This is a genomic window from Streptomyces sp. NPDC002835 (assembly GCF_053591995.1).
The window spans coordinates 1-92,070 of the sequence record NZ_JBSFUW010000033.1; the positions used below are offsets into that span (position 1 = coordinate 1).

Consider the following 92,070-nt stretch of genomic DNA (forward strand, 5'->3'; position numbering starts at 1 on the left):
ATCTCGTCCTCCGCCTGGAAGGTCCGCACACCGAAGTTCTTGTGCTTCGACAGCTCGTGGAGGATGTCCGAGGCCGGGGTGATCGGGTACGAGCCGAGATACAGCGGCAGGTCCGCCTGCTTGCTCGCCGCGATCAGGCCGTAGGAGAGGGCCAGGTTCCCGGAAATGATCCGGTAGGTGCCCGCCGGGAAGGCGGAGCTCGCCGGGGCGACCTCGTACGAGACCGCGAAGTCCTCCGTCGTCTCGCCGAAGTTCCAGCCCGCCCGGAACGCTGTGATGTTCGCTTCGGCGATGTCCGACTTCTTCGCGAACTTCGACCTCAGGAAGTTCTCGGTGCCCTCCGTGGGCCGGTGGTACATCCACGACAGCAGGCCCAGCGCGAACATGTTCTTCGACCGCCCCGCGTCCTTGCGCGAGAGCTCGAACTCCTTGAGTGCCTCGACCGTCAGGGTCGTCAGCGGCACCGGGTGCACCCTGTACCCGTCGAGCGAGCCGTCCTCGATCGGCGAGGTGTCGTAGCCGACCTTCGCCATGGCCCGCTTGGTGAACTCGTCCGTGTTCACAATGATCTCGGCGCCGCGCGGCACGTCCGCGATGTTCGCCTTCAGGGCGGCCGGGTTCATTGCCACGAGGACGTTCGGGGCGTCTCCCGGCGTGAAGATGTCGTGGTCGGCGAAGTGCAGCTGGAAAGAGGAGACACCCGGCAGGGTGCCGGCAGGGGCTCGGATCTCGGCCGGGAAGTTGGGCAGCGTGGACAGGTCGTTGCCGAACGACGCCGTCTCAGAGGCGAACCGGTCACCCGTGAGCTGCATACCGTCACCGGAGTCGCCGGCGAAGCGAATGATCACTCGGTCCATCCGGCGCACGTCTTTGGTGCCTTCGGGCCGCGCCCCAGGCAACGCTGAGCTGTTCTTGAGCATGAGTGATTCCCGTCAGTCCATGATTGCGCAGATGGTCTTGCCTGGGGTGAGTGAGGCGTCCCGTCCGCGACGTGCCCCGCTCCCCTCACCGGAGACAGGGCAGACCACGAGAACGCCTGCCGCGTCGGGCCGCCCGGCCCCTCGCGCCGAGCGTGGCGGGGCCGGTCCGGGCCGGCGGCCCCGCAGCTCGCTACTGGTCCAAGGCCAGGGATCGCGTGACCAGATCGGTTATTCGATGCGTACTGGCGATCGCTGCGGCATGCCCTTCCACGAGCACGTCCAGCAGGTGGACCTGGAACGAGGGCCAGTCCTCGGCAGGATTCCCCTGTGGCAGTGCCAGGTCGCCCCGTACCCCGATACGGTCCAGCCGCGCCGACAGTCCGTGTCCCGTGAGCTTGACGGCGGCCTCCTTTCTCGACCACAGCCTCGCGAAGGCTTCCATCCGTTCAACCGCGGGCAGCCGGGACAAGGCCGCGCGTTCGTCCGGTGTCACGGTGCGGTCGATGAGGCCTTCCGAGACGCCGGAGTCCGGAAGCGTGTCAAGGTCGATGCCCACGAGCCCCTGTGCGACGACCCCGATCAGAACCCGGCGGCGGGTGTGTGTGACCGAGTAGTCGTAACCGGCTCCGACGACTCGAGGGCGGCCGTGGCCGGCGCCGCAGCGGTCGCAGGTGCGTTGGATGCGTACCTGGCGGGTCGGTCTTCCCGTGTAGCGACCGGCGATCAAACGCTGTGCCGCACGCGAGGTGACGAACAGATTCCGCCGCCCGCCCTCGGGAATCTCCCCGGCACGGGCCGCCTCGTCAGGCGTCAGCAGCACTTCCCAGTCCGGGCGCGCGCGAACGGACACCGACCAGAGGTGGCATTCGCCGGCGGCCGGCAGGGCGTCGACGGCAGACACCTCCGCTCCCTTCCCTGGGTGGTTTCCGAAACTGCCGCCCGTGGCGTCGGCGGCCGGGGCCACGGGCGGCAGATATGGGGGTCAGACCTCGTATTCGGTTCCCACGCCGTCGAAACGGAGGCGGTCCTGGATGAAGACCTTTTCGCCGTGCTTGTCGTAGCCGGTCAGGAGGCCTGCCTCCATGAGGCGAATGACGATCTGGGAGCTGAGTTCCTGCTGGCCGGTGTCGCCCAGGCTGCGGATCAGCTCCTTGTAGCCGACGTCCTCCTTGAGGAGACGCCTGAAGATGTCCCGGTGCTTCTCCTCCAGGGTCCACTTGATCATGTCGCGGCCCTGCTCGTTGGCGAGGACCTGCTTGGCCGCCAGGCCGAACGTCTCGGGGTCGACCTTGTAGTACGGCTTGAGGATGACCTCCTCGCCGTTCCACTGCAGGCGCGTGATGCGGTTGAGCTTCTTTGTCAGCTGACCGATCCACTGCACGCGGGCGGGGCCGAGCTCCTTGTCCTTGAACTCGTCGCTCAGCTCCATGCGCTGGTGGCGTCCGATGCTCATCAGGATCGTCGCGCGGTCGCGGAAGTCCTCCACCGACCAGGTGCCGTCCTTGCTGGAGGCGGCCAGGCGGTCGAACCAGCGCATGCTCGTCAGGCGCTCGTCGTCGGCTCCGGTGATGGCCCGCTTGTTCCAGTACTCGGACTCCGGTTCGGTCATGGAGGCCATGGTGTAGAAGGAGGCGAGGAACTCGTGGTACTGGTCGTAGGTTTCGCGGTAGGCGCGGTTGTACCAGGCGTGGACTTCTTCGGCCTCCTCTTCCTGCTTGGTGATCCGGTCGATCGCGGCGGCCGCGGAGACGGCCGACTGCGTGGCCATGTGGACGCCCTGGGAGAACAGCGGGTCGGTGAAGCAGGCCGAGTCACCGGAGAGGAAGTAGCGTCCGTCGGAGTACACCTCGGAGTCGTACGACCAGTCGTGGATGACGCGGACCTTGTCGACCATTTCGGAATCGCCGAGGATCTCCTTGGCCCGTGCGGCCTTGGCGAGGGTTTCCCGGAAGAAGCGGTCGGGGCCCATCTCCTTGAGCTCGGCCGACTTCGAGCGGTCGACGATCAGTCCGACGCTGTAGAGGTCGTCCTTCAGCGGGATCAGCCACACCCAGCCGTCCTCGAAGGTGATGGAGTAGGTCGTTCCCTTGAGGTCGCCCTCGAAGGGGTCGGGGCAGCGGAAGTAGGACCAGACCGCGAAGCTCTTGAAGTACTCGTCGTAGCGCCGCACCTTGAGCTTGCGGGCCAGGGGCCCGTTGGGGCCGCCGGCGTCGATCACGAAGTCGAATTCGGCCTGCTGTGCGGCATCGCCCTGGCCTGCGGTGAGCGACACCTTTCGGGGATCCGATATGTCCACGTTGGACACCGAGGTGTTCTCGTGCACCTCGATGCCGCGTTCCTTGACCTCGTCGAGGAGGATCTTGTCGAACTCCCCGCGGTCGACCTGTATGGAGTGGTCGAAGACCCACGGCGAGGTTTTCGGGGTGGTGAAGGAGAAGGTCCACGGGGCCCCCTCCTGTCCCCAGAGGAATGTGGCCGAAGGCTTCTTGATGAAGCCGGCGGCATCAATCTTCTCCTGCAGGCCGAGCCGGTTGAAGATGGACAGCGAACCGGGCAGGAAGGACTCCCCGACCCGGTAGCGGGGGAACGTCTCTCGCTCGTAGACGACCGGCACATGACCCAGCTTGTGCAGGGTGAGGGCGGCGGTGCAGCCGGCAGGGCCGGCCCCGATGATGGCGACGGTCGATCGGTTCACGGGGTATTCCCTTTCAGGACTGAAGCGACTTGATGGATTTGATGCGGCTCGGCGCGATGTAGGAGAAGCCGCTTGCGGCGTCCTCGAACAAGGTGAGTCCTGCCTGGAAGCGGCATTCGTCGCCGATGGAGACCTCGGGGGCGACCGTGCAGTCGAGGCCGAAGAAATTCCAGTCTCCGAGTTCCACACTGTTTCCGCTGTGGAAGTTCGGGGAGAGGAAGTTGGCCGATCCGATGCGGGAGTGATTCCCGACCGTACACCGGTAATTGATGACGTTGTAGCTGCCGATGACGACGTTCACGCCGACATAGTTGTCCGGCCCGATGATATTGCCCAGGCCTTCGATCGCGGCGGGATCGACGCGGGAGGAGGGGTGGACGACATTGACCGCCGCCAGCCCCCGAGGCGTGATATATCCGTCGATCAACTCGCGCCGCTGTGCCATGTCGGACACCGCAAGGACGACTTCCGCGCCCTTGGCCGGCTCGTATTCGGCGAGCTTGGACCACTTTCCGTCCGGTGCGTGGACCTCCTCGCCCTCGATGGCGAGATAGTGCTCGATTTCGAAACCGGAGTCCTCGGCGTAGCGCGCCACTTCGAGGGCGAACTTGCCCGCCCCGATAAAGAGCAGACGGGTCACTGCATGATCCTCTTCTTCTTGAACCGGCTCGAGACGGACATCTCGTCGATCACGGAGATCTTGGCGGGCATCTTGAACGGCTCGACCTTGCCGTCGAGGAATGCGCGGACATGCCGGCGGACCTCGGACTTGCTCATGTCGCCGGCAGGCCGGACATCAACATGGACGGCCTGTCCGGTGATCGAGTTCGGCTTCCCGTAGACGGTGCAGTCGGCGATGTGAGGGCTGCCCAGGAGGATCGACTCGAGTTCCAGTGGGAGGACCTTCTCGCCACCGACGTTGATGATCTCCTTCGCACGACCCTTGACCTTGATGTAGCCGTCCCCGCTCTCCTCCACGAGGTCGCCCGTGCGGAACCATCCGTCCGCGGTGACGGCCTCGTTGGAGTAGTTGAGGTAGCCGAGGAACTGGGTCTTGGTGCGCAGCTGCAGTTCCCCGTCCACGACCCGGTATTCGACGCCCTCGTCGGAGATCTTGAAGTACGTGCTGGACGACGACTCGCTCTCCGTGGTCGAGATGCCCGTCTCGCTGGTCCCGAAGGTCTGGAGGAGGCGGGCACGCGGGAAGGCCGCATGGACGCGCTTGAGCAGTTCCTCCGGCATGGGCTCGGTCCCGTAGGTGATCAGCCGCAGGCTGGAGAGGTCGAACTTCTCGTGAAAGCCGCCGATGAGAACGAGGTTGAGGAACGTCGGGCTGGTCGGGAGCAGACGGATGCCGTACTGCGCGACCAGTGAACAGATCTCCTCCGGCGTGCGCCTGGCCGGCACCACCGCGGTCGCCGCGCTGCGCACGACGCCGAGGAGGGAGTTGATCCCCCCGATGTGGTCGGCCAGGAGGAACAGCAGGATGTGCGGGGGCTTCCTGCCCACGCGCTCACTCGTGCCGATCTTCTCCTCCACCAGGGAGTCGAAGTTGTGCAGGACCGCCTTCGGCGTCCCCGTCGATCCACTGGAGAGGAGGACGAGCCCGGCCGAGCCGGACGCGATCAGTCCTGCGTAGAGCTCCGCGGCGCCCGGAGGCGAGTCGAACGGTTCGACCACGACCTCCTGGTCCACCTCCACGACGTATTTGGGGCGGCAGGCCTCGCGGACGGCCGCCAGCGTCGTCTCGGTGAACGTCACGACGGGCACCACCACGGCCTTGCGGCGGTAGAGCGCGAAGAGGGCGGCGATGTGGGAGAACGAGAAGTCTCCTCTGAGGACAACGGCGTCGTGCGGCTTCACCCCTGCCTCGTCCAGCATCGTCTCGATACGCCGGATCTCTCCGGCCAGTTCGGTGTACGTGCGACTTGATTCCTTGTGGACGACGGCAGTGCGGTCTCCCAACCGCTCCAACCTGTCAACCAGGGTGTCCCGCATCAGTGGATTCCTCCCAGATAGAGCGTCTCGCCGGTGACGAAGCCGGAGCGGTCCGTGGTCAGGAAGTCGACCGGCCCGGTGATGTCCCCCATCTCGCACATCCGCCCGATCGTCTGCCGGGCGACGACGGCGTCGAGGGTCTCCGGCGGGAGCGTTCGGGTGAGAACGGTGCGGACCGGCGGCAGCCCGATCCCGTTGACCCGTATCCCCGACCCGGCCAGTTCCTTGCTCATGACACGGACCAGCTGCTCGACGGCGCTCTTGCTCGCCGAGTAGACGAGCTGGCCGTCCAGGGCCCACGGCACGGCGACCGTCGAGACGTTGAGGATCGCCGCGGACTCCGCCGGACTCTTCTGCAGGAGTTTGGCGCCCTCCCGGCAGCAGTTCAGAACCGCGAAGAAGTTGAGATCGAAGACTTCGCGCGCGGTCTTCTCCGGCGTCATCATGAAGTGGTTCATGACCGCGGTGCCCGCGTTGTTGACGAGCGCGTCCAAGTACCCGAACCGGCGGCGGACATCGCGGAACATGGACCGCACCTGTGCGGCGTCGGTCACGTCGATCTCGTGATGCCGGTATTCGGGGTGCTCAATGCTCGAGGGCCTTCGGCTGCAGCCGATGACGGTGTCCCCGCGCTCGAGGAAGTGTTCGGCCAGAGCCTTCCCTATGCCGGTCCTGGTTCCGGTGACCAGGGTAATCATCGGAGCGGCCCCGGCCCGGTCAGGCCGACTCGGAGACGGCGACGCCGGCCTCGTCCAGCTCCGCCTCGATGAACTTGATGAGCCGGCTGACGCTGCTGAACGGGCTCACCCTCTGGGACACGGCCTTCTCCGAGGTCAGCGAGATCTCCACGTCGTACTCGTCCTCGAGGGCCTCTTCCACCTGGGTCAGGAAGTTGACCAGCTGCATGGAGTCGAAGACTCCGTTGTCCCCGTACAGGGAGAGGGAGGGCAGGTCCGTGGTGGGGATCTTCTCGTCCCTCCGCTCGTTGGTCTCTTCGATCGCGTCCTTGATGAGGGTGAGAAGTCGGTCGGTCATGGCTGGAATTCCTCCCGGTATGAGGTGGAGATGATTTCGAGTGACTGCTTCGCGAAGGGGCTACCAACGCGGCGAGCCAGACTCCTGCACCTTCTTGTCGAAGCATCACGTCTGCAGGGTGACGGCACAATCACCGAAGTCGCGGCACAAGCGATTTCGCGAGGATTTATCAACTTGTACGAGTGAGCCACTCAGGATCAATCCTGAGTGGCTCCACCCATGAACGTCAAGCTATTCCTCAACCTTTCACGACTGCTGCCGCGGGCTGATATTTTGGCCACATAAATGCACCCCTCCCGCCCCTTTCAATTGGGGGCCGTCAGGGTGCCGCAGTTCGTTGCCGTGCAGCGAACAAACAGATTTCCGCAGTTCGGGTCGAAACTGGAAATGTTGATGAGCTCAGCCGGTCGGGAGAGGCAGTGCATGCCGGTCCGCCCGTAACACCCGCTGCGGGGCGTTACGGGCGGACCGCCACGACGATCGACGATGCCCCGCCACCGGCGCGTCGAAGCGGGCCGCAGGGAGCCCGACGGCACTCCCGGTCACCGCGCGCTCGTCTCGTGCGGCTTGGCGTGTACGGCGTCGGTTTCCGGGCCCGAACGGGCCAGTCGTGAACGGACGAGGAAATAGATGCCGACCACGATGCCGACACCGGCGATTCCGCCGAACCACCACGGCAGGTCGCCGTGAACGCCGTAGAGGTAGACACCGAGTGCCGGCCCGACCGATACCCCCGTCGACTGCCAGAAGCCCAGGAACGACTGGTACTTGGCTGCCCCGCCCTGCGGAGCCGCCTTCGCCGAGATGTCGGAGGCGGTGGGTGTGACCACGATCTCGCCGGCTGTCCAGAGCACGACAGAGATGATGATGACCGGCCAGCTGATGCCGAGAGCCAGTATCGCCATGCCGCTGACCACGCAGGCCGATCCCAGCGCTGCCGCGATATGGGAGGGAACGCGTCTGAGCAGGACCGAGACCGGGATTTCGAAACACATGACCATGACGGCATTGGCGGTGAGCATGGCGCCGAATACTTTCGCGCCGAATCCCGCGTCGATGACCGACAGCGGCAGCGGCCCCAAGTGCATGGCGTAGATCATCGTCGTGAGTCCGAAGAGGACGCAGAACGCCATGTAAGCCGGGTCGCCGGACAGGGACTTCGGTTCCCTGTCGCCGGGTGCACCGCTCCCGGATCCGTCGTCCTCTTCGCGGAGCTTCGCAGGGAGAGCCAACAGCATCAGCGTCGACGCGAAGGCCACGATCGCATTGCCGAGCAGCAGGGTGCTCATATGGGATTCGGCCCAGAATCCCCCGATCATTCCGCCGAGGGCAACTCCCAGATTGAAGGCCGTGCGGAACCCGGCGAACATGGTGAGCCGCCGGTCCGCGGGGGCCGTGATGCTGATGACCGCCTGTGCCACCGGAGAGAAACCCTGAACCGCCAGGGACAGCAGCGCGGCGAGGATCACCGAGGCGAGGTATCCCGTCAGCCCCATCAGCGCCAGCGACAGCAGTCCTGTCGCCAGCGTGAAGAGCACCAGGGTGCTGCGCAGCCCGATGCGGTCGGCGATCCAGCCGGACAGGCCCGCCCCCGCCATGCCGGCCCCTGCGACAACGGCCAGGGCCATCGTGATCTGGCCGGGATCGAAGCCCCGGGAGGCGAGAATGAGTGCCAGGAATATGGCGAAGAACCCGCCGACCCGGTTGAGAAAGGCACTGACCGAGACGATCAGGATCGGTGTCGGGATGCCCTTGACGGTGCGGTACGGCCGCCGGCCTGCCGTCGGCGTTCCGCTCATTCGCTTTCCAGCAGCTCGAAGTCCAGCTTCACTGTCCGCTGCGCCTGGTCCAGCAGTTCCGCGCACTCCTTCTCGTCGCTGCCCTCGACGATGATGTACGCGTAACGCGCCACGTAGTCACCAGGCGGACAGCGCAGGACGTCTCCCGGATAGGCCGCGGAGCCCGCTTCCACGACGCCGGGCGAGTTGACGGTCTCTGAAAGGTCGACCGACCGGTACACCAGGTCCCGCTCGGGCCTCAGGAACCGGATGCTCACCGTCTTGGACCGCGTGCGGGAGATCGACGGTTCGCGCCCGGTGATGACGTCGACCGACGCCGCTCCGGTGTCGATGCCGGTGGCCATCTCTCCGAGGCGCGGGATGAGATCGCCGCCGGGGCGCCCGTTGATCTCCACGATCACCGGTCCCTGCGGGGTGAGCTTGACCTCGGTGTGAGTCGTCCCGTGGGTGATCCCGAGGACCTCGTGGGCCTTCTGCAGCATGTCGATGAGGGATCGGTCCTGCAGGAGCGGGTCGTCACCGGTCACGGTGTGCCCCACTTCGACGAAGTACGGCTCGTCCTCCACCTTCTTGTGGGCCACGAACTTCGGCAGGTACCGGCCTTCGTAGACGACACCGTCGATGCTCACCTCTTCACCGGTGAGGAACTTCTCGACGATGTAGTCGTCCGGCACATGGACGCCCGGGTAGCCGGCCTTGGTCGACACGGTGAAAGCCTCGGCCATGTCCTCGAGGCGGTGCACGCCGACGACGCCGTAACTCGAACCCAGTGTCCGCGGCTTGACGACGACCGGGCAGCCCAGTTCCTTCGCGGCCGAGTACGCCTCCTCCGCGGAGTAGACGGTCGTGAATCCCGGCTGGGGTACTCCTGCCTCTGTCAGGAGGCGTCGCGAGGTCTTCTTGTCCCGGCACTTGGCGGCGGTGGCGGCCGAGAGGCCCGGAAGTCCGAGGAAGTCCACGATCGCCGCGTAGAAGGGCAGCACCGCTTCATCGGGGCACAGCACCCCGACAATGTCGTGGCGGTCGGCCAGTTCCTTCGCCGCCTGCACCATCTCGTCGACGTCGAAAAGGTTCAACACGGTGGATCCGATGGCGTAATCACGCTGCCATGTGAGCTCGTCGCGTTCGAACAGCCAGACCGGATGACGGTCCGCCGCAGCCCGGAGCAGATACTCCCTGTAGGGCCTGTTGTCCCGGCCCTTCTGGCTTCCGATCCCAACGACCAAGAGCACTTTCTCGCGTGCGTGCTGGACGGCCACTACGGCACCCTTTCCTTGAACCATCAAGAGAAGTAAAAGGCTAACAGCAGGAATTGCAGCGATCCAGAGTCAGGAAATTGAACATGACGGGGCGTCAGGTCCATCGCACGACCGGAGCGAGTAGTGGTCGGAGGGCTGCTGATCGTATGACAGGGAGTGGCATCGCCGCAGCTCCTGGCGGCACCCCTTCCGGGGGCGCATCGGCGGGAAGTCTCTGTTCAACCGAGGAAAGTACTCGGTTGAACAGGGCCGGCCGGATCGCCGTCCAGTGGATCCACGCTCAGAGATTACGTGGTTTCCTCGTGCTTCACGAGAAGGTGTCGAACGCCTTCTCGTGAGGATGTGGACGAAATGCCGGCAGTGCAGGCAGACTCGGCGTGCCGTTCGGCCGCCGTTGTCCACATATTCGGCAGTGGGCCCGCCCTGCCTGTCATCCGGCCGGAACTTCAATTAACCTTCCACGAGGGGAAGAACGAACGATGACCGAATCGACAGCGCTGAAGTCCAGCACCGCCGTCCACTACCGCACACCCACCCAGCAGGACGCGGTCGCCGTCTGGCAGATGGTCCTCGACGAGCCGATGCTGGACAACAACAGTTCCTACCACTACACGCTCTGGTTCCGTGACTTCGCCCAGACGTCCATGGTGGCCGCCACCGCGGACGGTGACATCGTGGGCTTCCTGACCGGCTACCGCCGGCCCGAAGAGCCGGACACCTTCTTCATCTGGCAGGCGGCGATCAAGCCCGACAGTGGCGTTTCGGGCCTGGGGGTCAACATCCTCGTGAACGCGATCGACGCCCAGGTGGCCACCGGGGCGACGTACGTCGAGACCAGCGTCTCCGCACAGAACAAGGCGATCACCATGCTGCTTCACATGGTCGCCAGGAAGTACGACGCCGAAACCCACACCGAGTTGTTGTTCCCGGCGGCGGGGCTCCCGGGGGGCGACCACGACGAGATCCTCTACCGCATCGGGCCGTTGACGCCTCGCGCCTGAAGCCGTGGTGGGGTCGCCCTGAGCCCGGCCGACCCCACCGCCATGGCCCGCCCGAACGGGGCGGCAGCAACGGAACCGGAGCCGGCCCGCGCCCGAGTCGTCACGCCGGCCGGACGCCCAGCGGCATCCGGCCGGCGCACCCGTACCGCGTCCGGCCCTCATGGTCTGATCGAACCAGGGGTGCGCGACTCCCTCAGAGGCCGTGAGGGAGCTTCACCCACGTTCGCACGTTCCTGGACTTCCCGGGCAATGCTCCGCCACGTCTCTGAGCACTGGATGGCCAACTCGGCCACACTCGCCGCAAGGTGAGGCGGCAGGTTCTGCACGACCTGCCGGGAGGTGACTCTCACCTGCTGGTGCAGGTGCAGCCACCGCAGCAGTTCTCTGCCCGATTCCGAGGACCTCAGTGAAGGATCCCTCTGCAACGACTGCAGCCGCGTCCGCATGTTCTCCCGCTCCCGGGCGGCTACGCGCAGATCTGTGACCTGAGGTACTGAGCCATCACGGGCATCGGACGTTCGCGGCCTACGGCGGTCCCCGCGCGTGACTGGATCCTCGCCGCGGCGCATCCGTTCCCTGACGTCGTGCGCGGTACCCAGGGAAACTCCGGCGACCTTGGCGATGTGCCGTAGCGGAGCGAGCGGTTCGGCCGACAGCGCCTCGGCCGCCAGCCGTCGGCCGTCGGCCGAGCTGAGCGGACGACGGCGCCCGTCCTTGCCCACCCGCACATCTTGCTGCGAGGAACCCGGGTTCAGCCGCCGCCGGATATTGCCGACCGTCTTGGCGGACAGCCCCGCGCATTCAGCGATCCGCCTGTCCGACATGTCCTGCCGTGAGGCGATGATGCGCTCGGCCGCCGAACGCCGGTCCTCCAGGGAGAGCGGGAGGCCGTGCCTGGTGTTGACTCGCACGGCTTCGACGAAAGCCTCCTCCTCGCTGCCGTCGAAGAACTCGACCCTGATGAAGTCGTGGCCTTTTTGCTTGGCCGCGCGGAGCCTGTGCATCCCGTCGATCACATGATGTGTGGCCCTGTGGACCAGGATGGGCGGCCATTCGGTTTCACTCTCGACCAGCCTCTGGACATGCTCCTCGTCCTCTCCTGCGCGGCGAGGCGAATCAGCGGGCTGGAGCCGGTCCACGGGAACGAGGTGAGACGCCGGTTCGCAGGACTTCAGGTTCTCCGGTTGATCGTTGCCGTCGAGCCGGGCTTCCATGCCGGCCACAGCGGAGGCGATGCCGGCCCGGGCCGGCGCGACGCCGTCTTCCCTCACCATCTTGTGCGTGCCGAGCACGGTCACCACATTCGCCGGCCGCGGCAGCCCGTGGGTCGCGCCGGAGGACTCCGTCGAAACCAAGAGCTGTTCGGACGCCACCGCCTTGGGCACCTGTTCGAACGTCGCATACAGATCGGTCCCATTGTGTGCGCTCATCGATGTCCCTTCGTCCACGGCGGTCGGCGCCGGCGGAGATGATCTCCTCCGCCTGCCGGTCGATCTCGGCGGCGGGATCCTGCGGGTGGCCGGAGGCGATCAGCAACAGGTGAGCGCCGTCCGTCAGTTCCCACCACCAGGTCACGGTGCCTGCACCACTGACACTCGGACGAGGATGCCCGAGTGCCGCTCCCCTGCGGACCATCAATCATGCGGCGGATCCTAGAAGGGTCCGTTCCGCAACGACAGCAACCGCCTGGGGATCCATCAGGTCTCCCGGGTCACCATGCGGAACCCGGTGGATATCCGGGCTAGTTGACTAAATCCCCGGGTGCCGCCTGTGCTCCTGCGGGCCGGTACCTAGTGTCTTGCCTGTCTCCGACGAGAGCGCGTCGAGCACGACCACAGGTCGTGTCGCGGTAGTTGACCGCCAAAGGCCGCGATCCGTCGCCGCACACCGCCGGGCGCACCGTCCGCCGTCCCCGGACCGTACCCGCCCCGCCAGAGCCCCGTCCCCCGCCTCCCTTTCCGTGCCGCTGACACCTGCCCTCTGGAGCACGCATGACCATTGCCGACATCAAGGTCCCCGACAGCGCCCTGGCCAAGGAGGCCACCGAGCTGGTCCGTGACACGGCAAACGAACTGATCTTCCACCACTCCCGTCGCGTGTACCTCTTCGGCGCCCTGCAGGGCGAGCGTCGCGGCCTGTCGTACGACCCCGAGCTGCTCTACGTCGGCGCCATGTTCCACGACCTGGGGCTCGCCGAGAAGCATCGCTCCTCCACCCGCCGCTTCGAGATCGACGGCGCCGAGGACGCCAAGGAGTTCCTCCTGGCGCGCGGCGTCCCCGCGGACTCGGCCCGTGTGGTGTGGGAGGCCATCGCCCTGCACACCACTCCCGAGATCCCCACCTACATGGCTCCGGAGATCGCCCTGGTCACCGCCGGCGTCGAGCTCGACGTTCTCGGCATCGGCTACGACGACATCACCGACGAGCAGCGCGCCGCCGTGGTCGCGGCCCACCCGCGCCCCGACTTCAAGAACCAGATCCTGCGAGCCTTCAACGACGGCATCGCGCACCGCCCCGACACCACCTTCGGCAACATCAAGGCCGATGTCCTCGCGCGCTACACCGAGGGCTATGTACGGCCGGACTTCGTCGACATCATCAACGGCTCGCGCTGGCCCGAGTGATCAGCCGCATCACCGCCTGCCCGTCCCGACACCTCACTGAGAAAGGACCCGTGGCACCGTCATGAAGTCCCTCCGTCCCCAGACGAACCCGCTGAAGCGCTGGGCTGTCTTCGGGTCCCTCACCGCCATGACCCTGGCCGGCACGATCACCGGTCCCGCCGCCTCCGCGACGTCGAGCGACGACCCGACGAACCCGGCCGCGGCGCCGGCCACCGCCAACGGCGACAGTGTCGTCCTGCAGTGGAACAAGCAGGTCAGCGAGGCGATGCGGGTGAACAACCAGGGCTCCCCGCACCCCACTCCGCCGCCGGTCGGCGGACGGACGCTCGCCGTCGTGCACAACGCGATGTACGACGCCTGGGCCGCGTACGACGCGAAGGCCGTGGGCACCCAGCTCGGCGGCGACCTGCGCCGCCCCGCGGCGGAGCGCACCGAGGCCAACAAGCGCAAGGCGATCAGTTTCGCGGCGCACCGTGCACTGGGCGACCTGTTCCCCGAGCAGCGGGCGACGTTCGACGCCAAGCTCGCGGAGCTCGGCTACGACGCGGCCGAGGCCGGCTCGGCCGAGGCGGGCACGCCCGCCGCCGTGGCGGTCACGGCGACCGACGCGCTGCTCGAGGTCCGCCACCAGGACGGCTCCAACCAGCAGGCCAGCCCGGCGTACAAGACGCCGGAGGGCTACTACGAGCCGGTCAACCAGGCGCAGGACGTGGACGACTTCGACAAGAGCAAGATCGTCGACCCGAGCCGCTGGACGCCGCTGAGGCTGAACGGATTGACGCACGACTTCCTCACCCCGCACTTCGCCGATGTCGAGCCGTTCCTCATCGATGACGTCGACAGCTACCTGCCGCCGGCACCGCCGCGGTACGGCAGCGGGGCCTCCAGGCGCGCCATCGCCGAGCAGATGAAGATCAGCGTGCGCCTGACGGAGCGCCAGAAGGCGATCGCCGAGCACTGGCAGTACCGGGACACCTCGTCCTCGTCCATCCCCCAGGAGTGGGCGGCCTTCGTCTCCAGGCGCGACCGCCACAGCCTCGACGAGGACGTGAAGCTGTATTTCGCCCTCAACGTCGCCCAGGGCGACGAGGCGGTCGTCGACTGGAAGACCAAGGTCCACTTCGACTACGGCCGCCCGATCACGATGATCCGGTACGCCATGGACGGCAAGAAGATCCTCGGCTACGCCGGGCCCGACCAGGGGACCAAGCTGATCGACGGCGCCAAGTGGCAGCCCTACCTCAAGACGCCCGCGTTCGCGGCCTACGGCTCGGGGCACACCGGCTTCACCGCTGTCGGTGCGGAGATCCTCAAGCAGTTCACCGGGTCCGACAGGTACGGCGGGACCGACGTCGTCAAGGCGGGCAGCTCGGCCATCGAGACGAACATGCCCTCGAAGGACATCAAGCTGAAGTGGGCCACGTTCTCCGACGCGGCCAAGGAGGTGGGCGAGTCCCGCCTGTGGGGCGGCGTGCACTGGAAGTTCGACCACACCGTGGCCGACACCCAGGGCCGTGAGCTCGCCCGCGACGTGTACGCCGAGGCGCAGCAGTACTTCGACGGCACCCACCCGGACGCCTGATCCCTCCCCGTCCCACCGCGTGGCCGTCTGCCCGGCAACCCCGGGCAGGCGGCCACGCCCCGGCGGCCTCTCACTGCATCGCGCATCGGCATGAACTGCACCACGGCCTCGTGGAGACTCTCGACCGCCAGGACCGTGGCGAAGCGCTCCGGCTGGTCCACGAACACACCTGCCGCCTGAAACCTCCGGCATCACTGCCGGTTGGCCGCCCGGGCGATCGTCGTCCCGATGGCGCCGATGTCCCCGAGGCCGTCGGCGCCATGGGGCACGTGGCCACCATCGTCGCCGCGTGCTCCTCCGAACGGAAGTATCCAGGGGGCCGGACGCCGGTCGGGGGCCGCAGTGTACGAAGCAAAACTCCACAGCCGCGCGCCCCAGCGCACACGCCCGCGCGCATGATCCGCGCACCGGAGCCCCCGTCCCGCCCGCTTCCGCCGGCACACCGGCCGCCATCCCGCACAAAAGCGGCCTCGTGCGCCCTTCCCGAACCCCAGCTCCCCGCCACACCGGCCGGCCGAAAACCAGGTGCGGCTTGCCGTCGCGGCGGTGTCTGATCTGCGGTATGACGATTGTGCTGGGCAAGCCGGGAGTCGACGAGCTGGGCGAGGCTGTGGGCGTGCTGCGGGAGTGGCAGTACGACGGGGCGCCGATGCAACTGCATCCGGGGGATCTGGGCTGGTTCTGGCGGTTCGGCGCAGAGGCGACGGCCGCGGCGGTCCGCACCTGGAGCCGGGACGGACAGATTCTCGCCGTCGGGCTGCTGGACGGTCCCGGGCTGTTGCGGCTGACGATCGCGCCAGGCGCCCAGCGGGACGAGGAGTTGGCGCGGGAGCTGATCGATGACGTGACCGAGCCGGCGCGCGGTGTACTGGCAGAGGGAAAGGTGTGCGTCGACGCGCCGCCGGGCTCACTGGTCCAAGATCTGCTGTTCGAGGACGACTGGAACACCGACGAGCCGTGGACGCCGCTGCGCCGCGACCTCACGGAGCCGGTGGAGGACCCAGGTGTGCGGATCGAGGTGATCGGGCCGGAACAGGCGCACGTACGGGCCGCCTTGCAGCGGGCTTCGTTCGACAGGTCGACGTTCACGGACGGGCACTGGCACGCGATGGCGGCCGGATTGCCGTACGCCGACGCCCGGTGTCTGGTCGCGTACGACGACCAGGAGGGCAACGCGGTCGCGGCGGTGACGGTGTGGTCGGCCGGTCCGGGGAAGCCCGGGCTGCTGGAGCCGATGGGCGTGCACCGGGAACATCGCGGTCACGGTTACGGCAAAGCGGTCAGCCTCGCCGCGGCGGCCTCACTCCAGGAGCTGGGCTCGTCGAGCGCGACCGTCTGCACCCCGAGCGCCAATGTCGGCGCCGTCGCCACCTACGAGGCAGCCGGCTTCCAGCAACTCCCCGAGACCCGGGACCGACGCCGGGACGCCTAGGGTCAGCCCGTCCAGCGGACCGCCTATGAGCGTCGCGCAGGTCCGCTGCGGGAGCGGGCGTGGACCGGGGTTGTCGTGGCGAGCTCCTGCGGCCCGGCGCTCGGCCGGGGCGCCGGAGCACCGCGTCCCGGCCGGTGACGGCCACGCCCGTCAGCGGAAGTACGGGAACGGCGGGTACATGTAGCCGGGGCCCCAGAACGGCGGGAAGCCGTAGTGGGTGTACACGCTGTCGTAGTAGCCCGACTGGTCCGCGAGTTCGGGGTCGTACTCGGGAGCCTTGGTGACCTGCTCCTGCGACGAGTCGATCTGGACGTACTCGTCGGCGACGTGGGTGACGGCGTCGACGGGGATGAACGTCTTCTTCTCCCCCATGCCGAGGAACCCTCCGTGTTCCACCAGCAGGAAGCGGACCTTGCGCTCCTCCTCGTCGATCAGGAGGTCGCCGATCTTGCCGAGTTCGTCCCCTGCCCTGTTGACCACCTTTCGGCCGCGGACGTCCTGCTCGGGTGCCGCGACGGTCTGGTCGGATTCGGAGATCTTCTTGAGCGTCGGGATCGGGCCTGTCGTCATCGCGAACCGCTTCCTTTCGTGGTGGGCTGCCGTCTCTCCGTGACCGGGTGCCACTCCGGGTGCGGATCATGCACCGGTCCCTGGGCCGCCGGGTACGCGATCACGGCCGGAGCCCGCTCGCACTTGCGTCCGACAGGCGGACGGGGCCGCGTGCTCCAGCCCACCACTGCACCGTGCGCGGCGGCCGGCCCCGGGACCGGTCGCCGCGCACCGGCAGCGCCCTATGCCACGACGGGCGCCCCCTCCGCGCTGTGCGCCGGCTGGCGTTCGAACTGGGTGCGGTACAGCTCGGCGTAGCGGCCGTCGGCCGTCAGGAGTTCCTCGTGGGTGCCGCGTTCCACGATCCGTCCGGACTCGACGACCAGGATGAGGTCCGCGGCCCGGACGGTGGACAGCCGGTGCGCGATGACCACTGCCGTCCTGCCCTCCAGTGCCTCGGCGAGCGCCTCCTGGACGGCGGCCTCCGAGGTGTTGTCGAGGTGGGCGGTCGCCTCGTCCAGGATGACGACGCGCTGCCGGGCCAGCAGCAGGCGTGCGATGGTCATGCGCTGGCGTTCGCCGCCGGAGAGCCGGTAGCCGCGTTCTCCGACCACCGTGTCCAGGCCGGCGGGCAGGGACCGTACGAGGTCCTCCAGGCGGGCGCGGCGCAGGGCGTCCCACAGGTCGGATTCGTCCGCGTCCGGTCGGGCCAGGAGCAGGTTGGCGCGGACGCTGTCGTGGAAGAGGTGACCGTCCTGGGTGACCATGCCGATGGTGTCGCGCACCGAGGTGGTGCTCAGGTCCCTGACGTCGACGCCGCCCAGTCGCACGGCGCCCGCGTCGACGTCGTAGAGGCGCGGCAGCAGCTGTGCGACGGTCGACTTGCCGGCGCCCGAGGAGCCGACGAGCGCGACGGTCTGCCCGGGTTCCGCGCGGAAGGAGATGCCGTGCAGCACCTCGTCGCCGCCCCTGGTGTCGAGGGAGGCCACTTCCTCCAGCGAGGCGAGGGAGACCTTGTCGGCGGACGGGTAGCCGAAGCGGACGTCGTCGAACTCGACGGACACCGGGCCGCCGGGAACCGTACGCGCGTCCGGCTTCTCCTCGATGAGGGGCTTCAGGTCCAGGATCTCGAAGACCCGCTCGAAGCTGACCAGCGCGCTCATCACTTCCACCCGCGCCCCGGCCAGTGAGGTGAGCGGCGCGTACAGGCGGGTCAGCAGCAGCGCCAGCGACACGACCGCGCCCGGCTCGAGGGCGCCGCGCAGCGAGTACCAGCCGCCGAGACCGTAGACGAGAGCCAGGGCGAGGGCGGAGACCAGGGTCAGGGCGGTGATGAACACGGTCTGGGCCGTGGCGGTGCGGACGCCGATGTCCCGTACCCGGCGGGCGCGCTCCGCGAACTGCTCCGACTCCTCCTCGGGACGGCCGAAGAGCTTGACCAGCGTGGCCCCGGGGGCGGAGAACCGCTCGGTCATACGGGTGCCCATGGCCGCGTTGAGCGTGGCGGCCTCGCGCTGCATGCGTGCCATGCGGCTGCCCATGCGCCGGGCGGGAATGACGAACACCGGCAGCAGGACGAGTGCGAGGAGGGTGATCCGCCAGGACAGGGTGAGCATCACCGCGAGCGTGAGGACCAGCGTGACCAGGTTGCTCACCACGGTGGACAGGGTATTGCCGAAGGCCCGCTGGGCGCCGATGACGTCGTTGTTGAGACGGGAGACGAGCGCTCCCGTCCGGGTGCGGGTGAAGAACGCGACCGGCATCCGCTGTACGTGGTCGAAGACCGCGGTCCGCAGGTCGAGGATGAGTTCCTCACCCAGCCTCGCCGAGAGTCTCCGGCCGAGGATGCCGAGTGCCGCCTCCGCCACCGCGATCAGCGCGATGAGCAGGGCCAGCCGGACGACCGTGCTCTCGTCCCCGTCCGACACGATCGTGTCCACTACCCGTCCGGCCAGGACCGGCGTGGCCACTGCGAGCAGCGCCGTCGCGGTGCCGAGCAGAACGAACAGGGCCAGGCGGCGGCGGTGCGGGCGGGCGAAGGCGCCGATGCGACGCAGGGTCTCCCTCGCGAAGGGGCGGCGCTCTTCCTGCGCGTTCATGACGCTGTGCAACTGTGTCCACGCTGTGGTTTCCATGCTCATGGAAGAGAACGTAGAACCTCGACCGTCCTTGAGGTCAAGGCGGGCCCCTGTCCGCCCCCGGTCCCCCGGCCCGACCCGCCGCGCTGGGACGCCGCTCCGGCCGGGAACCGCTTTCGACCGCCGCCGCTCAGAATCGGAAAGACAGTCTCCGGTCCGGGATCAGGGTGGCGTCGAGGTCCGGAACCGGGCCAGGCAGGCCGCGTCCGTCCGCGGGGAAGGCCGGTCTCCCCTGCGGCGGGTCTCGGCGGTGCAGCCAGGCGATCTCCCGGGCAGCGGCGCGGGCCGTGCGCAGTGCCGCCACTGCGGTGGTGTAGATGTCGACCGGGACGTGCCAAGCGCTGGGGATGGGGGCGACCGGACCGAATACCGGTGCAACGCGCAGGCCGGTACTCCAGCCGTAGATCGTGATCTCACCGGTGCGGTGGTTTGCCCTTGGTAGCGGCAGGGTGCGGCAGCGGCGAGGGGGCGTCGCCAAAACGATCAGTCGAGCCGGTGGACGGCGTTGCGCACCGGCTGGGTGAGGGTGTGTATCTCGTTGTGCCGCCCGGCATCCCTACGGATGCCGGGCGCTCACCCCACCCATCGGTCAGGCGGAGAACTCACTCTTGTAGAAGACGCTGGACTCGAAGGAATCCGGGTCAGTCGATGTGATCTTCGAGGAGTAGCCAAAGGCGAGCCTGGGCGCTCCGTTGACCCGCCAGATGGCGATTCCCTGGGCCTCGCGGCCGGGGAGAGACTCGCCGGCGTTCGTGAGGAACTTCTCGACATAGCTCGACCCGGTGTCGTTCAGGTCGAGAGTGACGAGGTAGGAGGAGCGGTTCGGGCCGCCGAAGAGGAGATATGCGTAGCGACCGCAGGACGTGATGCCTTGGAAGTAGTCGGTGTCGCTCAGGCCCAGTTCCTGGTTGGTCGGGATCGCCCGCTCGGTCAGACGGTAGCCGTCGCTCAATCGCCCGGCCACGGCGTCGGCGAGGGTGAAGACGACGATGCGCCACGGGCGGGTGGCGCGCCCTGAGTGGTAGCGGAAGAGCACGCGGTTGTAGTGCGGGTCGATCGCCGGCCGCGGGCTGTGGGCGAAGCTGGAGACCGTAGGGGTTCGGTTGTAGATGGAGGAGGCCGTCGTCTCCAATGTTCCGCCGTCGATCCAACGGAAGCGGGCGATCCGGGTACCGGCGTCGTTGACCGCATGGCTTTCGATCCATATGTAGGGCGAGTTGCCCGCACCGGCCGCCTCCACGCCCATCGACGAGCCGTGGCCGAAGCCGTGGATGGCCATCGTGCTCAGCACGTTGCCGGACAGGTTCGTCTTACTCAGCCACAGATCACCGGTGTCGCTGCCCACCTTGTGCTGAGCGAAGTAGATGTGGCCGTTGGCACTGTCGTAGGCGAACGACTGCATGGCCCAGTAGGGTTGATGGAGCGTCTTGCGCCAGACCGGATTGCCGCCAGCCCCCGGGAGATAGAACTTCGGTGAATCAGGCACTATGGCATGCGCTGGACTTGCTGCGAGCAGCGAGCCACCGCCGCCCCCGCGGCCAGTTTGATGCCGCCGGTAAGCAGACTTCTGCGGCTGTGCGCCAGGCGGTCTGCTCTCTCGGGGTCAGTCACACCGCCACCTCTCCATCGACAACAGGTTCGAACGGCCAACCTAGCAGTCGGCCCAACACCGTGGCCCGAACTCGCTCTCGATCGCTTGCAGTTCAGGCCTAGGACTTCATCCTGGACCTGCGGTCGGATCTGCCGCACGCGAGAACTGCTGGATGCTCGCCGAGCGGGCCGGACACACCAACCGCACGGACTGCACCACCTGCTGTCCCCGGCCGAGTGGGACGCCGACGCAGTACGCATCGACCGCCGCGACCACGTCTTGGAGCACCTGGCCGACCGGACGCGGTGCTGGTGGCCAACGAGACCGGGCGACCTGAAGAAGGGCGCGCACATGGTCGGCGTTCAGCGTCAATACACCGGCACCGCTGGGGCATTGAGCACTCCCCGGTCGCCGTCTGCCTGATCCACTCGTCTGCGGGCCGGGCACGCGGGCACCGACCGGGACGGTATGTGCCGCGCTCCTGAACCGACGACCCGTCCCGCGGCGAGGCCGCCGGGATGCCCGCCGACTCGCTGGTCAAGAAGCTGCCGAACGGGCCTGGCAGACGCTGTCGGCCGGATTCGGCGCCACGGGGCAGCGCCGCTGCGCGTTGGCCTTGACCCTGGCCGACATTGCTGGCCCACGGCCAGGCACCGCCGACTGCTGACCCGCCGCACCCGATCAACCGGCGAATTCGCCTTCCACCGCTGCTACTCACCGGCCCCGGCCCTGCTGACCACGCTGATGCGATGCGCCGGGCGTCGCTGAACGGTGAAGGAGACGCTCCAGGCAGGAAAGGGCCTGGCCGTACTGGTCCCAGCACCGGGTCCGCCGCTTCACCGGCCGGCGTCGCTGAGTCACCCTGGCCATGCTCGCGCACGCCTCCCTCGCCGTCACCGCCGCGCGTGAAAGCTCCCAGCACCCCGCCCCGGACAAGCCGACAGCCCTGGCCTGCAACAAGATCCAGCACCTGTACGCCCGTCTGGTAGCCCGCCCCACTCACGCCCCAGCCACAGACTCGGCTGGTCCGATTGGCGGCGCCACCAAGCCCGAGCACGGGCCTGCCATTACCGACGGCAAGCCCTCACAGTATGAAGATCACGATCTAACGTCTCGAGCTCTAGGCAGTGTCTGATGGCTCTTTGATGAGGTCGCGGAGCCAGATCACGATGGCCGCGGTGGCCAGTGTGCCGTTGAAGATGTAGTCGCGTTTGTCGTACCGAGTCGCGACGGCCCGGTGCTGCTTCAGTTTCCCGATGCAGCGTTCGACGGTGTTGCGCCGGCGGTACTGCTCGCTGTCGAAGGACGGCGGGCGGCCGCCGGCCCGTCCGCGGCGGCGGCGCTTCGCGCGCTGGTCGTCCGGCTGGGCAATCGTTGCTTTGATTCCGCGTTTACGCAGGTAGACGCGGTTGGCACGGCTGGAGTACGCCTTGTCGCCACGGGCCCGGTCCGGGCGGGTGCGGGGACGTCCGGTGCCGGTGCGGGCCACACTCAATGCCTGCATGAGCGGGATGAACATCGGGCTGTCCCCGCGCCGGCCGGGCGAGGTCAGCCAGACCAGAGGCCGGCAGCGGTCATCGGCCAGCAGGTGGACCTTGCTGGTCAGCCCGCCCCAGGAGCGTCCCAGAGCCTCGCGTCCCTCTGGGTCCACACGTATGCCACCCCCTTTTCGGGGTGGTCGGCCGGCGGGCGGTGCCGGGCCCCGGCCGCGTGCTGGTGGGCCCGGCAGGTGGTGGAGTCGGCGTTGACCGCCCACGAGCCGTCCTCGTCCTGGGCGGTGGCATCGGCGCCGGCTTGTAACGCTCGCAGGATCTTCGACCAGGTGCCGTCGGCCGACCAGCGGCGGTGGCGTTCGTAGACGGTCTGTCAGGATCCGTAGCGCTCGGGCAGGTCACGCCAGGGAATGCCGGTCCGTGTCCGGTAGAGAACTCCGTTGACGACCGTGCGGTGGTCGGCCCACCGCCCACCCGGCCCGCCGGTCTCCGGCAGCAGCGGGGCTATGCGTTCCCACTGAGCATTCGTCACCTCATGCCGGCGCACCATGACCGACTCATGCCCGGAACGACAAGAGATCCACCACCCCGGGCAAGAGCCATCAGACACTGCCTAGTCTAGATGATCGATTCCAAGGGATCGTGCAGATCTCCGGTAGATGTATAGCCTGCCGGAATGTCCTCGTTGAACCTGCGTCACTGTCCGCGCGGTCGTCCTCGATGAGGGCGACCGTATCCTGGTGTGCCGCTTCGCCGTACCCAAGCCGACCGGCACGGTGGTCGTGTGGGCGGCTCCCGGTGGCGGTGTCGAGCGCGGCGAGACGCCCCTTGCCGCGCTACGTCGCGAGTTACACGAGGAGGTAGGGCTGGCCGTCGATACCGACCCGCCACATGCGTGGCACCAGCAGGTCGTCGCCCCCGGACACGCAGCAGGCTACGACGGAGTGGTCAACGACTAGATGCCGCTGACGCGGACCGTGCCGCTCGGGTTGTACGGCGCGCCGTCGAGGTCGGTGTCGCGGACGATGACTTCGCCGTTGGTTCCGTAGGACACATGTCGCAGGAACGGGCCGTTGTCGTCGCGCAGCACGAGCGGGGTCGGGTTCGACCCGCACGGGACGATCCTGAAGGACTCCGGGAGCGTCTCCTGCCGCTGTCCGTCCTCGTCGATGTAGTACACGGAGTCGTCGCAGCAGACCATGCGGGTCCAGGAGCGCTGTTCGTTCCCGGGGACCTGGTAGGTGACGATCAGGTGTGCCATGAGCCCGGCCGAGGGCCCGATGACCGTCTCGCGGATTCTCATGAAGAATTCGTTGGTTCCCGCCCTCGCCCCGGGAAGCACCTGCGCGGAGAAGGTGAACGGTGGCGGCTGGAAGTTTCCGGCGGCGTCGGTCCCGGTGTTGGCGGGGATCCACGCGCCGTCGTTGAGCCGGTAGTCCAGGAGTTGCTGGTCGGCGCCGAGGACCGTCGCCCGGAAGCGGAGCGAGGCGAGGTCCGCGGCCGGCGGGATCTCGAACGGCACCTTGGCGATCCAGTCGATCGGCACCGGCGCCAGGCTGGGCCCTTCGCCGGGACGGTTGGTGGTGGCCGTGCCGTTGTTCGGGTGGGGGGTCACCCAGTGCGCCTGCCGGGACGGGTCCGTGTCGGTGTCCCGCAGGGTCCAGCGCGTGTTCGGCGGCGCGTGATACATCGGGTACCAGGTGGACTGGTCCGACTCCAGACTCCAGGTCCACGCCGGGTCGGTCTGGCCGCCGGTCTCGTTGGCCTGGTTCGAAATGATGTGGATTTCCCGTGTCTGGGTGGACATGATGCACACGGTGGTGGGCTGACAGCAGCAGCTGAGCGTCACACAGTTGCCGTTGGCCATTGTGGATTCCCTTCTGTTCGCCTCCCGTGCCTCCTCGATTCCAAATGGGGGCAGGGGCACGTCAGTTACATTCCCTCGGTGAGATGGAAGTCGTGGGGAACCAACGAGCTCGTGGTTGCGAAAAGGGGTGGCGAAGTTCCCCGGCCAGGCGTACGTCGCGGAATTTGTGCGCCAGCGCATACCAGGCGCAAATCCGGTTCTGCCGAACGCGATGAATAGCGGTCTTTCCGGCGTCGAGAGATGCATTTCGAACAGGAGTCCCGAATCGGTGGTCGGGTTTATTTGGCGCATTCCGGTTCGGAAAGGGGCCCGGCACCCGACGGACGTGACGGACGTGGAGTGGGCCACGGGCCCGCTGCGCAGCGGGTCCGCCATGGTGGAGCGCTCGGCAGGGGCGGCCCGGTCAGCCCCTCGGGCTCGTCGGCGTCTTGGCGGCGAGGTACGGACGCGCGAGCAGCAGGCCGGTGGTGGTCATGACGATGCCGAGGTAGACCGGCGCGAGGTGGATGAAGTCGGTGTAGTGGATCGCGCCGTGCACCACGACGACCGGCAGGAAGCCGGCGGCCCCCGCCGCGGCCAGGGTCCAGAACACCCAGGCCTCGCCTCGCCGCCAGCCCCACGCGCTGAGCAGGACGATGGCCACCGCCGCGGCCATCAGCGCGCCGCCGAACCCGGCCCGGTCGTGGGCGACGAACGGCACGAGCCGCGGGTTCACGGATTCCAGCGTCTGTGTGTCGGCGCCCAGGAAGGCCAGGTCGGTCGGGACGAAGACACCGGTCAGGCCGACCACCGAGATCACCGCTCCGCCGACGAACAGCCCCACTCCCGTGACGATCAGCATCAGCTGGCCGGCCAGCGCCCGTCGGCGCTCCCGCTCCGGCCCCTCGGGCGCCAGGCGCCACCGGGGTGCGTGCGGGACCCGGCGGACTCCGGCCACGAACATCGGGAACAGCACGAGGGCGGTGGCCGTGTGCAGGACTTCCACGAAGCCGGTGGCCAGGAAGTAGAACAGGGTGGGGAAGCCGATCGCCCCAGAGAGCAGATACACCTCGCGGGCCCAGGGCCAGCCTCGTCTGATCCCACCCACGGCGAGGCCGGTGTAGAGGGCGCCGATCGCCACCATCGTGCCGGCCATGGTGATCCGGTCGTGCTGGAGGAAGGGCACGAGGTGGTGGTTGGCGGCATGCAGTTCGTGCAGCGTCATGCCGAGGTAGTCCCGGTCGTACCAGAGCAGCACCGGTCCGAGGGTGATCGCCGCGGCGCCGAGTCCGGCGACCGTCATCCCGAGCCCGACGAGCAGCGCCCACCACCAGGCGGGCCAGCGGCGGGGATCGCGGCCGACGTCCCGCAGCGCCGGAGCGGGCGCGGTGGGCGTGGCTGCCTCGGTGACCCGCTGGAACCAGCCGGGTCCGGCGGCGACGAGCACCCGGGGCCGGGCGAGGACGACGGCGCCCGGTTCCTCGAGCGCGGCGGCCGCGGCGGTGACCGACGGCTCGGACGCGTGGATTATGTGCGGGTCGTCGCCGCGGGTGAACCCGTCGACATGGGGCGCGAGGGCTGCCTCGGCCTCCGCGTCGCAGGTGCGGACGACCAGCGGGATCGAGCGGCCGGCGGCGGCCTCGCGTACGGTCTCCGCGTCGGCCGCCGAGACGGGCGCCACCTCGACGACACCGGCGCCGAGCGGGGGCATGGCGCGTACCGCTTCGCGGGCGAGCGAGGGCGGGACGGATATGCCGAGGCGGACGGTCACGGGGACGCCGGCGATCTCGCCGGCGAGCCGCTGTGGCGGATGGCGGTGGCCGAACCCCCGGGCGATCAGCCGCGCGCCGGCGGGACGGGAGCCGATCGAGGCCAGCAGCCGCAGTGCGGTTCGCTGCGAACGGCGCCGGCCGAGGACGGCAGCGGCCGGGCCGCGCAGCGGGTGATACGTCCAGTCCGGCATCAGTCGCCTTCTCTTCCCGTCGTGGTGGCCCGGTCGCCGGGCGCGGTCCAGCCGAGCACGGGCGTCATGGCACGCAGCGTCGCCCGCGACGGCGTCAGCCGGGCGACGGTGTCGCGCAGCAGCACCGCGGGCGGCCACGACAGCTGGCCGACTTCGCCGAGCCGGGCGGAGCGGCGCGTGACGGCCTGGGTCCTCGGGCGGCGCAGCAGGTCGTACGAGCGGAGCGCGGCGGCCACGTCCGGGGTGCCGTCGAGGCAGTGGGCGAGGGTGACCGCGTCCTCGAGGGCCTGGCATGCGCCCTGGCCCAGATTGGGGGTCATGGCATGGGCCGCGTCGCCCAGCAGCGCGACCCGGCCGTGGGCATAGGAGGGCAGCGGCGGCAGTTCGTACAGGTCGTGCCGGAGGACCGCGTCCGCCGGGACGGCGGAGAGCAGGGCAGGGACGGGGTCCGGCCAGGTCCCGAACCGGCGCAGCAGTTCGGCGTACTCGGACGAGCCCGTGGCCGCTCCCGCGGGCAGCGACGCGGTCGCGAAGCAGTACATCCGCCCGCCGGGCAGCGCCGTGCAGCCGAACCTCTCCCCCCGGCCCCAGGTCACCGCGCCCTCAGGAAGCGGTTCGGCGAGGGACTCGGTGACCATGCGCCAAGCGGTGTAGCCGGCGTACCGGGGGCCGGCCGCGTCCGGCCACAGGGCGCGGCGGACCGTGCTGCGCAGCCCGTCGGCGCCGACCACGAGGTCGGGCCGGGACTCGCCCCCACGGTGGTCGACGGCCGGGCGGTGTCCGCCGTCGCGGACCGCGGACACCTCACAGCCCGATCGCAGGCTGCCGGCGGGCAGTGCCTCGGTGAGCACCCGGAGCAGGTCCGCGCGGTGCAGGACGACCAGGGGATGGCCGAAGCGGCGCTCCAGCTCGGCGTTGTCCGTGCGGGAGAGCCAGCGGCCCCGGCGGTCGCGTACGCCGCCGGTGGCCTCGACGGCGCCGAGTGCCCGGACGGCGTCGGCCAGGCCGAGCGCCTCGAGGGCGTGCAGTGCGTTCGGCCACAGGGAGATGCCGGCGCCGATCTCGGTGAACTCGGGGGCCCGTTCCAGCACCTCGACGTGCCAGCCGCGGCGGTGCAGGGCGACGGCCGCCGCGAGGCCGCCGATCCCGCCGCCGACGATGGTCGCGGCGCGCTGCGGCATGGGTCCTCGTTCCGGTTTCGGGGGCGCCGCCCCCGGTCTGGTGCCCGAGCGGCATGGGACGCGACGCGGGTACGGCTGAGCAGCGCATCATAGCAACATGTCGACAGACGCCGGTCGATGTGCCGGCGGAACGGACCGGCTCCCCGCGCGGCCGCCGGACGGCGCCCTCATGGGGTCCGGCGAGCCGGCGGTGACGGCTTGGGAGCTCGCGGCTCCCGCGCCGTCACCGCCGGCTCGGGTCCAGCGGCTGCCCGGCCGGCTCATCGCTGCGGGGCGGGCGGCTGACAGAGCTCGCAGGGACCGCTCAGCATTCGCCCCGCCACTTCACCGTCCCGATCGTGGCGTAGATGATGTTGGCTTTGTACTGTCCCGGACCGGGGTTCCAGTGCAGGCAGATACGGCGGACCGAGGTCGTGTAGCCGTAGCTCAGTCGATGTGATCGGCGCTGGGGAAGACGTAGCCGTTGTGGAACACGGAGCCGACGTGATGGATCTCGCCGGACCAGTCACCGGCCGTCTTCATCAGCAGGGTTCCGCCCTGGTTCGGCTCGGAGTAGGCGCAGAAGTATCCCTTCGGGCAGCCGGGCGGGTTGGGCTCGGCGTTGGCGGGCGGAGCGGTGATCATCACGCCTGCGAGGGCGGCGGCTCCGGCCAGAGCGCTCAGAACGTGCTTACGCACATTCATGTAGCTCCGGGCAGTGGCGTCTTCTGCAGTACGGGCAACCTGTGCACCGCCGTCTACGATCCGTCCGCGGGGATTTTCAAGGTCTTCTTCCTCTACTCCTGCAACCGGTACTGGATGTCGAACTGGAACGGCTTCGGCGAGGTCCAGAACAGCCAGACCGGCGGTGCTGCCGCGTACCTCTACAAACAGGGACGGCTCCATCCGGAAGATCGTCCCCGCCGACAACGGCGTATACGCCCAGGACTGGACGCCCGTCTGGTCCCTCCGCAACTGCTGACCGCGCCATGGGGCAGGTCCCGGTGCTGTGCACGGGACCTGCCCCCTCGTACGCCCCCGGACGGACGGCGGACACTCCGCCCGCTCAGGGGGACAGCACGCGTTCCCAGCCGGGCGCGGCCATGACGGCGGCCGCGGCCTCCCGTACCGCCTGTACGCCCGGCCGGAGACGGCGCTGGGCCGGCCAGCCGAGGGCCGACACGGACGGGGACAGGTCGACCACGTCGACATAACGCACCCCCGGGCGGGGGAAGAAGTCCCGGGCCGCCGCGGGCAGGAAACACATTCCCTCGCCCCGGGCCACGGACAGCAGCAGCCCCTCCATGTCGGAGACGACGGGGCCGTAGCGCACACGAGTGCCGTCCGGACGGGGGTCCACCGCCCAGAAGTCCCACCACACCCTGGGGACTTCCGGCGGGACGTCCATGAAGACCCGGTCGGCGAGGTCGGCGAGGCAGATCTCGGACCGGGCCGCCAAAGGGTCGCCGGCCGCGAGACAGGCGACCCTGGGTTCGGTCGCCAGTTCCAGCAGCTCGATGGCCGGCGGCACGGGAGGCCGGAGGAACGCCACATCGACGTCGCCGGAGAGCAACTGGTTCAGATGCTCGGTGAAGTTGAGACTGTGCACCTCGACGGTGATCCCGGGGTGGAGGTCGCCGAGCCGCTCCAGAATCGCGCTGGTGTAGGGCATCGCCGCCTCCGCGCCGATCGTCCCGACCACCACGTGCCCGGTGAGCGTACGGGCCCACTGACCGGCGCGGACGCGCAGCAGTCCCATCGCCTCCACTGTGGCGCGCGCCTCCACCGTCAGGGCGCTGCCCGCGTCGGTGAGATGGACCGTGCGGCTGTCCCTGGCGAACAGCAGGACGCCCAGCCGCTTCTCCAGATCCTGGATCTGGCGGCTCAGCGCCGACTGGGTCATGAACAGCCGCGCCGCCGCCCTGCCGAAGTGCAGCTCCTCGCTCAATGCCAGGAAAAGACGCAGCTGATGGATACTCGGCTCCGCTGATCCCACCGACTCGGGCACGGCAGACATCCTCCACCTGCGGCCATAGCGGCCGCTGCATCGATCACGCCCATTTTCTCATCGCCGCCTGCCTGGCAGACGTGATTTCGCCGTGTGACGCTGTGTGTGCCGCTCCGCCGACCCGGGCTGACCACCGGGGCGGGCGGGGACGGCCGCACACGCGCTGGATCAGGGAATGGGGGACGGGTGAACCGAGGCACGCCCGCGTACCGCCGTGGGCCGTCCGCTGCCCGTCGGCTGCCTTCCGTGCGACGGCCTCTTCGTCACCGCGTCGGTGACCTCGACCGTGACAGCCGGGCCGCCGGCGGGCTTTGGCGCCGTCGGGGCCGTGCCGGCGGAGGGGGCAGGGGCGACGCACCGCCGCCTCGAAGACCGACGCGCGCAGCGGGTCCGGCGACCGGGACCAGGGACGACGCTTCGCGACCGTGACGGGACCGGACGGCACGTGGCCCGGCCGGGTGCGGGCCGACGGCCACCGCTTCCGAGCTCCTCATGCCCTGCCGCAGCGACGAGGCAGCGACGGCGACAGCCGACTGCGCCATCGACCGAAGCGGCCTCGGGCGGGCGCGTCGCGGCGAGCTGCCCGCCCGGGCCGAGGCGGGACGCACGCTGACCGCATCCCGGCCGAGACCGCGACCGGACCACCCGGCGCGGTCCCCGGAAGGAATGACCGGAAAACGCGTCCGGTCCCGATCGACCACAGGGGGAGACAAGGTGCTGCGCATTCATTTCACGGACGCGGATCTGGCCCGTGTCCGTCTGGCCCGGGAACCCGACCCGGTCTGGGAGACCCTGCTGGGCCTCCACCAGCTGGCCACGCCACAACGGGGCCTGCCCGTCTTCGCGCACTGGCGGCGCGGCGCCCGCGCCAGGCTGGCCGAGGAGCACCTGGCCGGCCCGGTCAGGATGCTCTCCACCCTGGCTCCGGCGACCGCGGGCTACTGGCCCGACTTCCTCACTCCCGACGCCTCGGCCGACGGCCTGGGAGCCGCGCTCGACGCCCTGCACGCCACTCCTGGAACACAGGTGCGCCAGGAGATGCACCGGCTGGCCGGCACCCACCCGCTCCCCCACTGGGCCCGTGGGCTGGCCGGTGGCGAACGGGACCGGATGGAGGAGGTGGCGACGGCGTTCCGGCTCGTGCACCGCGCGATCATCGCGCCCGGCTGGACCGGGGCCGCCATGACCACCGAGGCCGACCGGGGCCTGCGGACCCGCGTCCTGCGCGACCGCGGCGTCCACGGGCTGCTGGACTCCTTCCGGCCCCTGATGGACTGGCGGCCGCCCGTACTGCACGTGCGCTATCCCGAGGACCGGGACCTGTACCTGGGCGGACGCGGCCTGCGGCTGATTCCCTCCCACTTCTGCTGGGGCATGCCCATCGCCCTGGCCGACCCCGGCCTGCCCCAGGTCCTCGCCTACCCCGTGGCCCATCCCCCGTCCTGGGCGCCGGGGGTCACCCGGGACCGCCATCCCAAGGCGCTGGCCGCTCTGCTGGGCCGGACCCGCGCACGGGTGCTGGCGGCCCTGGACACCACCGCAACCACGGGAGAGCTCGCCCTGCGCCTGAAGATCTCCGCCTCCTCGGCGAGCGAACACATCACCGCTCTGCGAGAGGCCAACCTCGCGCACAGCCAACGCGCCCGCGCCCAAGTGATCCACACCCTCACCCCGTTGGGCACCGCGCTCCTCCACGGCGAACTCGGCCCACGCCCGGCGTCCGACTGAATGCGCGGCGTGCGCGACGGCGGCCGTTACTACATCTACTTCGCGGCCGGCCGTGGTGCGGCCCACCGCATGTACGTGATCAGCTCCGCCAGTCCCGACCGTGGATACACGGCCGAGACGAAGCTCGCTCTCCCCGACGACAAGTGGGCCATCGACGGGACCCTGTTCACCTTCAACGGGCAGCGCTGGTTCGTCTGGTCGGGCTGGGCAGGCGACACCGATGTCGAACAGAACCTCTACATCGCCCGGATGAGCAGCCCCACCACGCCGACCGGCGCACGGTACGTCATCTCGCAGCCGCGCGAGAGCTGGGAGCGGCTGGTCGGCCACCCGTTCATCAACGAGCCCCCTGAGGCGATCAAGGACCCGAACGGCCAACTGCACATCGTCTACTCCGCCAACGGCAGCTGGAGCGAGCAGTACTGTCTGGCCGACCTGCGGCTGCGCGCCGGTGGCGACCCGACACACGTGTGGGACTGGTACAAGTCCAACGGCTGCCTGTTCGGCTCCAACTCCGCGACGATGATGCGGGGCTGGCACCCGACGCTGCACGTCAACGGCCTCGGTCACCACAGTTTCGTCCTGCTCGACGGTGACATCGGTACGAGCCCGCCCGCCGGCCCGAGGTTTCCCCTGATGTTCCACGCGGTCGCGAAGGGGACGCCGTACGCGTGGGAGAACCGGTACTGGTACACCGGCACCTTCGCCTGGTGGGGCGACACCGCCTACAGCCGCGCCAACGTCCCCGGTCCGAACACCGACACGGGCTGGAGCCTGAAGTTCTTCGAGTAGTGGAGACGCAGGATCTGACGTAGGGATGACGGTCCCGGCGCCCGTGAACACCGTTTGCCGTGCGGCAAGCCGGGTCAAGGACGCCGGGCCGTCGGGGCCGTTGTGCCGTCAGCGCCGTTGCGCCATCAGACGACGGGCGCCGTCAGGAGGCGGGCCGGTCCCACAGGTCGCACTTGTGGTCCTGGGGGAAGGTCCTCCCCCCGGTGATCCCCTCAGGGGCCAGGGTCTGGACCTTCGGGAAGAGGTTCCATCGCGGAGCGTCCGCCGCGTACGGAACGCCCGTCTTCGCGAAGTTGGTCCAGTAGCCGAGCATCCTGTCCGCCAGGGCGTTCTGGGCGGGCGTGCCCGAGACGCTGCCGAAGACGTACCTGATCTCCGAACCGTGCGGGGCGCCGATCGGGAAACTGATCGGCAGGTTCAGATAGTCCATGGCGTGACGGTCGGCGAACTCGTACTGGTAGGACCGGGTGTGCGCGGACATGAGGCTCGCCGTCCGCGACTGGAGGCAGGCGAACTGGGAGTCCGTGAAGACGGCGCCAGCCCTGTTCATCCTCTTCATGGGGACAACTCCCTTTCGGCGCGGCTGCGTCAGCAGCACAGGCGGTTCTCCACCTCAACAACGCCGCGTGGCCCACCGCCGGGTGACACCTCCACCGAAGCCGGCACCGGCCTGGCCCTGGACGTGGACACGCCGGCCGGCCGAACGGCGACGGCCACGCACGGGCGGAGCCAAATCCCGGTCAGACACAGTGATGCCTCCAACGCCGCGTCGGTGACAATTGACGCCGTGGAACCAACCAATCGCATCATCGTCGCTCTGGATTTCGACAACCGCCGAGCGGCTGACGAAGTCGTCGACCGGATTGGTGAGGAGTGCGGCTTTTACAAGGTCGGATTGGAACTGCTCACAGCGGCCGGGCCGGACCTGATCGAGGAGCTCGTGGCCAAGGGCAAGGAGGTCTTCCTGGACCTGAAGCTCTTCGAGATCCCGAATTCTGTGGCCGGCGCGGTCCGCGTCGCCGGCGCTCTGGGTGTCTCCATGGTGACCGTCCACAGCATGGGCGGCACCGGCATCATGTGCGCCGCTGTCGCTGCGGCCCGTGACTTTCCACGCCTTCGCGTGTTGGCTCTGACCGTCGTCACCAGCATGACGAGCTCCGATCTCGCTGACATCGGCGTCACCGGCTCAGCCTCGACCGAGGAGCAGGTGTTGCGGCTGGCCCGGCTGGCACAAGGCGCTGGTTGCCATGGCGTGATCGCATCACCGCGGGAAGCAGGGCCACTGCGTGGTCTGTTGGGATCCAGTGCCCTGATCGTCACGCCGGGAGTCGTGCTTCCTGGTGAGTTCCCAAGTGAGCACGCCCGGACCGGCACGCCGGGTGCTGCCGTAGCCGATGGTGCGTCACACGTTGTCGTGGGCCGGACGGTCACCCGTGCCGCGGACCCAGCGGCCGCATTCCGGCTCGTCCGCAACAACCTGGAGCTGTGAACGGAGACGATCACCTCCTCAGCCCATTGAGGCCGGGCCCGGCGGGATGTGGACGGTCATGATCAGGTGGCAGGTCCCGGTTCCGGCGCCGCGGTAGGTGTGGGGGGCGTCGCCGTCGAAGGCAGCGGTCTGGCCGGCTTCGACGGGGTGCTCGGTGCCGTCGACGACCAGGGTCATGCGGCCGGAGGTGACGGAGACGGTTTCGACGACGCCCGCCTGGTGCGGGTGGCTGGGGTACTCCTCGTCCGGTTCGAGTTTCCAGCGCCAGACCTCGACCGGGGCCTGGCCCGTGGTCGTCAGCATGAGCCGGGCCTCACTGCCCTCCGGTCCGGTCCACAGAGGCGTGACGGCGTCAGCGGTCACGATGCGTACGCGGCCTTCGGCGGGGCCTTCCATCAGCGCGGACACGGAGACGCCGAGGGTGTCGGCCAGCCGGACCAGGGTCGCGAAGTTCGGGTTGCCCTGCGCCTTCTCCAGTCCGACCAGGGCGCCCTTGCTGACCTTGGCGCGCCGGCCGAGCTCGTCCAGGGACAGGCCGGCGCGGTTGCGGGCCGCCCTGACGTTGTGCGCGAGCGTCCGCAGAGCTTCCTCTGACTCGGCCATCCGATCGCCTTCCTCGCAAGTGGACCACTTCAGTGCACCGGTCGGTCGTTTGGTTGACACGCCACGGTCGGTTCAATGTACGGTTTAGTCGTTCCACTGAATAGTAAGGGATGTACGTACCGTGATCGCTCTGCTGCTGGCCCTGGGGAGCTCCCTCGCCTACGGATGCGCCGACTTCCTCGGCGGCCTCGGCGCCCGCAAGGCCCATGTACTGCGCACCGTGATGATCGCGGCCCCGGCCTCGCTCGCGGTCGAACTGCTGCTGTGGCCGCTCCTCGGCGCCTCCTTCAGCGCCGCCACCCTCGCCTGGGGCGCCGCGTCCGGGGTCGCGTCCGCCGCCGCGTTCGCCCTGCTCTACCGCACCCTGGCGATCGGCCCGATGAACGTACTCTCGCCCGTCACCGCCCTGGTGTCCGCCATGCTCCCGGTGAGCGTGGGGCTGCTCCAGGGCGAGCACCTGGGCATCGCCGGGCTCGTGGGCCTGCCACTCGCCCTGGCCGCGGTCGTACTGATCAGTGCCGGCCACGGCGCCGGATCGGCCCGCCCGTCCCGTACCGCGCTGCTGCTGGCCCTCGGCGCGGGCGCCGCGATCGCCCTGCAGCTGGTTTTCCTGCACCAGGCGCCGTCCGACAGCGGCGTGGGTCCGCTGATCGTGGGCCGGGCGGTCTCCTCTGCCGTTACCCTGGCCGCGGCCGGGGTGATGTACCGCAAACTGGGCGCCGAGAAGCCCGCGTACACGATGTCGGCCACCGCGGGTGTGCTGGATTCGGTGGCGAATCTGCTGTTCCTGCTCGCCGCACGCAGCGGAGACCTCGCCGTCGTCGCGGTGATCACCGCGCTCTACCCGGCCGGCACCGTCCTGCTCGCCCGCACCGTGCTCGCCGAACGCATCCACCGCGGCCAGCTCGTCGGCCTGGGCACGGCCGCCGTCGCCGTCAGCCTCCTCGCCCTCACCTGAACCGCCCGTACTGCCGCGCCACCGCAAGGAGACCCGCATGTTCATCCAGCCCTGGGACGCCGGCCTGAACGAAGCCGAGTGGCAGACCTGGATCGCCGAGGGCCACGACTTCGGCCTCCTGAGCGTCAACGGCCTGCCCGGCCGGGCGCCCGTCGCCGTCCCCACCCACTTCACCGGCGACCCCGGCCACCTCCTGATCCATCTCGCCCGCCCCAACCCGGTCTGGCACGCGATCGAGCACGACCCGAACGTCCAGTTCACCGTCTTCGGCGACTACGCCTTCATCCCCGGCCCCTGGCGCGCCAGGCCCGACACCCCGCCCACCGACGGCGTCCCCACCAGCTACTACACCGCCGTCCAGTTCACCTGCCGCGCCCACATCGTCGACGACCCCGAGGCCAAGGCCGAGCTGCTGCGCCGCCAGCTCGCCCACTTCCAGCCCGACGGCGACCACGCCCCCGTCACCGTCGATCAGCCCCCGTACGGCCGGATGCTGCCCGGCATCCGCGGCCTGCGCCTGGAGGTCACCGACGTACGGGCCAAGTTCAAGTACGACGACCACAAGCCCGTCGAACACCGCACCGCCGTCGCCGACCACCTCACGGCACGCGGCAAGGCCCTCGACGTCCCCGCCGCGCAGCAGCAGCTGCGCCGCGTGGACCGCATCGGGACGTGGAAGCCGTGATTCTTGCCGCCGTGAAGGGGTCGGCACGGTTGTCCTGGAAGCTGATGCCGCTGGAAAGCGTCGGGCCGTTGTGTTTCGGCATGCGTATTGCCGAGGTCGCCGCAGTGCTGCCGGGCATGACCGAGCTACGTCGGTTCGAGGCCGACCCCTCGTTTCGGGAGACCGTCGGCGTGGAGTTCGGCACAGGGCCTGCGGAGCCTGCCGTGTACTCCTACTTCGTCGACGGCCGGTTGTTCTGCGTTGCGACCGACGCGGTTCACGGACCCCAGGTGACGCTCTGGGGACGGGAGTTGACCGCCTGCGTCCCGGCCGATCTGGAGCAGTTCCTCTTGCACGCCGACGCGTGCGGGGTGCTGGACGTGTCCTACGGTCCGCGGGGGAACCCTGGAGTAAACGGGCTCGGCCTGGTGGTGCGGGTGCAGGGGGTCGCCGGCGGCATGGTGACCCGGCCGGTCATGGTGGGCCGGACCCGGGCCGATCGGTGCACCGACGACTGGGAAGGCGCGATCCCGGAGTGTGAATGGGTGGGCCGGCTGTGGCCCCATGCAGGTGAAACGGGATCCTGGCCCCCGCCCGGCCACGAGCCGCACTGGGGCGGCTGGCAGCCACCCTTCTAGCCCGGCCCCTCCGGTGCGATGGCACTCAACCCGCACGGCCCTCTTCACGTCGCGTTCAACGACCGTGGCGCAGCGGACTTCAACCAGCCCGCCGCTTCTTGCGGTTGGGGCGACGTGGGCGGCCGACGAAGGTGTCGAGCGCGCCCACGGCCGCACGGATATGAGCCGGGCCGCGACGCAACCGCTCTCCCGCGCACCACCAGGACAGCTGCCCGCCCGCATCCCGCGGGTGCATGCCCACACCATGCTCGGCGCACAGAGGCCATGCCTGCCACAGACCCTCGGTGACGGTCTCCTGCGCTGCTTCAGCCACCATCGCCAGCGCGGAGGCAGGGTCGTCCGCCCAGTCCGGGTGCAGGCAATTGCCGTGCCACTCGCCCTTGCCAAGTGCGACGTAGACGTTCTCCTGATCGTCCGCCTCGCAGGGCGGAAGGGCCAGCAGTCGCAGGGGTTCCTGCTCGGGAAGGGTCACCGCCAGGTCCCGGTTGAGGAGAGCGAGAGCCCGGTCCCACATGGGGTACTCGCCCGGCGACACGCGACGGGGCTCCGGACGATCGAAAAGAGCGTGCATGGGCACCATCCTCCGCCACGCGGCAACAGCCCGATCGCACAGCACGTCGACGGACGGTCGGCACGGGCGCACAAGAGGGGTGTGTGAACCGGCCGTTAGGGTGCGGCCATGGACGCCGCCGTACTGGACCGCCGGACCCGGATGCACGACGAGTGCATACCGCCCGATCTCGTTGACCGTCTCCTCGCACTCGGTCACACCGACGTGGTGCGCGCCCAGGCCTTCGCGGAAGACGGTGACTGGTTCTGCGCCCGCGCATGGGCGCGCCTGCTGGCCGGCCGGGACGAACTGGAGGAGGCCCTCCGGGTGCTGGCCCCGTACGTCGGAACGGGCTGGTGGACGGCGACCGCGGAGGCCGCCCGGCTGCTGGACTCGGGGGGCCGGGGCGAGGATGCCATTCTCCTCGTCCGCCCCTTCGCGCGGGACGGGGAGCGGTTCGCGCTGCACGACCTGGCCCTGCTGCTGGCCCGGCACGGGCGGGGCGAGGAGGCTTACGCCCTGCTCCTGCCGCACATCGCGGACTGGTTCCTCGCCGAGGCCCTGGTCGAGGTGGGTGTCGGTCTGGGCCGGGGCGAGGAGGTCGCGGGGCTCCTGACGGCCCGGATCACGCCGGGGCTCCCGTGCACGCGGTGCGGCAGCCCGGAGTGCGGCGGGCGGTCCCCGGAGCCGTTCAACGCGGTGAATCTGCTGGCGTCCGTTCGCGAGGCGCAGGGCCGCACGGACGAGGCGGTCGAGGTGCTGCGCACGTACGGCTCCACACCGGTCAACAACAGCGACCCGCTGGCCGAACTGCTGGTCCGACACGGCCGGATCGACGAGCTGCGCGCTCACGCGGCCGACGAGGACCGGCCGGAAGCCGTCCGCCACCTGGCGGAGTTGCTGGAGGCCCGCGGCGACGTGGCGGGCGCGGTCGAGGTGTACCGACGGCGTGCGGAGCACGACCGCTGGCACGCGCCGGCACTGCTGGCGCAGCTGCTGGCCCGGCACGGGCGGGGCGACGAGGCCATCGAGGTGATGGGCGCGCTGGACAGCGCCGAGGACTGGGTCGTCGATCTGCTGTGCGGGCTGTTCGCCGCCGAGGGCCGCGCCGAGGAGGGGCTCGCGCACCTGGACGCCCTCAAGTCCCGGCGGGGCAAGGAGGAGTGGGAGCTGTTCCGGCTGCGGGGCCCGCTTCTCGCCGCCTGCGGACGGCTCGACGAGGCGGTGGCGGGGGCCCGGGCGCACCCTGAGGGCGGGAGTCCGTACGCGATGGCGAGCCTGGCCGGCCTGTTGGCCGACGCCGGACGCCCAGAGGAGGCCGTCGCGCTGCTGGACCGGGACCGCCTGGACCACCGACGGGCTCTCGCCCCGCTGCTGGTGGAGTCGGGCCGGGTCGAGGAGGCCGTGGCACTGCTGCGGACGCCGTGCCCCGCCGTACCACCGCCGCAGTCGACGGGCTACAGCGACTGTCCGCCCTTCTAGGAGCTGCGGCCGATCGTGTGACCGTCAGCTGATCTGCTCGTTCTCCCGGGTATGGGGCGGGGAGAACGTGGCGATCAGTCGGACGCGGAGTGGGAGCGGTTACGGCCGTTCCTGCCGGTGAGCAATGGGTGGTGCGGGCGGTGGCGTGGTCACCGGCAGGTGATCGACGGGATCCTGCCCCGGGTGCGGACCGGGGCGCAGTGGTGCGATCTGCCGGAGCGGTTCGGTACATCGAGCGGCGCCCAGGTTGAGAGTGCTGCCATCGCCGAGGTCGCAACACCGCCGCCGCGAGCAGTCGAGAGAACCCAGTAACTGACGTCGGCGACACCGTCGTTGAAGTCGAAGCCGCGCAGCGCGATCCGGCCGAGGACCTCACCGTCCTCGCGGGCGACAGCCCAGCGACCGCCCTTCTCGCCTCCCCAGTCCTGGTGGTAGGCATCGAACCACTCCAGGACGCGCGTCTCCGTCTGAGGGCGGCGCGTGTGCCAGCGGCAGATCTCATCGTCCTGGTAGGCGGAGAGGAACACCGGAGCGTCAGCCGGTTCCCAAGGTCGCAGCAACAGGCCTCGAGCGGCGGGCAGAACGGGCTGAGGGGAGCCCGAGAGCGACCGAAGGGAACTGCGGGCGGCGTCGACAATTCACGAGTCACGGTCGCCCGACAGCGGCGATACAAGTCAAGGCCAGCCGCATCCCCACCAGACGAACCGTAGACAGTGATCGCCAGGACAGCTCCTCGGTTCGCATCTCCTGGGGCAGACCGTGGTGTCCGGTTCCCGCACAGCGGGGCGGAGCTCTCCGCGGGGCCGACGCCGTCTTCGCGATGCTCCGTGACAGCACCTTCCACGAACCCGGGCTGCCGGCATCAGTCACCTGCCCCACGGCTCAGCGAGGAGTACGACTCGATCGGCCTCGACATCGAAGCCGAGCACAGGATGGCCATAATCGCCCTCCGGATCCATCAGCACCGGCTTGCCCAACCGCCGCCCGATTTCCCGAAGGAAGCCGCAGAACACATCGAGTCGCTCCTGACCCTGCAACTCCCGCAGGTCGACGTCGAAGTCGACTTCATCGTCGGCATGGAAACGGAAGATCGCCGACACATCGGCAGTCGGCCAGACGCGCAGGTTCGGGCACTCAGCATCCGCCGGGCGGGACAGCACGGCCTCCGCCCGGGGCACCGGAAGCATCGCGTCGCCTTCGGAGTACCGGCACTTCCACCCCCTGTCCGCGACAAGATCGAGGACTGCCTGCCAGTCCTCCACCGAGGCATCCGGGACCCGCCCGTCCGGAAGCGCCCCCATCAGGTCCGGGTCGAAGAAGCGGCTCACGTCATCCCACAGCAGATCTGCCACCCCGACATGCTGCACGGCCCCCGACCCGACGCACCCCGTTTCCGTAGGCGTTATAGGCATAGGGGCACCCGCAAGCCTCTGGCGCGTCAGCCGGACGCAGATGCGGGCGGCGGTGCTCTGCCCGTCTTCGGCCGTGTTCTCCGTATAGCTGCCGCTACCCGTCGTGCGCACGGCGTCGGTCTTCACAGCCGGGACGGCCGGGCAGGGAAGCGCAGAACCGCAGCCCAGGAGCATCAAGAACCAATTCCACGCGGGCAGGCGCGACGACACGGAGCTGTTGGCTGCCTGCGAGAGGGCCGGCATCGCCTACGTGCCGTACTTCCCCCTGGGCGGCGGCGTGAGCGACCTCGCCGATGCCCGCATGGCCGAGGTCGCGGACCGTCACGGGGCTACGATCCCTCAGACCGCCCTGGCCTGGCTGCTCGCCGCCTCCCCCGTCACTCTGGCCATCCCCGGCACCGGCTCTCTGGCTCATCTGGAAGAGAACTCCGCCGCGCAGTCGATCGTCCTCACCCGGGAGGATCTCTCCGACCTCAGCTGAGAGGGGAACCACTCCCCCCCCACTTTCTCAACCCCGCAGGGTGCCGCCCCACCGTCTCGGTGCCCGCGCACAATGAACGCGACCAGGAACGGGGCGGCCCCGCCGAGTCGCCTCACTTCCGGTGAGGCGCCGGGGTGTTGCGGTCGCGCAGGGTGTAGCCGCCGTCGACGATCCGTGCGTCGGCCGCGGGTGCCATGCACTTGGTGAGGAGCGGCTCGCCCTTCTTGGTGGCTCCGGAGAGCCCGATGCGGGCCTCGCCCTGCTCCGGGACGAAGAAGCTCACGCCCATGCGGGTGTGCGGATCCAGTGTGGTGAGCCAGGGGTGGCCGGGGCTGGTGCGGACGAGGCGGCCGGTGACGGTGGCCGTGGGGCCGCCGGTGGTGAGGCAGTCGACCTTGAACTCGCCCCAGTAGAGCGTGCCGTCCTGGGCGTGCGAGATGCGGAAGGTTCCCCAGGAGCGCTGCGGGATGCTGCCCACCGCGTACGTCGAGCGGGCGTCGACGGACACCCGTACCTCCTGGTCCGCGACGGGGTAGTCCATGCGCGCGTCGCCCTTGAGCGAGGAGACGGTGGCGGTCTCCCGGGCGGGTGGCGCGGACGGGGCGGGGGTCGCGACGGCGACGGGCGCGGTGACGGCGATCACGACGGCGAGGAGGGCAGTGGCGCGCAGGGTCCGGTTCATCATGCGGGGCTCCGATCGGAGGGCGTTCGGGATACCCACTGATCGTCGTCAACGCCGGTGCCGTCAGGCATCGTTCGCAGGCATGGACCGTCTCCGCTGCCCGGCGGAGACCGAGGTCCGCCGGAGTGCTCAGCGCCGCTGGCCCACGCACGCCGCCGGGGCCGGAGGCCGTTGTCGGCCTCCGGCCCCGGTGGTGGGGGTGCTGTCATTCGGTCGAGCGCGGTGCTCAGCTCGTCGGGAAGGAGTCCGGAGTCCTGATCCGGTCGCGGATCCAGACGCCGGCCGGCTTCAGCGAAGTGGTGCCGGTCCAGGGGCCGTTGTTGTTGCAGGTACCGGTCTTGAACACGGCGCCGGAGCGCTCGTCGTCGGAGAAGTTCCAGTTGACCCAGCTGATCTTCTTGGCGGCCATCAGATCGAGGTACTGCTGAGTGCGGGTGAAGTTGTTCGGCCCGTCACCGCTCGCTTCCTGCGTGCCGAACTCGGTGACGAAGACCGGGATGCGGTTCGACGCCCGGTTCAGCGCGTCCAGGTACGCCTGGCCGTGCGAGGCCGCGTAGAAGTGGAACGTGTACATGATGTTGGTGGCCTGGACCGGGTTGTTGATGATGTCGGTCTCGTTGCGGCCGTCCGAGATGCCGAGGGAGCCCCAGCCGTGGGTGCCGATGAGGATCGGCGTGGCGGGGTCCTCGGCGCGGATCACGGGGATGAGCTGCTCGGCGTAGGACTTGATCCGCGACCAGCTCACACCGTTGGGCTCGTTGGCGATGTCGTACAGCAGGTTGGCCTTGCCGCGATGGCGCTGGGCGATCTCGGTGAAGAACGTCTTGGCGCGGGAAAGGTTGTAGTTGGGGTCGCCCGGCGTGAGCTGGTGCCAGTCGACGAGGGCGTACATGCCACGGGCGGTCGCCATCTCGATGAGCTGGTGGACCCGGTCGGTGAACGCCCTGGGGTTGGTCTCGTAGCCGCCCTCCTGGACATAGAGGGAGATGCGCAGGACGTCGGCGTTCCAGTCGCCGGCGAGCGCGTCCAGGGAGCCGCTGGTCAGGCACTGGCTGTACCACTGCAGGCCGTGGCTGCTCATGCCGCGCAGCTGGATCGGCTTGCCGTACTGGTTGCACAGCTGCACGCCGCACACCTTCAGCCGGCCGTTGATCGAGGCGGGTGTGCCTCCGCCGCCGCTGCTCTGGGTGGTGGCGGTGAGCGAGTTGGAGACGGCCGACTCGTTACCCGCCGCGTCCTTCGCACGAACGGTGAACGTGTACGACGTACTCGCCGCCAGACTGCCGACCGTGTACGTCGTACCGGTCGGCGTGGCGACCTGGACACCGTCGCGGAACACTGCGTAACCAGTCACACCTACATTGTCGGTGGACGCGTTCCATCCCAGCGACACGCTGGACGACGTGGTGCCGGTGGTGCGCAGGCCGGCCGGGGCGGATGGAGCCGTCGTGTCCGTGCCGCCGCCGCTGCCGTCACCGAGCAGGATCCACAGCGCGGGGGTGTTGGGAGGCTCCCAGCCCGTCAGGGACGTGTGGCTCTGCCAGCACTCGTAGTCCTTGCCCGCGTAGGACACTCGCGTGCCCGCCGCGTAATACGTGTTCGGCTGCCACTCCTGGTAGGCGGCGGCCTCGACGGCGGAGGCGGAGGCGGACGTGGTGGCGGCGGACGTGGTGGCGGCGGCGGAGGCCGAGGCGGGGATGAGGCCGAGGCTCAGACCGGCAAGCAGTGCGCCGGTGAGGAGAGTTGAGAGGGGTCTGCGCATGATGTCCTCGCGGTGGGGGTCAACTGGGGTCAACGGGGGTTCAACCGACCGTGATCTTGTCGACGTTGGGTCCGCCGTTGGCGGTGGTGGCCGTGGCCCGGATCTTGTTGGTGCCGGCCGACAGCGGCACGGTGAGCGTGGTGGTCGCCCAGGAGGCCCAGCCGCCGGTGGGGGTGAAGGCGTGCCCGGCGGAGACGACCGTGCCGTTGACGGTGATGTTCATCGGGCGGTTCAGGGTCGTGCCGTTGGCGTAGCGCAGGGCCACGGTGGCCTGGCCCGCGGTGCTCGCCGGGACGGACCACTCGACGAACGAGCCGGTGACGTTGTCGTAGTTCACGAAGCCGGTTCCGGAGTAGCCGGCGTGGTTGGACTCGACGAGGCCCTGCGAGATGAACGCGTTCTCGGCCTGGTGGTCGGTGGCGGCGGGGCCGTCGACCAGCTGGTAGCCGCGCATGTTCCGCAGCAGCAGGTGGCAGTCCTGCAGCGAACCGGAGGTGTCGCCGAGCGAGCGGTAGATGCCCCACTTGGGCCGCACCCGGTCGCCGAGGGAGGTGTCGACACCGGTCTTCGTCCCGTCGACGAGCATGACGCCGTCCTTGCGGAGAATCCAGCGCACGCTGCCCGCGGTGCCGTCGCCGATCTTGAGCTGGAAGTCGACGTCGACCCACGAGTTGTGCAGCGGGGCGAGGTCGGTGCGGCCGACGAGGATGTTCGCCTCGAACAGCTTCAGTTCGATCGTCTGCACGCCGTTGACCCGGCGCAGGGACATCACGGTGATGGGTGAGGTGCCGGCCCCGGGCCGCTTGGTCTGCATGATGTGCGTGAAGGACGTGGTCGCCTTCAGCGAGCTCGGTATGTACATCTGGTACGTCGTGCGCCACGTCTCGCCCGGCAGCCAGCTCAGGTACGAGCTCCCGGACGTACGCATGCCGGTCACTTCCTGGCGCTGCCGGTCCGTGGAGGTGTCCCGGTCGGCCATGTGCATGTTGAACCGGAAGGTGTCGTCGACGGGGTAGATGTGCGGCTGACCCGCCGTGTGGGAGTCGGCCCGGTCGTCCTCGATGCTCTCGAAGGCACCGAGACCGACGGACGCCGGAGCGGGGGCCCAGCGCAACGCCCAGGAGCCGGCGAGGGCTTGGGCCGCCGCGGTCGCGGACGGCAGCCGCAGGGTGGCCGGCAGGGCGGCTGCGACCAGTCCGCCGACCGCCGCGCCGAGAATGTCCCGGCGGGAGGTCCCGGCGAAGCGGCCGTGGGGTGGAGTGGGGGGCAACAGAGATCTCCTCGCGGTGAGGGGCGGGGGACGATGTGCCTGATCGGGACACACCGTGGCCGGACGCGGAGTTGGGGACGGTCCGGCGGCAGGAGGGGACGAAGCAGAGCGCGCTTGCATGGGCCATTGTTAGGAAAGTTTCCTGACGATGGAGGGGAGCGTAAGGCTCTGACGAAACGCGGTCAAGAGGCCACCTCGGCCGGACCTCGCCGGACCTCGCCGGGCCGCGGCACGACCTCCGGCCCGTCCACCCCGGGCCGTCGGGTCCTGCCCGGCCACCGCCGCCCGCAGCCCCCGCCCCGGCCGCTCGGGCCGGGGGCAGCCCAGCACGTGACGGCTGGCGCCGACTCCGAACCGCCGTAAAGAGTTCTTCATTTCCGTAGGGCATCCCTCGAAGCCGTTGCCGTGCCTTCCGATTGTTACCGGGCACCCACGGTCAATACGCTCATTGGGCAGCGCTCGCCATATTCGGATGCCAACAGCAACAAGGAGTCGACGGCGACGCGAACCTCGGGCCCATCAGAGGCTGATGAGCTGACCTTGCCGACGGCGCTGACCTTCGAGAACGTACTGGCACACGTGGCCGAGAGGCGTCATGAATTCACCGCGGACCGCCATGTGCCGCGCGATATGGTGGAGGAATTCCGCCAGGTAGGAACTTACCGGGCCACGACGCCGAAACGCTTTGGCCCACTCACCGCACCTGAGGGCGCCGGTCCCGGTCCGGGCGTCGCGCCGGCCCTCTACCAACAACGCTCAAGCGCCAAACGGTGGGTGCGACCGTAGTCGCCGCACTCCCGGCGAGCGGCTCCCCGCGATGCTCCATGGGCGACCGCCGTACCTGTCACCACGCGTACGAGGTCACTCCATGCGCGCACCACGGACGCCGCATCCAGCAGGAGGCTGGAGATTGAAGTCTGCAAAGATTGAACCTGCTTTTGTGATCTTGCGGACCTGGACTCGACGCGATCGCCGGATGGAACCCCGACCTCACCGAGGCGCACATTCTCCCCGGGACACGCGGCATACGGCACGCCCGGAAAAGGCGGTTAGGGCTGCCCGCTGCCGGGATACACATGCCGGGTGCATCGCGGCCGGCGAGCGGCCGCACCCCGGACGAGGAGAGGGCGAGGATATGGCGCACGGCGGGAATGTGATCGAGGAGCTCACCGAGGACCACCGTGAGGTGGAAGCGCTGTTCGAGCAGATCCAGGACACGGCCATGGACGGCGGGCGGCGCCGCGAGCTGGCGGACCGGATGACGATCGAGCTGGTGCGGCACGCGGTCGCCGAGGAGCAGTACCTGTACCCGGCGGTGCGCAAGCACGTCGAGGGCGGCGCCCAGCTCGCGGACAAGGAACTCTCGGACCACGCGGAGGTCGAGCGGATGCTCAAGGACCTGGAGGGAACCGAGCCGGGGCAGACCGAGTTCGAGCAGACGATGACGCGCCTGGTGCAGTCGGTCACCGAGCACGTCCAGGACGAGGAGGGCCGGCTGTTCCCCCTGCTGCAGGCCGCCTGCTCGGCTGAGCAGTTGCAGGAGCTCGGGGACAAGGTCCGGGCAGCGAAGGAGAAGGCGCCCACCCGGCCGCACCCGGCCGCCCCGGACAAGCCTCCGGCCAACAAGCTGCTCGGGCCCGGCGCCGGCCTGGTCGACCGCGCCCGCGACATGCTCAGCGGCCGCGGTCGCTGACGCGGACCGCTCCGTATGCCGCGAGGGCGGCCCGCCTCGCACAGGGTTTGCACCTTTGCGTTGACGGTCACCCCAATGGGACGGGACAGGCACGTTCGAGGGAGATCCGATGACTTTGGCCGCCGACTCCGCACCGGGGCGCCGGGGCCGCCAAGGCGGGCGTGCGCAACCTGGAGAAGCCCGGCCGCGACCATGACACGTGGCCCGGCGACGCGCCGCCGCGCACCCGAGTGGACGATCGACGCCGTCGACGTGCACGCGTTCGACATTCCCACCGACGGCCCCGGCGGACGGGAACAGGACGGAACGCTGGAGTGGGGGTCGACCACTGCCGTGCTGGTACGGGTGCGGTCGGGCGACCGCGCGGGCATCGGCTACACGTACGGCGATGTGTCCGTCGCCCATCTCCTGACCTCCCAACTGGTGCCGCTGCTGTTGCATGCCGACGCGTCGTCACCGCCCGCGCTCTGGCACCGGATGGGTGCGCGGCTTCGCAACGCCGGCCGGCCCGGCGCGGGAGCCATGGCCGTGTCGGCGGCCGACGTGGCCCTGTGGGACCTCAAGGCACGCCTCCTCGGCCTCCCGCTGACACGGCTCCTGCCGGCCTTCCACGACCATGTGCCCGTCTACGGCAGCGGCGGGTTCACCAACTACCCGGTCGGCCGGCTGACGGAGCAACTCGCCGACTGGGTGGACCGGGGCATCCCGCGGGTGAAGATGAAGACCGGGCGGGACCCGGAACAGGACCCGGTCCGGCTGGCGGCCGTACGCAGCGAGATCGGTGACGACGCTGAGCTGTTCACCGACGCGAACGGCGCGTTCGGCCGCAGGGAGGCGCTGTACTGGGCGCAGCGTTACGCCGCGGAGTGGGACGTCAACTGGTTCGAGGAGCCGGTGAGTTCGGCTGATTTCGAGGGCCTGCGGATGGTGCGTGACCGGGCCCCCGGGCGGCTCGAGGTGGCGGCCGGGGAGTACGGCTATGTGCTGCGCGACTTCACCAATCTGCTGAGCGCGTCCGCGGTCGACTGTCTGCAGGCGGATGTGACCCGCTGCGGCGGCATCACGGGGCTTCTGCAGGTCGCGGGCCTCGCGGCGGCCCATCACGTCGATCTCTCGGCCCATTGCGCACCCGCTGTGTCCGCGCATGCCTTCTGTGCAGTGGAGCGGCTGCGGCATCTGGAGTACTTCCACGACCACGTCCGCGTCGAGGAGTTGCTGTTCGAGGGGACGCTGCCGCCCGACGGCGCCGCCCTGTGGCCCGACAGCGGGCGCCCGGGCCTCGGGCTGGAGATCAGATGGGCCGATGCGGAGCCGTACCGGGTCTACGGCCCCGCGCAGGTGTGACCGGCGTACGAGGGAGAGTGCAGGTCGATGACGAAGCCGCCGCGGCGTGCGTGGCGCGACGTACCGGCGAAGGCCCGTCCGGAGATCTCCGGGCCGCCGCGGGGCCGCGACACCACCGGGCCACCGGCGGCATGAAGCCGGCGCAGCAGCTGCTGGAACGGATGGGATCGAGGTCGAGAATCTGGAGGGCGGGTGTTGCGGGAGGCCGGTCTCAGGGCCGCCGGCGGCAGCGGCGGAGGCCGTACCACGCGCCGGTGAGCACGCCGGCCGCCACGCCCGCCATGATTCCGGGATGCCGGGATACCGGGAGTTGCGGGGCTCGGTCGTGCGCCTGCGCGTCGAAGACGCCGTGCGCGCCGAAGTCCCGGCCGTTCTCGCCGCCGTCGAGCGGCTCCCACAGATTGTCGGGCCGGTCCTCGCGTACCTCGTCGTCGGTCTGCTGGGAGCCGTAGGCGGTACGGGCGAGATACCGGTCGAGCAGACCGGGCGCGAGCTTGTCCGCCAGGATGGTGGCGACCGTCGAGCCCCCGGCGTAGTACTCCTTGCGCCGTGGATGGTCGGCGGCGTACACGACGGCGCGGGCCCCGACCTCGGGCTGGTAGACGGGCGCCACGGGCCTCGGGTGCCGCGACAGGCGTGACCGCACCCATTGGAACTGCGGCGTGTTGACGCCGGGCATCTGCACCACGGTGATATGGACGTTGCTCTTGTCGTGCATCGCTCGGTGCGTACGGAGGAAGTGAAGCCGTTGATGGCGTGCTTGGCGCCGCAGTAGGCGGACTGCAGTGGCACCGAGCGGTCTCCGAGGGCGGAGCCGACCTGGACGATCGCGCCGTGCTGGAGCGGGAGCATGTGGTCCAGCGCCACCTTCGTACCGTGGACGTATCCGAGATAGGTGACCTCCGTGACCCGCTTGAACTCGTCCGCGCCGATCTCCGTGAAGGGTGCAAAGACAGAGGTGAAGGCGGCGTTGACCCATACGTCGATCGGTCCGAACGCCTCTTCCACGGCGTCGGCGGCGGCCCGGACCTGATCGTGGTCGGCGACGTCCGTCGGCAGTACCAGGGCGCTCCCACCGGCCTGTTCGACCTCGCGGGCCGCCGCCTCCAGACCGGTCCTGCCGCGGGCCAGCAGTCCGATGCGCGCGCCGCGGCGGGCGAACTCCCGGACGGTGGCGCGGCCGATACCGGCGCTCGCCCCGGTGATGACCACGGTCTGAGTCATGGAGGCACCTTTCTCGCTGAGGTCGGAAGCGGCGGGCGCCGCGCTGTCACGGCTGCCGCCAGGGCGCGGCGAGCCGCACCGAGCATTCGAGCATCATGGCGTGGACGAACGCCTGGGGAAGATTGCCGCGCATCTGGCGTTGCGCGATGTCGTACTCCTCCGAGAACAGTCCGGGCGGTCCGCAGGCGGCCCTGTTCCGCTCGAACCAGCGGTACGCGGACACCTCGCGGCCCTGCTGGTGCTCCGCCAGGGCGGTGACGAACCCGCAGAGGAGGAACGCGCCCTCGGCCTCGTGCAGCGGGCGGCGGTCCTGGCGGAAGCGGTAGGCGAAGTGATCGTCCGTCAGCTCCGAGACGTAGGCCCGCAGGGTGGTGACGCTCCGCGGGTCGTCGGGCGGCAGGGCTCCCCGGACGGCGGGCAGCAGCAGCGACCCGTCCACGGCCGGGTCCTCGGGTGAGCGCTGCCAGCGTCCCGACGGGTGCAAAGAGTCGGCGGTGGTGTCGGTGACGATGCTGTCGGCCAGGGCCAGCCAATCGGCCGGCCTGCGGTGCGGTGTCCCGGCCGTGGCGATGGCCCGCAGGCCCGCGGCGCAGATGAGGCGGCTGTGGGTCCAGCGGCGGGGAGCCAGCTCCCACATGCCCGCGTCGGGTTCCCGCCGGCGCCGGGCGATCGCGTCGGCGGCGATGCCCGCCGCTCGCCATCCCTCGGCATCGAGCCGTTGATGGCGGGCCGCCACGGCCAGCAGCAGGAGCGCTTCACCGAAGGCGTCGAGCTGGAACTGTGCGCTGACATGGTTGCCCACCCGGTCGAAGCCCCCGGGGTAGCCGGGCAGGTCGATCTGCCGTTGGTCCGGGATCGGGCGCGCGTCGACCGTGTACGCCGGTGCCAGGCCGGGCCCGTCCTCGTGCAGCCGGCCCGTGACGAAACGCACCGCGTCGTCCAGGAGGCCGTGGGCGCCGGCGGCCGCCGCGGCCTGGCCGGCGATGCACTGGTCGCGGATCCACACATAGCGGTAGTCGTAGTTGCGGCCCTCCTCGGCCCGCTCCGGCAGGCTCGTGGTCGTGGCCGCGACCATTCCCCCGGCCGATCCTGTGAGCCCCCGCAGGACCGCGTAGGACTGATGTGCGTCCCGGCGGGCGATCGTGTTCTCCAGGCCGGGCACGTCCCGGTGCCATGCCGCCCGGGTGGTCTCCCAGGCGGCGTCCGGCTCGGGAAGCGGAGCGGACAGTGGTTGATCGCTGATCTCGAGCACCATGTCGTGGTGGGAGCCGGGCTCCACCTTCAGCTCCATGGCGAGCCGCCGGTCCCCGGCCCCGACCGGCCGGGCGTCGGGGCAGCCCGACCAGCGCAACCACACATCGCCGGACCGTCCGGTCCACACGCCGCTCTCGTCGCAGGAGAGATCCTGCATCGGATGGCGGCCGAAACCCGCGCACGGCTCCAGAGCGACCGAGACCCGGGCGACGTTCTCGCGGGCGATGACCCGCCGGAGGATGACCGCGCGGTGCGGATCGCCGGGGAAGGCAAGTGCTTCGAGGCATTCCACGATGCCTGAGTCGGTGACCCAGCGGCTGCGCCAGATGAGTGATCTTTCCTCGTAGTAGCCGCCCCAGACACTCCGGCACGACGGCGTCACCACATACGTTCCTGGGCCGCCGACCAGGGTCGAGAAGACCGCGTCGGAGTCCCACCGGGGGACGCACATCCAGGTGTACTCGCCATGGGGGCCGACGAGGATGCCCCGCTCGCCGTCGGCCAGGAGCGCGTAGTGCCGCAGCGGCTCCGGCGCGCAGTCCGGCGCCGGGAGCCCCGGCGGGTCGGTCCTCGTCCGCGCCACCCTGCCGCCCTTTCGCCGTCGGCCAGTGCCCGACTCGTCGCACCCCTCGTACCTGCGAGCCGCGGCCCGGCCCGCAGCACCATTCCGTCATATCCCGAACCGTCATACCGCAAAGAGTCGGCGGGTCACGCCGCGCCACAGCGGAAACAGGACACGCGGCACGTGCGGATAACGCTGTGGAAGGAACCGCCGGGCGTTTCTCGTATCCGTCAGGCGAGTCTCCTGCTCATGCCCGGCGCGGCCTATAGCCTCCTGCTGTCGACGCCACGAGCCATTCCTCACCGTCTCCGGGAATCGCGTCACGGGCACGCGTTCTCGCCCGGACAGGCTCACCGGTCGTGCCGGCGCGACGACGCACGAGGCCGTTCGGAAGCGCGGCCACCATGAACAGCGGATGTGACATACGAGATGGCCCTCGCACACGGGATTCGAGCGTCCCTCCGTAACAACGGGCAAGCCTACGGATTCTCCGTTTCGGTCGACGACGGATGACCGATTCACGCCCGGGTCCGGTGCCGGGGGCCCGATGGACGTGCCTCCCGGCTCCGTGCCGCGCCTTCGGCAGCCGTTCGGCGCGCATGCCCGGCGGCGCACCTCGCATGTTTGCCGGCCCGTAACCGGGCTACACCAGCAGGCGCTATGACGGGCCGACGCCCGCCACCGGCAAGGCACTTCGGAGGGGTCCATGTCTCAGATGGACGAGCAGCGGCGGGAAGCGGCGCGGGACGCGTCCGTCCAGGCCCGTGTCCGTTCCAGCGAGGGATTCAGAACCTATTTCACGACAACCGATCACAAGAAGATCGGGAACATGTATCTGGTGACCTCGTTCGCCTTCTTCCTCATCGCCGGACTGCTGGCGATGCTGATGCGGGCGGAGCTGGCGCGGCCGGGCATGCAGCTGCTGACCCACCATCAGTACAACCAGTTCTTCACCATTCACGGCACGATCATGATGCTGCTGTTCGCGACGCCCACCTTCGCCGGGTTCGCCAACGCCATCATGCCGTTGCAGATCGGTGCGCCGGATGTGGCCTTTCCGCGTCTCAACGCGCTGACGTACTGGCTGTTCCTGTTCGGCGGGATCATGGTCGTGTCGGGATTCCTTCTCCCCGGCGGAGCCGCCCCCTTCGGGTGGTTCGCCTATGCGCCGCTGAACAACGCCGTCCATTCGCCCGGTCTCGGGGGTGATCTGTGGACCATGGGGCTGGTCGTGGCGGGGCTGAGCACCACGCTCGGCTCGGTCAATTTCATCACCACCATCATCTCGCTGCGGGCGCCCGGAATGACCATGTTCCGTATGCCCATCTTCACCTGGAACATTCTGTTCACCTCCATCCTCGCGCTGCTGGCCTTTCCGGTGCTGACTGCCGCACTGCTGGCACTGGAGTCGGACCGGAAGTTCGGCTCGCACATCTACGATCCGGCGAACGGCGGCGCGCTCCTGTGGCAGCATCTGTTCTGGTTCTTCGGGCATCCTGAGGTCTATATCGTCGCGCTGCCGTTCTTCGGCGTGGTCACGGAAATCGTCGCCGTGTTCAGCCGCAAGCCCGTCTTCGGCTATGTCGGCATGGTGGGGGCGACGATCGCCATCACGATGCTGTCGGCGACCGTCTGGGCGCATCACATGTTCGCCACGGGGGCCGTGCTGCTGCCGTTCTTCTCGTTCATGTCGTTCCTGATCGCGGTGCCGACAGGCGTCAAGTTCTTCAACTGGATCGGCACCATGTGGAGAGGTTCCCTGTCGTTCGAGACGCCGATGGTCTGGGCGATCGGTTTCATGGTGACGTTCCTCCTGGGCGGACTCAGCGGCGTACTCGTCGCCTCACCACCCCTGGACTTCCACCTCACCGATTCCTATTTCGTCGTGGCGCATCTCCACTACGTGCTGTTCGGCACCATCGTCTTCGCCATGTTCGGCGGCTTCTACTTCTGGTGGCCGAAACTGACGGGCAAGATGCTGGACGAACGGCTCGGCAAGATTCACTTCTGGACCCTGTTCGTGGGATTCCAGATCACCTTTCTCGTCCAGCACTGGCTGGGCGAGAGCGGTATGCCGCGCCGCTACGCCGACTATCTGGCGGCGGACGGATTCACCACCCTCAACACGATCTCCTCGATCGGCTCGTTCCTGCTGGGGCTGTCCACGCTGCCCTTCCTCTACAACGTCTGGAAGACAGCGAAGTACGCCAAGAGGATCGAGGTCGACGACCCGTGGGGATTCGGGCGTTCACTGGAGTGGGCCACGTCCTGCCCGCCTCCCCGCCACAACTTCGACGCCCTGCCGCGCGTACGTTCCGACTCCCCCGCCTTCGACCTGCACTATCCACAGGCACACGAACTGCCCGCCGCCGAAACGGGAACCGTCGAAGCCACGCCGGACACGCCGGGAGACCAGAAGCGATGAAAACGGAAGCGTATCTGTTCGCCGGTGTCGCCCTGTTCTTCCTCGTCACGGACGCGGCGTACATCTGGTTCGCACAGGAACCGGTCGGCATCGCGGCGCTCACCGTCTCCTTCCTCATGTCGGCGCTGATCGCGTTCTTCTGCGTCGTCAACTACCGGCGGAAGGGCGGACGTCCGGAAGACCGGCCGGATTCACACGTGAGTGAGCGCAGCGGTCCCATCGACTTCTTTCCTCCGCACAGCAGCCACCCCCTGGTGACCGGGCTGGGTGTCGCGCTGCTGGCCGCCGGCATCGTGTTCGGGCTGCTGTGGCTGTCCCTCATCGGCTTCGGGGTCACGGCCGCGGGCGTCATGGGCCTGGTCTTCCAATTCGCCGGACGTGAGGACTGAAACGCGCCGACGGCCCTGCGGAGTACTTGGTGGTCATTCCTTCTCCGGGGCGGCGGTGGGGTCCAGGACCTTGCCCGAGATCTGCAGGCGCTCCTCCGGAGTCGTGGGCATGTCCACGTGCTCGCGGTAGAACCACGCGCTCAGCCGGGCCCGGAGCCGGTGCCTGCGCGGCGCCGAGGCCCCGGGGTGCGACAGGGGCTCGGGAAGGGCCCGGACCAGCAGGCGGTAGCGCTGATCGGCGTCGAGGGGCTGGTGGCTCTCGCTGATCGCGCCGTAGGGGCTCTGGCTGACCTTGCCGGTCTCCTCCCCCTCTTCCAGCAGTCGGCGGTCGTGCGACTGCAGGGCGAGGCAGATGCGCTTGGTCGCCAGGTAGGCGATCACCGGGCCCACGATGACCGTCACCCGGAAGAACCAGGTCAGCCCCTCCAGCGGGACACGGAAGACCAGGGAGATCACGTCGTTGCCGCCGGCCGCCAGCAGCACCGCGTAGAAGACGATGGCGGCGACCCCCAGGCCGGTGCGCGTCGGGCGGTCCCGTGGGCGGTCGCACAGATGGTGCTCCATCAGGTCCCCGGTGATCCACCTCTCGAAGTACGGATAGAGGTACAGCAGCGTGAAGAGCAGCCCGGGCAGCACGATCGCCGGCACGAAGACGTTCCACATGACGGTGTGCCCCGCCACGGTGGTCTCCAGCGGTGGCATCAGTCGCAGAGCGCCCTCGAGGAAGCCCACATACCAGTCCGGCTGGACGTTGGTGGAGATGTGGTCCGCGCGGTAAGGGCCGTAGTTCCAGACGGGGTTGATCTGGGCGACGGCTCCCATCACGGCGGTGACGCCGAAGACCGCCATCGACAGGCCGACCGATTTCGCGGTGTAGTGGGGGAACAACGGCTGGCCGACGGAATTGCGGTTGGTCCTGCCGGGGGCCGACCAGTGGGTGTGCTTGAGATAGACCACCATCAGAAGGTGGACGACGATCAGAGCGATGATCGCACCGGGCACGAACAGCACATGCAGGATGTAGAGGCGCCGGATGATCGCGTCGCCCGGAAAGGCCCCGTCCCAGATGAAGAAGCTCAGATAAGTCCCCACGACGGGAATGGACTTCACAATGCTGTCCGCCGTGCGAAGACCGGTTCCGGAGAGCAGGTCGTCCGGCAGGGAGTAGCCGGCGAAGCCCTCCAGGAGCGCGAGGACGAAGAGCGTCACCCCGATCATCCAGTTCATCTCGCGTGGCCGGCGGAACGCGCCCGTGAAGAAGATCCGCAGCATGTGAACGGCGATGGCGGCGACGAAGACGAGGGCGGCCCAGTGGTGCATCTGCCGGATCAGCAGACCACCGCGGATGTCGAAGCTGATGTCGAGCGTCGTGGCGTAGGCGGCGGACATCCGGAGCCCCTGCAAAGGCTCGTAGGAGCCCATGTAGACCGTTTCGGTCAGCCCGGGGTCGAAGAACAGCGCGAGATAGCTGCCGGTGATGAGCAGTACCAGAAAGCTGTACAGCGCGATCTCGCCCAGCAGGAAGGACCAGTGGTCAGGAAACGCCTTGCGCAGCAGTTCCTTGCCGAGTTCGGAGAGCGGCGCCCTGCGGTCCATAGCCACATAGGAACTGAAGGCCGCCTGGCGGCTCTGCCCCCGGAGCCTTGCCCTCCGTTTCCCGAACAGCATGCATCCCGCTCCCTTGTCCCTCGGCGACCATCCGGCGGCGTACCCACGGCAGGCACGTGCGTACCCGAACTATGGGTCCTCAATCCCTTACGGGCTCCGCATTAGGCCCAACAGGGGCACGCCCTTGTCGGGCCTTTGCGGCCCGCTGCCGGCCGCGCGGTAGCTTGCTACGGTCCCGGACCGGGACAGCCGGGTTTCGGCTTCCCGGCAGGCAGCCGACAAACAGTCCCCGGACAGCGAGGTCCGGGCCGACGGGATTCTCCGGAGGGCCAAGGTGGGCCATGAGGCAGACATCATCGAGGAACTCACCGCCGACCACCGCGCGGTACAGCGACTGTTCGACCGGATCCGTGCCGCGGCGCCCGGCAGCCACGCCCGCAAGGAATTCGTCGAGCAGGCCACGATCGAACTCGTACGCCATTCGACGGTCGAGAAGGAGTACTTGTATCCGGCGGTGCGCGATCACGTGGTGGACGGCGACCGGTGGGCGAACCGGGAGCTCGCCGACCATGCGGAGGTCGAGAAGGTCCTGCGGGAGCTGGACGAAACGGGGCCGGACGACGACCGGTTCGTGCCGCTCACCCTCTCGCTCATGACGCTCGTCACCGATCACGTCCGCGAGGAGGAACAGCGTCTGTTCCCGCGCCTGCAGGCGCTGTGTCCTCCTGATCTCCTCCAGCAGCTCGGCGAGCGGGTCCGCACCGCCAGGAAGACCACACCGACCCGGCCCCGTCCGCATGCCCTTGACTCGCCCCGGGCGAACAAGCTGACTGCTCCGCCCCTGAGCCTGTGGGACAGCGTGCGGGACGCGCTCAGCGGAAGGGGACGGCGCCGGTAGGCCGACGGGACGGCACCGAGCGGCCGGGCGGGCGGATCATGCGGTGACTGAGCTTGCTCAAGGTCATGCGGTGCCACCTCTGAGCTTGCTCAAATAGGCAGTAACACGGTGACCTGCGGGGGACGCTGACCCATGAACCAGGACACGGGTCAGCGGGCGACCGCGGGCCCCGGGGCAGAGGCGAGGGGGCACTAGTGGAAATGTGGTTGGTGATCGGCGGTTTGGCGGCGGTCGTCGTGCTGTACGGAGCGGCGCAGTGGGCCATCGACGTGCGGCGCGAGCGTGCCCATGGCAGCAACAGCCACTGGCGGAATCCCGTCGACCCCGCCGACCACGCCGGTGGCGCGTCCGGTCAGACCGTGTCCCTGGGCGGTGAGGGCGGAGGGGACGCGTCGTCATGAGGCCGGGCGGCCCGGTACGCGCGCCGGCCGCCGAAGGCGCTGATGTCCTCGGCGTCGGCGAGCGCGGCCGGTTCGCAGAGGAACCCCGGTGCCGTGGAGCCGTCGGCGAGTTCCACGCGGCCGACGGTCATCGGGCGGGGCAGGGCGGCGACCATGGCGGCGAGGCCCTGGGCGGGGAGTTCCCGGGCCTCGGCCTCGACGGACGTGCCGCCCGGGCCGGTGTGGACGAGGCCGGGCTTCGGCGGGTCGGTGCGCAGGGCGTGCAGGCGGTGGACGGGGGCGGTCGCCGTCGTGGAGTGGAGCGTCCCGCCGTGGGCACGTAGTTCGTGGTTGAGGGGCTGGCCGGACAGGTGGGCGCCGACGACGGCGAGGCGGGCCGGCGGGGCGAGATGGGTGGCGATCCGGGCGAGGCGATCGTCGGTGCCCGCGGCGCCGATCAGCATGACGCCTCATGAGAATCCCGCCGGACCGATGCCGGAAACCGGTGGAACGGGACGGGGCAATGACGGCCCGCATGTACTCGCGGCTCTGCTGGGGGCGTCTACGGGACGGCCTCCCGTCCGGTGGCAGTACGGATCTCCGTCCTGCCCTGCTCGCCGGGTCTGCGTGCGAGGCGAGGGGCTGCGGCGCGGCCGGCTCCTATGTGGCGTCCTGCTGCTCCGCGCGCCGCAGTTGGTGGACCGCGCCGTGCAGCGCCTCCACGGCGTCGTGGGCGCGCTCGCGGTCCTCGCCGAGGTCGATGGCCTCGAGGGCGGCCGCGGCCGCGGTGCGCACCTTGTGCGGGAGGCCGTCGTCAGCGGCGATCCGGTAGGCGACGGTGCGGCGCGCGAGCCGCTCCTGGTCGGTCACGCCACCGGCGCCGGTGAGCGGGAAGACGGCCGCCTCGTACGTGACCACGCCCATGACCACGGCCTGGGCGAGCCCCTCGGCATATCCCTGGGCGCCCGCCTCCGACTCGGCCCTCTCCAGCACGGCGAAGACCCGGCGGCGGACGAGGAGCGTCCCCGCCCAGGCACCCAGGCCGGTCACGACACCGGCGATGACCGCGGCCCCGGCCCCGACCGTGACGTAGGCGCCGCAGGCAGCGAGCACACCGGCGCCGATGGCCAGTTCCACGGAGATCAGCAGGTGGGCGCGGCGGGCGGAGCGGTTCATGCGGGCAGTATGCCGAACGGCGCCGACAGTCCAGCGCCGCGGGGTCGACCGTCGGCCGGACGCGACGGACGTCGCGCCGGGCCGACGATGCGGACGAGGCATCCCCTGCCCGGGGCGGCGACTTTCACCACCGGGTCCACGCGGCCCGGCCCGTCTCCAGGGGGGTGGCTATTCGCCGGTTGTCCCGTCGATGCGTTCGCGAAGGAGATCGGCGTGGCCGTTGTGCCGGGCGTATTCCTCGATCATGTGGGTGATGACGTAGCGGAGCGAGAAGTCTTCCTCGTCATAGTGACCAGCGATGTCGAGGGAGTCGGCAGCGTCCACGATGTCACGGGACCGCGCGCATGCCGCGTGCCAGACCTCGAAAGCTTCGTCCGGGTCGGCCGCATCCACCTCGAAGTCGGCGAACCCCCCGTCGGGCCGGCGCCCCCAGTAGCTTGGGATGTGTTCGCCGTTCATCCCGTTCTGGAACCAGGACCGCTCAATTTCCGCCAGATGCCGGACCAGCCCGAGCAGGGAGACGGCGGACGGTGGAATGGCCTTCTGGCGGAGTTGATCGGCGTCCAGCCCGGAGCACTTCATGGCCAGGGTCTGGCGCTGGTAGTCGAGGGAGCCGGTCAGAGAGGTGCGCTCGTCGGCCACTCGCGAGGGTTCGGATCTCGTGTGCTCACTCATCGGGGGATCATGCCGGACATGGTCGGGGTGGGCGAACTCGATTTCTGAAGCCCGGTTGTTGCGAGCACCGTGCGCAGTCGCCCCAGGCGTACCGGTTCTGACGGCGCGTGGGGGCGCGCACGCGTGCGCGGGAAGCGCGCCACCTTGCTACCCGGGCGGAGCCGGCTGCTCCGGGGGCCGGCCGGAGACTCCCACGTACCAGTCGTCGGCCTCCGTCATCCCGTCCATGCTCGGGAAGTACGGTTTGACGAGGTCGTCGACGTCCTTGAAGTACACCGTGGTGCACAGCGGATACTGATCCCCCGTCGGAGCGCGAATCGTTTGGCGCGGCGCCACCCACACGAACTTCCCTGGCTGCGTCCAGCGCGACCGGGCAAAGGTCAGGCCGGAGTCCGCAGTTCCTCTCTTCAGCACATCTGACCAGCTCATGTACGTCACGAAATCAGCGTAGAGCGCCGTCCGGGCCCAGAAGAAGGGGAGTTGACAACGTCTGGCGTGTTCCGATAGCGCCGCTCTCCCTCAGGGTCGTCCCACGTGTGGACACGCGAGTCTGCATCCGGGGCCTGCGGGGCGGGCGGGCGTCATCCCGTGTCGGTGCTCTGCGGCATGATGACCGCCGTGAACACCGTACTGATAGACGTCTGGCGGCGGCTTCTCGCCGACCCCGGCAAGTCCTGGGTGCTGTTCGAGCACGGTACTTGTGTCGTGCTGACTGCTCCGGACGGAGATCTTGCTGAACAGGCCACCGAGATCCTGAAGCAGTTCGGCCCGGCGCGCGCCGGGTCTTCGGCGGGTGACTTCGGGTTGATCGACCTCAAGGACGCCGAGGGATGGGTCGTCACCGGGCATCACAACGACGTCCTCACCTACGTCGGCCCTGATGAGCCTCGCGATCGGTCGGAGATCGCTGTCGGGTTGCTCGGACGTTCCAAGCGCCATCGGGACGGCACCGAACTCCACGTCGTCCATGTCGAGGACAAGCGAGGCTCGGCGGACCCGGCGTGAGCCCCCGCGCCGGGCGGCCGGGAACGCGCCCAAGGGCGGCGTACGCCGACGTGGTGTCGGAGTACGCCGCCCATGAGCGGGACCGGCCGCGGGGGCCCGTACCGGCTACCGCGGATCGCGGTTGAAGACCGCCTTCGACCAGAAGTAGCCGAGCGCGGTCAGGCCCAGGCACCAGGCGACCGCGAGCCACCCGTTGTGGCCGATCTCGCTGCCGAGCAGCAGGCCGCGCAGGGTTTCGATGGCCGGTGTGAACGGCTGGTACTCGGCGATCGGCTGGAACCAGCCCGGCATCGCGTCGACCGGGACGAAGGTGCTGGAGATGAGCGGGAGGAAGATCAGCGGCAGTGCGTTGTTGCTGGCCGCCTCGGCGCTCGGGCTGACCATTCCCATCCCGACGGCGATCCAGGTGAGCGCCAGGGCGAAGAGCACCAGCAGTCCGAATGCCGCGATCCACTCCAGGGCCGTGGCGTCCGTGGAGCGGAAGCCGATGGCCACGGCGACGGCGCCCACGAGGACCGTGCTCACAACCGACTGGAGCACACTGCCGATGACGTGTCCGGTGAGTACGGAGCTGCGGTGGATCGCCATCGTGCGGAAGCGGGCGATGATGCCCTCGGTCATGTCGTTGGAGACGGACACCGCGGTGCCGATCGTGGTGCTGCCGATGGTCATCAGCACCAGGCCCGGCACGAGGTAGGCGATGTACTCGGAGCGGTCGGCGCTGGCGCCGCCGATGCCCGCGCTCATCACGTCGCCGAAGATGTAGACGAAGAGCAGCAGCAACATGATCGGTGTGAGCAGCAGGTTCAGGGTGAGGGACGGATAGCGCCGCGCGTGCAGGAGGTTGCGGCGGAGCATCGTGGACGAGTCGCGCACGGCGAGGGAGAGGGAGCTCATCGGACAGCCTCCGTCGGCTGGTTGGTCTGGTCCGGCCGGTTCGGCCGGTCGGAGCCGGTCAGGGCGAAGAACACGTCGTCGAGGTCGGGGGTGTGCACGGTCAGCTCGTCCGCCTCGATGCCGGCGGCGTCCAGCCAGTCGATGATGGAGCGGAGCTCGCGCTGGGTGCCGTCGCTGGGGATCTGCAGGGACAGCGCCTCGTCGTCCCGGTTGACCTCGGTCAGCGCGAGGGCGGCCGACCGGTAGGCGGCCGGGTCGGCGAAACGGAGCCGGACGTGGCCGCCGGGGATCAGCCGCTTCAGCTCTTCCGCCGTGCCCTGGGCGGCGATCCTGCCGTCGTTGAGCACGGCGATGCGGTCGGCGAGCTGGTCGGCCTCCTCCAGGTACTGGGTGGTGAGGAAGACGGTCACCCCGTCGTCGGAGACGAGTCCGCGGATGATCTGCCACATGTTGTGACGGCTGCGCGGGTCGAGGCCGGTGGTGGGCTCGTCGAGGAAGATGATCCGCGGGTTGCCGACCAGGGTCATGGCGATGTCGAGGCGACGCTTCATGCCGCCGGAGTAGGTGGAGGCGGGCTTCTTCGCGGCGGCGGTGAGGTCGAAGCGCTCCAGCAACTCGGCGGCGGTGCGCCGCCCTTCGCTGCGGGAGAGGTGGTGCAGGTCCGCCATGAGGAGCATGTTCTCCTCGCCGGTGATCAGGCCGTCGACGGCGGAGAACTGCCCGGTGACGCCGATCGCGGCGCGCACTGCCTGCGGGTCGGCGGCGAGGTCGTGACCGCCGACCTGGATCTCGCCGGCGTCGGCGGTGATGAGGGTGGAGAGGATCTTGACGGCGGTGGTCTTGCCGGCGCCGTTGGGACCGAGCAGCGCGAACACGGTACCGGCGGCGATCCGCAGATCGATGCCGTCGAGCACGGCCTTGTCGCCGTACGACTTGCGCAGGCCGACGGTGGAGACGGCGGCGGACGGCTGGGAACCGCTCCCCCAGCTGGACGTGGGCATGACAGATGAAGGCATGGAGCCCTCCCATTCGAGGGTGAGGCAACTGGGGTGACTGCGGTGCGTGTGGGTGAGCGGGGCAGGTGCTCAGCCCCGGGCGCGGCGCACGTCGATGTTGCCGTAACGGGTCCGGGCGCGGACCTTGACGGTGTCCTCGGTCTTCCCCGGCGTCTCGGACGCGGTGAGCGTGTTCCGCACCTGACCGGCATCCGAACTGACGTCGAGCCAGGCGGCCGTCCCCTCGCGGACGCCGACCTCGATGGCGCCGTAGGAGGTCTCCAACTGGACGATCCCACGGGCTACTTCGCCCACGCGCAGCGTGCCGTGGGCGGTGGTGGCGGTGACCGAGTCCTCGGCGCGCCGGATCTCGATGTCACCGTTGGCGCCGCTCACCCGCAGCTCGCCGGTCACGGCACCGACGGTCGTGGTGCCGTGCGAGTTCTTCAGGACGGCGGGGCCGTTGACGATGCCGACGCGCAGGCTGCCGGAGCTGGTGGTGATCTCGGCCGTGCCCTCGACCCGGTCCACGGTGATCGAGCCGTGCGACGCGGTCAGCTTCAGCGAGCCGGTCGCGTCGAGGCGGACGTCGCCGGACGAGGTCTTCACCTGGACGTCGCCGAGCCGGCCCTCGCCGAGCACCTGGGCCCAGGAGCCACTCATGTCGACGTGTGAGCCCGTGGGCAGTTCGACCGTCACGTCCACGGTGCCGGTGCGGCCGAGGCCGAGCAGATTGGGCTTGGGCGTCCTGACGGTCAGCACGCCGTTCGCGCAGGTGACCTCGGTCTGGTCGGCCGCCCGTACGTCAAGGTCCTTCTTCGGGTCGCGGGGGCGTACATCGACGACGGTGTCGAGGCGGTCGCCGGCGGTGAACTGGATGGAGCCGGCCACCACATGCGTCGTGGCCGAGATCGGTTCGGGAGTGTCGAAAGAAGGCATGGCTGTCCCGTCCTCTTGGGTCTTCAGGGCGTCCCCGCTGGTGGGACGTGGTGTGGGTGAAGTACTGGGGGTGAGGTGGTGCGGGGCGCGGCTAGCGCACCCAGCCCGTGAAGCTCTGGCCGACGGTCCGGGCCTTCTCCGTCGTACGCGGCCGGGTGCCGCCGTCGACCGCGGCCGACACGGCGCGCACCAGCCACGCGTTGACCGACAGGCCCTCGCGGGTCGCGGCCTCCTCGGCGCGGGCCTTGAGGTGGGCCGGCAGGCGCAGGTTGACGCGGGCGGTGCCGCCCTCCTCGCCGTCGACCGGTGCCGAGGTCCTCGGCGGTTCGACGGGCGCGGCCGGCTCCGCGGGGACGCCGCTGCCGACGGACGGCAGTGTCACCACGAAGTCGGGGTCGAGCCCGCGCAGCCGTACGTCGACCGAACCGGGGGCGAGTTCACGGGTGATCTCGTCCATCGCGGCGGAGAGCACACCGAGCATCGTCAGCCGGGTCGCCGACTCCAGCGGAGCGGTGAGCCTCTCGGCCAGCTCGCGGGCTTCGTCGCCGCCGGCTTCGGCGGCCACCGCGAGTTCACGGCGGAGGGTCTCGACATACGGGGTGAGGTCCATGACGCCATCATGGCGCCATAGTGGTGCCACACGCAAGTCTGATGGCACATCGCGTGGCAACATCTCCACGGAGACGCCTCTGACCTGCGGAAGCGCGGACGGGGCAGCCTGAGCCACTATGGCGCCACATGCGCCGGAAGCATGGAATGGCGCCGAGTGGCACCAGGGTAATGCCATCTGGCACCACCGTCAGGACACGTTGCACGCGGCGGGCGCCAGACGCCCCGGCCCGACGGGCCACACCCAGCGACTCGGCGGTGTCCGCCAAGCCCTCGGGCCTGACTCACGCCGAGGCCGTCGCTGTTGCCGAGGGGGCGCTCACCGCGCTGCCCTTCCTCCGCGACACGGCCGGCCTCCGGGCCGGTCAGTCCATTCTCGTCAACGGCGCCGCGGGCAGCATCGGCACCGCCGCGGTGCAGCTCGCCACGCACTTCGGGGCCGAGGTCACCGGGGTGTGCAGCACGGCGAACACGGAACTCGTTCGATCGCTGGGAGCGGTCAAGGTCATCGACCGCACTGCGGAGGACTTCGCCCGCCAGGAGTCCGCCTACGACGTCATCTTCGACGCGGTGGGGAAGAGCTCGTTCGCCCACTGCCGCGGTGCGCTCAAGCCCGGCGGGGTCTATCTCACCACCGAGCCGAGTCCGGCCGTCCTCGGCCAGATGCTGTGGACCAAGCTCGGCAACAAGAAGGCACGCATCGCGTTCACCGGGCTGAGGCCGCCGCACGAGAAGGCCAAGGACCTTGCGCTGATCGGGGAGCTCGCGGGGGCGGGGGAGATCCGCCCCGTCATTGACCGGAGTTATCCCCTGGAACGGGCCGCCGAAGCCCACGCGTACGTCGGCGCCGGGCACAAGAAGGGTGCCGTCATCATGCTCCCCTCGGAGAACGGCTGACCGACACGGGACGCGGCCGCGTCCCGGTCGGGGCGCACCCGGTCGGTCCCGCGTCTCGGCCCCGTTCCGGTTCGCAGCCACGACCAGGCGGCGTCAGGCTCAGCCCCGGCGCCACGGGCCGTAGTGAGCGGCAGCGGCCCCTGCGGCCAAGGCCCAGTAGCGGTCCCCGTAGGACCAGTGCCACCACTCGGTCGGGTAGTTCACCATGCCGACCGCGGTGAGGGCCCTGATCATCACCAGCCGGTTCTGATGCCGTATCGGACCGTCGTCGGTCGACGCGCAGCACACTGCGACAGTCCCGCAACGGCTCGTCACACTCATCAACGGGTACCGCGGCAACCCTCGGATCCGACATCAACACGATCTCGTTCATGGGCTGATCATTCACCAGTGACCGTCTACCTCGTTGAACAGCTCAGCCGAGTCGCGATCGGGCTGCGGGGCGGTCCAAGGGACGCCGGCGGTCCGACCGCCGGCGTCTGGAGGCGCGGAATGGGGGTACCCGCCCGGCTCCGCAGGTGCATGCGTGCGTTTCGCCGTACAGCACGCAGAGCCCCGGTGCAGCCGGCTCCACGGCACTCGCGCAGTCCGGTCCCGGCGGCGGTGACGGGGCAGCACCTCGACTCGTCGGCGGGCGGGAAGGGAGCCTTATGGGCAGCAACGGGCTGAGGCGTCTGGAGGAACGTGACGGGTACCTTCCGATAGCCGATCACGGGCTGCTCGGGGACGGCCGCGGTTCCGCCCTGGTGGGACGGGACGGCGCCGTCAGCTTCATGTGCGTGCCCCGCTTCGACTCCCCGCCGCTGTTCTGCGACCTGCTGGACAACCGGCACGGCGGGCGGTTCCTCGTCGCCCCGGACGGGCTGCACAGCAGCAGCCAACGGTATGTGGACGACACCGCTGTGCTCGTCACGCGGCTGCAGACGCCCACGGGTGTGGCCGAGGTGACCGACGCGTTCCTGCTCCGGCCCGAGGCCCTTCTGGAGGAGGACGAACGAGCGGGGGCCCACGTCCTGGCCAGGCGCGTACACGTCCTTTCCGGCAGCGTCGATCTGCGCGTACTCCTCCGGCCACGCGGCGACGTCCGCACCGAGCGGCAGCCCTACAGCTGGCGCCTCACCTGCGCCCAGCAGGGCGTCTCTCTCCATCTGGGATCGTCGCGCCCCTTGCCCGGCTGCGACTGCACGCTGCCGTTGCGCTCCGGAGAGAGGCTGGCGCTCACGCTCAGCTGGGGCGGGCCTGTGCGGACCTCCGTCGAATGGGTCGACTCGGCGCTCGAGGACACCGTCCAGGCGTGGCGGCGCTGGTCGGCGCAGGTGGTGCGTGACGTTCCCCAGGCCGATCTGGTGCGACGTTCGGCGATCACCCTCAAGCTCCTGGACTACGTCGAGAACGGCGCCATGATCGCGGCCCCCACCTCGTCCCTGCCGGAGCACATCGGGGGCAGCCGGAACTGGGACTACCGCTACACCTGGATACGAGACGCCGCGTACGCGGTCTTCGCGCTACGGCGTATCGGACTGCCCATGGAGGCCGGTGGCTTTCTGCACTGGGCCCTCACCACAGCCCGGTGGAGCGACCGGCCGCGGGTTCTCTACGACGTCGACGGGCGCCTGCCTCAGACCGAGACGGTCGACGAGGAACTGGAGGGCTACCGTGCGTCGGCCCCGGTGCGCTGGGGAAACGCCGCTGCCGAACAGATCCAGCACGACGTGTACGGGGAGATCCTGGACTGCGCGTTCCAGTGGACGGCGACCGGCGGCCGGCTCGACAAAGGCCTGTGGCAGCGCCTGGCCGCTCTGGCCGGGCAGGCACGTCACGCCTGGCAGACCCCGGACCGCGGTATCTGGGAGGTACGCACCGCCGGCCGTCCCTTCACCTACTCCGCCGCGATGTGCCAAGTGGCTCTCGACCGGGCCGCCCGGCTCGTCGACCGCCTGGACCTGCCCGGTGACGCGGACACGTGGGCCAAGGAGGCGAGTCGCCTGACCGACCACATCCTGCGCGAGGCCTGGGACGAGGACACCGGCACGCTCACCGAGCACCTCGGCCCCGGTGGCGGTCTCGACGCCTCGCTGCTCGCCCTCCCGCTGCGGCGGGTCGTGCCCGCGGACCACCCCCGCATGGTGGCCACCACCCGTGCCATGGCGAGCCGGCTCGACGCCGGCGGCGGGCTGCTCCACCGCTACCTGCCAGAGCTGTCACCGGACGGACTGGACGAACCCGAGGGCGCGTTCGTCCTGTGCAGCTTCTGGCTCGTGGACAATCTCGCCGGGCAGGGGCGCGTCGAGGAAGCCTCGGAGCTTTTCGAGCGGCTCTGCTCCTACGCCAGCCCTCTCGGTCTGCTCTCCGAGGAGATAGACCCCGGCACCGGCGCCTTCCTGGGGAACTTTCCGCAGGCTCTCAGCCACGTCGGACTGGTGTCCAGCGCGGTCGTCCTCGGCCGGGTGCACCGGGGGGTCCGGCCCGAACTGTCCACCCACGCATGGTTCTCCTGACCTGTACCTGCACCCGGACTCGCACCCGGACCTGAACCTGTACGCACGTGCCGGCCGAAGCGACAGCCGCGGCGCCGGCGCCCCGCCCCCGGGGGAGGACGCGTCACTTCACCTCGATGAAGTGCGCCATCAGCCGGGCGGCGGTGACCGTGCCGAGCAGGCGTACGCCGTCGGCGTCGCGCTCGATGACCGCGATCAGAGGGCTGCGCGTACGGGCCATCAGCGCGGCGACCTCCATCGGGCGGGCGTCAGGGCCGACGACCGGCGGGGGGAACGCGCTCCGGGGGGCCCATTCCGCGACGGTGAGTCCCGCCAGCCGCTCGGCGACATCCGTGTCGTGTCGCTCGTCGACGACGGCCGCGAGCCGCGGGTCCTCGACGATGTAGTGGGGCATGAGCTGCCGCACGAGCTGCGAACCGGGCACGATCGCGTAGGGATGGCCGTCCGCGTCGAGGACGAGCAGGGCCGGGAGCGACCGTTCGGCCAGCATCCTGGCCGCGTCCATCGCGCCGTCGTCGGTCGTCACGAACGGATACGCCTCGGCAAGGTCCCGCGCACGCACAACCGTCCTCCTTCGCCTCGTCCCGCGCGGCCCGGCGGTGTCCGGTCCTCGCGGTGCAGGTCGGTGCCCGGTGGGTCAGGCGGCGGTCCACTGGTGGGCGCGGCCGCCGCGCCACTCGACCCAGCCCGGGTCGTCGATCACCGTGTCCGGGTCCTCGATCCCGCTCGCCTCGAGGAAGACGACCAGGTCGTGATCGGAGTAGGCGGTCCCCAGGATCTCGTCCCGGCCGTGCAGGTGCACGCTCACCCGCCGGCCGCCCGACGCGGACGGCCGGTGCACGACGATCGGCGCACCACCCACACAGCCAGCGTGCCGCCTCACGGGCCCGGCAGCCACTCACGCGGCAGCGGGAGCCGACCACGGCCGCCAGGCGAAGGTCGGCCCCGTGCCCGTCCAGGAGACGGATGCGGGCTGGTGCGCGGCGCGGCGGGCGGCGGAGGGTTCGCGCCGGCGGGCAGGGGCACTCGCGACGCGACGGTACGCGGTTCCGCGCGGAGAGGAGGAGACCGTCCTTGGCCAGTCGCATGTCTCCCACAGGAACGAAGCCGCCCTCGAGCGCCACGCCCGACGCGCGGCCCCACGGCCGTCCGCCCGTGGATACCGTCTCGTACGACCCCTGTCCGAAACGCCTGCCGCACCGGGGCCGCATCGTCCGGCCCGGCGCGGGGTCGGGGCGGGGAGAAGGGAGGCAGTCATGACGAGCGACGGCAGCATGGCCGACGACGTCTACCAGCCGACGGGCAGCAACGAGGAGCAGGAGGACGCCGCGCCACTGGATCTGCAGGACGCGGTGGACGAGCGCAGTTACGACGACATCCTCGACGAGGGCTATTCGCCGCCGGAGAAGCCGCTCGGGGTGAACAGGACGGGTACGACCGCGGCGGAGCAGCACGACGGCGAGTCCCTCGACGAGCGGCTGGGCCAGGAGCTGCCCGACACGGCGGCGGACGACGGGGACGGCATCGGCGATCTGCCCGGCGGCGAGGGCGAGCCGATCGATCCCGAGGCCGGGACCCGGCGGGCGGGACGGCTCGTCGCGCCCGACGAGGGCGCGCACCCGGACACCGACAGGGAGCTGTTCGCCTCCGACGTGGGCATCGACGGCGGTGCGGCGGCGGCCGAGGAGGCCGCCGTGCATGTCGTACGCGACTACGACACCGAATCGTGGGAACGGGACCTGGACAGGAGCGACAGGTGGACCGGGTGAACCGGGCCGAAGTCCCGGTCGCGCACCGCCGCCGCGATCGGCCGTCATGGCCGTGAGCAGGCGCTACGCCGTGGCGGCCTCCGGGCAGTGGCGGGACGAGGAGAGCAGCCGGAGGCTGCCGGCGGGTGAGGCCCACGCGTGGGAGCAGGGCAGGAACGAAACCGGTGCGGGCTGTCCCTCAGCCGTTCACACCTGGTCCGCTTCCCCCATGTGCCCTGGCCCGAAGTGTTTCCCGAATCGGGCGGTGCGGCGGACCGCGTCCAGCGGGTGTGTCCACGCTGCGGAGCGGCCGCCGGCCGCAGGGGCTCCGACGCCCGGCCCCGCTGGCAGCGCTCGAACCCGCGGCCCTGAGGGCCGCGTTGTGCGCCGGGGCAGGAAGTCCGCCCCAACAGCCCAACGGCACAACGGCACAACGACACAACGGTCAGAGACCGGCCCCGTCCGCACCCCACTGGGTCGTGGGCTGCAGAACGGCCTCGCTCAGAGCGCGGGTCCGCAGCTCGGTGACGGCCTGGTACTCGGGGTCCGCCACCATGCGGGTGAACGCCTCCGCGCTCGGGTAACGCACGAGTATGACGGCGTCCCAGGCCTGCCCGTCCTCGGCCACCAGAGCGGTCGCGCCGGAGCCCGCGTACAGCACTTTCCCGCCGTAGCGGGGCAGGAAAGTCTGCTCGAGGTGTCGGGCGTACTGCTGGTACAGGCTGCGGCCGTCCGGCGCGAAGCGCAGCAGGTTGAGCATCACCACCGGCTCGCCGGGGTTCTCGGCGAGCAGGCGCTTGAGATCGGCGCCCGTGGGGTCGATCGCCACGAAACACCCCTTTCACAGATGTCGGCGCCCTCTGACGGAGGACATGGCGACCCGAGCATACCGATCGGTATGCCCAGCGGTCAGGGGCTACGGGCCGGTGCGTAGCGCTCACAGGTGGTCGCGGGGCAGCGTCTCGTTCCACGTACGGGAGAAGACCCGCCGGTCGTTCTCGAAACCGTCCAGCGTGGCGTCGACGAAGAACTCCGTCTCGCTGGAGCTCAGCCTCGTACGCGTCTCCACTCGCACGTCCCAGTCCTCGCCGTCCCGGTCGTCCCGGCGGAACCGCATGGTCCAGGACGACTCGCCGCCGACCGAGGTGAAGTCGTCGGCGACCGCGCTGTACCTCTCGTAGGCGCGCAGGCCGACGTCGAGGCCGATGTCGTCGTAGCGCACGAGGCCGCGGTCCTTGACGATCTCGAGCTCGGACTCGTAGCCGACCAGGTCCCGCTTGACCTCCCAGCGCTGTTCCGGGGAGGTGAGCTGGGTGGTGGCGAGGGGCACCGTGCCCTCGGGCTCTCCGAACGGCCGCTCGGAGAGGGGGTCGGACTCCCCTGCCCGGCGCAGCGGCAGCGTCAGGCTGCTGGTGCCTTCGTGAACGCTCAGCAGCACCGGCCGGGGCGGGGGCCAGGCGAGCGGCCAGTACGAGGTGGACAGCGACAGCCGGATGCGGTGTCCCGCCGGGAAGCGCTGGGCCACACCGTTGAGGTGGACGGTCGCCCGGTAGCGGGTGCCCGGTTCCAGTGGCTCCGGGATTCCCGTCTCGTCGCGGTGGGCGAGATTGAGCAGGCCGTACGTGACGCGGGTGGCGCTGCCGTCGGGAGCCACGTCGGACAGCCGGGCGGCGACCATGGCGATCGGTTCGCTGACGGACAGGTCCAGTTCGACGCTGGGCGGGCCGAGGATCTCGACGGGCTCGGTGAGCCGGTCCGTCTCGAAGACCAGCGACCCGCCGTCCTCCTCCCGCTGGTCGTAGGGCAGGTCGGGCGGCGCGTTGTACGAGGCCCACTTGCCGGCGAACTGCCCGACGGACAGGGGCGACTGCACGGTCAGGACCTCGTCGCCGGGCACCGGGGCGCCGGGGCTGCCGATGCGGTGCCGGCTCAACGGGTGGGCGGTCGGCTCGACATGCGGTGAGGGCCAGGACGGTTCGCCCACCCAGCGGCCGGGCCGGTCCTCGTAAGAGGTGGAGGGCGGCACGCTGTCCTGCATCCAGGTCCGCAGCATCGGCCCGTCCATGACCCCGTTGTCGACGCCCTTGAGCCAGTGGTCCCACCAGGCGACCACCTCTTGCAGATAGCCGATGGCGGGGCCCGGTTCGCCGAGGTGCGGGTACTTGTGCGACCACGGGCCGATCAGGCCCTTGCGCGGCACGTCCAGGTTCTCCAGCAAGCGGATCACGGCGTTGGAGTAGCCGTCGGCCCAGCCGCTGGAGGCGAGGACGGGGCAGCGCACGTCCTGGTAGTTCTCGCAGACCGAGGCATGCTGCCAGTACCCGTCGCGGCGCTGGTGCCGCAGCCACTCCAGCACCCACGGGCGGGTGTTCTCCAGCCGTTCGTGCCACATCTCGCGCCAGCGCCCGCCCACGACGGCGGGGTCCGGCGGGCAGGTGGCGTAGGCGAACATGGTGCCGGCCTCCGCCAGGTTGTCCGACAGCATGGCGCCGCCCATGTAGTGCATGTCGTCGGCGTACCGGTCGTCGGTGAAGGAGGCGATGACGACGGCCCGCAGGCTCGGCGGCTGCCGTGCGGCGACCTGAAGGGCGGCGAACGCGCCCCAGGAGATGCCCATCATGCCGGTGCTGCCGTCGCACCAGGGCTGCTCGGCCAGCCAGGCGAGGACTTCCTCCGCGTCGCGCTGCTCCTGCTCCAGGTACTCGTCCGCGAGCACGCCCTCCGACTCGCCGGTGCCACGCAGGTCGACGCGGACGCAGGCGTAGCCGTGGCCGGCGATGTAGGGGTGGTGCACGGAGTCCCGTACGGAGGACAGGTCGCGTTTGCGGTACGGGATGTACTCCAGCACGGCCGGCACGGGCTCCGCGTCCGAGGAGACGGGGCGCCAGATCCTGGCCGACAGGCAGACGCCGTCGGACATGGGGACGGCGACGTGCTCCTCTTCCGTTGTCGCGCAGGGCAGGTTGCTCACATAGCGCATACGGCAGCATCACTCCTTGTCCTCGCTCGCCCGGACGGGTGCCCCGGAGCCTGTCCGGCACACCGGGACCGGGGCCGTCGCGACTCAGGCGCCGCCGGGCGCCGGCCGGTCGAAGGTCAGGTTGAGGGCGGCCACGCAGCGGTCGTACTTCTTGCGCAGGTCCTCCTCGCTGTCCCCTCCGGTGAAGATGTGGGCCAGCTCGAAGCTGTAGCTGTCCTGCTCGTGCAGCTGCGACAGCCGCTGCCCCTCCTCGGGCACCATGTCGATCCGCACGCCGGGGATCTCCCGCTCGATGCGCCGCAGTTCGTCGTCCGAGGGCACGTCGTGCACCACACCGTCCGCGAACCAGCGGTAGTACCACTTCGCGGCGGTCTTGTAGCGGCCGGCGCCGTCGGGCAGGCTCGGGTCCTTGCCCAGAGCCAGGCTGACCATGCAGTGGTGGTTGGGCACGCCGTCGACGTACTCGAACAACTCGGCGTGCGACTGGGAGTGCCGGGGGTTGATCTCCAGGAGGTTGATCGCGTCGGTCCGCGGATCGTAGAAGTACTCGATGCTGAACGTCGCCGCGTCCATCCCGATCCGGCGGATCACGCGCTCGGAGACGTCGCGCAGCCGCCGCACCACGGGTTCGGGCAGCGTGGAGGGGTACTGGTGGCGCAGAAAGGACGAGCTGTCGGGGTAGTTGATGGAGTCCAGCGCGCCGTAGACGGTGACCTCGCCGTTGTGGACGTACCCCTCGACGGCGACCTGGATGCCGGACAGCGCCTCCTCCGCCAGGCACACCTGGCCTCCGACGCCGTCCATCTCCGGCGGCAGGTCCAGCCGGTCGAGGATGTACTCGAACGGGCGCCCGACGCGGGCGACCCCCTGGCGGATCTGCTCCACCGCCGCGCGGAACTCGTCCTCGTCCTTCACGCCGAAGGCCAGCTCCGACGAGTACGACAGCGCCGGCTTGAGCCACATCGGGAAGCGGACGCCCTCGGGCGGGCGCGGGTCGCGGGCCTCCAGATCGACCCGGCCGAAGCGGGGGTGCTCCTCCACGGCCTTCTGCTGCTCCAGGCGGCTCCAGTACTTGTGCTCGCACTTGACGACCGACTCCAGGGAGGTGCTGCGCGTGCCGTACCGCTCGCTCAGGAGGGGTACAAGGGTGCTGACCGGGAAGTCCCAGTAGCCGACGATCGCGTCGATGCCGCCCTCGAAGGCGTCCAGGACGCCGTGTGCCTTGTCCAGCAGTTCGGGCACGGACACCTCGCCGACCTGCAGCTCCTCCATGGTCAACAGCGGGTGGAAGCGGTACTCGTCGGCGCCTGGTACGTCGAGCAGGGTGTGCAGGTTGGAGTCGTCCAGACCGATCACGAAGATGTTCTTCCTCACCGATTCTCCTCGGGCGTGTGGTGTCTTGTGTCCGGGACCTGCCGGTCCCGGCGACGCCGCTCGTGCCGGTCGAGTCGCACAGCGTTACGCCGGGTCGCCCTGCGCTGTCGCCCCCGCTTCCTCGGACGACCCTGCCGCGTCGGGGCTCGGTTCGCGCGTACCCGCCGCCCCGCGAGACATTCCGTCGCGATCGCGGAGCACCGCATCCGGCACGATCGCCGCGAACCCGGGCGCCTATCGCAACACCTTCAGCACGGCGAGGGAGAGCCGTTCCGCGGTGGGTCGGGGGTCCGCGCCGGGGAGGAGGAGGTGGCTGATGGTCATCCGTACGGTGATGTCCGCCGCCGTGGCGACGAGTTCCTCGTCCCGGCCGGGGAAGCGCTCGGTGAACCACGCGCGCAGCAGGCTCTGGGCGGCGTCGAAGACCGGGTCGGCGCGTGCGGTGAGGTAGGGCAGCAGGCTGTCGGAGCCCGCCCTGGCGGCCATGACGACGGCCCGTACGAGCGGGTTGCGGTGGGCCTCGGTGAGGACGAAGAAGACGGCCGTCTCCAGGGAGGCGCGGCTGTCCGGGAGTCCGGGGTAGAGTGCCTGGCCCACGCTTTCCAGGAATTCGCGTGTCTCCCGGATGACCAGGGCGCGGCCGAGTCCGGCCCGGTTGCCGAACTCCTTGTAGACCGAGGGCCGGGACACCTGGGCCGCCTCCGCGACGGCCGACAGGCTCACCCGGTCCCAGCCGGAGGCACACGTCAGGTCGCGTGCGGCGTCCAGTACGCGGTGTCTCATGTCCTTGCGCCAGGCGACGCGCGGCGGATCGGGCACCGGATCGGGGACCGCCGCGGTGGCGTCGAGGGAGTGTGTTGTGTTGGTGTGTGCCGCCATGGGACGCAAGTCTGGCAGGAGGGGAGAGCCCGCCGGCAGCCGGTGCCGTGGGGTCCGCTGCCCGGGCGGGGGATGCCCGGGCAGCGGGGTTCGTGAGGGGCGGAGAACCGTCAGGAACGCTTGCGGCGGATCAGGAGGACGATCCCCGCGCCGAACGCCAGCGCCACCGCGGCCGGCCCGAGGGGCGCCGCCACCTCGGCCCCGGTCTTGGCCAGCGGTTCGCTGTCGCCGTCGGCCCGGTCGTCGATCGCCTTACCGGCGCCCGTCTCGTCCGCGGGGCTCGTGTGCTGTCCGTCGGACGGTTCGGTGGCCGGGGCGCCGGAGTTCTGTGAGGAGGCGTCGTCCTGGGACGGCGCCGTGGAACCGGCCCCGGCCCCGGGCGCCGCGCCGCTCGTGGTGAAGGCGTACGCCCCGCGGTCGGGTGCGCCGGCGACGCGGCGGGCGCCGGTGATGTCCGTGGCGACCTCGGGCAGCGGCTTGGCCGAGCCGATGGCCGGAGAGCCGCTGCGCAGCCGGAACGCGTCCTTGGCGCCGTCGCCGGGCTCGACGATCCTGGGGTCGGCGACGATGTCGTGCGGGCCCTTCACCTCGGGCGCCTGCCCGCCGTAGTAGACGTTGTAGTCGTAAGTGACGTCCATGTTGCGGGACTTGGAGTTAGTGGCCTGGCCGGGGCGGCCGTAGCTGATGTTGTTGAGCAGCCTGACGTCCTCGCTGTCGTGGGCGTAGATGTTGGCGTAGCTGTCCATGCGGGTGCTGCGGCCGTTGCGGTACGCCGTGTTGTGCAGGATGTCCACGTGCCGGCTCTTGTAGGAGTGGATGCCCGAGCCGCCGTTGTCGTACGACACGTTGTTGGCGACCAGGACGCGTCCCTGGTAGTCGGGGCCGGCCCGGCATGGCGGGGCGCCGTTTCGTTCGCGCGAGACCTCACGAGCGATCAGGTGGAGGGGACACCGCTTCGCACGCCGCGCCGCGCGGGAAGCAGCGCCGGAGCGGCTTCCCGCGCGGCACGTGGCGGTCGATTCCGACGTGCTCCCCCGGTCGCTGCGTGCTTGTCGGGGGCGCCGCGTCTCACGATCGCCAGAGCCCGGCGGTCCACCGGCTCACGGATCGCGGAGGGCCGGCAGCCCGCTGCGTCGGCGGCTGCCCACCCGCGGTGTCGCCCGCCAAGTTCGCTTCGTGGGGGGCCAGTTGCGTGAGTGACGGTGGCAGACTCCCGGACCGGAATCAAGACGGGACGAGTTGTAAACGTTCTGACCACTCATCAGATGACCGACCGAACCGACCGAAGCGCGGTCCGCTCTTCCGCGGCCGCGAGCACGAGGTCCGTCAGCGGCGGAGCCGGGCGAGTTCCCCGTTCATCTCGGCGAGGAAGCGGGCCACCACGCGCAGCTCCTCCTCGGTGAAGCGGCCCCGCGCGGCGTCGGTTCCGCGGGCGAGGGGCCTGAAGTAGTCCCTGGCCACCTCCTTGGCCGCCTCGGCGTAGTGCAGGTGGACGACACGGCGGTCGTCGGCCGCCCTCACGCGCCGGAGGTGGCCGGCCTTCTCCAGCCGGTCGAGGCAGGCGGTCATGGCGCCCGAGGTGAGGTCCAACTGCTTGCGCAGCCTGCCGGGCGTCATCGGCCCGGCGTCCTCGTCGTTGTCCAGGACGGCGATCAGCGCCTGCACATCCGTGAGGTGCAGGCCCTGGGCCCGGGCGAACTCCTGGGCGATGCGGTTGAACTCGCCGTTCATACGGCGCAGCAGTACGGCGAACTCCTGCAACCCGATCGGGACCTCGGCCGGAAGTGTCGGCGAGGGGGTTTCGGTGCGGTGCATCTGATCAGTCTATATTCTCTCGATGATTGAGATACTTGACAATCGACTTAGTTCTGCACGACTACTTTGGGGACGCACATGAGGAACGCACCACGCTGGGCCCGGTGGGCGGTACCGCTGGTCCTGCTGGTCGCCTGGCTGGGCATCGGGGGAACGCTCGGCCCGTACGCGGGCAAACTGGGCGAGGTCGCCACCAACGATCAGGCCGCCTTCCTGCCCCGCAGCGCCGAGTCCACCCGGGTGCTCGAGGCGCGTAAGGCGTTCGACCAGTCGGAAACGCTGCCGGCGATCGTCGTCTGGACGGCGGACGGCGGACAGGTCACCGCGGCGCAGCAGGCCGCGGCCACGCAGACGGTGGGGGCGCTGGCCGGCCGCCCGGGCTTCGCCGGGCAGCCGTCGCCCGCACTCCTGGCCGAGGACGGCCGGGCCCTGCAAGCCGTCGTCCAGCTCGAGCCCGACCTCGGAGAGGAGCTGCCCGCTGTTCTCGACGAGCTCCGCGAGGCGGCGCAGGGCGTGCCCGGGACGGTGGCGCAGATCGCCGGTCCGGCGGCGAGCCAGGCCGATCTGGCGGACGCCTTCGCCGGTATCGACGGCCTGCTGCTGGGTGTGGCACTCGTGGCCGTGCTGCTGATCCTGCTGCTCGTGTACCGGAGCGTGCTGCTGCCGTTCGTGATCATTCTGAGCGCGGTCTTCGCACTCGGCCTGGCATGCGCGATCGTGTACGCGCTGGCCGAACGGGACGTGGTTCGGGTGGACGGCCAGGTGCAGGGCATCCTCTCCATCCTGGTGATCGGCGCCTCCACCGACTACGCGCTGCTGCTCGCCGCCCGCTTCCGGGAGGAACTGGCGAGCGGCCAGGACCGCGCGGCCGCCGTCCTGGCAGCGGTGCGCCGCTCGTTCGGCGCCGTGACGGCGAGCGCGGCGACCGTGGCGCTGGGACTGCTGGCCCTGCTCGCCAGCGACCTCACCAACAACCGCGCCCTCGGGCCGGTCGGAGCCATCGGCATCGTGTGCGCCGTGCTCGCCACGCTGACGTTCCTGCCGGCCGTCCTGGCCCTGTTCGGCCGTGCTGCCTACTGGCCGGCCCGCCCGAAGCCCTCGGACGCCACCGCTGAGGGCCACGGCGTGTGGCGCCGGGTCGCCGCGCTCGTCGACCGGGCGCCCCGGCGTGTGTGGGTCTCGACCGCCCTCGTACTCACGGCATTCGCCGCCTTCTCCACGACGCTGTCCGCCAAGGGAGTGCCCCTCGACGAGATCTTCGTCAACGACGCACCCTCGGTCGCCGCACAGGAGACGCTCGGCAAGCACTTCCCGGGCGGCTCGGGCAACCCGGTCGTCATCATCGCCGACGCCGGCAAGGCTTCGGAGGTGACGGCCGCCGCCGAGCGCACCGAAGGAGTGGCGTCGGCCGGCGCCGTCTCTGCGTCAGGCCGGCCGGGCGCCGGTGAACCGCTCGTCGTGGACGGCCGGGTGCGTATCGACGCCACCCTGGAGGCGGCCGCCGACAGCGACACGGCCAAGGAGACGGTACGGCGGCTGCGCGACGAGGTGCACGCCCTGCCGGGCGCCGATGCCCTGGTGGGCGGCTTCACGGCACAGCAGTACGACACCCAGCGGACCGCCGAACGCGACCGGTCGATCATCGTCCCCGTCGTTCTCGGCATCATCGTGCTGATCCTCGTCCTGCTGCTGCGCTCGCTGCTGATCCCCGTGCTGCTGGTGGCCACGGTGGCGCTCAACTTCCTGGCGACACTGGGCGTCTCGGCGCTCGTCTTCGAGAAGCTCCTCGGCTTCAGCGGCACGGACGCGTCGGTGCCGCTGTACGGGTTCGTGTTCCTGGTGGCGCTCGGCGTGGACTACAACATCTTTCTCATGTCCCGCGTGCGGGAGGAGACGCTCACGCACGGCACCCGCCAGGGCGTACTGCGGGGACTGACCACGACCGGCGGGGTCATCACCTCGGCGGGCGTGGTGCTGGCGGCGACCTTCGCGGCCCTGATGGTGATCCCGCTGGCGTTCCTGGTCCAGATCGCGTTCATCGTCGCCTTCGGCGTCCTGCTGGACACCCTCGTGGTCCGCTCGCTACTGGTCCCCGCCCTGGTGGTGGACATCGGGCCGAAGGCGTGGTGGCCGAGCACACTCGCCCGTGAGCGTGAGTCCGGCCATGCGCCGGCGGAGGGCGCTGTGCACGCGTAGTGGCATGTACGGCCGGGCGGTTGGCGGCCGCCCGGCCTGCCGTGGCCGAGGTGGCGCGGTATCGCAGAAGGATGCCTGCGACGGCGTACACGACGAGCCCGCTGTGGGGACACGAGCGGCCTCGCGCACCCGGGCCCGGATCCGGATTGACCGCCGACCGGGTGACAGCTCCGGCACTCCGCATCCGCGGGCCCGCCACAGGGCGAAGCCCAGGTCGACGTGGTCGCCGAGCGTCCGGCTCGCGGTTCCGCGTCCCGACCGGCGGTGGCCGGGCCGCCGCAGGGGGCACGGCGGCCCTGCCGCGCCCATGATCGGAGCAGCAGACACGCACGAGCCGTGGAGGAGCTGGACGTGGACACTGGCCGAACGTCGGACACCGAGGGGCTGCACTGTCTGGTGACCGGTGCGTCCGGATACATCGGCGGGCGGCTGGTGCCCGAACTGCTGGAGGCGGGCCACCGGGTGCGCTGCCTGGCCCGCACTCCGGGCAAGCTGCGCGATCACCCCTGGTCGGGCCGCGTCGAGGTGGTCGAGGGCGATGTCACCGACGCCGACTCGCTGACCGGCGCCATGCGCGGGATCGACGTCGCCTACTACCTGGTCCACGCACTCGGCAGCGGCTCGGGGTTCGAGGAGACCGACCGCCGGGCGGCCCGGGCCTTCGCCGAGAAGGCGCACGCCGCGGGGGTACGGCGGATCGTCTATCTGGGTGGGCTCACGCCACGGGGTGTTCCGCAGCGGTCACTGTCGCCGCATCTGCGCTCACGCGCCGAGGTCGGTCAGATCTTCGCCGACGCGGCGGTGCCCGCCACCGTACTGCGGGCCGCGGTCGTCATCGGCTCCGGCTCCGCGTCCTTCGAGATGCTGCGCTACCTGACAGAACGGCTGCCGGTCATGGTCACCCCCAGCTGGGTGCACACCCGCGTCCAGCCCGTCGCGGTCCGTGACGTGCTGCGGTATCTCGTCGGCTCGGCCACCATGCCGGACGACGTCGACCGGGCCTTCGACATCGGCGGACCGGACGTCCTGACCTACCGGGAGATGATGCGCCGGTACGCCGTCGTCGCAGGCCTGCGGCAGCGGCTGATCGTGCCCGTGCCGGTGCTGACTCCCCGTCTGTCCAGTCTCTGGGTCGGACTCGTCACGCCGGTGCCCGCTTCGCTCGCACGACCGCTGACGGAGTCACTGCGCCACGAGGTCGTCTGCCAGGAGCACGACATCGCCCGCTACGTGCCCGACTCCCCCGGCCGACCCCTTCCGTTCGACGAAGCCCTCGCCCTGGCGCTGCGGCGGGTACGCCAGGCACAGGTCGCCACCCGCTGGTCGTCGGCCGCGCTGCCCGGCGCGCCCAGCGACCCGCTGCCGACCGACCCCGACTGGGCCGGCGGCAGCCTCTACGAGGACGACCGGCAGCTGGCGGTCGAGGCGTCCCCCGAGGCTCTGTGGAAAGTGATCGAGGGCATCGGCGGGGACAACGGCTGGTACTCCTTTCCGCTCGCCTGGGCGGTCCGCGGCTGGCTGGACCGTTTCGTCGGCGGTGTGGGGCTGCGCCGCGGCCGCCGGGACGCCGAGCACCTGAGAGTCGGCGACTCGCTCGACTTCTGGCGGGTGGAGGAGATCGAGGCCGGGCATCTGCTGCGGTTGCGTGCGGAGATGCGGCTGCCCGGCCTCGCCTGGCTCGAGATGTACGCCGAGCACGACGTCGAGGGCCGCACCCGCTACCGCCAGCGGGCCCTGTTCCACCCCCGCGGCCTCCTCGGTCACGCCTACTGGTGGAGCGTCTCGCCGTTCCACGCCGTGGTGTTCGGCGGCATGGCGCGCAACATCACACAGGCCGCCGCCAAAGGGATGAGCGCCCACGGGAAGGACCCTCGCGACGAGCGCGAGTCGGCCCCCGGGGGGCGGTCCCGGTAGTCCATCCCCCGTGGCACCGGCCTGGCGTGAGCCCGGGCCATAGGCAGCGCCTCGGCCGGCCTGAACGCCCCCTCGCGCCGGCCGACGGTTTCAGCCCGCTCCGGTGGTGGGCTCCGTACGGGAACCCTCGTGCTCTGTTCGCCGGCGCAGACGGCCCTTGGCCGCAAGTCCGCGCAGTCGGCGTTCCTCCTTGTCCGCCCACCGGCGCACCCGGTCGGGGTCGAGCGCGGTGCCGTGGCCCACGTACAGGGTGGTCGGCTTCAGCGCGAGCATCTCGCGCAGGCTGGCCAGGTTGCGCAGGGGGTCGTCGTGGAAGGGCGGGTTGGCCGGCCTGCCGGTGATCAGACCCATGAAGGAGTTGGCCACCAGGTCGCCGGCGACGAGATCGCCCGCGTCGGTGAGGACGGACACCGAGCCGGCGGTGTGTCCCGGAGTGGGCATGATGCGGGCCTTGATCCCGTAGTCGTGCAGACTCGTCTCTCCCCTGATGAGGACATCGGGATCGACTCGCTCCACGGTGACGTGCACGGCCCTGCTTCTGTTCACGAGGCGTCCCATCGCCCCGGTCGGCAGGTACGGCCGGCGTGAGCGGCCGGAGTTGTACGGGCCGAGGTCGGCGACATGGCCCGCGACCGGCGCACCGGTGAGCCGGTGCAGTTCGGCCGCGGAGCCGAAGTGGTCGATGTGACCGTGCGTCAGGACGATCAGTGCGATGTCCCGGGGGTCCACTCCGTGCCGGGCGACCTGGTCGTAGATCCTGCGGCCGTTGCCCGGTGTCCCCGCGTCGACGACGACGGCGCGCCGGCCCAGCAGCAGGTAGGTGTTGATCGCGTGCTTGCCGAGGACGGGCATGGCAATGATCTTCGTGTGGGACATGGTTTCTCCAGAGTGCGGCCGGTGGAGCCCGGTCGCGTCGAGGATCGGCGAAGTGATCCGTCAGTCCCGGTGGTGCTCTCAGTCCTCGAACCGCGCCGCGGCGACCAGGTCAAGGAAACCGGCGTGCCGGATCAGGAGGGCGATCCGCGAGTCCGGCTTGGCGGCCGCCTGGCCGCGTACCGCCTCGGTCACGAACGCGGCGAACCCCTGGCGGGGGTGGAGTTCGAGCACCTCGGCGAGGAGGCCGGGCGGCAGTTGGTCCAGGCGCAACCCGATGACGTCCGCCGCTGCGCCCAGGTGGACCGCTGCCACTTCCGGCCGGGGGTCGTCGGCGGTGGTGAGCTCCAGGTGCAGGGCGATCGCGTCCCGGACCAGTCCGGCCAGATCGGGCCGCGCTCCTCGGGACAGCAGCTCCTGTTCGGCCAGCCGGGCGCCGTGCACCTCGAACGGGGTCCGGGGGTCGTCGTACGTCTCGGTCAGCGCCAGGTCGTGCAGGGCCGATGCGATGAACAGCGCCTCGGCGTCGAAGGCGCGCCGCTGTCCGTCGAGGAAAGCCGAGCCGAAACGGTAGGTGCGGTGGCAGTGGGCCACCAGCGTCGGAGGGCTCGCGGCGCACAGCAGCTGGTCGGCGGCGCGGGCGAGCGGCGAGTCGGGGAACGAGGTCAGCGGCATGGGACTCTCTCTGCGGGTCATGGTGCGGAAATCCCGTCGGGCAGCGGGAGAGGGCCGGCGGGAAACGCGCCGGCGGCGTCGGCGGCGGAAGGGGACCGGAAACGGCGCCGGTATTCGGCCGGAGTGGTGACGAGCCGCCGCCGGAAGGCCCGGTGCAGGGTCTCCACGGAGCCGAGTCCGCTCGCGGTCGCCACGTCGGGCAGAGCGCGGTCGGTCTCTTCCAGGAGGCGGCGCGCGGCCTCCACCCGGACCGCTTCGACGTACGCGGCGGGCGTGCTGCCGGTGCGCTGCCGGAACAGCCGGGCGAAGTGGCGCACGCTCAGATGCATCCGCTCGGCGAGTGCTTCGATCGACAGGTCATCGGCGAGATGGTCGGCGATCCACCGGCGCAGCTCGTCGATCCGGTCGCCCGACGGTGCGTGGGCCGAGAGCGGCACGCTGAACTGGCTCTGCCCTCCGGAGCGTTTCACATACATGACCATCAGACGCGCGGTGGCGAGCGCCACGGCCTGGCCGTGGTCCTCCGCGACCATGGCCAGGGCCATGTCCATCCCGGAGGTGACACCCGCGCAGGTCCACACCTGCCCGGCCCGGATGAAGATCGGATCCGGGTCGACGGCGACCCGCGGGTGGTCGGCGGCGAGCCGCTCGGCGGTGAGCCAGTGCGTGGTGGCGGACAGCCCGTCCAGAAGCCCCGCCGCGGCCAGCACATGCGCACCCACGCAGACCGAGGCGGTCCGGCGGGCCCGGGGAGCCGCCGTACGCAGCCACTCGACGACGGCGGCGTCGACGACCGGTTCTACGCCGCGGCCGACCAGGTTGATCGCACCCGCCACGAGCAGGGTGTCCACCTGCCCGCCCATGTCCGCGAGGGCCACGTCGGCGACCAGCCGGACCCCGCTGGAGGTGGGCAGTTCGCCTGCCCGGGGCGCCGCGATCTCCACCCGGTAGCCGGCACGGTCAGCGCCGGCGACGCCAGAGGCGACGGAGAAGACCTCGGCCGGACCGGTGACGTCGAGGAGTTCCACTCCGGGAAAGGCGACGATGACGACTCTGCGTGGTACGGGCATGCCGCCATCGTGGTCGGCGTGCCTCGCGGCCGCAATGACCTGTTTCTGTCACATCCGGCCACGGGATGGCACTGCCCGAAGGTCATGGCTGCCCGGGTGTCAGTGCCGCTTCATACGATCACTCCATGTCTGATGCCTTCACCGTCCTGTGGACCCATGACACCTGCCGTGCCCTGCGCAGGACGAGCCGCGTGGGCGAGCGGCCGCCGGTCGCCTTCAGCGGCGTGCATTCGTCCCTGCCCGCCTGGTCGGGTGCACGTGCCGGGGACGAGGTGTACGCCCTGCACGTCAACCGGTTCGTCGTGTACGTGGTGAGCCGGATGCGGGTGGTCGACATGGAGCGGCGCGACTGCTGCGGCACCGCGCCCAAGACGTGGGAGGACCCGGCGTTTCCCGGGCACGGCGACTGGTCGATGCTCGGCGCCGACGGCTGCGGCGCCACGCCCGTACACGTGGACGCGACGCCCGTACGCTTCGACACGCCGATACCCGGCGACCTGCTGCCGGGGCTGACCTGGCGAAACCGCCGGGGCCAGACCCGCGGGCTGAAATACGTGGTGGACGGCCGTCTCGAACGCTCGATCAGCCTCCAGGGGTTCTACCGCCTGACCCCCGAGTCCGCCGCCGAGTTGGCGGCGGTCGTCGGCAGCGGCGGGTGACCGGCGGCGACCCCGTGCCGGCTTCAGCCTCGGATCGCCGACATCAGCAGCTCGTGGGTTTCACCGTCGGCGGCCACGACGAGTCCGCGGCCCGACCGGCCGGCCGGGGTCCCGTCGATCCCGGTGACCACGCATCCGGCGGCGCGGCACAGGGCGATGCCGGCGGCGAAATGGACGCTTCCTGACAGGTCGCCGCCGTCGGTGACGTATGCGGCGCGCTTGCCGGCGGCGACCCAGGCCAGCGCCAGCGTCGTGGACACGACCCGCGGCCGGAAGGATGCGGCGAACTCGGGCCGGGCCAGCAGGTCCACGGCCCGGAAGCCGGGGGCGCTCGGGAACGGCGGGTCCAGGTTGACGTCCACGAGCCGCGTGACGGGCGTGGGCGCCAGCCGGGTGTCGGCACCGTCGTACCGCACCCGGGCACTCTCGCCGTCGGTGAAGAAGATCTCGCCGCTGAACGGGTCGGCCACCGCGGCCGCCCCGTCGCGCAGCGCCACGTTGACGGCCACCAGCATGTTGCCAACCGCGTAGTTCAGCGTGCCGCACAGGGGATCGACCAACCACTGGCGCGCGGTGTCCGTGGCGCCCTGCTGACCGCCCTCTTCGCCGAGGACGGCGTCGTCGGGCCGGGCGGCCCGGATGACGCCGAGGATCGCCTTCTCGGCCTCCACGTCGGCCTCGGTGGCGAAGTCCCCGGCCCCTTTGTCGATACGGGCGAGCCGCCGGCCGTACAGGCCGCGCACCACGTCCGCGCCGGCCCGTGCCGCCGCTGTCGCGACCTGGACGTCGTCGAGGCCATCATATGAGTTGTCCATGCCATGCAGGATATCGGCGGCAACACGTCCATGGCGCGCGCCGGAGGCCGGGGATGCGCCACCTCGATCCCTTTCCTATTTTCATTTCGGTGTCCGATGAACCGGGCCCAAAGGACTCTGGACGTCGAGAGCTTGATAGGCGGGGGCGCTCTGCGTGTTCTCTTAGCGATGCGGTGCGCGGTGCGCGACCATACGAATGCCGGCACAGGCTCGATCATCGGCGTCGTAGTTGAGGAAAGGTTCTCGCCGGCCGCAGGCCCGCAAGCAGCCCGCAGAAGCAGAACACCGAGACAGGAAAGAAGGACGGACGTGTCCGGCAGCGAAAGCGAGAACCCAGTAATCCCCTCCCCGACTCCCACGGCGACCCGGCCGCGGACGAATCGGGACTGGTGGCCGAACCAGCTGGACCTGCAGGTTCTGCATCAGCACTCGCCCCGGTCCAATCCGATGGACGAGGACTTCGACTACGCGGCGGAGTTCGCGAATCTGGACGTCGAGGCGCTGAAGCAGGACATCTTCGACATGATGACGAACTCGCAGGAATGGTGGCCTGCCGACTACGGACATTACGGGCCGCTCTTCATCCGGATGAGCTGGCACGCTGCGGGCACGTACCGCATCGCCGACGGCCGCGGCGGTGGCGGCTCCGGCGCCCAGCGATTCGCGCCCCTCAACAGCTGGCCGGACAACGCGAGTCTCGACAAGGCGCGCCGGCTGCTCTGGCCGCTCAAGCAGAAGTACGGGCGGCAGATCTCCTGGGCCGACCTGCTGGTGTTCACCGGTAACTGCGCCATGGAATCGATGGGGTTCAAGACGTTCGGATTCGGATTCGGGCGGGAGGACATCTGGGAGCCCGAGGAGATCTTCTGGGGGCCCGAGGACACCTGGCTCGGCGACGAGCGCTACAGCGGTGACCGGGAACTCGCCGCTCCTTTCGGCGCCGTGCAGATGGGACTCATCTACGTCAATCCGGAGGGGCCCAACGGCAACCCGGATCCGAGGGCCGCCGCCAGGGACATCCGCGAGACCTTCGCGCGGATGGCGATGAACGACGAGGAGACGGCCGCGCTCATCGTCGGCGGCCACACGTTCGGCAAGTGCCACGGCGCCGTCGACCCCTCGTACATCGGTCCGGAACCCGAGGCCGCCCCCGTCGAGCAGCAGGGGATCGGCTGGCGGAACACCTACGGCAGCGGCAAGGGCTCCGACGCGCTCACCAGTGGGCTGGAGGGCGCGTGGACGTCAGAGCCGACGAGGTGGAACAACGAGTATCTGGACAATCTCTACAAGTACGACTGGGAGTTGACGACGAGTCCCGCCGGCGCGCAGCAGTGGACTCCCACGGATCCGGCGGCCCAGGGCACCGTGCCCGATGCCCATGATCCCTCGAAGTCGCACGCTCCGATGATGCTGACGACGGACCTCGCGCTGAAGGTGGATCCGGTCTACGGCCCGATCACGAAGAGGTTCCGCGAGAACCCGGACCTGCTCGCGGACGCGTTCGCGAAGGCGTGGTACAAACTGCTGCACCGCGACATGGGGCCCGTATCGCGCTATCTCGGCCCGTGGGTTCCCGAGCCCCAGCTGTGGCAGGACCCGGTCCCCGAGGTCGATCACGAGCTGGTCGTGGACGCGGACGTCGCGGCCCTCAAGGAGCGGGTCCTCGCCTCGGGGCTGTCCGTCTCCCAATTGGTCGCCACCGCTTGGGCGTCCGCGGCGACCTTCCGCGGCACCGACAAGCGCGGCGGGGCCAACGGGGCACGGATTCGGCTCGCTCCGCAGAAGGACTGGGAGGTCAACGACCAGCCCGAGGTGGCCGAGGTGCTGCGGACCCTCGAGCAGGTCCGGGAGGACTTCAACCGCTCGCAGACCGGCGGAAAGAAGATCTCGCTCGCCGACCTGATCGTCCTGGGCGGCTGCGCGGCCGTCGAGCAGGCCGCCAAGAACGCCGGCCACGACATCACCGTCCCGTTCGCGCCGGGGCGCACCGACGCCTCGCAGGAGCAGACCGACGCGGACACGTTCTCCGTCCTCGAACCGAAGGCGGACGGCTTCCGCAACTACCTGCGGGCGGGCGAGAAGCTGTCGCCGGAGACGCTCCTGCTGGACCGCGCCAACCTGCTGACGCTGACCGCTCCCGAGATGACGGTGCTGATCGGCGGTATGCGGGCCCTGAACACCGGCTTCCGGCAATCTCCGCACGGTGTCTTCACCTCCCGGCCGGAGACGCTGACCACCGACTTCTTCACGAACCTGCTCGACATGGGGACCGAGTGGAAGGCGTCGACCTCGGACGAGAACGTGTTCGAGGGCCGGGATCGTGCCACGGGCGACGTCAAATGGACCGCCACCGCCGTCGACCTGGTCTTCGGTGCGGACTCCCAGCTGCGAGCCGTGTCCGAGGTCTACGCGGCCCAGGACGGCGGAGAGAAGTTCGTACGCGACTTCGTGACGGCGTGGGACAAGGTGATGAACCTCGACCGCTTCGACCTCGCCTGACCCGATGGCCCCGATGTCCCGGCCGGCGAGCGGCCGGCCGGGACGTGCCCGGGGATGCGGCCCGGCTACCCCGGTGTTCCGCCCGCGCCTCGTTCGTACCGTTCCAGCGCGGCCAGTACCGGCGTCGTCGCGTCCTCCTGCCGGAGTTTCGCGGCGACTTCGGCGGCCCGCAGCCGGTACTCGGGGCGGCCGACGGCCGCGGTCAGTGCGTCGGCCAGGACCTCGGGACCGGTGAGCTGCCGCAGCGGCACCGCTCCGGGCGACACCCCCAGCGCCGTGAGCCGTGACGCCCAGAACGGCCGGCCCCGGGCACGGCGGCGGCCGCCGGCACGGTCACGGGCGACGCCGAGCTCGCCCCGCAGCATCCGGGCGGATTCGGCGAACGCGGCGTCCAGCGCCGCGCCGACCAGCCGTCCGGCCACGCGGTTCCCCGCCGGGCCCCAGGGTCGCGCGCCGAGGACGGAGGGCGGGAACGCGCCCGTCGGCGCGATGGGCTGCAGATATACGCCGCGGCTCGGCAGGCCCAGTCCGTCGGCGACGACCCGGCCCAGCGGAGCCACCGACGCCGACAGCAGCAGGACGTCGCTCTCCCGCGCCACCTCCAGCATTCCGTGCGCCATCCGGCGCATCACGCGGCGGGCCATGGTGAGGAGCCGTGCCAGCTTCGCGGGTCCGCTTCTGCTGCGCAGCAGCCGTCGCCCGTGCTCCGTGAGCAACTCGGCCCGGGGATCGACGGGCAGCCCGTGGAAGCCGAGGCCGGCGCGGCCCACGAGTGCGGCGAAGGACTCGTGGGTCACGAGCGTGACCTCGTGCCCCGCACGCGCCAGCTCGTGCCCCAGGCCGGTGAACGGCGCGACGTCGCCTCGGGAACCTGCTGTCATCACTGATACACGCATCGTGACCACTACAGCAGCTCAAGTCGGCGGCCGGGGTGCGGCGTACGGGACGAGGGCCGCCGCGTCGCCGCGGCGGCCCGGTCCTGACCGGAGACGTGACCGGAGACGTGACCGGAGACCTGACCGGAGATCAGGGCACGCGGCTCGGGGTCAGCCGGCGTAGGTCTCGAACTCGGCGATCCGCGGCGTGCCCGTCGAGCCGGTGATCTCGAAGGTGATCTTCCGCAACGAGGTCCGGGGGACGTCGATGACGCCCGCGCCGGTGCCGGAGGTCAGTACGGCTCCGGTGTCGTGGTTGACGACCCGCCAGGACCTGATGGCGCCCACGGAGCCGGCTGCCTCCCGGATGTTGATCGCAGACACCGTGGTGTCGGAGCCCCACTTGATCGACACGGAACCGGTCGAGCCGGTCGGCGACCAGTACGTGCCCATGTCACCGTCGCGCACGTTGCCGTAGCTCGTCCCGTCGGCCTTGCTGCTGCCGTCGGAGCCGGCGCCGATGCTCAGGTTGGTGCCGGTGGGCGGGGTCGGGTCAGTGGGGTCCGGCGTGGGGTCGGTCGGATCCGGCGTCGGGTCCGTCGGGTCGGGCGTGGGGTCCGTCGGGTCCGGCGTCTGCGGGGTGCAGTTGCCGTCGGAGACGCGCAGTCCCTTGTTGGCGCCCGCAGTCTGGCTCACGACGCCCGGCACGCAGCCGGCCGCGTCGAGGCTGAAGGAGTACGGGATGCTCACGGTGGTGTTGGACTTCGGGTCCGGGCCGGCGGGGTTGTTGTCGCCGCTACGGCTGGACCAGGTCACGTTGTCGAAGATGTTGCCGCTGACCTGCCAGTAGCCGGCCGCGTCGGTGTAGAAGGTGCCGAGGACGTCCTTGGAGTCCTCGAAGTAGTTGTTGTCCACCTTGGCCTTGGCACCGGCGCGGGAGTTGATGCCGGACGAGTTGAGGCTCTTGTAGTGGTTGTTGTACATGTGGCCGATACCGCCGCGCAGCAGGGGCGCACGGGAGTCGATGTTCTCGTACAGGTTGTGGTGGTAGGTGACGTAGCCGTTCGAGAGGTCGCTCTCGCTGGATCCGACGAGGCCGCCGCGGCCGGAGTTGCGCAGGATGCTGTAGGACAGCGTCACGTACTGGGTGTTGTTCTTCATGTCGAAGAGACCGTCGTAGCCCTCCGACTCGCCGCCCGACGCCTCGAGCGTGGTGTGGTCGACCCAGACGTTGCGGACGCCGCTCTCCATGCCGATGGCGTCGCCGCCGTTGGAGGTGGGCGAGCCCGACTTCTTGACGTTCCGCACGGTCACGTTCTGGATGATGATGTTGCGGGCCTCGCGGATGTGGATGCCCACCTGGTCGAAGACGGCTCCGCTGCCGACGCCGACGAGGGTGACGTTGCTGATCTGCTTGAGCTCGATCACGCCGTCGGCGGTGTTGCAACTGCCGCCCGACACCTTGCTGGTGTTGCCGTGGTTGATGGTGCCCTCGACCTGGATGGTGATCGGGGTGCTGCTGCTGGCCCGGTTGCACAGGGCCGCGTGGATCGCGGTCCCCGTGGTGGCCCGCACCGTCTGGCCGCCCGCACCGCCGGTGGTTCCGCCGTTCTGGGTGGCGTAGCCGGTGGCGCCGGCGGCCGCGGCCGACGCCTCGGGCATCGCCAGGGCCACACCGGCCGCGGCCGCGACGGCCCCTGTGGCCAGTACCGCGGAGAGTCGTAGTGCGACTGGATGTTTCATGCTCGTCTCGCCTTTCGTCTTCGTGGGGTTGTTCCGCTGTCTGCCGTGACGTCCCGGTGGCCCTGGCGGCTGCCGAACTCCCGTGGGGCGGGCGAATGTTGCCGTGGGGCTTCCGGGCTGCTGCGGGTGGTCACTTCCGCTGTGGACCGGCTCGGTGGTTCGCCGTGGCCCCGGGTCTTCGAGGCCGTCGGCGGTCCCTCAGAACCTCGAGGACCTCAGGGTCGGCAGGTGGGCGGGGCCGCAGGTCCCACTGCTGACCTGCGGGCCGCCGGGCTTTCTCCCCCTTCGTCGTCACAGCGGTTCGGCCGGGCGGGCGGTCCTCACGGGCTCAACGACGTTCTGCTTGTTGAACTCTGTTCTCGTATGAGAACCGTGAGAACGGCACGCCGCGACTGACGGTCGGTCAATCCGCGAACCGTTTCAGCCGGATCTCCGGATGGACCCGCTGATGGCGAGACCCAGAGTGGCGTCGAGATGTGGGCATGTCAATGATTCGCGCAAGCGCTTTCCATGTCGCCGACTCAGAGCTTTGGTTCCGCCTGTTGAACGATCACGTAGCCGTCCGGCAGCTTGAAGCACCGCGGGACGCCGGGCCCGGGGAGGCGCCCGGGCCCATTGCCGCGTGTGCCCTGTGCGCTGTGTGCGCCGCGTGTGCCGTCAGCCGGTCGGCGTCACTGCCCGCGTGCCGGCTGGTTGGCGATCAGCAGGGTGGTGCCGGCCACGCGGAATCCGAGGCGGGCGTAAATACGGGCCACCGCCTCCTCTGCGTAGGCCAGGAAGACCATGCGGACACCGTGTTCGCGGGCGTGGGCGACCAAGGCCGTCATGACGGCGGCGCCGAGACCCTGACGGCTGGCGGTGGGCAGGGTGGCGATCCCCCCGATCTCGGTGGCACCGTCGGCCGGGTGGTAGTGGCCGGCGGCCGGCGGAGTGCCGTCCGCGGCGAAGGCGGCGACCAGCGTCTTGTGGCCGGCGCGCAGTGACGGGCCCCCGCCGCAAGCCGACCCGCACGACACACCGGGCCCCGCCGGGACACGAGGCTCGGCGGGCACCGGCCAGAAAGCACGCTCTCCCACCCCGGCAGAAGCGGGAGAGCTCCCCACAGCGCGACAGCTCGCGGCGGCGGCCGGACCTCCGCCCAGAACACCCCGGTCGACCCGCACACCCGGGAGCGCGGCGTGGCGGGTCCGCATGAGGAGGACACGCCACCGCACCTAAGCCGTAGCCCCGGACCGCGTTCCCCGCGGACTGCCCTTCCGGTCGGCCACGACACCGCAGGACGCCTTCGACGCGCTCTACACGTGTGCCGCACCAGGTCTGATCCACCAGATCCGCCTGCTCACCGGGCGCCGCGGGTTCGCGTTCGAGGCCGTCGAGCACGCCTTCCACCATGCCTGGGAACACTGGCCGGAGGTCGCGGTCGACGCCGACCCTGTCGGCTGGGTGCGGGCCCGGGCGTACGACTACGCCCTGTCCCCGTGGCACGGATTCCGCCCTGCGTTCAGACGTCCCGAGCCCAGGCCGGCCGAGCCGATTCCGCAGGCGCTTCTCGACATGCCGGGGACGTACAGCCGCGTCGCCCTGCTCTGCGACGGCCTCGGGCTCAGCGTCTCCCAGGCAGCCGTCGAAACCGAGGGCAGCACCGCGGCCACCAGGAGCCGGCTCTGGAAGACGATCCCGAGGCGCTGAGAGAGCGGCTGAGCACCCTGGTGACCAGGTCTCCATCGCGACGCTCCCCAGCGCCGGTTCCACCCGGGCCGGCAGCGAACGACGCATCCGCATCCTCACCCGCAGCGTCTGTGGGCTGCTCGCGGCCCTCGTCACCGCCGCCACGCTCGCGACGGTCACCGCGCCCGCAGGACACGAACCCGACCGACCAGGCGGCCGGGCCGTCAACAGCCCTCCTCCGCGCGCCGACGCCGAGCAGGCGCCCGCCCGACGACACGAACCCGCTGCGCAGGCGGGTTCCGCACGCCGATAAGCCGCGCCGATCACACCATCGGAAACCTGTCTTCGACACCCCATCGCGAAACTCATGAAGCTGCTCCCGCAGTGCGATCCGGAATGTCGACAGAGGCGGGGCCAGATCATGAACAGCATCGAGGACCCGAGCGACGACCTGTCCGTCACCGCGTCCAAGACCTGGGCGACGGGTCTGCCCGCGGTGGTCGCCGGGCACCGTGCTCGACCACGGCTTCATCGACGGATTCACCGCCTGCTTCGAGGAGTTCGCCGCGCAGGCCGCCAAGACCTCCTGGGACGACGTGCTCACCGCGACCGGTCTGTCCCGCGAGGAGATCGAGCGCGTGCACGCCCAGGTCATGGAGAGCGGGAGCGTCATCGTGTGCTGGCGATGGGCCTGACCCAGCACAAGCACGGGGTCCCCACCATCCGTGAGATCGTCAACTTCCTGCTGCTGCGCGGCAACATCGGCCGGCCGGGCGCGCGCGTGTGTCCGGTGCGCGGCCACAGCAACGTCCAGGACGACCGCACGATGGGAGTGTGGGAGCGGATGCCGCAGGCGTTCCTCGACTCCCTGGGGCGCGAGTTCGGCTTCACCCCGCCCGCCCGTCACGGTCTGGACGCGGTGAACGGCATCCGCGCCATGCACGAGGGCCGCGCCAAGGTCTTCCTCGGCGTCGCCGGCAACTTCGTACGGGCAACGCCCGACAGTGCGGTCACCGAGGAGGCGATGCGCGGGCTCACCGCGCCGCTGGTGGAAGCTGCCCGTACGGTTCCGGTCGGGCTGGTGGTCACGGCCCGGGAACCGGGCTCGGTCGTGGCCCGCGCCCTGACGGAGATCGCCCGGCACACCGACGTCGCCGCCGCTCTCGAACGCCTGCCGGAGACACCGGACCGCGCTGACACGGGACCGCGCCGGACACCGGCCGGGCCGTCCGCCGTCCCGTACCTGCCGCGACGATAGGGTCCGTCCATGAGCCGGCAGCCTCCACAGAAGCAAGAGCACGCTTCCGAGATCACGCGTACCGAGTGCACGCAGTGCGGTACGGAGATCTACGGCGTTGACGGCCGTTACGCCTGCCCGCACTGCGGGTGGGTGAACCACTGGAGCGAGGGACACTCCCAGCTCCCGCGGGCGCGCGACGACGCCGACCGGCCCGGACGCAGGTAGCGGCCGGCCTGCTCCCGGCCCGGAACCGTGCCGGGGGGCAGGTCAAGTGCTGCCGTTCAGGTCCCTTCGCCGGGAGGCGAGCGCGCCGGCCGCGGCCTGCGGGGCGAGCACGATCCCGAACTCCGCGAGGGCGATGTCCCGGACGTCGTCCGCCGTCGCGTCCGGGTCCTGCCTGAGCGCGATGTCGGCGGCGCCGAGCGCGAGGTGCCGGGTCCGGTCGGCCGCCCTGGGATCACGCAGGGCGGACAGGACACTTCTCCAGAGGGTGGACATCGGTCCGCACACCCTTCTCGACCGGGCCGCCGTACACCCGGCCCGGTTCGTCGACGTCGTTCGAGGTGGTCGCCGCCCTGCCACGGCGGTCGCTCCGGACGGGTGCCGTGCCGTGTCCGCCGGTGCGTGCCGCCGGTCAGACCGGCGGGTCCTGGCCCAGGAGTTGCTCGATGAGCGCGTCCATGTCGAGGTATTCGCTCTCCCGCCCCGGAGGGACGATGCGCTCGCTCCAGCGCAGGAATGCCTCCACGTCCGACGCCTGGGCCCGCAGCAGCGCGTCCCCGGTTCCGGTGCCGCGGTCCGCGAGTAGGAGGTAGACGCTGTCCGCGTCGCTGCCGGGATAGACCAGCACGTCGCCCGCGCCGGCCCGGCGCTTCGTGCCGGTGGTGAGCAGCTCACGGGAGAGGGCCCAGGTGACCGGCGTCTTCGCGTCGGTGTGGCTGTCCAGGTAGACCGTGTACGGGTCGTCGGCCGAGTACGCCAGGCAGGCCCGGACGGGAACGGTCCGGTCGGCGGTGATCGCGTGCAGCAGCAGATGCGTGGTGCACAGCCACGCGGTCGAGCGCTGCGACGGGACGAACGTGGGCTCGTCGTGGGTCATCCGCGCGCCCCCGGACCGCAATGTGCGCGTGGGATGACAACCCGGAGGGCCGGCCCGTGCTCGGCGCTGTCCGCGAGGGGTATCCGTCCGAGGGCGGCCAGGCCTGCTGGTACTGGCGCTCTGACACCGACGGCGTCGCCACCTGGGGCCCGACGAGCCGGCCGGTGCCGCAGTGGACCCGTCCCGGCGCGGCCCCCGTGGAGACGCTGGGCCGCCACGGCCACCACCACTGACGCGGCCTCGCCGACGCGTCGGGTGCCGGGGGCAGGGGCGGGACCTCGCCCGGCTAGGAGGCGCGGGAACCGCGCCGGGCGGCGGTCTTCTTCTCTGCGGTCTTCTTGGCGCTCGCCGTCTTGGCGCCCGACTTCTTGGCGGCGGTCTTCTTGGCCGAGGTCTTTTCGGCTGTTTCCTTCTTGGCCGTTTCCTTCTTCGCGGTGGCCTTCTTCGCTGGCGCCTTCTTGGCCGCCTTCTTCTTCGGCTGCGGCATCTCGTGCACCGTCGCGTGCTCGTCCTCGCCGCGCGACTCGCGGGCCTTCGCGACGGAGGCGTTGAGCGCGGCCATCAGGTCGACGACCTGACCGCCCGGCTCCGCCTCCTCCTCGGCGGCCGGCGGCTCCCTGCCCTCGGCCTTGGCGGCGATCACTTCCTGGACCGCCTCGCGGTAGTGGTCGGTGTACTGAGAGATGTCCTCCTCCCTCATCGCGTCCATGAGCGCCATGGCCCCGTCGACCTCCGAGTCCTCGATGTCCACGGCGGGCGGCGCCAGCGAGGCCGGGGACCTGATCTCGTCCGGCCAGTGCATCGAGTGCAGCACCAGGGCGTCCTCCTTGACCCGCAGCAGGCCCAGGCGCTCGCGGCCGCGGAGCGCGAACTTCG

General features: G+C 70.0%; 79 protein-coding genes and 12 pseudogenes. 32 read left to right on the forward strand and 59 right to left on the reverse strand.

Annotation, left to right across the window (positions count from 1 at the left end):
• The 9 genes from ACWD01_RS28135 to ACWD01_RS28175 all read right to left on the reverse strand — a co-directional run.
• Nucleotides 1–920 (reverse strand): 2-oxoacid:acceptor oxidoreductase family protein (locus ACWD01_RS28135; protein ID WP_451165599.1); only part of this gene is annotated, 920 nt, incomplete at its 3' end.
• A 190-nt stretch (nt 921–1,110) separates the two neighbouring features.
• On the reverse strand, nt 1,111–1,821 hold the full coding sequence (locus tag ACWD01_RS28140; RefSeq protein ID WP_451165600.1) for a 4'-phosphopantetheinyl transferase family protein: 711 nt from the start codon (nt 1,819–1,821) through the stop codon (nt 1,111–1,113).
• Nucleotides 1,822–1,902: 81 nt separating this feature from the next.
• On the reverse strand, nt 1,903–3,615 hold the full coding sequence (gene cmlS, locus ACWD01_RS28145; RefSeq protein WP_451165601.1) for a chloramphenicol-biosynthetic FADH2-dependent halogenase CmlS: 1,713 nt from the start codon (nt 3,613–3,615) through the stop codon (nt 1,903–1,905).
• Between the two features lie 13 nt (nt 3,616–3,628).
• Nucleotides 3,629–4,255 carry a hypothetical protein gene (locus tag ACWD01_RS28150; protein WP_451165602.1) on the reverse strand — a complete coding sequence of 209 codons (627 nt, stop codon included), beginning with the start codon at nt 4,253–4,255 and terminating at the stop codon, nt 3,629–3,631.
• Nucleotides 4,252–5,613: a class I adenylate-forming enzyme family protein gene (locus ACWD01_RS28155; RefSeq protein WP_451165603.1), complete on the reverse strand. Its 1,362-nt coding sequence runs from the start codon at nt 5,611–5,613 to the stop codon at nt 4,252–4,254. The genes ACWD01_RS28150 and ACWD01_RS28155 overlap by 4 nt, the downstream gene beginning before the upstream one ends.
• A complete protein-coding gene (locus tag ACWD01_RS28160; protein ID WP_451165604.1) occupies nt 5,613–6,311 on the reverse strand; it encodes an SDR family NAD(P)-dependent oxidoreductase in 699 nt (232 codons plus the stop codon). The genes ACWD01_RS28155 and ACWD01_RS28160 overlap by 1 nt, the downstream gene beginning before the upstream one ends.
• Before the next feature lie 19 nt (nt 6,312–6,330).
• Nucleotides 6,331–6,648 (reverse strand): hypothetical protein, encoded by a 318-nt coding sequence (locus ACWD01_RS28165; protein WP_451165605.1) that lies wholly within the window; start codon nt 6,646–6,648, stop codon nt 6,331–6,333.
• A 542-nt stretch (nt 6,649–7,190) separates the two neighbouring features.
• On the reverse strand, nt 7,191–8,447 hold the full coding sequence (locus ACWD01_RS28170) for an MFS transporter (protein WP_451165606.1): 1,257 nt from the start codon (nt 8,445–8,447) through the stop codon (nt 7,191–7,193).
• Nucleotides 8,444–9,526, reverse strand: a complete 1,083-nt coding sequence (locus tag ACWD01_RS28175; RefSeq protein WP_451165607.1) for an ATP-grasp domain-containing protein — start codon at nt 9,524–9,526, stop codon at nt 8,444–8,446. Before ACWD01_RS28175 ends, ACWD01_RS28170 begins: the two co-directional genes overlap by 4 nt.
• Nucleotides 9,527–10,185: 659 nt before the next feature.
• On the opposite strand from ACWD01_RS28175, the gene ectA reads away from it, so the two are divergent.
• The gene (gene ectA / locus ACWD01_RS28180) at nt 10,186–10,707 is read left to right on the forward strand and encodes a diaminobutyrate acetyltransferase (protein ID WP_451165608.1); all 522 of its coding nucleotides are present in this window, start codon (nt 10,186–10,188) and stop codon (nt 10,705–10,707) included.
• 158 nt (nt 10,708–10,865) lie between these two features.
• Here ectA and ACWD01_RS28185 read toward each other — a convergent pair whose 3' ends face one another.
• Nucleotides 10,866–12,137 carry a pseudouridine-5'-phosphate glycosidase gene (locus tag ACWD01_RS28185; protein ID WP_451165609.1) on the reverse strand — a complete coding sequence of 424 codons (1,272 nt, stop codon included), beginning with the start codon at nt 12,135–12,137 and terminating at the stop codon, nt 10,866–10,868.
• Nucleotides 12,138–12,698: 561 nt separating this feature from the next.
• On the opposite strand from ACWD01_RS28185, the gene ACWD01_RS28190 reads away from it, so the two are divergent.
• The 3 genes from ACWD01_RS28190 to ACWD01_RS28200 all read left to right on the forward strand — a co-directional run bounded on the left by ACWD01_RS28190 (nt 12,699) and on the right by ACWD01_RS28200 (nt 16,345).
• A complete protein-coding gene (locus tag ACWD01_RS28190) occupies nt 12,699–13,331 on the forward strand; it encodes an HD domain-containing protein (RefSeq protein ID WP_451165610.1) in 633 nt (210 codons plus the stop codon).
• 61 nt (nt 13,332–13,392) lie between these two features.
• Nucleotides 13,393–14,913: a vanadium-dependent haloperoxidase gene (locus ACWD01_RS28195; protein ID WP_451165611.1), complete on the forward strand. Its 1,521-nt coding sequence runs from the start codon at nt 13,393–13,395 to the stop codon at nt 14,911–14,913.
• 562 nt (nt 14,914–15,475) lie between these two features.
• A complete protein-coding gene (locus ACWD01_RS28200) occupies nt 15,476–16,345 on the forward strand; it encodes a GNAT family N-acetyltransferase (protein ID WP_451165612.1) in 870 nt (289 codons plus the stop codon).
• A 150-nt stretch (nt 16,346–16,495) separates the two neighbouring features.
• On the opposite strand, the gene ACWD01_RS28205 is transcribed toward ACWD01_RS28200, so the two are convergent.
• From ACWD01_RS28205 to ACWD01_RS28215, 3 genes are all read right to left on the reverse strand, one after another.
• Nucleotides 16,496–16,915 (reverse strand): PRC-barrel domain-containing protein, encoded by a 420-nt coding sequence (locus tag ACWD01_RS28205; RefSeq protein ID WP_451165613.1) that lies wholly within the window; start codon nt 16,913–16,915, stop codon nt 16,496–16,498.
• A 221-nt stretch (nt 16,916–17,136) separates the two neighbouring features.
• Nucleotides 17,137–19,029 carry an ABC transporter ATP-binding protein gene (locus tag ACWD01_RS28210; protein ID WP_451165673.1) on the reverse strand — a complete coding sequence of 631 codons (1,893 nt, stop codon included), beginning with the start codon at nt 19,027–19,029 and terminating at the stop codon, nt 17,137–17,139.
• 592 nt (nt 19,030–19,621) lie between these two features.
• Nucleotides 19,622–20,434, reverse strand: a complete 813-nt coding sequence (locus ACWD01_RS28215; RefSeq protein ID WP_451165614.1) for a phage baseplate protein — start codon at nt 20,432–20,434, stop codon at nt 19,622–19,624.
• A gap of 393 nt (nt 20,435–20,827) precedes the next feature.
• Between ACWD01_RS28215 and ACWD01_RS28220 the strand changes: the two are divergent.
• A pseudogene (locus ACWD01_RS28220) lies at nt 20,828–21,022 on the forward strand (transposase); the annotation flags it as partial.
• Nucleotides 21,023–21,743: 721 nt separating this feature from the next.
• Here ACWD01_RS28220 and ACWD01_RS28225 read toward each other — a convergent pair.
• Nucleotides 21,744–22,666 (reverse strand): annotated as a pseudogene (locus tag ACWD01_RS28225) (IS5 family transposase).
• Between the two features lie 190 nt (nt 22,667–22,856).
• On the opposite strand from ACWD01_RS28225, the gene ACWD01_RS28230 reads away from it, so the two are divergent.
• A complete protein-coding gene (locus tag ACWD01_RS28230; RefSeq protein ID WP_451165615.1) occupies nt 22,857–23,075 on the forward strand; it encodes an NUDIX domain-containing protein in 219 nt (72 codons plus the stop codon).
• Here the strand turns inward: ACWD01_RS28230 and ACWD01_RS28235 are convergent.
• The 5 genes from ACWD01_RS28235 to ACWD01_RS28255 all read right to left on the reverse strand — a co-directional run bounded on the left by ACWD01_RS28235 (nt 23,072) and on the right by ACWD01_RS28255 (nt 29,102).
• Complete coding sequence (locus ACWD01_RS28235) at nt 23,072–23,923, reverse strand: hypothetical protein (RefSeq protein ID WP_451165616.1); 852 nt, start codon at nt 23,921–23,923, stop codon at nt 23,072–23,074. The genes ACWD01_RS28230 and ACWD01_RS28235 overlap by 4 nt on opposite strands.
• Before the next feature lie 463 nt (nt 23,924–24,386).
• Nucleotides 24,387–25,925 carry a hypothetical protein gene (locus ACWD01_RS28240; RefSeq protein WP_451165617.1) on the reverse strand — a complete coding sequence of 513 codons (1,539 nt, stop codon included), beginning with the start codon at nt 25,923–25,925 and terminating at the stop codon, nt 24,387–24,389.
• Complete coding sequence (locus ACWD01_RS28245) at nt 25,925–27,106, reverse strand: FAD-dependent monooxygenase (RefSeq protein ID WP_451165618.1); 1,182 nt, start codon at nt 27,104–27,106, stop codon at nt 25,925–25,927. The genes ACWD01_RS28240 and ACWD01_RS28245 overlap by 1 nt, the downstream gene beginning before the upstream one ends.
• Before the next feature lie 426 nt (nt 27,107–27,532).
• Nucleotides 27,533–27,790 (reverse strand): peptidase inhibitor family I36 protein, encoded by a 258-nt coding sequence (locus ACWD01_RS28250; protein WP_451165619.1) that lies wholly within the window; start codon nt 27,788–27,790, stop codon nt 27,533–27,535.
• 361 nt (nt 27,791–28,151) lie between these two features.
• A complete protein-coding gene (locus tag ACWD01_RS28255) occupies nt 28,152–29,102 on the reverse strand; it encodes a LysR family transcriptional regulator (protein ID WP_451165620.1) in 951 nt (316 codons plus the stop codon).
• A gap of 705 nt (nt 29,103–29,807) precedes the next feature.
• Between ACWD01_RS28255 and ACWD01_RS28260 the strand changes: the two genes are divergently transcribed.
• Together ACWD01_RS28260 and ACWD01_RS28265 are read left to right on the forward strand one after the other, a co-directional pair.
• Complete coding sequence (locus ACWD01_RS28260; RefSeq protein ID WP_451165621.1) at nt 29,808–30,821, forward strand: winged helix-turn-helix domain-containing protein; 1,014 nt, start codon at nt 29,808–29,810, stop codon at nt 30,819–30,821.
• Between the two features lie 9 nt (nt 30,822–30,830).
• Nucleotides 30,831–31,613, forward strand: a pseudogene (locus tag ACWD01_RS28265) (family 43 glycosylhydrolase); the annotation flags it as partial.
• 142 nt (nt 31,614–31,755) lie between these two features.
• Here the strand turns inward: ACWD01_RS28265 and ACWD01_RS28270 are convergent.
• The gene (locus ACWD01_RS28270; RefSeq protein ID WP_451165622.1) at nt 31,756–32,172 is read right to left on the reverse strand and encodes a carboxylesterase family protein; all 417 of its coding nucleotides are present in this window, start codon (nt 32,170–32,172) and stop codon (nt 31,756–31,758) included.
• Nucleotides 32,173–32,400: 228 nt separating this feature from the next.
• Here ACWD01_RS28270 and pyrF point away from each other — a divergent pair, with 228 nt between their 5' ends.
• Nucleotides 32,401–33,102 (forward strand): orotidine-5'-phosphate decarboxylase, encoded by a 702-nt coding sequence (gene pyrF / locus ACWD01_RS28275; RefSeq protein ID WP_451165623.1) that lies wholly within the window; start codon nt 32,401–32,403, stop codon nt 33,100–33,102.
• A gap of 18 nt (nt 33,103–33,120) precedes the next feature.
• Here the strand turns inward: pyrF and ACWD01_RS28280 are convergent, their stop codons facing one another.
• A complete protein-coding gene (locus ACWD01_RS28280) occupies nt 33,121–33,705 on the reverse strand; it encodes a helix-turn-helix domain-containing protein (protein ID WP_451165624.1) in 585 nt (194 codons plus the stop codon).
• A gap of 121 nt (nt 33,706–33,826) precedes the next feature.
• On the opposite strand from ACWD01_RS28280, the gene ACWD01_RS28285 reads away from it, so the two are divergent.
• Genes ACWD01_RS28285 through ACWD01_RS28295 form a run of 3 tightly spaced genes read left to right on the forward strand, consistent with a single transcriptional unit; the run spans nt 33,827 to nt 35,965 of the window.
• The gene (locus tag ACWD01_RS28285) at nt 33,827–34,663 is read left to right on the forward strand and encodes an EamA family transporter (protein ID WP_451165625.1); all 837 of its coding nucleotides are present in this window, start codon (nt 33,827–33,829) and stop codon (nt 34,661–34,663) included.
• 37 nt (nt 34,664–34,700) lie between these two features.
• The gene (locus ACWD01_RS28290; protein WP_451165626.1) at nt 34,701–35,348 is read left to right on the forward strand and encodes an FMN-binding negative transcriptional regulator; all 648 of its coding nucleotides are present in this window, start codon (nt 34,701–34,703) and stop codon (nt 35,346–35,348) included.
• Nucleotides 35,336–35,965 carry a hypothetical protein gene (locus ACWD01_RS28295; RefSeq protein WP_451165627.1) on the forward strand — a complete coding sequence of 210 codons (630 nt, stop codon included), beginning with the start codon at nt 35,336–35,338 and terminating at the stop codon, nt 35,963–35,965. The genes ACWD01_RS28290 and ACWD01_RS28295 overlap by 13 nt, the downstream gene beginning before the upstream one ends.
• Before the next feature lie 79 nt (nt 35,966–36,044).
• On the opposite strand, the gene ACWD01_RS28300 is transcribed toward ACWD01_RS28295, so the two are convergent.
• Nucleotides 36,045–36,536, reverse strand: coding sequence for a hypothetical protein (locus ACWD01_RS28300; RefSeq protein WP_451165628.1), 492 nt, complete (start codon nt 36,534–36,536; stop codon nt 36,045–36,047).
• A gap of 108 nt (nt 36,537–36,644) precedes the next feature.
• Here ACWD01_RS28300 and ACWD01_RS28305 point away from each other — a divergent pair, with 108 nt between their 5' ends.
• Nucleotides 36,645–37,997: a tetratricopeptide repeat protein gene (locus tag ACWD01_RS28305; protein WP_451165629.1), complete on the forward strand. Its 1,353-nt coding sequence runs from the start codon at nt 36,645–36,647 to the stop codon at nt 37,995–37,997.
• Between the two features lie 51 nt (nt 37,998–38,048).
• The gene (locus tag ACWD01_RS28310) at nt 38,049–38,309 is read left to right on the forward strand and encodes a transposase (RefSeq protein ID WP_451165630.1); all 261 of its coding nucleotides are present in this window, start codon (nt 38,049–38,051) and stop codon (nt 38,307–38,309) included.
• Here ACWD01_RS28310 and ACWD01_RS28315 read toward each other — a convergent pair.
• Both ACWD01_RS28315 and ACWD01_RS28320 read right to left on the reverse strand, forming a co-directional pair.
• A pseudogene (locus tag ACWD01_RS28315) lies at nt 38,297–38,524 on the reverse strand (GNAT family N-acetyltransferase); the annotation flags it as partial. The gene ACWD01_RS28310 and the pseudogene ACWD01_RS28315 overlap by 13 nt on opposite strands.
• A 339-nt stretch (nt 38,525–38,863) precedes the next feature.
• A complete protein-coding gene (locus tag ACWD01_RS28320; protein WP_451165631.1) occupies nt 38,864–39,349 on the reverse strand; it encodes a hypothetical protein in 486 nt (161 codons plus the stop codon).
• Nucleotides 39,350–39,512: 163 nt separating this feature from the next.
• On the opposite strand from ACWD01_RS28320, the gene ACWD01_RS28325 reads away from it, so the two are divergent.
• Nucleotides 39,513–39,890 (forward strand): aldo/keto reductase, encoded by a 378-nt coding sequence (locus tag ACWD01_RS28325; protein ID WP_451165632.1) that lies wholly within the window; start codon nt 39,513–39,515, stop codon nt 39,888–39,890.
• 112 nt (nt 39,891–40,002) lie between these two features.
• Here the strand turns inward: ACWD01_RS28325 and ACWD01_RS28330 are convergent, their stop codons facing one another.
• The 5 genes and pseudogenes from ACWD01_RS28330 to ACWD01_RS28350 form a co-directional block, all read right to left on the reverse strand.
• Entirely contained in the window at nt 40,003–40,575 is a 573-nt protein-coding gene (locus tag ACWD01_RS28330) for a hypothetical protein (RefSeq protein ID WP_451165633.1), read from the reverse strand.
• A gap of 223 nt (nt 40,576–40,798) precedes the next feature.
• Nucleotides 40,799–42,097 carry a cellulase family glycosylhydrolase gene (locus ACWD01_RS28335; RefSeq protein ID WP_451165674.1) on the reverse strand — a complete coding sequence of 433 codons (1,299 nt, stop codon included), beginning with the start codon at nt 42,095–42,097 and terminating at the stop codon, nt 40,799–40,801.
• Nucleotides 42,071–42,334 (reverse strand): annotated as a pseudogene (locus ACWD01_RS28340) (carbohydrate-binding protein); the annotation flags it as partial. The gene ACWD01_RS28335 and the pseudogene ACWD01_RS28340, both read right to left, overlap by 27 nt.
• 40 nt (nt 42,335–42,374) lie before the next feature.
• A complete protein-coding gene (locus ACWD01_RS28345; RefSeq protein ID WP_451165675.1) occupies nt 42,375–42,788 on the reverse strand; it encodes a carbohydrate-binding protein in 414 nt (137 codons plus the stop codon).
• Nucleotides 42,768–43,553, reverse strand: a pseudogene (locus ACWD01_RS28350) (Tat pathway signal sequence domain protein); the annotation flags it as partial. The gene ACWD01_RS28345 and the pseudogene ACWD01_RS28350, both read right to left, overlap by 21 nt.
• Before the next feature lie 1,186 nt (nt 43,554–44,739).
• On the opposite strand from ACWD01_RS28350, the gene ACWD01_RS28355 reads away from it, so the two are divergent.
• Nucleotides 44,740–45,297: a hemerythrin domain-containing protein gene (locus ACWD01_RS28355; RefSeq protein ID WP_451165634.1), complete on the forward strand. Its 558-nt coding sequence runs from the start codon at nt 44,740–44,742 to the stop codon at nt 45,295–45,297.
• Between the two features lie 192 nt (nt 45,298–45,489).
• Nucleotides 45,490–46,641 carry an enolase C-terminal domain-like protein gene (locus tag ACWD01_RS28360; RefSeq protein WP_451165635.1) on the forward strand — a complete coding sequence of 384 codons (1,152 nt, stop codon included), beginning with the start codon at nt 45,490–45,492 and terminating at the stop codon, nt 46,639–46,641.
• A gap of 211 nt (nt 46,642–46,852) precedes the next feature.
• On the opposite strand, the pseudogene ACWD01_RS28365 reads toward ACWD01_RS28360, so the two are convergent.
• Both ACWD01_RS28365 and ACWD01_RS28370 read right to left on the reverse strand, forming a co-directional pair.
• Nucleotides 46,853–47,865: pseudogene (locus tag ACWD01_RS28365) on the reverse strand (SDR family oxidoreductase).
• A 46-nt stretch (nt 47,866–47,911) separates the two neighbouring features.
• Nucleotides 47,912–49,702, reverse strand: coding sequence for a glycoside hydrolase family 15 protein (locus ACWD01_RS28370; RefSeq protein ID WP_451165636.1), 1,791 nt, complete (start codon nt 49,700–49,702; stop codon nt 47,912–47,914).
• Between the two features lie 685 nt (nt 49,703–50,387).
• Between ACWD01_RS28370 and ctaD the strand changes: the two genes are divergently transcribed.
• Together ctaD and ctaF are read left to right on the forward strand one after the other, a co-directional pair.
• Nucleotides 50,388–52,106: an aa3-type cytochrome oxidase subunit I gene (gene ctaD, locus ACWD01_RS28375; RefSeq protein ID WP_451165637.1), complete on the forward strand. Its 1,719-nt coding sequence runs from the start codon at nt 50,388–50,390 to the stop codon at nt 52,104–52,106.
• Entirely contained in the window at nt 52,103–52,495 is a 393-nt protein-coding gene (ctaF, locus tag ACWD01_RS28380) for an aa3-type cytochrome oxidase subunit IV (RefSeq protein WP_451165638.1), read from the forward strand. The genes ctaD and ctaF overlap by 4 nt, the downstream gene beginning before the upstream one ends.
• A gap of 33 nt (nt 52,496–52,528) precedes the next feature.
• Here the strand turns inward: ctaF and qcrB are convergent, their stop codons facing one another.
• Nucleotides 52,529–54,163 (reverse strand): cytochrome bc1 complex cytochrome b subunit, encoded by a 1,635-nt coding sequence (gene qcrB, locus ACWD01_RS28385; protein WP_451165639.1) that lies wholly within the window; start codon nt 54,161–54,163, stop codon nt 52,529–52,531.
• A 274-nt stretch (nt 54,164–54,437) separates the two neighbouring features.
• Between qcrB and ACWD01_RS28390 the strand changes: the two genes are divergently transcribed.
• Nucleotides 54,438–55,001 carry a hemerythrin domain-containing protein gene (locus ACWD01_RS28390; protein WP_451165640.1) on the forward strand — a complete coding sequence of 188 codons (564 nt, stop codon included), beginning with the start codon at nt 54,438–54,440 and terminating at the stop codon, nt 54,999–55,001.
• A gap of 352 nt (nt 55,002–55,353) precedes the next feature.
• Here the strand turns inward: ACWD01_RS28390 and ACWD01_RS28395 are convergent, their stop codons facing one another.
• The 4 genes from ACWD01_RS28395 to ACWD01_RS28410 all read right to left on the reverse strand — a co-directional run bounded on the left by ACWD01_RS28395 (nt 55,354) and on the right by ACWD01_RS28410 (nt 57,661).
• Complete coding sequence (locus ACWD01_RS28395; protein WP_451165641.1) at nt 55,354–55,845, reverse strand: allophanate hydrolase-related protein; 492 nt, start codon at nt 55,843–55,845, stop codon at nt 55,354–55,356.
• Between the two features lie 196 nt (nt 55,846–56,041).
• Nucleotides 56,042–56,557, reverse strand: coding sequence for a hypothetical protein (locus tag ACWD01_RS28400; RefSeq protein ID WP_451165642.1), 516 nt, complete (start codon nt 56,555–56,557; stop codon nt 56,042–56,044).
• A 168-nt stretch (nt 56,558–56,725) separates the two neighbouring features.
• Nucleotides 56,726–57,199, reverse strand: a complete 474-nt coding sequence (locus tag ACWD01_RS28405; RefSeq protein WP_451165643.1) for a DinB family protein — start codon at nt 57,197–57,199, stop codon at nt 56,726–56,728.
• Between the two features lie 180 nt (nt 57,200–57,379).
• Complete coding sequence (locus ACWD01_RS28410) at nt 57,380–57,661, reverse strand: Thoeris anti-defense Tad2 family protein (RefSeq protein ID WP_451165676.1); 282 nt, start codon at nt 57,659–57,661, stop codon at nt 57,380–57,382.
• A 177-nt stretch (nt 57,662–57,838) separates the two neighbouring features.
• On the opposite strand from ACWD01_RS28410, the gene ACWD01_RS28415 reads away from it, so the two are divergent.
• Complete coding sequence (locus tag ACWD01_RS28415; RefSeq protein WP_451165644.1) at nt 57,839–58,237, forward strand: hypothetical protein; 399 nt, start codon at nt 57,839–57,841, stop codon at nt 58,235–58,237.
• A 105-nt stretch (nt 58,238–58,342) separates the two neighbouring features.
• Here ACWD01_RS28415 and ACWD01_RS28420 read toward each other — a convergent pair whose 3' ends face one another.
• From ACWD01_RS28420 to ACWD01_RS28435, 4 genes are all read right to left on the reverse strand, one after another.
• Nucleotides 58,343–59,134 carry an ABC transporter permease gene (locus tag ACWD01_RS28420; RefSeq protein ID WP_451165645.1) on the reverse strand — a complete coding sequence of 264 codons (792 nt, stop codon included), beginning with the start codon at nt 59,132–59,134 and terminating at the stop codon, nt 58,343–58,345.
• Nucleotides 59,131–60,135, reverse strand: a complete 1,005-nt coding sequence (locus ACWD01_RS28425) for an ATP-binding cassette domain-containing protein (RefSeq protein ID WP_451165677.1) — start codon at nt 60,133–60,135, stop codon at nt 59,131–59,133. Before ACWD01_RS28425 ends, ACWD01_RS28420 begins: the two co-directional genes overlap by 4 nt.
• Before the next feature lie 84 nt (nt 60,136–60,219).
• Nucleotides 60,220–61,068 (reverse strand): DUF4097 family beta strand repeat-containing protein, encoded by an 849-nt coding sequence (locus ACWD01_RS28430; RefSeq protein ID WP_451165646.1) that lies wholly within the window; start codon nt 61,066–61,068, stop codon nt 60,220–60,222.
• A gap of 91 nt (nt 61,069–61,159) precedes the next feature.
• Nucleotides 61,160–61,678 (reverse strand): toxin-antitoxin system HicB family antitoxin, encoded by a 519-nt coding sequence (locus ACWD01_RS28435; RefSeq protein ID WP_451165647.1) that lies wholly within the window; start codon nt 61,676–61,678, stop codon nt 61,160–61,162.
• A gap of 257 nt (nt 61,679–61,935) precedes the next feature.
• On the opposite strand from ACWD01_RS28435, the gene ACWD01_RS28440 reads away from it, so the two are divergent.
• A complete protein-coding gene (locus tag ACWD01_RS28440; RefSeq protein WP_451165648.1) occupies nt 61,936–62,574 on the forward strand; it encodes an NAD(P)-dependent alcohol dehydrogenase in 639 nt (212 codons plus the stop codon).
• A 99-nt stretch (nt 62,575–62,673) separates the two neighbouring features.
• On the opposite strand, the pseudogene ACWD01_RS28445 reads toward ACWD01_RS28440, so the two are convergent.
• Nucleotides 62,674–62,817: pseudogene (locus tag ACWD01_RS28445) on the reverse strand (M15 family metallopeptidase); the annotation flags it as partial.
• Nucleotides 62,818–63,224: 407 nt separating this feature from the next.
• Between ACWD01_RS28445 and ACWD01_RS28450 the strand changes: the two are divergent.
• Complete coding sequence (locus tag ACWD01_RS28450; protein WP_451165649.1) at nt 63,225–65,072, forward strand: glycoside hydrolase family 15 protein; 1,848 nt, start codon at nt 63,225–63,227, stop codon at nt 65,070–65,072.
• A gap of 103 nt (nt 65,073–65,175) precedes the next feature.
• Here ACWD01_RS28450 and ACWD01_RS28455 read toward each other — a convergent pair whose 3' ends face one another.
• Entirely contained in the window at nt 65,176–65,634 is a 459-nt protein-coding gene (locus ACWD01_RS28455) for a CBS domain-containing protein (RefSeq protein ID WP_451165650.1), read from the reverse strand.
• Between the two features lie 75 nt (nt 65,635–65,709).
• Nucleotides 65,710–65,934: a hypothetical protein gene (locus tag ACWD01_RS28460; RefSeq protein ID WP_451165651.1), complete on the reverse strand. Its 225-nt coding sequence runs from the start codon at nt 65,932–65,934 to the stop codon at nt 65,710–65,712.
• 394 nt (nt 65,935–66,328) lie between these two features.
• On the opposite strand from ACWD01_RS28460, the gene ACWD01_RS28465 reads away from it, so the two are divergent.
• Both ACWD01_RS28465 and ACWD01_RS28470 read left to right on the forward strand, forming a co-directional pair.
• Nucleotides 66,329–66,841 carry a DUF5709 domain-containing protein gene (locus tag ACWD01_RS28465; protein ID WP_451165652.1) on the forward strand — a complete coding sequence of 171 codons (513 nt, stop codon included), beginning with the start codon at nt 66,329–66,331 and terminating at the stop codon, nt 66,839–66,841.
• Nucleotides 66,842–66,887: 46 nt separating this feature from the next.
• Nucleotides 66,888–67,192, forward strand: a pseudogene (locus tag ACWD01_RS28470) (hypothetical protein).
• 73 nt (nt 67,193–67,265) lie between these two features.
• On the opposite strand, the gene ACWD01_RS28475 reads toward ACWD01_RS28470, so the two are convergent.
• The 6 genes from ACWD01_RS28475 to ACWD01_RS28500 form a co-directional block, all read right to left on the reverse strand.
• Nucleotides 67,266–67,649, reverse strand: a complete 384-nt coding sequence (locus ACWD01_RS28475; RefSeq protein ID WP_451165653.1) for a DUF1330 domain-containing protein — start codon at nt 67,647–67,649, stop codon at nt 67,266–67,268.
• 108 nt (nt 67,650–67,757) lie between these two features.
• A complete protein-coding gene (locus tag ACWD01_RS28480; protein WP_451165654.1) occupies nt 67,758–69,800 on the reverse strand; it encodes a CocE/NonD family hydrolase in 2,043 nt (680 codons plus the stop codon).
• Nucleotides 69,801–69,884: 84 nt separating this feature from the next.
• A complete protein-coding gene (locus ACWD01_RS28485) occupies nt 69,885–71,174 on the reverse strand; it encodes an ATP-grasp domain-containing protein (RefSeq protein ID WP_451165655.1) in 1,290 nt (429 codons plus the stop codon).
• Between the two features lie 234 nt (nt 71,175–71,408).
• On the reverse strand, nt 71,409–72,053 hold the full coding sequence (locus ACWD01_RS28490) for a TetR family transcriptional regulator (RefSeq protein WP_451165656.1): 645 nt from the start codon (nt 72,051–72,053) through the stop codon (nt 71,409–71,411).
• Nucleotides 72,054–72,163: 110 nt separating this feature from the next.
• Nucleotides 72,164–72,898 carry a choice-of-anchor Q domain-containing protein gene (locus ACWD01_RS28495; protein ID WP_451165657.1) on the reverse strand — a complete coding sequence of 245 codons (735 nt, stop codon included), beginning with the start codon at nt 72,896–72,898 and terminating at the stop codon, nt 72,164–72,166.
• 481 nt (nt 72,899–73,379) lie between these two features.
• The gene (locus ACWD01_RS28500) at nt 73,380–73,868 is read right to left on the reverse strand and encodes a MarR family winged helix-turn-helix transcriptional regulator (protein WP_451165658.1); all 489 of its coding nucleotides are present in this window, start codon (nt 73,866–73,868) and stop codon (nt 73,380–73,382) included.
• Nucleotides 73,869–73,946: 78 nt separating this feature from the next.
• Between ACWD01_RS28500 and ACWD01_RS28505 the strand changes: the two genes are divergently transcribed.
• Together ACWD01_RS28505 and ACWD01_RS28510 are read left to right on the forward strand one after the other, a co-directional pair.
• On the forward strand, nt 73,947–76,064 hold the full coding sequence (locus ACWD01_RS28505; RefSeq protein ID WP_451165659.1) for an MMPL family transporter: 2,118 nt from the start codon (nt 73,947–73,949) through the stop codon (nt 76,062–76,064).
• Between the two features lie 351 nt (nt 76,065–76,415).
• Nucleotides 76,416–77,978 (forward strand): SDR family oxidoreductase, encoded by a 1,563-nt coding sequence (locus tag ACWD01_RS28510; protein WP_451165660.1) that lies wholly within the window; start codon nt 76,416–76,418, stop codon nt 77,976–77,978.
• Nucleotides 77,979–78,068: 90 nt separating this feature from the next.
• On the opposite strand, the gene ACWD01_RS28515 is transcribed toward ACWD01_RS28510, so the two are convergent.
• The 3 genes from ACWD01_RS28515 to ACWD01_RS28525 form a co-directional block, all read right to left on the reverse strand.
• Nucleotides 78,069–78,854, reverse strand: coding sequence for an MBL fold metallo-hydrolase (locus tag ACWD01_RS28515; RefSeq protein WP_451165661.1), 786 nt, complete (start codon nt 78,852–78,854; stop codon nt 78,069–78,071).
• A gap of 78 nt (nt 78,855–78,932) precedes the next feature.
• Nucleotides 78,933–79,547 carry an HD domain-containing protein gene (locus ACWD01_RS28520; RefSeq protein WP_451165662.1) on the reverse strand — a complete coding sequence of 205 codons (615 nt, stop codon included), beginning with the start codon at nt 79,545–79,547 and terminating at the stop codon, nt 78,933–78,935.
• The gene (locus tag ACWD01_RS28525; RefSeq protein WP_451165663.1) at nt 79,544–80,596 is read right to left on the reverse strand and encodes a GlxA family transcriptional regulator; all 1,053 of its coding nucleotides are present in this window, start codon (nt 80,594–80,596) and stop codon (nt 79,544–79,546) included. The genes ACWD01_RS28520 and ACWD01_RS28525 overlap by 4 nt, the downstream gene beginning before the upstream one ends.
• Before the next feature lie 125 nt (nt 80,597–80,721).
• On the opposite strand from ACWD01_RS28525, the gene ACWD01_RS28530 reads away from it, so the two are divergent.
• A complete protein-coding gene (locus ACWD01_RS28530) occupies nt 80,722–81,255 on the forward strand; it encodes a hypothetical protein (RefSeq protein WP_451165664.1) in 534 nt (177 codons plus the stop codon).
• Between the two features lie 23 nt (nt 81,256–81,278).
• On the opposite strand, the gene ACWD01_RS28535 is transcribed toward ACWD01_RS28530, so the two are convergent.
• The gene (locus ACWD01_RS28535) at nt 81,279–82,070 is read right to left on the reverse strand and encodes an inositol monophosphatase family protein (protein ID WP_451165665.1); all 792 of its coding nucleotides are present in this window, start codon (nt 82,068–82,070) and stop codon (nt 81,279–81,281) included.
• A gap of 309 nt (nt 82,071–82,379) precedes the next feature.
• Here ACWD01_RS28535 and katG point away from each other — a divergent pair, with 309 nt between their 5' ends.
• On the forward strand, nt 82,380–84,569 hold the full coding sequence (gene katG / locus ACWD01_RS28540) for a catalase/peroxidase HPI (RefSeq protein WP_451165666.1): 2,190 nt from the start codon (nt 82,380–82,382) through the stop codon (nt 84,567–84,569).
• A 65-nt stretch (nt 84,570–84,634) separates the two neighbouring features.
• Here katG and ACWD01_RS28545 read toward each other — a convergent pair whose 3' ends face one another.
• The 3 genes from ACWD01_RS28545 to ACWD01_RS28555 form a co-directional block, all read right to left on the reverse strand.
• On the reverse strand, nt 84,635–85,450 hold the full coding sequence (locus ACWD01_RS28545) for a glycosyltransferase (RefSeq protein ID WP_451165667.1): 816 nt from the start codon (nt 85,448–85,450) through the stop codon (nt 84,635–84,637).
• A 165-nt stretch (nt 85,451–85,615) separates the two neighbouring features.
• A complete protein-coding gene (locus ACWD01_RS28550) occupies nt 85,616–87,187 on the reverse strand; it encodes a pectate lyase family protein (protein ID WP_451165668.1) in 1,572 nt (523 codons plus the stop codon).
• A gap of 671 nt (nt 87,188–87,858) precedes the next feature.
• Nucleotides 87,859–88,239 carry a GNAT family N-acetyltransferase gene (locus ACWD01_RS28555; RefSeq protein WP_451165669.1) on the reverse strand — a complete coding sequence of 127 codons (381 nt, stop codon included), beginning with the start codon at nt 88,237–88,239 and terminating at the stop codon, nt 87,859–87,861.
• Nucleotides 88,240–88,741: 502 nt separating this feature from the next.
• On the opposite strand from ACWD01_RS28555, the gene ACWD01_RS28560 reads away from it, so the two are divergent.
• Together ACWD01_RS28560 and ACWD01_RS28565 are read left to right on the forward strand one after the other, a co-directional pair.
• Nucleotides 88,742–88,876 carry a hypothetical protein gene (locus tag ACWD01_RS28560; RefSeq protein ID WP_451165670.1) on the forward strand — a complete coding sequence of 45 codons (135 nt, stop codon included), beginning with the start codon at nt 88,742–88,744 and terminating at the stop codon, nt 88,874–88,876.
• Nucleotides 88,877–89,355: 479 nt separating this feature from the next.
• A pseudogene (locus ACWD01_RS28565) lies at nt 89,356–89,885 on the forward strand (hypothetical protein); the annotation flags it as partial.
• Nucleotides 89,886–90,362: 477 nt separating this feature from the next.
• Here ACWD01_RS28565 and ACWD01_RS28570 read toward each other — a convergent pair.
• On the reverse strand, nt 90,363–90,593 hold the full coding sequence (locus ACWD01_RS28570) for a hypothetical protein (protein WP_451165671.1): 231 nt from the start codon (nt 90,591–90,593) through the stop codon (nt 90,363–90,365).
• Between the two features lie 136 nt (nt 90,594–90,729).
• Nucleotides 90,730–91,194 (reverse strand): SsgA family sporulation/cell division regulator, encoded by a 465-nt coding sequence (locus ACWD01_RS28575; protein WP_451165672.1) that lies wholly within the window; start codon nt 91,192–91,194, stop codon nt 90,730–90,732.
• A 26-nt stretch (nt 91,195–91,220) separates the two neighbouring features.
• Here ACWD01_RS28575 and ACWD01_RS28580 point away from each other — a divergent pair.
• A pseudogene (locus tag ACWD01_RS28580) lies at nt 91,221–91,427 on the forward strand (DUF899 domain-containing protein); the annotation flags it as partial.
• A 53-nt stretch (nt 91,428–91,480) separates the two neighbouring features.
• Here ACWD01_RS28580 and ACWD01_RS28585 read toward each other — a convergent pair.
• Nucleotides 91,481–92,070: pseudogene (locus ACWD01_RS28585) on the reverse strand (Ku protein); the annotation flags it as partial.

Coding starts and splice junctions, on each gene's coding strand:
- ACWD01_RS28200 (WP_451165612.1), top strand. CDS start 15,476: ATGACGATTGTGCTGGGCAAGCCGGGAGTCGACGAGCTGGGCGAGGCT.
- ACWD01_RS28250 (WP_451165619.1), bottom strand. CDS start 27,790: ATGAATGTGCGTAAGCACGTTCTGAGCGCTCTGGCCGGAGCCGCCGCC.
- ACWD01_RS28400 (WP_451165642.1), bottom strand. CDS start 56,557: ATGAACCGCTCCGCCCGCCGCGCCCACCTGCTGATCTCCGTGGAACTG.
- ACWD01_RS28450 (WP_451165649.1), top strand. CDS start 63,225: ATGGGCAGCAACGGGCTGAGGCGTCTGGAGGAACGTGACGGGTACCTT.
- ACWD01_RS28155 (WP_451165603.1), bottom strand. CDS start 5,613: ATGCGGGACACCCTGGTTGACAGGTTGGAGCGGTTGGGAGACCGCACT.
- ACWD01_RS28525 (WP_451165663.1), bottom strand. CDS start 80,596: ATGCCCGTACCACGCAGAGTCGTCATCGTCGCCTTTCCCGGAGTGGAA.
- ACWD01_RS28430 (WP_451165646.1), bottom strand. CDS start 61,068: ATGCCTTCTTTCGACACTCCCGAACCGATCTCGGCCACGACGCATGTG.
- ACWD01_RS28500 (WP_451165658.1), bottom strand. CDS start 73,868: ATGCACCGCACCGAAACCCCCTCGCCGACACTTCCGGCCGAGGTCCCG.
- ACWD01_RS28290 (WP_451165626.1), top strand. CDS start 34,701: ATGTTCATCCAGCCCTGGGACGCCGGCCTGAACGAAGCCGAGTGGCAG.
- ACWD01_RS28530 (WP_451165664.1), top strand. CDS start 80,722: ATGTCTGATGCCTTCACCGTCCTGTGGACCCATGACACCTGCCGTGCC.
- ACWD01_RS28310 (WP_451165630.1), top strand. CDS start 38,049: ATGGGGCGGGGAGAACGTGGCGATCAGTCGGACGCGGAGTGGGAGCGG.
- ACWD01_RS28535 (WP_451165665.1), bottom strand. CDS start 82,070: ATGGACAACTCATATGATGGCCTCGACGACGTCCAGGTCGCGACAGCG.
- ectA (WP_451165608.1), top strand. CDS start 10,186: ATGACCGAATCGACAGCGCTGAAGTCCAGCACCGCCGTCCACTACCGC.
- ACWD01_RS28420 (WP_451165645.1), bottom strand. CDS start 59,134: ATGAGCTCCCTCTCCCTCGCCGTGCGCGACTCGTCCACGATGCTCCGC.
- ctaF (WP_451165638.1), top strand. CDS start 52,103: ATGAAAACGGAAGCGTATCTGTTCGCCGGTGTCGCCCTGTTCTTCCTC.
- ACWD01_RS28435 (WP_451165647.1), bottom strand. CDS start 61,678: ATGGACCTCACCCCGTATGTCGAGACCCTCCGCCGTGAACTCGCGGTG.
- ACWD01_RS28560 (WP_451165670.1), top strand. CDS start 88,742: ATGCCGGGGACGTACAGCCGCGTCGCCCTGCTCTGCGACGGCCTCGGG.
- ACWD01_RS28570 (WP_451165671.1), bottom strand. CDS start 90,593: ATGTCCACCCTCTGGAGAAGTGTCCTGTCCGCCCTGCGTGATCCCAGG.
- ACWD01_RS28280 (WP_451165624.1), bottom strand. CDS start 33,705: ATGGCCGAGTCAGAGGAAGCTCTGCGGACGCTCGCGCACAACGTCAGG.
- ACWD01_RS28515 (WP_451165661.1), bottom strand. CDS start 78,854: ATGTCCCACACGAAGATCATTGCCATGCCCGTCCTCGGCAAGCACGCG.
- ACWD01_RS28415 (WP_451165644.1), top strand. CDS start 57,839: ATGATGACCGCCGTGAACACCGTACTGATAGACGTCTGGCGGCGGCTT.
- ACWD01_RS28465 (WP_451165652.1), top strand. CDS start 66,329: ATGACGAGCGACGGCAGCATGGCCGACGACGTCTACCAGCCGACGGGC.
- ACWD01_RS28160 (WP_451165604.1), bottom strand. CDS start 6,311: ATGATTACCCTGGTCACCGGAACCAGGACCGGCATAGGGAAGGCTCTG.
- ACWD01_RS28185 (WP_451165609.1), bottom strand. CDS start 12,137: ATGAGCGCACACAATGGGACCGATCTGTATGCGACGTTCGAACAGGTG.
- ACWD01_RS28550 (WP_451165668.1), bottom strand. CDS start 87,187: ATGAAACATCCAGTCGCACTACGACTCTCCGCGGTACTGGCCACAGGG.
- ACWD01_RS28425 (WP_451165677.1), bottom strand. CDS start 60,135: ATGCCCACGTCCAGCTGGGGGAGCGGTTCCCAGCCGTCCGCCGCCGTC.
- qcrB (WP_451165639.1), bottom strand. CDS start 54,163: ATGCTGTTCGGGAAACGGAGGGCAAGGCTCCGGGGGCAGAGCCGCCAG.
- ACWD01_RS28255 (WP_451165620.1), bottom strand. CDS start 29,102: ATGTCTGCCGTGCCCGAGTCGGTGGGATCAGCGGAGCCGAGTATCCAT.
- ACWD01_RS28345 (WP_451165675.1), bottom strand. CDS start 42,788: ATGCGCGGCTACCAGCTGGTCGACGGCCCCGCCGCCACCGACCACCAG.
- ACWD01_RS28360 (WP_451165635.1), top strand. CDS start 45,490: ATGACACGTGGCCCGGCGACGCGCCGCCGCGCACCCGAGTGGACGATC.
- ACWD01_RS28215 (WP_451165614.1), bottom strand. CDS start 20,434: ATGCAGTCGTTCGCCTACGACAGTGCCAACGGCCACATCTACTTCGCT.
- ACWD01_RS28305 (WP_451165629.1), top strand. CDS start 36,645: ATGGACGCCGCCGTACTGGACCGCCGGACCCGGATGCACGACGAGTGC.
- ACWD01_RS28190 (WP_451165610.1), top strand. CDS start 12,699: ATGACCATTGCCGACATCAAGGTCCCCGACAGCGCCCTGGCCAAGGAG.
- ctaD (WP_451165637.1), top strand. CDS start 50,388: ATGTCTCAGATGGACGAGCAGCGGCGGGAAGCGGCGCGGGACGCGTCC.
- ACWD01_RS28165 (WP_451165605.1), bottom strand. CDS start 6,648: ATGACCGACCGACTTCTCACCCTCATCAAGGACGCGATCGAAGAGACC.
- ACWD01_RS28575 (WP_451165672.1), bottom strand. CDS start 91,194: ATGACCCACGACGAGCCCACGTTCGTCCCGTCGCAGCGCTCGACCGCG.
- ACWD01_RS28330 (WP_451165633.1), bottom strand. CDS start 40,575: ATGATGAACCGGACCCTGCGCGCCACTGCCCTCCTCGCCGTCGTGATC.
- ACWD01_RS28210 (WP_451165673.1), bottom strand. CDS start 19,029: ATGGAAACCACAGCGTGGACACAGTTGCACAGCGTCATGAACGCGCAG.
- ACWD01_RS28395 (WP_451165641.1), bottom strand. CDS start 55,845: ATGCTGATCGGCGCCGCGGGCACCGACGATCGCCTCGCCCGGATCGCC.
- ACWD01_RS28490 (WP_451165656.1), bottom strand. CDS start 72,053: ATGGCGGCACACACCAACACAACACACTCCCTCGACGCCACCGCGGCG.
- ACWD01_RS28240 (WP_451165617.1), bottom strand. CDS start 25,925: ATGCCGGACTGGACGTATCACCCGCTGCGCGGCCCGGCCGCTGCCGTC.
- ACWD01_RS28170 (WP_451165606.1), bottom strand. CDS start 8,447: ATGAGCGGAACGCCGACGGCAGGCCGGCGGCCGTACCGCACCGTCAAG.
- ACWD01_RS28505 (WP_451165659.1), top strand. CDS start 73,947: ATGAGGAACGCACCACGCTGGGCCCGGTGGGCGGTACCGCTGGTCCTG.
- ACWD01_RS28355 (WP_451165634.1), top strand. CDS start 44,740: ATGGCGCACGGCGGGAATGTGATCGAGGAGCTCACCGAGGACCACCGT.
- ACWD01_RS28270 (WP_451165622.1), bottom strand. CDS start 32,172: ATGAAGAGGATGAACAGGGCTGGCGCCGTCTTCACGGACTCCCAGTTC.
- ACWD01_RS28245 (WP_451165618.1), bottom strand. CDS start 27,106: ATGCCGCAGCGCGCCGCGACCATCGTCGGCGGCGGGATCGGCGGCCTC.
- ACWD01_RS28195 (WP_451165611.1), top strand. CDS start 13,393: ATGAAGTCCCTCCGTCCCCAGACGAACCCGCTGAAGCGCTGGGCTGTC.
- ACWD01_RS28480 (WP_451165654.1), bottom strand. CDS start 69,800: ATGCGCTATGTGAGCAACCTGCCCTGCGCGACAACGGAAGAGGAGCAC.
- ACWD01_RS28520 (WP_451165662.1), bottom strand. CDS start 79,547: ATGACCCGCAGAGAGAGTCCCATGCCGCTGACCTCGTTCCCCGACTCG.
- ACWD01_RS28410 (WP_451165676.1), bottom strand. CDS start 57,661: ATGAGCTGGTCAGATGTGCTGAAGAGAGGAACTGCGGACTCCGGCCTG.
- ACWD01_RS28300 (WP_451165628.1), bottom strand. CDS start 36,536: ATGCACGCTCTTTTCGATCGTCCGGAGCCCCGTCGCGTGTCGCCGGGC.
- ACWD01_RS28235 (WP_451165616.1), bottom strand. CDS start 23,923: ATGTCCACCCAGACACGGGAAATCCACATCATTTCGAACCAGGCCAAC.
- ACWD01_RS28205 (WP_451165613.1), bottom strand. CDS start 16,915: ATGACGACAGGCCCGATCCCGACGCTCAAGAAGATCTCCGAATCCGAC.
- ACWD01_RS28545 (WP_451165667.1), bottom strand. CDS start 85,450: ATGACAGCAGGTTCCCGAGGCGACGTCGCGCCGTTCACCGGCCTGGGG.